Below are 115343 nucleotides of genomic sequence, written 5' to 3' on the forward strand. Positions count from 1 at the left end.
GCCTGATAAGCGTGAGGTCGGTGGTTCGAGTCCACTTAGGCCCACCATATTCCACAGTAGCTCAGTGGTAGAGCTATCGGCTGTTAACCGATCGGTCGTAGGTTCGAGTCCTACCTGTGGAGCCATAATGGCCCGTTGGTCAAGCGGTTAAGACACCGCCCTTTCACGGCGGTAACACGGGTTCGAATCCCGTACGGGTCATCTTAAAAGCAGTTTGCATATGCAAACTGCTTTTTTTGTTTGTAAACAGAGTTTATTCTTTTGTCTAAACTCTATTTTTCGTTTTTCTATGATTTCCTCGCCCCAAATTGCATTTCTTATAGCACATCTATAAACGCTTGTTCTAAATTTCGAAAGAAAAACCTACAATAGTAATAACGGTATACTGTTTGTACAAAAGGAGGGGAATGCGTGAAAAAAATTGTTTGGTGGTCCATCGGCATTTTTCTTGTGTATGCAGCGTGTATTTGGGTGTATTTGTTCTATATAAGTGATACCTCTATTCCACAATCATTAAAAGGCACCAGCGTAGACCCGGCTACGTTTATGAATGCACGAGAACTTATGTTGACCGAAAAATATTCAAAAATTAGAGATGCGCTCTTTTTTATCCGAATTCCATATGAGTGGCTAGGATTTATTTTAATTTTAGTGTTAGGTGTGTCTAAGAAAGTTAATAAGTGGTCTAAAGACGTTAGCCGTTTCGGTCTTCTCCAAACTGCTATTTATGTATTTTGGTTATCTGTTCTGCTGCTGATCTATTCTTTTCCTATGGACTGGATTAGCTATAAGCTTTCAAAGGCTTACCATATTACGACGCAACCTTTCCAAGGATGGATGAAAGATCTTTTTACAGATTTTTGGGTAAACTATGCCACCATGTTTTTAGTGATTGCTGTGTTATATGCATTCATTCGTAAGTTCTCAAAAAGATGGTGGCTGTATGCTTGGCTAGTATCTATTCCATTTACGCTATTTTTGACGTTTATTCAACCAGTGGTTATTGATCCGTTATATAACGATTTTTATCCATTAAAGAATAAAGAGCTGGAGACGAAAATTTTGCATTTAGCAGACGAAGCTCATATACCTGCTAAGCATGTATATGAAGTAAACATGTCTGAAAAAACGAACTCTCTCAATGCATATGTCACGGGAATAGGTTCTAATTCAAGAATTGTGTTATGGGATACTACTCTTAATAAATTAACGGAACGAGAAATTTTGTTTATCATGGCGCACGAAATGGGTCACTATGTGAAGAAGCATATTTATGTGGGGATTGCTTCAGCATTAGTTTTATCGATTGTAGGTTTATGGCTAACGAAACATTTAGCCAGCTTTTTGATTAAGAGATGGGGGAAAACATTAAAAATCACTTCTCTTAGTGATTTAAATTCATTACCGCTTATTCTACTTATTTTTTCTGTTCTTACATTTGCTGTGAGTCCTTTAACAAATATGCAATCGCGTCATCATGAACTTCAATCTGACACGTACGCCATGGATTTAACAGGAGATAAACAGGCTGCTGTTAAAACATTTCAGGACTTAACAAAATCAGGATTATCTCAGGTGAATCCGCCGTATTTAGTGAAGATTTTCCGATATGGTCACCCAACGATAATGGAAAGAATTTCATTTGTTGAGAAGTATGAAAGAAATGAATAAGTGATATAAGAAAAAGTAAAGGATATATGAAGCCTTTGATACGTAAGTATTAATAGAAAAGCCTCCTTGCGGGTAGGAAAAAAATTCTAAAAGGAGGTTTCATTTTCGAAAGTACTGTTATATAATAACGTATGTAAAATAAAAACTGTTTTATAACAATAGGGAGGAATAGTTATTTATGATTGAAAAGATAGCAGTTTAAATTCTCAGCTTATATTCACCTCATCTAAGTCTTACTACATGTCCTTCAACTATTTACTTATTTCATCTACGTTCTTACTGATATTATGACCAACTGCTAATTCACTTCATCATGAAACAGACATATTCTAACTGCTGCGTTTTATATTTTTATGAATATAGAATTTTAAATTCATTAGGGGGTATAAAGAATGAAAGACATTCGTGTAAAAAACCTTGAAGAGAACTGGAAAAGCGATGAGCGTTGGAAAGGAATTGAACGTCCATATTCTGCAGAAAAAGTCATTGGGCTAAGAGGGTCCATTGATATTGAACATACGCTTGCTAGAAGAGGAGCCGAAAAGTTCTGGAACTTATTAAAAACAGAGCCATACGTTCATGCATTAGGAGCTTTAACAGGGAATCAAGCAGTACAACAGGTAAAAGCAGGGTTAAAAGCAATTTACTTAAGCGGATGGCAAGTAGCTGCAGATGCAAATCTTTCAGGAAACATGTATCCTGATCAAAGTTTATACCCGGCAAACAGCGTGCCGCATGTTGTGAAACGAATCAATCAAGCGCTGCAGCGTGCCGATCAAATTCAGCATTTAGAAGGAGAAGGGGATATCGATTACTTTGCTCCAATTGTAGCAGATGCAGAAGCTGGGTTTGGAGGACAGTTAAACGTATTTGAACTCATGAAAGGAATGATTGAGTCGGGAGCATCTGCCGTACACTTTGAAGATCAATTATCCTCTGAGAAAAAGTGTGGTCATCTCGGCGGCAAGGTATTGCTTCCAACTCAGACCGCTGTGAAAAATTTGATTGCTGCTCGTTTAGCTGCTGATGTAATGGGTGTTCCAACACTTCTGATTGCTCGTACCGATGCTGATGCCGCTGATTTAATTACAAGTGATGTTGATCCTGTAGATCGCCAGTTTATTACAGGTGAACGCACCGCTGAAGGTTTTTATCGCACGAGAGCCGGAATCGATCAAGCTATTGCTCGTGGCTTAGCATATGCGCCATATGCTGATCTAGTATGGTGTGAGACGTCTGAACCAAACTTGGAACAAGCACAAAAATTTGCAGATGCTATTCATGAAAAATTCCCAGGTAAAATGCTTGCTTATAACTGTTCACCATCTTTCAACTGGAAGAAAAAATTAGATAAGAAAACGATTGAAAAGTTCCAAAGAGAAATCGCAAAAATGGGATACAAATTCCAATTCGTTACGCTTGCTGGCTTCCACGCTTTAAATCACAGCATGTTTGAGCTGGCACGAGGATATAAAACAAGAGGAATGGCAGCTTATTCAGAGTTACAAGAAAGAGAGTTTGCTAGTGAAGTAAATGGATATACTGCTACAAGACATCAGCGTGAAGTAGGAACGGGTTATTTTGATGAAGTGGCGCAAGTAGTTTCTGGTGGGACTTCCTCTACAACAGCTTTAAAAGGTTCAACGGAAGAAGAGCAGTTTCAAGCACATAAATAACAAAAAATCTATGAGTGGAACGGTCGGTTACTTCCACTCATAGGAAAAATCCTAACAAAAAAGATTCTTACAGATGTAAGAATCTTTTTTTATGTAGTAAACACGATTTAACAGACAGCTGTTCTTCCTGAGAAGAAAGGATCTGCCTGTTAAACGTACATATAAATCATTAACATGAATTAAGTTCTTAAAATATTAAGTAGATGTTTGAAGCAGGGATTGGTACTGTGCTGATAGCTCATAAAAAGCAATTTCATCACGTTGATCTAATGCCGTGTTAATGTTTGTTTCTAACAGTTCTTTTTGACGCTTAAAAAGCGATTCATCAATTACCATTTCGATATAAACATCCAACATACTCACAGTATCAATTACTTTTTTCTTGCGAGCGAGGGACTTCATCATTTCCGTGTACGATTTTTCATTGTTCATACCTCATCACCTCTGCACCCTTTTTATTATTATATAGATTAAAAGAAGAAAAAACAACTAATTTTCTAAATTTTTAGATTTTTATTTTTAGAAATGATAAAGTAGGAGGGAAACGCTACTTTCGTTTTTATCGATTGACTATTTGGTTTAAAAATGAATCCTTGGGGGCGAAGAAATTGAATCATTTAAAAAAGCGTACGGTAACGATAGAGGATTTGTACGAATTGAAGTCTGTTTATAATCCTCAGATTTCTCCAGATGGAAAAAGTGTAGTTTATACGGTTCGAGAAACGAAGAAAATAGAGAACGCGTATGAAACGCAGCTGTTTATGTTAGGTATTGAAACGAAAGAAACTAAGCAATTAACGTACTACAAAGGAAATAATCATTCTCCCGCCTGGTCCCCGGACGGCAAGTGGATTGCTTTTTTATCCGATCGCAGTCAAGCTGTTCAGCTCTACCTATTAGCAGCGACAGGTGGGGAAGCAGAAGCACTCACAGATCTTGAAAAAGGCGTTAGTAATCCAGTTTGGTCTCCTTATAGTGACGAAATTATGTTTTCCACAAAAGTAGAAGAAAAAGCTGTAAGAGTTGAACAAAATCATGAACATCCCCAGCCGTATGAAGTGGAACGTTTACTATACAAATCCGATGTTAGCGGTTATTTAAAAGGTGAATATACTCAAGTTGCTGTCGTTAAACTTAAAAATAAAGAAGTGACGTTTGTAACGGATGGACCTTATCATCACTCTGTAGGGTGCTGGGCCCCTGATGCAAGCTCAATTGTATTTTGCAGCAGCAGAGGAGAGAATCCGGATTTATCGCTAACGATGGATGCGTTTATTTTGCATCGTGATACTAAAAAATTAACATCTATTACAGCGGAAACAGGATATTTTCATCAAGTTTCGTGGTCACCGGATGGGTCATACATAGCTTACATTGGAAATGAACGTACATACGGATCGGCTTCAATGAATGACATATATATTTATCAGATCTCTAGCCAAAAAACAGCTTGTATCACTGATGGTATAGACCTAGAAATAGGAGATATGGTAGCAGGAGATTTCCACTTTGGAAGAACCGCAGCGGGAATTATGTGGGGCAGTAATGAAGAATTTTATTTTGTCGTAAGTGAAAAGGGTTCTGTAGGCATATATAAAGGAAATGTGAATGGAAAGTTAGACTCTGTACTTATGGATAATGCTCACGTATATGGGGTATCTGTTCTTCCCAATTGTGAGGAAGCTATTGTGGCAATCAGTACATTTACACATCCCGGAGATCTTTATTCTCTAAATTTAAAAACAGAGGAATTAGTGAAGCTGACAAACGTTAATGACTCATTTTTAAAGCATGTGCAGCTCACAGAAGCAGAATCTTTTTACGCGACTTCTACGGACGATATACATATCCACAGTTGGGTAGTGAAAGCTGCTGCTACCAATGATGTATCTCCAACCATTTTAGAAATCCATGGAGGTCCGCATCTTATGTATGGTCATACTTTTATGCTTGAATTCCAAGTACTTGCATCAAAAGGGTTCAATATCCTCTTTTCTAATCCAAGAGGCGGCAGAGGATATGGTCAAGCATTTACAGATGCGGTTCGAGGTGATTATGGGGGCATGGATTATACGGACTTGATGGCAGTAACCGACGAAGCAGTTAAGCGCTACTCTTATATTAATGAAGATAAGCTTGGCGTAACAGGAGGAAGCTACGGAGGGTTTATGACAAACTGGATTGTAGGAAGTACAAATCGGTTTAAAGCAGCGGTGACGCAACGGTCTATTTCAAATTGGACAAGTTTTTACGGCGTTAGTGATATTGGCTATTATTTTACCGAATGGGAATTAAAAGCTGATATTTATGAAAATCCGGAAAAACTTTGGAACCACTCGCCGCTTCGTTTAGCGGAGAACGTTAAAACACCGCTGTTAATCTTGCATAGCGAACACGATTATAGATGTCCAATTGAACAAGCTGAACAGCTTTATGTGGCACTGAAAAGAAAAGATAAAGAAGTAGAATTTATTCGTTTTCCTCAGTCTAATCATGAACTTTCTAGAAGCGGTAAGCCTAATTTACGAACGGCGAGACTAAAATATTTAACAAGCTGGTTTAAACGTTATTTAAAACAGTCTCAGTAAAAAGTGCATGGCTGTTCAACCAAATATGTGTGTAAATAAAGGCTGTATAGTAAACGTAAAAGGACAGGAAAGGTAAAACGCTGTAAAACTTTTGTTTGGTAAAGGAAAGTAGTACAATAAGTGAAAAGTAGCACAGTTGTTTAAATAAGGAGAACATTCGATGGATTTTGAAACATTAAAGCATTATTTGACACTAGACGGCGTCCTCGAGTTATTAAAACAATATCAATCATTTGGAATCATTCCAGGACTGCTGTTGCCTATTTTAGAAGCGTTTATCCCTATCTTGCCGCTTTTTGCGTTTGTAATGGCCAATGCTGCCGCTTTTGGCTTATGGTTAGGTTTTTTAATTTCATGGGTTGGCAGCTGCGTTGGATCACTGCTTGTCTTTTTGATATTTAGAAAATATGGACAAGCGAGGTTTTTACATTTCATCAGCCGGCATGCGCAAATTCGAAAGATTATGATTTGGGTAGAAAGACACGGTTTCGGACCGCTGTTTATTATGCTTTGTTTTCCTTTTACCCCGTCTTCGGCAATTAATGTAGTAGCAGGACTATCACGTGTTAGTATGGCTCAGTTTATGCTGGCTGTATTAGCCGGTAAAATGGTGATGATATTTATGATGAGCTTTATTGGGGCCGATTTTGTTTCATTTGTGAAACAGCCTCTAAAAGCAGTACTTGTTTTAGTCATCATTTTTGTTCTATGGCTTGTTGGAAAACAAATTGAACGAAGATTAAATGAAAAATCTAAAGTGAAACAGTATGACAAATAGTTTGTTTATATATAACAAATAGTGATGAAAGACTGCTTTTTAATAGGCAGTCTTTTGTTATACATACAGCCAAAAGGGGTATTGTAAACTATAGAAAAGCCTTTTCTTATAGGGATACAACAGCATTTTTGGAAAGATCTTAAAATTTTTCTTAAAGAAATTATTTGTCTGTTTATTCGGTTGGCAGAACAATGCATATATATAGTATCTGTCCAGTAATGAACAAGTTTTTTGTTTATCAATTATGAAGAATATGCTAAAATAAAAGAAAAAACTGGGAATAAATTAGACGTCTATTCCTAGTTGCACCTAAGTAATGAACCCTTTGTTTTCTAGAGATATACATGTTTTTTCTCAACATGTATTATCACCTCATGTATTTCAAAACGTTTTCTTAAAAATTATATGAATGATTTTTGAGCTTGACTACTAAGATGTAAGTAGAGGGATCATTACTAGAAAAGCACCGAATGATCATTAAGACGTGCTTGGCGTCGTTTTGAGGAGGGGAATGCGCTACTAAGATTCAAGCGACTTGCTGATTAATCGTTGTTAGTAAGCGTCTTATAGCGCGGGTGACATGAGATTAAAAGATAAAGTGGCAATTATTACGGGTGCAGCAAATGGATTAGGGTTCGAAGCCTCTCGAATATTCGCACAAGAGGGTGCAAAGGTCGCTATGGTTGACTACGATGCAAAAACGGGAGAAGAACGAGCAGCTCAGCTAAAAGAAGAAGGCGGAGATGTAGCATTTTTTCAAGTGAACGTAGCGGATCGAGACAGTGTAGATGCAATGGTAGAAGAAGTAGTGAAACGCTACTCTAAAATAGATATTTTAATTAACAATGCAGGTATCACCAGAGATGGAATGCTAACCAAATTATCAGTTGAAAATTTTCAAGCAGTAATCAACGTAAACCTTACAGGCGTTTTTCACTGTACACAAGCAGTGGTACCGCATATGATTGCTCAAGGTAAAGGGAAAATTATTAGCACATCTTCGGTGTCTGGCGTATATGGAAATGTTGGTCAAACAAACTATGCGGCGACAAAGGCAGGCGTAGTAGGAATGACAAAAACATGGGCTAAAGAGCTGGGACGAAAAGGAATTAATGTAAACGCTATAGCTCCCGGGTTTATTGAAACGGATATGGTGAAGGCGATGCCAGACAAAATTATTGATCAAATGAAATCCACTATTCCTTTACAAAGATTAGGTCAGCCTTCTGACATTGGTTATGCTTATCTGTATTTAGCATCTGATGAGTCCAACTATATTAACGGTACAACACTTCATGTAGATGGTGGAATCATGATGTAAAAGTAGAAAATAATTCGCTTTTCTAAAACTTTTCAGTGGTCTTTTGACTACTGAAAAGTTTTTTTGTTGCATCCAGCATTTCACATATCGGCAAAGTGGAATTTTGTCTGCAAGTTCAGTAAAATAATAAGGAGAGAGACAGAGAGATTTAGATGATTATCACTATAAAATTTTGACGACTGCGTCACGTGTTTACGTGGCGTTTATCCATTTTGTACTTAAACAAATGAAAACATAGAGAAAAAAATGAAGGGGTGAAAACGTGGGGCTACAGTTTTTATTAGGACGTTCAGGAAGCGGGAAAACGGAATATCTTTTAAATAGCATGCGCCAAGAGCTGTTAAATGCTCCGCTTGGGCATCCACTTATTTATATTGTACCTGAACAGATGACGTTTCAGTCAGAGTATGCGCTTGTTCAAACACCTGGGTTAGAAGGCATGATGCGTGCTCAAGTTTATAGTTTTACACGTCTTGCATGGCGTATCCTGCAAGAAGTCGGAGGTATTAGCCGCTATCATGTGGATCAAACAGGTATTCATATGATGCTTAAAAAAATTATCGAACATCAAAAAGAAGAGCTTCGACTGTTTGCGAATTCTTCAGAACAAGCAGGGTTTATTGAAGAACTAGAAAAAATGGTTAAAGAATTTAAACAGTACACAGTAGATGCCCCGTCTCTCGAAGAGATGAAGAAAAAGCTTCAAGCAGAAGATGAGAAAGTCCTTGCTGATAAATTACATGATTTACATCTCATTTACGGAGAATTAGAAAAACAGCTGATGACGAAATATGTAGATGGAGAAGATTATTTGAAGCTGCTGAGTGAAAAAGTAGCGTCTTCTGCCTACCTTGCTCAAGCAACAATTTATGTAGATGGATTTCATCACTATACTCCTCAAGAATTAACCGTATTAGTAGAGCTGATGAAAGTTTGTAGAGAAGTAAAAATAGCGGTGACTTCTGATTATTCATATCAAGATTTTATTCCAAATGACTTGCACTTGTTTCGATTAACGAGCGAAACGTATCAAGAAATAATGGGCCTGGCGGCTGAAAACGGGATAGAGATTCAAGAGCCAATCGTATTTAACGAACAAAAAAGGCATCAAAACAGTCCAGAGCTTGCCTATTTGGAACGATATTATGATGAACGGCCAACGCCGGAGTTTCAGTCAGAGCCCGAGCACATTCAGCTGCTGCCGGCTGTTAGCCGAAGAGCAGAAGTTGAAGGGATTGCAAGAGAAGTGCTTTCACTTGTGCGCGATCATGGCTACCGCTACCGCGATATTGCCTTGATTGTTAGAAATGCAGAAGATTATCATGACTTGCTTCAAACCATTTTTCGAGATTATGAAATTCCGTACTTTATTGACCAAAAGCGAGCGATGTTTCACCATCCACTCGTTGAATTTGTTCGCTCAGTCTTAGAGGTGGTAAGCGGGTCATGGCGATATGAAACCATCTTTCGAGCAGTGAAAACAGATCTTTTATTTCCTTTGTCATCTGATGTGCACCAGCTTCGCGAAGAGATGGATGAATTAGAAAATTACGTACTTGCTTACGGTATTCAAGGATCTAAGTGGACGAGTAAGGAACCATTTACCTACAGAAAATATCGTTCACTTGAAGACATGAACCTTGGAAAAACGGACGAAGAGCTTGCTTTTGAGCAAAAAATAAATGAATTAAAAAATATGATTGTTCCTCCTATTTACTCACTTCAGCAAAAATTAAAACAAGCGAAAATAGGAAAAGAAAAAGCAGAAGCGCTCTATCGTTTTTTAACGAATTTAGATATTCCACAAAAGATAGAAGCGTTGCGCAATCGATGTGAAGAAGAAGGAAAGCTTCAAGAAGCGAGAGAGCACGAGCAGGTATGGAAAGCAATTCTTCACTTATTTGATCAGTTTGTTGAAATGATGGGAGAAGAGAAAGTATCGATTTCTTTGTTCGCAGATCTATTTGAGACAGGGCTTGACAGCATGCAGTTTGCACTTGTTCCGCCTGCACTGGATCAAGTGGTTGTGGCAAGTTTTGAGCGTTCGCGTTTATCCGATATCAAAGCAAGCTTTGTGTTAGGTGTAAATGACGGTGTGATTCCAGCTAAACCAAAAAGCGATGGCCTGTTATCTGAGAAGGAGAGAGAGCAGCTGCTTGAATCAGGTTTATTACTTGCGCCAACCGGAAGACAAAAGCTGTTTGACGAACAATTTCTCATTTATTTAGCACTTTCCAGCTCTTCGGAAAAACTTTATGTTTCGTATCCTCTTGCCAATGAGGAAGGGAAGACCTTGCTGCCTTCACTCGTTATTAATCGAGTAAAAGAGCTATTTCCGCTCCTGCAGGAAAAGCTGTTAATGACGGAACCTACAGATTTAGAAGAAGAAAAGCAAGTTGATTATATAACAAATCCTTTAACGAGCATCGCGCATTTAGCCAGCCAGCTGCAAGGATGGAAACGCCATTATCCGATGAGTTCCGCTTGGTGGGATGTATATAACTTTTATGTAAAAAATCCAGATTGGAACTCATATAGCGAGAAAGTACTAAGCAGCTTATTTTATAAAAATGAAGCAAAACGGTTAACAAAGAAAACGAGTCAGCGTCTGTATGGAAAGCATATTCAAGCAAGCGTATCGAGAATGGAAAAATTTGAAGCCTGTCCATATGCTCATTTTGCTTCTCACGGGCTCAAGCTTAAAGAACGAAAAGTTTTCAAATTAGCAGCTCCTGACATAGGCGAGTTATTTCACGCAGCGTTGAAAATGATTTCAGACGAACTTCGCGGCGGTCAAAAAGAATGGAAGAACTTAACAAGAAAAGACTGTCAGCAGCTTTCTACGGCTGCGGTGCATGAACTTGCTCCGCGCTTGCAAAATGAGATTTTATTGAGCTCGAATCGCCACCACTATTTAACACATAAGCTGCAGCAAATTATTGAACGTGCGTCGCTTGTGTTAAGTGAGCACGCTAAGATGAGCGGCTTTGTTCCCGTTGGATTGGAGCTTGGATTTGGACCTAGCGCAGAGCTGCCTTCTATGCAGTTCACACTGCCAAATGGTCATACGATGGAACTCGTTGGCCGAATTGACAGGGTAGATAAAGCGGAAAGCTCAAAAGGACTTTTACTGCGTATCGTCGACTATAAATCAAGCGATAAAGCATTAAACTTAGTGGAAGTGTACTACGGTTTATCTCTTCAAATTTTAGCTTATTTAGACATAGTCGTGACGTATGCTGAACAGCTTCTTCATGATAATAGAGGAGCATTGCCTGCTGGCGTTCTTTATTTCCACGTTCATAATCCAATGATCAACAGCACTAAAGCATTACAGCCTGATCAAATTGAAGCTGAAATCTTCAAGAAGTTTAAAATGAAAGGACTGCTTGTAGGAGACGAGGAAGCAGTAAGGTTAATGGACGAAACGTTAGAATCAGGGCACTCACAGGTTATATCAGCTGGCATTAAAAAGACAGGGGGCTTTTATTCCAATTCTTCGGTTGCGAGCGAAGAAGATTTTACACATCTCCGTCAGTATGTGCGAGGTAAATTTGTGGAGGCAGGTACAGAGATTACAAATGGGAAAATTGATATTTCGCCTTATAAACTAAAAGATAAAACACCATGTGCGTTTTGTGAATACCGCTCAATTTGTCAGTTCGATGAATCAATGGAAAACAACGAATATCGTCAGCTTAGTACAGAGAGTCAAAGTGTTATTTTAGATAAAATTCGAGAGGAGGCCAAACGAGATGAGTGAAGATATACACGTAAAACCGGCCGACTCCCAGTGGACGGATGATCAGTGGAACGCCATTGTTTCATCCGGTCAAGATATATTAGTAGCCGCGGCGGCTGGCTCAGGAAAAACAGCGGTTTTAGTTGAACGGATTATTAAAAAGATTACGATGGGTGATGAGCCGATCGATGTTGATAGATTACTCGTTGCTACGTTTACAAATGCTTCTGCAGCCGAAATGAGAAATCGAATTGGAGAAGCATTGGAAAAAGAGTTAAAAAAGAATCCATCTTCTTTGCACCTGCGCAGACAGCTTAATTTATTAAACCGTGCGTCGATTTCTACGCTCCATTCTTTTTGTTTAGAAGTCATTCGAACGTATTATTATTTGATCGATGTAGACCCTGGTTTTCGGATTGCAGATGATACGGAAGCGGATCTTCTGCGTGAAGAAGTATTAGAAGAATTGTTTGAAGAACAGTACAGTATTGAACAGAACGAGAGATTCTTTGATTTAATTGATCGTTATACAAGTGACAGAAATGACTTAGATATTCAGCTTATGGTAAGAAAGCTGTATGACTTTGCAAGATCTAACCCTGACCCAAACGGCTGGCTTGAAATGATCGTGAGTCAATATGATGTGACAGAAGACTCTTCTATTGATTCACTTCCGTTTCTATCTTTTCTTTTACAAGAAGTAACAACGCAGCTGATGGGCATTGAGTCGATTTTAAAACAGGGATTAGAGCTAACAAAGCTGCCAGGAGGGCCTGCTCCTCGTGCCGTTAATGCAGAGGAAGACCTGGCTCAAATTCATCGGCTGATCAGCGCTTCTAAGCATTCTTTTGCTGATTTGCATGAGGAAATGCAGAATTTAAATTTTACTCGTTTAAAGCCATGTAAAGGAGAAGCGTACGACTCGCAGCTTTTAGATGATTTCGGAGAGCTTCGCAAAAAAGCTAAAACAAGTCTTGAAAAACTTCATGCCGATTTGTTTTCTAGGCCTTTGCATGGCTACATGGCTGATTTTGAGAAAATGAAGCCCGTTATTGAAACGCTAATCTTTTTAGTTCAGCGCTTCGGTGAACGATATGAACACATGAAAAAAGAGAAAGGGTTAGTGGACTTTTCTGATTTAGAACATTATTGCCTGCAAATCTTGAGTGTAAAAGAAGATGGAGTGCTTAAGCCTTCGTCCATTGCCCAAAAATATCGCACTCAGTTTGAAGAGGTACTTGTTGACGAATATCAAGATACAAATATGGTTCAAGAAACACTGATTAAATTAGTGACGAGAGATAGTGAAGAACAAGGGAATTTATTTATGGTTGGAGATGTAAAACAATCCATTTACCGCTTTCGTTTAGCGGAGCCATTTTTATTTTTAACAAAGTACAAGCGCTTTACACAAGATGGTCGCCAGTTCGGAAAACGTATCGATTTGAATAAAAACTTCCGCAGTCGTTCTCAAGTGCTTGATGCTACAAACTTTATTTTTAACCAGCTGATGGATGAAGAAGTAGGAGAAATTGCATATGACGATGATGCTTCTTTAAAATTAGGAGCATCGTATCCAAAAGTGGAAGGAATGGAAACGGAGCTTCTGCTAATTGCAAAAGAAAATGCAGAAGCAGGAGCGGAAGAAGAAGCGGATTCTTCTCTCGTCGCTTTTTCAGAAGCAGAGCTTGAAACGGCTCAGTTAGAGGCAAGAGCAATGGCGCGCAAAATCAAAGAACTCGTTCACAACCGTTTTCAAATATATGATCGCAAGCTCGATATTATGAGAAACGTGACGTATCGTGACTTTGTTATTTTGCTTCGTTCCATGCCTTGGGCTGCGCAGATTATGGATGAATTTAAGCAAGAAGGCGTGCCGATTTATGCCGATTTATCAACAGGTTATTTTGATGCTACTGAAGTGATGATTATGATGTCTTTATTAAAAGTAGTAGATAACCCGCATCAAGACATTCCATTAGCTTCTGTTCTTCGCTCGCCGGTAGTAGGGCTTTCAGATGAAGAGTTAGCTACACTGAGAGCAGAGCAAAAGAAAGGAACGTATTACGATGCGTTAAAAACGTACTTAGCGGTTTCAGATGACGAAGAACTTCGCGATAAAGTAAAATATTTCTATGGGCAGTTAAAAGCATGGAGAACACAAGCTAGACAAAGCTCTTTGTCAGAACTGGTATGGCAAATTTACCGTGATACGGGTTTCTTTGAATTTGTTGGCGGACTTCCTGGTGGGAAACAGCGTCAGGCCAATTTACGTGCTCTTTACGATCGCGCTCGCCAGTATGAGGCAACTTCATTTAGAGGTCTGTTTCGATTTTTGCGCTTTATTGAACGCATGCAGGATCGAGGGAACGATTTAGGAGCTGCTCGAGCACTGGGAGAACAAGAAGATGTGGTGCGTTTGATGACGATCCATAGCAGTAAAGGTCTTGAGTTTCCTGTTGTTTTTGTAGCTGGTCTTGCTCGTCAGTTTAACTTAATGGACTTGAATAAAGCATATTTACTCGATAAAGAACTAGGTTTTGGATCTAAATATATTGATCCAAAACTGCGTATTACGTACCCGACTCTTCTTCAGCAGACCATGAAGAAAAAAATGAAAAAAGAAAGCATGGCAGAGGAAATGCGGGTATTATACGTAGCATTGACGCGTGCGAAAGAAAAACTTATTTTAGTTGGAACAGTAAAAGACGCACCAGAAAAGCTCAGACAATGGAGCTCCGTTATGGCACATGAAGATTGGACGCTTCCAGCTCACGTGAGAAGAGATGCAAAATGTTATTTAGACTGGATTGGACCTTCTTTAATTCGTCACCAAAATGTTAGTCATATGGTTGAAGGAGAGGTCCAGCCGGCTGAGATGATTCATCATCATGCTTCAAGCTGGAAACTTTCAACGTTATTAGCAGGTGATTTAGCCGAACAGCCTCTTGAAGAGCAGCAGCATCATGAAGAGCTTTTAAACGCTCTTCAAAAGCATGAGCCAGTTTCAGAATCCAGCGATTATAAAGACGAAGTGTATAGACGCTTAAATTGGTCTTATGATTATCGTGTAGCTTCCGTTCATCGTTCGAAGCAATCTGTTTCTGAACTAAAAAGGCAGCAGCAGCTGACGGATGCAGGTGGAAGCGACGATCTCGTTCGGGCATCTAAAGCACCTCTTGAAAATCGTCCGCTGTTTCTTCAAGAGAAATCTCTCACAGGGGCTGAAAAAGGAACAGCTACACATGCCGTTATGCAGCAGCTTCCATTAAATAAAGCTTATACCCTTGAAATGGTTCAAGACTTTATTCAATCAATGGTTACCAAAGAATTATTGACGCAAGAACAAGCGGATGCTGTTGATGCAAATGATGTAGCAGACTTTTTAGACAGTGACATTGCACAAGGTATTCGAACGGCTCGCACGGTTTATAGAGAGATGCCTTTTAGTTTAGGTGTCTCCGCTAAAGAAATCTATGATCATTGGGAGCAGGAAGACGAAACAATTTTAGTGCAAGGTATTATTGATTGTTTGTATGAAACGGAAGAAGGTCTCGTTTTACTTGATTTTAAAACCGATAACATTTCGGATCGTTTTCAAGGGGATTTTGAACGAGCAAAACCATTTCTAATTGACAGATACCGCATTCAGTTAGAGCTTTACGCAAAGGCCATTGAGCGGATTGTAAAACAACCTGTTCAGCATCGCTATCTGTACTTTTTAGATGGTGGACATGCTGTTGAAATATAAAAAAAGAAGAAGGCGATAGTCTTCTTCTTTTTCACTAATAAGGAGAGAGTAACATGCGTTTATTACATACAGCGGATTGGCATTTGGGGCGAACGTTAGAAGGTCGAAGCCGTCTGGCTGAGCAAGCACAGTTTTTAGATGAACTGGCAGACATTGTGGAAGAAGAAAAGATAGATGCTATTCTCATGGCGGGAGATGCCTTTGATACGGTTAACCCTCCAGCAGCGGCAGAGCAGCTTTTTTACGAAAGTATGTCTAGGCTGAGCAACAATGGAAAACGTCCGATTATTGTTATTGCAGGTAATCATGACAACCCAGATCGGCTGTCGGCGGCTTCCCCATTAGCTGTTCATCAAAATATTACGCTTCTTGGTTTGCCTACTACCGATGTAGAAAGCATTCACATTCCTACATCAGATGAAGTGTTAAAGGTTGCGGCTCTTCCTTACCCATCTGAATCAAGGTTAAAGGAACTTTTAGCAGAAGAAAATGATGAGCTGGCTCTTCGAAATTCATATGATGCCAGAGTAAAAGGTATTTTCGATAAAATGAGTGAGCAGTTTACTACAGATAGCGTTAACATTGCGATGAGCCATATTTACGTAGCAGGAGGAAGTTCAACGGACTCAGAACGTCCAATTGAAGTAGGAGGAGCTTATACGGTGGCGGCAACTAGTTTACCTGCCAACGCTCAATATGTAGCGTTAGGACATTTGCATCGTCCGCAAATGATCAATCGCGCCCACACTCTGGCAAGGTATTCCGGTTCACCTCTTGCTTACAGCTTTTCGGAGTCAGGATACGCAAAGTCGGTTACCATTTTAGATGCTAAGCCAGGAAAAGAGGTTGAGATGACTGAAATTCCATTATCTAGCGGAAAGCCCTTGACGCGTTGGAAAGCGAAAAACGGATTGGCAGAAGTATATACATGGCTTGATGAGCAAAAAGATACGCAGGCATGGGTTGATTTAGAAGTTCACGTAGAAGATGCACTTTCACTAGAAGAAATCCATCGTCTTCGCAAGCTTCATCCAGGCTTTATTCATATCCGTCCGGTATTCAAAGCAGAAGAACTAGCACTTGAAACACGTTCACAGCGCGAAGTGCCAATCGAAGAACTGTTTACAAAGTTCTACAGCAGGCAAACCGGCGGAGGGGCACCTGATACTGAATTAGTCAAACTGTTTTTAACCTTGATTAACGACGAAGATATATCGGGAAAGGAGGATGAAAAATGAAACCTATTAACTTGACCGTTTCGGGACTTCACAGTTTTAGAGAAAAACAAACTGTCGATTTTGAAGCGCTGTGTTCAGGCGGTGTTTTCGGAATATTTGGTCCTACAGGAAGCGGGAAATCCTCCATTTTGGATGCCATTACACTAGCTTTATACGGAAAAGTAGAGCGTGCAGCTAATAATACACAAGGAATTTTAAATCACGGGGAAAATGAACTGAAAGTATCGTTTACGTTCGAACTGGAAAATGCTAATCATAAAAAACGCTATACTGTTGAACGAAGCTTTAAACGGACGGATGAACTGCGTGTGAAATCAGCTTCCAGTCGGTTGATTGAAATCGAAGATGAAACGTACGTATTAGCAGATAAAACAAATGATGTAAACCAGCAGGTACAGGAACTTCTTGGTTTAACAATTGATGATTTTACAAGAGCTGTTGTATTACCACAAGGAAAATTTGCAGAGTTTTTATCATTAAAAGGGACGGAGCGTCGTCAAATGCTTCAGCGTCTTTTTAATCTCGAGCAGTACGGAGATCAGCTTAGTAAGAAAATACGCTATCAAGTTCAGCAGCTAAAAACAGACCTAGATAAAATTACGGCAGAACAAACGGGATTAGGTGAAGCTTCAACAGAGAAAGTAACGGAAGCTGAGCAGCTTGTAAGTGATAGCATTGTACTTTTGGAAAAACGAGAAAAAGAAGCGTCTGATTTGCAGGAGAGATACGATCAGCAGGCGTCTCTTTGGAAAGCGCAGCAGGAAAAAACACTGCTAGAAGAAAAACTAGTGCAAGCTTCTAAGCAGGAAGAGGAGATTAAACAAAAGCAAGATGTGCTGACGAAAGCTCAGCAGGCAGAGCGTCTTTTTCCTTATTTAGAAACATTTGAACAAGCTGAAAAACAGCAGAAGCTTTATGAAGATAAAGTAGAAAAATTAAAAGCACAAATTGTTCAAAAAAGTGAGGAATATAAGCGATCGAATAGCTTATATGAGCAGGCTCGCTTACAAAAAAATGAACAGCAGCCCAAATTAGTTGTTCAAAAAGAACAGCTTCAACAAGCTTCTGATCTTCAAAAACAAATTAAAGAAGGTCAGCAAGAAATAAAAGAAGCGGAAGTTTCTCTTCAGCAAAAGCAACAGGCAATTCAAGCGGAAAATGATGAATTAATGGAAGCAGATCAGCGGTATCAGCAAGGTTTGACTCTTCAAAAAGAGTTAAAGGAAACATTAACAAAGGTGGAGATTCAACCTGATTATCGGCAGGCTGTTCAGCAAGCATTTTACCGTTATCAAGTATGGAATAACGATAAAAAAAACCTAGATGAAGGTCAAAAAACGTATAAAGAAAAAGCCGAACAGCTTAAGCATTTGCACACACAAAAACAAACACAAAAAGAGAGAGAGCAGCAAACAATAGAACAAAGTAAAGGGTTATTTTCAGATATTCAAGGCTTGTATCACACTGTATGTGAGCGGGAAAAAGAGTTTCAGCAGCTTTTTCAACAAGCAGATCGTTTAATGAGCGATCTAAAAAGACGCAAAGAAAAAGAATGGTCACGCCGTCTGGCTCATCAATTAGCCGAGCAGCTGACCCAAGGAGAGCCTTGTCCGGTTTGTGGCTCTGAGCATCACCCTAACCCCGTTTTACATCAACAAAAAGATGACGTCACAACTGAATCAGCGGATCAGTTCGAAGATCAAGTCAATCAGTTGCGTGAACAGCGATTTAGCTATTCGTCGCTCAAAATGCAGCTTGAACAGCTAGCTAAACCTCTTGTTGAAAAAATACCTGAGTTAGCTGAGTTTATGAACGAAGCTGGCGAAGTTCCTGCTTTAGGAGAAATGGATACAGATGCTTTTGGCCATTATGCTAAGAAAATAGAAGTTGAAATCAAATCTCTTGAGCAGGATTATTTGCAGGTAAGTGAAAAACAGCAGGCAATTCTCGGGCAGGTACAAAAGGTCCAGCAAAGTCTTGAAAAGATTGAATTAGAGCTTGCTCATTATCAAAAAGAACAAGCTGAATTAGAAGGAAAAGTCAATCAGCAAAAACAAGCGTTACAAGCAGGAAGAGAATCTTTTCAACAAGATTATCCTTCCTTTGTATTTGAAGAGATAGAAAAAATTAACGAAAGGCTCACTGAAAGAGAAAAAGAAGAGCAGACAATAAAGGCTCGAATTGAAAAAAGCAGTGTATTTTTTGAAAATCAGCAAAAGAAAATCGAACGTCTAAAAGAAGAGAAATATGCGGGCGAAAAAGAATTTGCAGAATTAAAAGCAATGCTGTCTCATAAACAATCTCTTGTTCACTCGCAAATTGAACGCTTGCGTACGCTTACAGATCAAGAAAATATTGAACAGGCGCTGCAAAAAACAGTTCTTTTACTTGCGGAGTTAGAGACGAATGAACAGCAGGCATATCAACATTGGCAGACTGTTCAAAAAGCGTATCAAACGCTGCAAATGGATGAAAAAGCAGCGAGCGAATCCCTAGAAACAGCTCATATCCAGTATAAAAAAGCAGCTGGAAAATGGGAAGAAGCGATAGGGAATTCTTTATTCAGCGAAGGAAAAGAAGTTCAGCAAGCTTTGTTATCACATGATGAGATGAAATTGTTGGATGAAACTGTTCAGGCTTATTGGGACAATATAAAACAGATGAAGTCATCAATTGAACAGTTAAATATTCAGCTGAATCACCAGTCCATAGAAGAGCACCAATTTGAAGAAACTCAGCAGCTGCTTCATGATATAAAAGCGGCTGTGAAAGAAGCGGTTCAGCTCAAGGGAGCAGCTGAGCAAACGTTAAAAAGCGTCAAAGAACGGCATGAGCGATTTTTAGTGCTTGAACAGAACCGTGAAGAAAAACAAGCGTTATTTGAACAGTATCAAAAGCTTCAAACAGTATTTAAAGGAAATGCTTTCGTGGAATATATTGCTGAAGAACAGCTGATGTCCGTTAGCCGAGATGCTTCAGAGCGTCTGGGTATATTAACACGTCAGCGCTATGCGATTGAAGTTGATTCCCAAGGCGGCTTTATTATGAGAGATGATGCAAATGGAGGAGTAAAACGTCCGGTTTCAACTTTATCTGGTGGAGAGACGTTTTTAACTTCCCTGGCTTTGGCCCTTTCATTATCTGCACAAATTCAGCTAAGAGGAGAATATCCGCTGCAGTTTTTCTTTTTAGATGAAGGATTTGGAACGCTTGATGGAGAGCTTCTTGATACCGTGGTAACAGCGCTTGAAAAACTTCAGTCCAATAATTTATCAATTGGAGTCATCAGTCACGTGCAAGAACTCCGTGCTCGCCTGCCAAAACGTTTGATTGTTGAGCCGTCCGAGCCTTCTGGCAAAGGAACTAGTGTAAGAGTAGAAACTTTATAGGGAAGGAAATCTATATGAAGAAAAAAGACAGGCGGATAGGAACATGCGAATTATGCGGAAGGCAGGATGTCTTGACGACCGTACATCATTTAACGCCAAAGGAAATGGGCGGAGCGTTTGAACCAACAGCAAACTTATGTATTCCGTGTCATAAACAAATTCATGCGTTATACACAAATGATGAATTAGCCATTCGTCTTAATACGATTTCTTTATTACAAGTTGATTCTAAAATTAGCTCTTTTATTAAATGGATTCGTAAACAGCCTTCTTCTAAATTACCTAAAACCAAGAAATCAAACAGCCGAAAATCCAGATGAATAAAAAACCCCTTATCCGCTTTAATAGCAAAGATAAGGGGTTTTTTTAAGCATTTGCTGCTATATTTTGATCGAATAAATCTGGATCTAACGTATTTGTTCCTGAAATGCCGTTATTGGTATTAACAAAGTTACCTGTATTTAAGGAACCAGAGCCTGAGGCTGTTTTAGCAGCGCTTTTTGGAGAGACGTAGAACGTATCTCCAAACGTTACGACACCGCCTCCGACGCTCGTGATACTAACGGGTCCGATTATTGCTGGCATGAGGTTCACACCCTTTTTTTCGTGGTATTAGTTTAGTATATGAGCCGTTTCTTAAAAGGTTCACTCACTGCCGCTAGATGCTGAGGCAGCTTTTTTCGATGTTCCAGCTTCAGCTTCCTGTGAAGGTTCATCGTTGATTAGTTCACGAATATGCTTAATGCGGGCTTCTGCATACACATTGCACGTCGATCCAACATGAATAACTGACGAGAATGAGCAACCTTTTATATCGATTCTGTTAACGCGGATCAAAGGTATTTCATTCCATGTTTGAACGGGAATAGGTTCGTAATCGCCATGAGGAATAGGCTCATTAAAGATAGCGTAATCATCAAAGTTTCCTTCTCTACCGTAGAAAAACGGATACTGTCTCCGATCAGCTAACGCTTTATTAAGTAGATGAATTTCTGTTGAATCTCCAATTTGGCAAAAGGAGCTCGCCGACAAGGAATTAATTTCTATATAATTAACAGAAGATGTGCGTGAAAGCATACGTAAGCTCCTTTATGATAACGATAGTGGCACATAAGGTCCGATAATCAAAGATTCAGCCGGCGTATCAAATGTTGAGGATAGAGAGATGTAATTTGCATCACCAATTAAAAAAAGAGAAGAAGAAGATACGCCTGTAATACTAACGTCTCCAACAAGCAATTCGCGGTTTACAACGTTAAAGTTCATGAAGGGGGTCCACCTTTCTTTAAAGATTCAGGTAAATACGTTAAAAATGCGTCAATTCCTTTTTTCATATCTTCATAAAGTTTACCGATAATCTGAGGTTTGATTTGTTCAAAATTTCGTTCCATTTCCTCCGGTTGAACTTGCTGTATATAAAAAGTAATCCGCTGCTGCAGCTGCTTTTTAATATCTTCTAAAATAAACTCGTAGTACGACTCATCAATCATCATTGAGCGCTCATCAAGCACATGTTGAACCATAGAAAATCCATATTGATTAAGCTCATTTAAAATCGTTTCATGAATATCAGAGACCCACTGTTTTTCTAGCTGGCGGTTCAACGGTTTTAAGCTAGGATTTTGGGGTCCAGGACCTCCGGGTTGTCCCGGCTGCTCACCTTGAGGCGGCTGCCCTTGTTGTTGAGCTCCTTGCGAAAATGTTACTTCTGGTTTCTCATTAATAATGATATCTTCTAAATTATCAGGTGTAAGAGGGTTTAATCCAATATTTAATGTTCCGTCTAAAGAATCGATTTTTAACTGTTCAAATTTATATTCAATTTTATCGATTTTAATAGGTGGCTGTTCACCTAACTCTTTTATTTTTTTCTGAAGTTCTTGTACGTTTTTTTCAAGTTGAGCAATGCGTCCTTCTTGCTGCTGAATATACGAAGACATTTGCTGAACATACTGATGTACCTGCTGAATATAGTCCATGTTATCCACCTTCAATCACCTCGATTCCCTTATCTTCTGATAAAGAAAATAGTTATATATATACATATGGCGATGAAGGTTGTAACATGTCAGTCGTTGTCTCGAACTGGGGGAGTTAACGACTGTGAAAAAGGAGCTGGGGCAGCGCCCGCACCGGTTCCGGGAGTAAAGGTAGAAGGAGAAACAGATCCAAGAATGCCTTTTTTTGTTTCAGTAGGTGCAGCGCCTGCAAACCCTCCTGTATTAAAGAGATTTGAGTTCGGTTTAATAACACCTACGCTTCCAATTTGAAGTACTGAAGAGTTACTTACGGCACTGATTTTCATGCTTTGAATACAGATACTTTGATTCACGTAAAAGTTCATAAGCATCCTCCTGTATGAGCTTCATTTCTATTATAGATTTCCAGCAACATTTTGGTCATTTACATCATTGTCTGACGTATTGGTTGAGCTCTGCTGATTCACAACATATAATCCGTCGCCTGTATTAAACGAACCTGCGCCAGCAAATGTTTTAGCAGTGGAAATAGGGGCTATTGTATAAACATCTCCAATATGAAAGACGCTGGCTGAACCAACACTGTTAAGATTAACAACACCAACAATGGCAGGCATAGGCAAACACCCTTTTAATTTAGTCTAGTAACAGCATATGAAGCCTAGACAAAAAGGTGATTAATGCTTTTTTCTTATCTATATGCAGGGAGGAAGTAAAACATTAAAAAGAGGAATGGAAATAGTAAACATTGAAGAAAAACTTTTGCGTTCGATATAATGTGAAAGCAATAATGAAATAATGTAAGGTGTGAAAGAATGAAACGTTTCAAAATGAACGCAGCTGATAAAGAACAGCGTATTGAAGCAGCAGATGTTTTAAAAGGAATCGCGCTTATTGGTATTTTGCTCATAAACATGCCGAATTTTTATTCACCAGCCTCCTATTACGACAATAATTTGTTGGACGGTTCAAGAATGAATTATGTTGCTAATGGATTAGTTGATGTAGTTGTAGGGCGGACAGGCTACGCGCTGCTCGCTATTTTGTTTGGATTTGGTTTTATGAAAATGTTCCAGCGTACATATGAAAGGCAAGTAAGCTTTACTCCTTATGTACGAAGAATCACGGTTTTGCTTCTCGTTGGGGCTATTCATGCTTTATTTATTTGGCACGGTGATATGATTGTGATGTACAGCTTCTTTGCTTTGATCATGCTATTTTTTCAAGAAGCAAAGAAAGAAGTGTTATTAGCGTGGGGAACCGGAATATTTAGCATTTACGCTGTGATTATGATTGTTATTTTAACAGTAGCGGCTTTGGTTAATGAAGGAGATACAGCAGCGGGAATTCACCAGCCTATTATTGACCAAGCGCTTCAAACGTATGGACACGGAAGTTTTGCATCAATCTTTCATCAGCGCTTGCTTGATTGGTACTATGCGTATAATTTAAATACGGTTCCTTTTCTGTTTTTATCGCTATTTCCACTGTTTTTATTAGGTGGTTTTATGGCAAAAAGCGAATGGTTCGAAGAAATAGAAGAGTATATATTGGAGACAAAGTGGCTTTGTCTTATTTCATTCATCGTGTATGCAGCATCATCTGTATTGCCGTATGTTTTAGATCACAACGTAGCCACAGCCTATATTCACGATACAATCGGAGGAACGGCAGGAGCAATTTTTATTGTGACGTTGGTCACATTAGCTATGCGAAGTGTATCTATTCAAAAAGTCATGCAGCCATTTGCTCTTTTGGGGAGAATGATTTTAACTAATTATATTGTCCAGTCCATTGTATGTACATTTCTTTTTTACTCATATGGGTTAGGATACTACGGACATATTTCAATTGTAGAAGGTTTGGCTATTGCGGGGATTATCCTTTCTATTCAACTGCTGGGAAGCTGGATATGGATGAGCCTATTTTCAGATGGGCCGCTTGAAAAACTCATTCGGTATGCTACTTATGGACGCAGCCGCTAAAAATCCTTTTCCTTCCTTATATTATTGGTGAAGGAAAGGTTTTCATGATATGATATTTTCAGAAAGGACGTGAGATGAATGGCTCCACTACATATTCATGTAACGCTTTGGACATTATTGATTATCTCGTTTGTGGTTTCGTTGATTTTACATCGAGCAGGTAAAGCTAAAGGTCAGAAAATCCTACATATGGTGGCGAGACTCCTATACTTATTAGTATTAGTATCAGGTCTGCATATGTTAGCAGCTTGGTACCATTTTCAAGGCGCAGCGCTCATTAAAGGAATTGCCGGAGTGTTAGTGCTTGTGGGAATGGAAATGGTACTTGTTCGTACTGAAAAAAGAAAGCGTACAGGCGTTGCTTGGGCAGTTCTTGTAATTGCGCTTATCTTAGTATTCTATTACGGATATGTCGTACTAGGATAAGAAAAAAGCTATCTTGGATAAGATAGCTTTTTTCTTTTGCTTTAATCTAAAAAAAGATTCATTGAACGTTCTCCATCATTAACGGTATATTCAAATCGATCTAGGTGATGCGTGCCTCGTTCGAATAAATGCTGAACGGCACAAATTTTTTCCTCATTGTCATAAATGATAAAATTAGCACCTTTTGTATCACCGTCTGTCGGTAAAAAACATAATGTGTTGTGACAGTAAATACAATCATAAAGAGAGAATTTTAATGAATTTAAGTGCTGAGTGAATGATAAAAAGGTCTCTTTCGGTAGTGATTGAAGAAGCTGTTCGTATGCATAAGGTAGCTTTTTAGTCAGTCTTAGCTTATCCCCATTTCGCAATAAATACGTTCCATCGTGAAGCTTTATTTGACGGTCATCAACCATAATGGCTTTTTCCCAGCGTGTATCAATAAGAAGTTCTAAGGTATCATCCATTACTTCATGGAGCATGGAAGCTTCGTCACTTTCATCTTCAAAGAAAATCCACTGTGAATCAACACATTCAACCGTACCAATCACGAAGGAACGCGGCTGATTGTTCAGAGCTTGTTGTTTAGAATAATGATTCATAATCAAACCTCCGTGTGAAATTTATCCATATTTTTTTATTGCCTAAAAAAGCTCTCTTTATAACTCGAAAGTGAAAATAAAATATAAGGACAATTCAACTGTAACTATTGCGTGCATACAATGGCATTATTTCATTCATAAACAAGAGCGTGAAAGAAAGGATGATAAACGATGTGTGGTATAACGGGTTGGGTCGACTTAAAGCGATCGCTTTTAAATGAAACAGCAACAATAACAAAAATGGCTGACACTTTATCGAAAAGAGGTCCTGATGACACCAACGTATGGACACAGCAGCATGTTGCTTTTGGGCACAAACGCTTAGTTGTAGTAGATCCTCAAGGCGGAAGACAGCCCATGACAAGAGAAAAAAATGAACAGCTCTATACGCTTTGCTATAATGGAGAGCTTTACAACACGGAAGATATTCGGAAAGAATTACTAAAAAGAGGTTATCAATTTCAGGGACATTCAGATACGGAAGTACTTCTAACATCTTATATAGAATGGAAAGAATCATGCGTAGATCATTTTAACGGTATCTTTGCTTTTTCAATCTGGGATGAAGCCAATGAAAAGTTATTTATAGCACGCGACAGAATGGGAGTGAAGCCCTTATTCTATCGATCTTATGAAGGTGGAATTCAATTTGCATCGGAATTAAAAGCGATATTAGCTCATCCTGAGGTCAAAGCGGAAGTAGGATTAGATGGATTAGCAGAAGTGTTTGGCTTAGGACCTTCTCGTTCTCCTGGCCACGGCGTATTTAAAGAAATAAATGAATTGCGCCCGGCTCACGCGCTCACGCTTACGCGTAACGGGTTGAAGATTTGGCGATACTGGAACGTAAAAAGTGAGCAGCATACAGATGATTTAGGTGAAACTACAGAAAAAGTTAAATTTTTAGTGCAAGACGCGATTGTAAGACAGCTAGTGTCGGATGTCCCGGTTTGTACATTTTTATCAGGTGGAGTAGATTCAAGCGCCATTACAGCAATTGCTGCAAATGCGTTCAAAGAAAACGGCAAGGGCTCTCTTCATACGTATTCTATCGATTATGAAGACAATGATAAATTTTTTAAAGCAAATGAGTTTCAGCCAAATTCTGATGGAACTTATATCAAGCTCATGTCGGATACGTTTCAAACAAATCATCACCGCTGCATTATTTCAACGGAGGACCTTGTGCAGCATTTAACAGAGGCTGTAGAGGTGAGAGACCTTCCTGGAATGGCTGATGTAGATTCATCGCTGCTTTGGTTTTGCCGTGAAATCAAACAAGATTTTGTTGTGAGCTTATCAGGAGAATGTGCGGATGAAATTTTTGGAGGATATCCATGGTTTCACCGAAAACATGATTTGTCTTCCGATACCTTCCCGTGGATGCGTTCATTAGATGCTCGAATTGATTTGCTGCAAAGTTCATGGAGAAAGAAATTACAGTTAGAAGATTATGTGCGTGCCAGATATGAAGAAACATTAAAGGAAGTGCCTGAATTAGAGGGTGAATCGTTAGAAGATGCACAGCGGAGAAAGCTGTTTTATTTAAATCAGATTTGGTTTATGACAACTTTATTAGATCGTAAAGATCGTATGAGCATGGGCGCGAGCTTAGAAGTACGCGTACCTTTTGCTGATCATCGCCTTGTGGAATATGCATGGAATATTCCGTGGGAGATGAAGATGACGGGCAATAAAGAGAAGGGGATTTTACGAAAAGCGCTTGAAGGAATTTTGCCTCATGACGTTCTTTATCGCAAGAAAAGCCCTTACCCTAAAACGCATAACCCAGCTTATACAAAAGCTGTAACTGTATGGCTTCAATCTCTTTTACAAGATAAACAGTCACCTCTTCATGAATTTTTTGATAAGCAGCAGTTAAAGCATATTATTGATACAGGCGGAGAAGGGTTTAAAGCACCGTGGTTTGGTCAATTAATGACAGGACCTCAGCTGCTAGCTCATCTAGCTCAAATTCACGTCTGGTTTACTCATAATAATATTCAAATTGTGGAATGACAGGACCCTCTCAGTACAGAGGGTTTTTTTTAATGACATTAGTCATCTATTTTTCTTTTTTGTACGTTTAAGTAGAGAAGAAGACCGCAGTCTATTTTTGTATAACTTTACATAGATATAAAATAAACGCTTGAAAGCACCGAATAAAGGGAAAGTGTACTGAAACCCCGGAAAAATGGTACAAACGTCATATTTTAATGGTTTAGTTATTGGTAATTTTATGATTCGAATAAAGACAAGCAGTTTATCGTTGTGTTTAATAATAAAGCTTTGTATAATGTTTGTATAACTATTGTATAGGATTAGGAGTGTATGTATGCAAAAAAACGTAATCGTGATTGGAGCAGGTCCAGGAGGATTAGCGGCAGCGATGCTGTTAGCAAGTCATGGCTATAAAGTAGATGTATATGAAAAGCAAGGATACGTGGGCGGGCGAAATTCAGCGATTAAAATGTCAGGTTATACGTTTGATATGGGTCCTACATTTTTGAGCATGCCACAGATTTTTGAAGAGTTATTTCAAGCTGCTAATCGCAATGCGCATGATTATATGGACTTAAAACGTCTAAATCTCATGTATGAGCTTATTTTCGATGATGCGCAGATTCAGATGACGGATAACCATAAAAAGATGAAAGAAGAAATCGAACGTTTATACCCAGGAAACGGAGAAGGCTATGAGCGCTTTATGAAAGACACCGAAGCAAAGATGGCGGCTTTGCTGCCTTTATTGCAAGGCGAGATGGACCGTTTTCATCACTATTTAAAGCCTGAAGCAATTCGAGCACTGCCGCATTTATCCTTAGGTAAAACGCTCTATGATGTACTTGGCAAGTATTTCACTGATGAGAAATTGAAATTAGCTTTTACTTTTCAATCGAAGTACTTGGGAATGTCCCCTTGGGAATGTCCAGGAGCCTTTTCTATTTTATCGTTTATGGAACACGCTTACGGTATCTTCCATCCAATAGGAGGAGTAAACCAACTATCTCAAGCAATGGCAAAAGTAGTGGAAGAACATCAAGGGCACATCCACTTAAACCAAGGTGTCCAAAAACTATGGATTGAAAATAAGAGAGTAAAAGGAATTATTCTAGAAAATGGAGAGCGAATAGGGGCAGACGACGTCATTATCAATGGAGATTTTGCTCATGCGATGACGAATTTAATCGATGAAGGTACCCTTAAAAAGTATGCAGTTAAAAAACTTGAAAAGAAAAAATACTCTTGTTCTACTTTCATGATTTATCTAGGCATAGACAAACAGTACAAAGATCTGCCTCATCACACGATTGTGTTCGCTGAAGATTATAAAAAAAATGTAGAAGAAATTACGAAAACGCTAGCTCTTTCAGAAGACCCTTCTATCTACATTCAAAACCCTGTGGTAACAGACCCAACTTTAGCACCGGAAGGAAAGTCTGCTCTTTATATTTTAGCGCCGGTTCCAAATAATTTCAGCGGTGTAAACTGGGATGAAAAACAAAAAGATTTTCGAGATGCAGTATTAAAAATTGTAGAAAAGAAAACGGGCTTCAAAGATTTAGAGAGTCATATTGAAGTTGAAAAAATCATTTCACCGAAGCAGTGGGAAGAAGACGTGCTGGTCTATAAAGGAGCGACATTTAACCTTGGACATCAGCTCACTCAAATGATGGTGCTGCGTCCGCATAATAAATTTGAAGAATTAGAAAATTGCTGGCTAGTTGGAGGAGGAACTCATCCAGGGAGCGGTCTACCAACTATTCTGGAATCATCGCGCATTACGACAAAGCTCATCTTAAAAAGAGACGGACAATTACTGAATGAGCCGTTTAAAACCATGAAAGAAATGGAGAGTGCATTATGAGAACAGCAATTGTTGGAGGCGGCATAGGCGGTTTAATCACTGCTTTGTTATTAAGCAAACGAGGATTTTCTGTTGATATTTTCGAAAAAGAAAACAAGCTGGGCGGCCGGCTGGCGTTCGTAGAAAAAGACGGTTATAAAATTGATGAAGGTCCCACGATTGTCTTACTGCCTTTAATGCTTGAGCGTATTTTAGATGAAGCGGGCATTTCTGCTTCTCAATATGAACTAATACGCTGTGATCCACTTTATGATATTCATTTTCCAGACGGTACGACCTATACAAAAAAAGCAACTGAAAAAGATCAGTTAGAGGAGATTAGCCGTTTATTTCCAGGCGAAGAGCAAAACTACCGGCGTTTTATGACTGAATTAAAAAAGCGATTTGAATTAGGAAGTAAGGCATTTTTGGAAAAAACATTTGTAAATAAACGAGATTTTTGGACATGGCAAAACATCAAGGCATTAAAAAAAATGAATGCAAATAAATCAATGAGAAAATTTGTTTCAACGTATTTCCATGATGAACGTCTAGTAGATGCCTATTCGCTGCAATCTCTCTATATTGGAGGCAATCCTTATTCGGCGCCAGCTATTTATTCCCTTGTTCCTTACAGTGAGCATGCTCATGGCATCTATTACGTAAAAGGCGGATACGCAAGTCTTGTACCGCTTCTTGAAAAGGCGCTGATAAAGCAAGGTGTAAACATTCATTTGAATAAGGCGGTTCAAGAGCTTTCTATATCAGGAGACAAGACGGAAGGGGTTATTGTTGACGAACAACTTTATCCATTTGATCAAGTTGTTTTAAACGGCGACTTTCCTAATATGGCGAAAATTGCTCAAAAAAAAGAAAAGAAGTATGTGCCTTCGTCCAGCTGTCTGCTGCTTTATCTTGGTTTGAAGAGAAAATATGATCATCACAATGTACATCAATACTTTATGGGCAATGATTTGGCTAAACATATGGAAGCAGTGTTTAAGCATAAAACGATTCCTGAAGATCCCGCTATTTATACATTTAATCCCTCTGTTATTGATCCATCGTTAGCTCCTGAAGGGAAAAGTGTGCTATATGCACTTGTACCGGTTCCATCAGGTGGCCACATTGATTGGAGCAATCAGCAAGACTTTGTTGATGGAATCATTCGAACTTTAGAAGAAAAAGGGTTTGAAGAGCTTCGTAAAGAAATAGAGTGGGTAAAAGTACGTACGCCAAATGATGCTCAAGCATTTGGACTTTACGAAGGAGGAAGCTTTGGTATTGCTCCTGAGCTGTTTCAATCGGGCGTATTCAGACCCCAGTACCAGCCGTACGAATATAAAAATGTTTTTGCGGTCGGAGCATCTATTCATCCAGGCGGAGGCGTGCCAATTGTTATGCAAGGAGCAAAAATGTTAGCTGATCATCTTATTGAACAATCATCTGTTCAAACGATTGCAAAGCTTTCTTAAGATCTTGTAAGCCATAAGGAAATGATGGTTTATCCTTTAATAGAGAAAGGGGTCCTATATGATGAACATTTCGTTAGACAAAGCGTACAATCAGTGTGAAGAAATTATTAAAGAAAACTCAAAAACGTTTTACAAAGCTTTTTCCATGTTGCCGTCAAAACAAAGAAAGGCAGTATGGGCGGTATATGCATTTTGTCGTCAAGTCGATGATATTGTAGATGAAGGATGCAACCCTGAAATAGAGCTGCAGCAATTCGAATCAGAATTTGCCCGATTTAAAAATGGAGAACTATTAAACGAAAGCGCCATGTGGGTAGCTCTGCGCAATGTATTTGAACAATATGAGATGAATGTTCAAGCGTTTGATGATATGATTACCGGCCAGAGAATGGATTTAGTAAAAAAAGAATACGATACGCTTGATGAAGTGAAAACATACTCTTATCACGTAGCGAGTACGGTAGGGTTAATGCTTTTACCGATTTTAGCTCCAACTACTCATAAAGAATTAGAAGAAGAAGCAGTTGCATTAGGCATTGCGATGCAGCTGACCAACATTTTAAGAGACGTTGGGGAAGACTTAGAGCGAGGGCGCATTTATTTACCGAAAGACCTTATGAATTCTTACGGATATACGGGCATGCTATTGGAGAACCGGTGGGTCACTTCTGAATTTATAGAGATGTGGGAGCACCTGGCCAAAGAAGCGGAAATGTATTATATAAAAGGGCTTCAGTCGATTCAAAAATATCCGGTGGCTTCTCGCTTACCTCTTACAGGAGCGGCGCATTTATACCGAGCGATTCTTGATAAAATTCGAAAAGAAAATTATGACGTATTTACAGAAAAGCACTTTGTCACAAGTCAAGTGAAAAAGAAAATTATGACATCTATTTCTACGGGGTAACGCAAAGGAATTACTTTTCCTTTGCGTTACTTTTTTTTGAAAAGATATGAAAGCGTTAACTATTATGTAAATAAGAAAAAAGTCTCATTTTTATCGTATATTAACTTGAATATTCAGAAAATTACCTATATGATAATATACATAACATTAAATGTTAATAAAACTAACATGAAAGAGGGGTTACGATGAAAAAAGTAGAAGCCATCATTCGTCCAGAAAAATTTCAAGCACTGCGCGTAAAATTAGAGGAAGTAGGAATAAACGGATTAACGGTCTCAGAAGTGGCAGGCTGCGGTCAGCAAAAAGGAGAGCAGGGGCTGTTCAGGGGACAAAGTTTTGAAATCAAATTAGTACCTAAAGTCAAAGTAGAAATGATTTTAGAAGCAGAACAAGTTGATGAAGTCATTAAGATCATTCAATCAATTTGTTCTACGAATCAAATAGGCGATGGAAAGGTTTTTGTCTATCCGGTAGAGGATGCTGTACGAATTAGAACAGGAGAAGCAGGTGTAGAGGCTATTTTATAAAAAGAGAGTGTTATTTTAATAGAGGGGGAGTTAAGCGTTGAAAAAGAAAATTAGTGCGGCTTTGTTTATTAGTCTGTTGGCGGCAACACGCGTCAATGCGGCTGAACCAACTGTTGAATCAGTCAGCGCATCAATTGACATGATGTGGGTAATGTTTGGGGCAGTGCTTGTGTTTTTAATGCACGCAGGGTTTGCGATGGTTGAAACAGGCTTCACTCGTTCGAAAAACTCGCTTAATATCTTAATGAAAAATATGCTAACGGTAGCTGTGTCTTCCGTCTTGTATTTTGTGGTTGGTTTTGCGCTTATGTTTGGAAGTTCCAAAGGAGGATTTATCGGTTCGAGCGGTTTCTTTTTAAATGGAGAAAGCGATCAAATGAGCTTTTTTGTTTTCCAAATTGTTTTCGCAGCAACGTGCGCTACGATTATTTCAGGAGCGGTAGCAGAACGTATGAAATTATCCAGCTATATGATGCTCACAATTGCTATGGTAGCTGTTATTTATCCAGTTGTAGGTCACTGGGTATGGGGAGGAGGATGGTTGTCTAAACTAGGCTTCGTAGATTTTGCAGGGTCGACAGTTGTCCATTTGACTGGAGCTCTTGGTGCGGCTGTAGCAGTTACTTTTCTAGGAGCACGCCTTGGAAAGTATGGAAGCGATGGAAAAGTCAATGCTATTCAAGGACATAACATTCCACTTGGCGCATTAGGTGTATTTATCCTCTGGTTTGGCTGGTTTGGATTTAATGGAGGAAGTACATTAGCAGCGGATCCTGCCCTTGTACCAGGAATCATCGCAACTACATTAATGTCTGGGTCATGCGGAGTCCTGTCTTCTGCTTTATATACAAAGTTTCGCTACAAACGTATTGACGCTAGCTTAACATTAAACGGTGCCTTAGCTGGACTTGTAGGGATTACAGCTGGAACAGCAAACGTATCGATTCCAGGTGCGATCGTCATTGGACTAATTGCAGGAATTATTCTAGTAGAAGCTGTGCATTTTATCGATAGCAAAATAAAGTTAGATGATCCAGTTGGTGCTATTACTGTTCATGGAATTTGCGGTATTTGGGGGACGTTAGCAGTGGGGCTATTTGATACGGTTAATGGTTTATTTTATGGCGGCGGCGTACAGCTATTAGGTATTCAAGCTCTTGGAATTATAGCTGTCATGGGCTGGACAATTGGAACGGTTGGGTTATTCTTATTTGCTCTTACGCGTTTTTCTTCTATTCGAGTATCAAGCGAAGAAGAAATTGCTGGTTTAGATTTTGCTGAACACGGTTCATCCGCATACGAATTTCGTGAAAGTTTTGTAGCGACAGGAGATGGTAATCTTCATCCTGAATTTGGTGTTGGATTGATTGATCGATTAAATAAAGTTGGTAAAGTATCGGATAAACCTCATATATCGAACGTAAATGAGACGGTATAGCAGTATATAGATGGAAAAAAGTGATTAAAAGTAAAAACTTTTAATTACTTTTTTTGTTTTTATCAACTTATTTAACAATAATGTAAGCGTTAACGTTATAATGGAAACAAAAGTGAGTTTGAAACAGTTCGTCTATAGGAGGGGAATAGATGAAATGGAAAAGGACAAGTATGCTACTTATACTATTATTGCTTTTTGGAAGCAGCGCCTCAGCGCAAGATCATAAAGATATACGTGATGAGGTGATATACTCATTGATGATTAACCGTTTTTATAACGGAAGTGAACAGAATGATCGAAACGTTAACTACGAACGCTCAGATGCCTATTATGGAGGCGATTTACAGGGAGTAGCGCAAAAGTTAGACTATATTCAAGAGATGGGATTTACCGCTGTTTTACTAACTCCTTTTATGGCAAATGATGAGACAGGCTATCATGGATATGCGGTGACCAACCATTATAAAATAGACGATCATTTTGGAACGTTAAAAGACTTACAAAATCTTGTGAAGAAAGCACATGAGCGCAATATAAAAATTATGGTCGAATTTCCTTTGACAATCAGTAACAATCATACCTGGGTAGCGGATAAAGGAAAACAAACATGGATAAGTAATGAATCCGGTACAGATAACGAAGTAATTAAAGCATTGCCTCACCTTAATTTAAAAGAAAGCGCCGTGCAGAAATACCTTATTAAAAATGCTGCTTGGTGGAGCAAACAAGCAGATATTGACGGATATTACGTTAAAGATATCGATCAAGCTCCTTCTGCATTTATTTCATCATTTTCTCAGACGCTAAAAAGCATGGATCCTTCTTTTCTATTAATAGGAGAAATAAACGGGCAATCATTAAAAAAAAATGAGCAGGCCGCTTCGTTAGGAGTGGATTTACTTGTAGATAGAACGCTAGCCGAAGCCACTGCTGCTACGTTTAGTGGTACTAATCGTCCGCAGAAAATGTTGTATGACAAGTGGGGAAAAGGAAGTAATCAGCCTTTAGCCAATTTTTTAGATGATGTTCATAGCACTCGTTTTACAGCAAAAGCATTAAAGAGTGAAAATCATCCTGGAGCTCGAACAAAGCAAGGGCTTTCCTACCTTTATACTTCGCCGAGTGTACCAATTGTTTTTTATGGAACGGAAATTGCGCTGAATGGGGGAAAGGGAGCAGAAAATTATGGCATGATGAATTTTTTAGCTAACCCCGATATTATAGATCATTTAAAAAAACTGGCTGAACTTAGAGCAAAGTCGCCCTCTCTTCGAAAAGGAAGCTTTACCCTTGTGTCTGAGCACAACGGTGTAGCTGTATACAAGAGAAGGTATAAGGACGAAACGACGTTTGTGGTGATTAATAATACAAAGGAAACGTCGGCCATTAATGTCCCGCTTAAAAAAGTTGGAAAAGAAAATGAACTAAGAGGGTTAATAACGGAAGGAATTATACGACCAGTTGACGATGTATACAACATTTCATTGGAGCCTGAGACCACAAATGTATACAAAGTAGTGAAAAAGTCAGGGTTTAATATTGGATATATCGCAGCGGTTGCCGCTGTTTATACGGGATTTGGCGTCTTTTTGTACAAAGCATCGTCAAAAAGAAGAAAAGAAAAGAAAATTTCTCAATCTCATAAAAAGGACAGCGCGTCGTAGTTGTCAAACTATATTGGATAAGTATTAATGAAGAAAACATAACTAAGAGGTGGAATTATGGGTGTAACAATAAAAGATGTGGCAAATTTAGCAAATGTAGCCCCTTCGACGGTATCTCGCGTCATTGCAGACAGCTCAAGAATTAGTGAAAAAACAAAACAGCGCGTGCGATCGGCTATGAAAGAACTTGGTTATCACCCAAATATTATTGCGCGAAGTCTAGCAAATCAAACAACAGAGGCAGTCGGCCTAGTGATGCCGAGCTCAGCAGACAAGGTGTTTCAAAATCCATTCTTTCCCGAAGTGCTAAGAGGAATCAGCACCGGAGCTCACGAAAACAAAAGAGCGATTTATATGTCCACTGGAGAAACGGAAGAAGAGATTTTTGCAGAAGTTGTTCAAATGGTACAGGGGAGAAGAGTAGATGGATTAATTTTGCTGTACTCCAAAGTTGATGATCAAGTACTTTCTTATTTGCAAGAACAGAGCGTGCCGTTTGTAGTGATTGGAAAGCCGTTTAAACATAGTGAAAGCATCACGTTTGTTGATAATGATAATTTTAAAGCTGGAAAAGAAGCGACGGAATATTTAATTGAATCTGGGCATGAGCGTATTGCGTTTATTGGCGGAAGTCTTGAATTAGTCGTTACCATTGACCGTTTAACAGGCTATGATAAAGCGATTCAAAAAGCAAACATTCCTTACCGGGACGAGTATGTGATTCATGAAGAATTTCTACAGAAGGGAGGAAAAGAAGCTGTTTGCGAACTTTTATCTCTAAAAGAACGTCCAACGGCTCTAGTAGTAGCAGATGACCTAATGGCGCTAGGCGTTTTAAATACATTAGATGAACTGGGAATTTCTGTTCCTGAAGATATTTCTATTGTCAGTTTTAATAATGTCTTGATCGCTGAAATGGCTAGACCAGCTCTCACATCTATTGATATTAATATTTTTGAACTTGGTTATCAGGCTGTCCGCTGCTTGATTAAGCAGATTGAAACGCCATATGCTGTTGCAGAACAAGTGCGCGTTCCTCACAAAATGATTAAAAGACAGTCCTGTAAAACCATTCAAATGACGAAGAGATAACTTTATAAACAAATAGAAAAGAGGCTGGAACAAAAGTATTGTAGTTGAAAGAAGATCCGAACGAGTTTGATTCTTGATGGAGAATCAAACTTGTTCGGATCTTTTCGTTGGGAGGGTAAACGTAGGTAGCTGCTTCTTAGCTGTTGATTGGGTTGATTTAGGTATGTCTCAATATATTCTTTATGCCAAAGATATTGGCATTTAAAGTGCAAAAAAAATATACACATGCCAATTATTTTTTTCTTTATCAAAAAGAAAGAATAATATAAGTGGTGAAAACCTTGATGACAAATAGACTGTAAAGTTTTATTAAAAGTTGGCACGCTATTTGCATAACTATAAAGTAAACAAAGATTTGCATACTAGGAGGTATATATCATGGTAGTTTCTTATTCTCATGAACCATTTACAAATTTTAAGGACGAAAACAATAAAAAGGCATTTCAAGAAGCATTAACATATGTAAATACACAGCTTGGCAAAACGTACCCGCTTGTGGTCGACGGTGAAAAAGTGGAAACTGAAGAGAAAATTACGTCTGTTAACCCAGCGAATATAAAAGAAGTGATTGGATATGTCTCTACAGTAAATAAAGATCTAGCAGAGCAAGCGATGCAGTCAGCTTTAAAAGCTTTTGAAACGTGGAAAAAATGGAAAGTAGAACATCGAGCAGATATTCTTTTCCGTGCAGCGGCCATCATCCGTCGCAGAAAGTATGAATTTTCTAGTTATCTTGTAAAAGAAGCAGGAAAGCCTTGGAACGAAGCAGATGCTGATACAGCAGAAGCAATTGATTTTTTAGAGTACTATGCACGTCAAGTCCTGACGTTAAAAGATGGTTCTCCAGTACAGAGTCGAGACGGTGAGTATAATCAGTACAATTATATTCCGCTTGGCGTAGGTATTATCATTTCACCATTTAACTTCCCGTTAGCTATTATGGCTGGAACAGCAGTAGCAGCTATCGTAACAGGCAACACGATTTTATTAAAACCAGCTGATGCCACTCCTGTAGTAGCAGCGAAATTTGTAGAAGTAATGGAAGAAGCAGGCTTACCGAAAGGCGTATTAAACTTTATTCCTGGTGCTACACCTGAAATCGGTGACTACTTAGTTGAACATCCAAAAACACGCTTTGTTTCATTTACCGGTTCGCGCGCAGTAGGTTGCCGCATTTACGAAAGAGCAGCAAAAGTACAGCCAGGCCAAAAATGGTTAAAACGCGTTATTGCTGAAATGGGCGGAAAAGATACGGTGGTTGTAGACAAAGATGCGGATCTTGATTTAGCTGCTTCTTCAATCGTATACTCTGCATTTGGTTTTGCAGGGCAAAAGTGCTCCGCTGGTTCTCGTGCTGTTGTGCATCAAGATGTGTATGATGAAGTGCTTGAAAAAGCAGTTGCGCTAACCAAAACATTAACCGTTGGAAACCCAGAAGAAGTTTCAACTTATATGGGACCTGTTATTCACGAAGCGTCGTATAACAAAGTATTATCGTATATTGAAATTGGAAAAGAAGAAGGACGGCTGGTTGCGGGAGGAGAAGCAGACAATTCAACTGGATACTTTATTCAGCCAACTATTTTTGCGGATGTAGATGAAAAAGCTCGTCTCATGCAAGAAGAAATTTTTGGTCCGGTAGTAGCATTCTCTAAAGCGCGAGATTTTGATCATATGATGGAGATTGCAAACAATACGGAATATGCATTAACAGGCGCTTTATTATCAAACAACCGCGCGCATATTGAGCGCGCTCGTGAAGAGTTCCATGTTGGAAATCTGTATTTTAACAGAGGATGTACAGGAGCGATTGTTGGTTACCAGCCTTTTGGCGGATTTAATATGTCAGGAACGGATTCAAAAGCAGGCGGACCGGACTATCTTGTTCTTCACATGCAAGCAAAAACAACATCTGAAACATTCTAATTGAAAAATAAGGAGGAGTAAATATGACAACTGAAACACAAAAAACGGTAAAAATCATTGAGCAAACAGAAAAATTTGGGGCACACAACTATCATCCGCTGCCGATTGTAATTGAAAAGGCAGAAGGCGTATGGGTACACGATCCAGAAAATAATAAATATATGGATATGCTAAGTGCTTATTCCGCTGTTAACCAAGGACATCGTCATCCAAAAATTATTGAAGCATTAAAACGTCAAGCTGATAAAGTAACGTTAACGTCACGAGCGTTTCATAATGATCAGCTTGGTCCATGGTATGAAAAGATTTGTAAATTAACAAATAAAAATATGGCTCTTCCAATGAATACGGGAGCAGAAGCGGTGGAAACAGCCATTAAAGCTGCACGCCGCTGGGCTTACGATGTGAAAGGCGTTGCTGAAAATCAAGCACAAATCATCGCATGTGTGGGGAACTTCCACGGTCGTACAATGACAGCTGTTTCCTTATCGTCTGAAGCAGAATATCAACGTGGTTTTGGACCGATGCTTCCAGGGCTTCAAACCATTCCTTATGGTGATTTAGAAGCGTTAAAAGCTGCTATTACACCAAATACAGCCGCATTTTTAATTGAGCCAATTCAAGGCGAAGCAGGTATCGTTTTACCTCCAGAAGGCTTCTTAAAAGCTGCAGCTGATTTATGTAAAGAACATAATGTGCTATTTATTGCTGATGAAATCCAAGTTGGATTAGCCCGTACAGGCAAAATGTTTGCTTGTGATTGGGAAGGCGTAGAACCAGATATGCTGATTTTAGGTAAAGCGCTTGGAGGAGGAGTTTTCCCTATTTCTTGCGTAGTCGCTAACGAAGACATTTTAAGTGTCTTTAACCCTGGCTCTCATGGTTCAACATTTGGAGGAAACCCGCTTGCTTGTGCCGTATCATTAGCTGCTTTGGAAGTAATTGAAGATGAAGAACTTCCAGCGCGTTCATTAGAATTAGGTTCTTATTTCAAGCAGAAGCTCCAAAGCTTAAGCAATCCAGTTATTAAAGAAGTGCGCGGCCGCGGTCTATTCATCGGGGTAGAATTACACGAAGAAGCTCGTCCTTATTGTGAAAAATTAAAAGACCAAGGTTTGCTTTGTAAAGAAACGCACAGTACGGTTATTCGTTTTGCTCCGCCGCTAACGATTTCAAAAGAAGAGTTAGACTGGGCAATTGAACGAATTGAAAAAGTATTTGCTGAGTAATCGGTTTAAAATAAATAAAAATAGTACGATATGTATATATCGTACTATTTTTATTCATATGCAGCTAAATAACGTTTTTATTTGATAGGCAGGAGGAATAGAAGTGTATATCCAACTCTCACAGCTAAGCATGGAAGAGCAAGTTGAATGTTTAACAAAAGCGTTAGTGAAAATCAAAAGTATCAATGGGACAAGCGGCGAAGTAAAGATTGCTGATTTCATTAAAAACACGCTTCAAAGTTTTCCTTATTTCAAAGAAAATCCCCTTCACGTTTGGGAACAGAAAATTAATGGCGACACGCTAGGTAGAAAAAATGTATTTGCTTTTATTCAAGGCAGCAAAAAAAATGCTCAAACAATGATTTATCACGCTCACTTAGATACGGTTGGCATTGAAGATTTTGGTTCATTAAAAGACATAGCGTTAGATCCAGAAGAACTTCAGCGATATTTCTCTATGCATAATATTAATGAAGATGTACAGCGAGATGCTCGCTCAGGTGAATGGATGTTTGGAAGAGGAGCCGTTGATATGCAAAGTGGAATTGCTGTACATTTAGCCAATGTGCTGCATTTTACTAAGCATCCAAATCAATTAGAAGGAAACGTGCTTTTTATGGTCAACCCAGATGAGGAAAGTCAGCATGCTGGAATTATTTCTGCTGTTTCTGAACTGAACCGTTTGAAAAAAGAAAAAAATCTTTCATATGTAGCAGCGATTAATACCGATTTTATTACACCTCTTTACGATGGAGATTCCACGCGTTATATTTATACAGGAGCCGCTGGGAAGCTGCTTCCATGTTTTTATATTTACGGAAGAGAAGTACATGTAGGAGATACGCTTGCTGGTATAGATCCTAATTTGATTGCATCTGAGATTACAGGAAGCATTCATAACAATATTAATCTAGCTGAAAATATTGAAGGAGAATTGGTACTGCCACCTTCCTGTCTGTATCAACGAGATAATAAAGAGGCTTATAATGTACAAACCGCTGTAAGCAGTCATTTGTATTTTAATTATTTCATCTATGAACGAACGGCAAAAGAAGTGATGAGTCAATTAATTGGATTATCAATCGAAGCATGTGAAAAAGTGGAGAAAAAACTTTCTGATTATTACGAACTTTTTGTTCGAAGAACGAATTTACCAAAGCGAAGCCTGTCTTGGAAAGTGGATGTTGTGAGTTTAGAAGATTACCTGGAAGAATTGGATCAAAAAGGGATAAATGCTCAGGCTTGTGTTGAACAAGCTTTCGAACAGTATGCGCATTTAGAACTTAGAACGAGGTGCTTTAAAGTAATTGAAGAACTTCAAAGGTTAGATCCGCATCAAAGTCCGCGCGTAATTGTCTTTTTTGCACCGCCTTACTTGCCTCATAATCACTTGAAGAAAGACGAAAGCAGAGATCAGCAGCTTCTTTATCCCTTGCAAGCGGCTGTGGAGAAGGTTGGAAAACAGACGGGAGAGACGTTTCAGTTTAAAAAATTTTTCCCCTACCTAGCGGATGGCAGCTTTTTATCTCTTCATGAGACAGATGAGGAAATCGATGCTTTTACACGTAACTTTCCGGGGTGGGGGATTGCGGGGGCGATTCCTTTCCGTGAAATTCGAGAATTAGATATTCCGTCCATTAATATGGGGGTATATGGGAAAGACGGACATAAGTGGACAGAGCGAGTGTACAAGCCTTATTCGTTCGGCGTCCTTCCTAAGTTGATTCAAGAAACAACTGTTCAGATGTTAAAAAGTAGGTATGCTTGTACAAACCACATATAAGAAAATGAAGAACGGAGGTACCGATGAATAGACATACAGAACAAAACCAATTACAGAGAACAATGAAAAGCAGACATTTATTTATGATTGCGTTAGGAGGTGTGATTGGGACAGGCCTATTTTTAGGTTCGGGTTTTACTATTAGCCAGGCAGGGCCGGGAGGAGCCATTCTTGCATATATAATAGGCGGCTTCCTCATGTACTTAGTTATGCTTTGTTTAGGAGAGCTAGCGGTAGCAATGCCCGTTTCAGGTTCCTTTCAAGAATACGCTACAAGGTTTTTAGGACCTTCTACAGGCTTTATGATTGGATGGCTGTACTGGTTCAGCTGGGCAAATACGACAGGGCTTGAATTTACGTCAGCAGGAATTTTAATGCAGAGGTGGTTTCCCGATGTACCTGTATGGTCATGGTGCTTAATTTTTGGCGTCATTACGTTTTTAATTAACGCTCTTTCTGCTCGAAGCTATGCTGAAACTGAGTTTTGGTTTTCGAGTATTAAAGTTACGGCTATTATTCTATTTATTTTAATTGGAGGAGCTGCTGTTTTTGGTTTTATCGACTTCAAAGGGGGAGAACCTGCACCGTTTCTTTCGCATTTCACCCAAGGCGCAGGTCTTCTTCCAAATGGAATACTGGCAGTTCTACTGACTTTAGTAACGGTTAACTTTTCGTTTCAAGGAACGGAGCTTGTCGGCATTGCAGCAGGAGAAAGTGAAAGTCCTGAGAAAACGTTGCCGAGATCTATTCGAAATGTCATTTGGAGAACGCTGTTTTTCTTTGTGTTAGCTATGTTTGTTTTAGTTTCTATTCTGCCATACAAAACAGCAGGAGTCATTGAAAGTCCGTTTGTTGCCGTATTAGATCAAATTGGCATTCCATACGCAGCAGATATCATGAACTTTGTCATTTTAACAGCTGTGTTATCAGTGGCGAACTCCGGCGTTTATGCTGCTTCTCGTATGCTTTGGTCATTGTCAAACAGCAATATGGGGCCAAAACCTTTGAAGAAATTATCTTCAAAAGGTGTTCCAATTAACGCATTAATTGTGACGATGATTATTTCAGGATGCTCGTTGATTACAAGCGTCGTGGCTGCTGAAACCGTATATCTTTGGTTTATTTCGATTTCAGGAATGGTGACCATTATTGTTTGGATGTCCATTTGTGCCTCTCAATTTATGTTCCGCCGTCGTTTTTTAGCGGAAGGAGGAGACATAAAGGAATTAAAATTTAAAACGCCGCTTTATCCGTTCGTTCCTATTCTAGGTTTTTGTTTGTATGGACTTGTATTAATCAGCTTAATTTTTATTCCGGATCAACGAATTGGTCTTTACTGCGGGGTCCCTTTAATTATTGTACTCTACGTGTATTATCACGTAGGAATCAAGAAAAATATTAATCAAAAACAATCGGATTCACCGGTTTATAAAGCAAAATAAAAAAGAAGTGCACAGTGCACTTCTTTTTTATTTAGAGCGGATGTTTAATCGTTTCATACGATACTGCAAGCTTTGTCTGGTCAGCCCTAGTATCTTAGCACTTTTTGAGATGTTGTGGCTGTGTTGTTCAAGCGTTTGTTTAATACATTCTGCTTCGAACGCTAACAGCTGTTCCTTTAAAGGGAGAGAAGGGTGAAAAGCGCTTGGATAAGAAGGTGCGTCACTGCTTGCTTTATTTTCAAAATGTTCATGCTGCTTTAGCTGGAACTTCGTTCTGTATTGGAAAGGAAGGTGAGAATAGTGAATAACGTCTTCATCCATCACCAAGTTCATTGCGCCTTCAATAATGTGTTCTAATTCCCGTACGTTCCCTGGCCAGTCATAAGAGAGAAAAGAAGACATCACTTGGTGATCTACGGTTTTTACATTCATCTGAAACAAATCATTGTATTTTTTGATGAAAAACTTTGTTAATTCAATAATATCTTCTTTTCGTTCACGAAGAGGAGGAATAAAAAGCGTCACGACGCCAAGTCGGTAATATAAGTCTTTGCGTAATCGGTTTTCGGCAATCGCATCGATTGGATCTTCATTCATATTCGCGATCACTCGAACGTTAACCGGTTTGTCCACTGTATCCCCAATTCTTCGTACGGTTTTTTCCTGCAGAACTCGAAGAAGCTTAGCCTGCAGATTTGGGTTTAACGAGTTGATTTCATCTAGCAGTAATGTGCCTCCTTGTGCTTGTTCGAAAAGACCAGGATTATCCATTGCACCTGTAAAAGCTCCGCGTTTCGTACCGAACAAAAGGCTTTCAATTAAATTATCCGGTAGCGCAGCACAGTTTTGTGAAATAAAAGGAGCAGAAGAGCGGCTGCTGCCATTATGTATGCTTTGAGCAAACAGTTCTTTACCCGTGCCTGTTTCTCCAATAATTAAGACATAAGAAGGAGTTCTAGTAGCGCGCTTGGCGTCTTCAATCACATCATGAACGGCTTGACTGTTTCCGATGATGCTATCAAACGTAAAGCGTGTGTTTCCTTTTTGTCTAATGTTTTGCCGGATTAGACGCTCTAGTTTCGTCACGTCCTGAGCAATTTCCACCGCTCCTTGAATGACTCCGTCTTTTAAAATAGGGAAGGTATTATTAATTGTCGTGATTTCTTGTCCTTGATTGTTGAAATACGTTTGCTTGACGTTAACCGTTTCTTTTCCTTTTTGCAGTGCCTGTACAAGCGTGCTTTGCTGATTTTCTTTGAACATAAACACATCTAACAAGTTTTTATGTAAAACGTCTTGTTCATCCATCAGCTCCATCTTTGTCATCTTTTCATTGTAAATAATGGTTTTTCCTGTTTCATCGACCGCGTGGATACCGGCATCGACTTTATTTAAAATGGTTTCATATATATGTTTAAGAGTGCTTAATGTATCGGTCATTCAAATACTCTCCTTTAGCGGTGTTCATATCTCTATTTAAACAAAAATAGCTGAATTCTGATAGTGTTTCCACATAAAAATAAATGAATGACCGAAGAGAAATGTTATCCGTTTACAATGGATCCCCCATTAATGTGCAGAACTTGCCCGGACATATAAGAAGAATCAGAGCTTGCCAAGTATACATAGGCCGGTCCGAGCTCAGAAGGCTGTCCAGCCCGTTTCATAGGTGTATTAGACCCAAATGTCGCAACTTGCTGTTCGTCGAACGTAGACGGAATAAGAGGTGTCCAAATGGGTCCCGGAGCTACGCCGTTTACGCGAATGCCTTTTGTTGCGAGCGAAGCTGACAAAGAACGTGTGAAAGCCACGATAGCACCTTTGGTTGAAGAGTAATCAATCAGCTGATCATGCCCATGATAGGCTGTCACAGACGTTGTATTAATAATAGCGCTTCCTTGTTTTAAATGAGGCAATGCAGCTTTGGTCAAATGGAAAATTGAAAAAATATTTGTTTGGAACGTACGGGTAAGCTGTTCAGTCGTGATATCCGTAATACTTTTTTGAGGATGCTGTTCAGCTGCATTATTGACTAAGATGTCTATTTTTCCGAAAGTCTGAATGGCCTTTGAGATGACTTCTTGACAAAAATGTTCATCTCCTATGTCACCAGCAAGCAACAAACAAGAAGCTCCCATTCGTTCAACTTGTTTTTTAGTTTCATTTGCATCATCGTGTTCATTAAGATAGGTTACAACAACGTTTGCACCTTCTTTCGCATAATGGTAAGCGACAGAACGCCCAATTCCGCTGTCTCCTCCTGTGATAACGGCTACTTTGTTCTGTAATTTTCCGCTTGCCTTATAGTCTGGAGCGATAGAGGTAGGGATTGGATGCATATCTTTCTCAATACCTGGCTGAGTTTGCTGATGCTGAGGAGGGAAGTTTTGTTTTTGATTTTGATTCATTGGTATACACTCCTTAATTAATATGAGTATGTAAGCGTATACTAGTATTTGTTAAGAGAGTGTATCTATGCATAGGAATAAGACTGAACGAATAAAAGAGGCCTTAAAAGAAAAAATGAATGCCGGGGCATCCATTTTTTTAGCGGTAATTAATAAATTGTACGTCAATAGGTAAATCAGCGCTGCGAATAGCTGAAATAATTTGCTGCAGGTCATCACGATTTTTACCGCTTACGCGAAGCTGATCATCTTGAATTTGGCTTTTTACTTTTAAACCGGTATTTTTAATAATTGTATTTAGCTTTTTAGCGTTGTCTTTGTCGATACCTTGAATTAACTTAGCGCGCTGTCTAACCGTTCCTCCAGAAGCATTTTCAATTTTACCGTAGGAGATATTGCGTGTAGGTACGCCGCGTTTGATGAGCTTAGAAATCAGTACGTCTTTTAACTGTTCAAGCTTAAATTCATCATCAGAAATAAGAACAAGCTCTTCGTTTTCAAGCGAGATTTCGCTTTTACTGCCTTTAAAATCGTAGCGGGTTTTAATTTCTTTTGTTGCCATGGTAATGCCGTTTGTTACCTCTGATAAATCGACTTGTGACACAACGTCAAATGAACTATCTTTAGCCATAATAACCTCCATATGTAAAGAGTTTGTTCTTTTATTATAAATAAAACACAAACTGTATACAACTGATATTGAATAGAGAGCCGGTAATTGATACAATACAAGTTATGCTTTTTGTTGTAAGCTATAGAAGCAGCTTTTTAACAAAACGTATGCATTTAAGTTAATTTGAACTTTAGAATGCTGTTTGATGCAAAGTGAGAAGGTATGTGGTGAAGGAACAATCACTACTAATTTATATAAAGGATGGATAGAACGATGAATGTAGAAGCTGGGATGAAAGCGTATTTAACAGTAAACCGGGAAACGCCGATTGGTTATATGTTAGCAGAAGGTGAAGAAGAAATTTTGCTACATAAAAATGAAACAACAAGAGAACTTGCTGAAGGGGAAGAAGTAGAAGTTTTTCTATACCTTGATCAGCATGACCGTTTAACGGCAACGATGCACTTACCTCTTGTTGAAGAAGGTGTTTATGAGTGGGTCGAGGTCGTAGATGTTAATCCGGGTTTAGGTGTGTTTGTAAATATCGGCATGAACAAAGATATGTTAATTGGTTCAACAGACTTACCTGCGCTAGAGGATCTGTGGCCAGAAGTCAGAAACAAGGTTTACTGTACAATGAAGATTTCAAAGCGCGGTAAGATGTACGGAAAAATTGCTACAGATGATGTGATGAAAGCAATGGCATTAGATGCTCCCCCCGAACTTTTTAATCGTGAAGTGAGTGGATACATCTATCGCGTACTGCGCGTAGGTTCATTTATTATGACAGATGAAGGATATGTTGGATTTATTCATGAAAGCGAGAGACGCAAAGAACCAAAGCTTGGTACGTATGTAACAGGCCGCGTAATTAATGTAAAAGAAGACGGAACGCTAAACGTATCGCTTCTTCCGCGCAAGCAAGAAAGCATGGATGAAGATGCACAAGTACTATACGATTACATGGAAAGCCGCGGCGGCGTTATGCCATTTTGGGATAAAAGCTATCCAGAAGATATTCGTGAGCGCTTTAATATGAGTAAAGCTGCGTTCAAACGTGCGCTTGGTAAACTGATGAAAGAAGGAAAAGTTTATCAAGAAGAAGGATGGACATATTTTAAAAAAGAAGAAAACTAAAAGGAGAAGCCGCTGAAAATTCAGCGGCTTCTTTTTATAAGTGATCAGATTTTTTAGAAAATGAATGTTTTCCAAGCTCACGGTTATGCTTAGCTTGCAGATTCTTTTCGTGAAGCTTTGCGTTATTATCTTTTGCTTTTTTATCGTTATCGCTCGTTTTTGGCATTGTGATACACCCCTTTTTGATCGTACCTTTAGAATGCCCTGACTTCTTTAAATTATTCGATGGTTTCGTTCAAAAAGAAGACTGCAATCGTCCCTGGGCCAGAGTGAGAACCTATGGCTGCACCAATAATATTAATAATAAAATGTTTGGTTCCAAAACGTTCTTGAATCATCTCTTTCAGCTGAAGAGCTGTTTCTAAATCATCTCCATGACTAATTCCAATGGTTTGAGAAGAGAGATTTTTTCCTCGCTCTTCCATTACATCAAGCATGCGCTTAAATACTTTTTTACGGCCGCGGATTTTTTCGATTGGAATCAATTTTCCATCTTCCACATGAAGCAGCGGCTTAATATTAAGCAGACCTCCTACAAAAGCAGAAGCTTTGCTCACACGTCCTCCTTGAGCAAGAAAATCTAAGTCATCGACCGTAAAAATATGTTCCATATGCAGCGCGTATTGTTTTATTTTTTCTGTCATCTCTACTAGTGAGAGGTTTTGTTGTAGTAATTGTTCTGCATAATAAGTAACTACTCCCTGGCCAAGAGATGCACATTTCGTATCGATTATCTCTAATTGGAAATCGGGATACTTTTCTAGGAGTTCTTCTCGAATCATCATTGCTGTTTGATATGTACCGGATAATTCTGAAGAAAAAGCTAAATAAATGCACGAATCACCTGATTTAGCTATGTTCTCAAAGACTTCATACATAGTAGTTGGAGCCGCTTGAGATGTTTTTGGCATCTTGCCTTTACGGATGGCTTCGTAGACAGAAGTTGGCTCAATCGTTTGTAGATCTAAAAATTCTTGATTATCCAGGCTTACGCGAAGCGGTAAAAAGCCAACGTTATTTTCTTGAAAAAAAGATAAAGGCAAATCGCTTGCACTATCGGTTAAAAGTTTAATTGACATAAATGTCACCTTCCTAATTGCATTTATAAAATATTAAATGAATTTGATGTATAAACATTGAGAAGCGTTATATACGACATAGTATTAGTGTATAAGCACTTTGAGGAAAATACAATTTTTGAATAAGTTTTTTTAATTCTGCCAAATCGTACATACTATATGTACTAACTATTTTAAAGATGCTGACTTTATTCATTTTATAAATGGGTATAAGAAAGTAAGAAGTTTTAAAAAGCGGAGGTCGGTCATTTGAATATGTGGCTTGAAGCAAAAAAAGCGATAGTCGTCTTGGTAGGAGCATTATTGAATGCGCTTGCGCTCAACTTGTTTTTGATACCTGCTAATGTATATTCGAGCGGCTTTACAGGAGTAGCTCAGCTTGTTTCGAGTATCGTGACAGATTACACCCCTTTTACTATTTCCACTGGAGTGCTGCTGTTGTTGTTAAATATTCCTGTAACTATTTTAGGGTGGAAAAAAGTTGGGAAGTCATTTACTGTTTACAGCTTTATCAGCGTTGCTGCAACAACTTTGTTTCTTGGAATTATTCCTATTCAAGCACTTTCTAAAGACATCATCCTTAACGCAGTTTTTGGAGGCGTTATTTTAGCGGTAGGGGTAGGAATTACGTTAAAATTTGGAGCTTCAACTGGTGGGCTCGATATTATTGCTCTGGTTTTGTCTCGAGTAAAAGACCGACCAATTGGCACTTATATGTTCATATTAAACGCAATTATTATCGTGCTAGCAGGTCTTTTATATGGTGCTGAGAAGTCACTCTATACGCTTGTGACGCTTTATACAACTACTCGCGTCATTGATGTTATTCATACGCGTCATGTCAAACTCACAGCAATGATCGTAACGAAAAAAGGAGTGGAGCTAAGAAAGGCGATTCACGCCAAACTTGTGCGAGGGATTACGGCGGTACCGGCTAAAGGCGGCTTTACAAACGAAGATAAAGAAATGCTAATGATTGTTTTGACTAGATATGAATTATTTGACTTGGAGCGAGTGATTAAAGAGGTAGATCCTAAAGCATTTACCAATATCGTTCAGACAACGGGAATCTTTGGTTTGTTTCGAAAGGATTAAAAAAGGTCCAGGTATTCATTACCTGGACCTTTTTTTATTAATGTGTGCCTTTTAAGTCATTAGAAAGCTCTTGAAGCTGAGCTTGTTCTTCAGGAGAAGCATTTTGCTGCGCATGAGACAGCATATCAGCTGCAATGTTTTCATCAGAAGCTGCAGACGTATGAGCCTGAGACGTTTGATGATTTTGACCAGCAGCTCCCAATGTATTCTGAAGCTGCTGAAGCTGAGCTTGTTCTTCAGGAGAAGCGCTTTGCTGTGCATGAGACAGCATATCAGCTGCTACGTTTTCACTAGACGTGTGAGCTTCACCGTGAGCGTGAGAATGACCGCCCTCTAAAGTGCTTTGAAGCTGTTCAAGCTGGCTCTTTTCTTCAGGAGAAGCATTTTGCTGTGCATGAGATAATATATCAGCTGCCACGCTTTCACTGGACGTATGAGCTTTACCGTGAGCGTGAGAATGACCGCCTTCTAAAGTGCTTTGGAGCTGTTCAAGCTGTGCCTTCTCTTCGGAAGAAGCATTCTGAACGATATGAGACAGCGTATCAGACGTAATGTCTGCGCTTTTCTCTTGTGAATGTGATTCTCCATCTGTATCATACGCTTGATGCAATGAGTTTTGGAATTGCTTCAGCTGCTCTTGCTCCTGCGGAGAAGCGTTAGAAGCAATACTATTTAATACGCCTTCTGAAATATCAAGTTCACCGTTGCCGTGCTTTTGACGATGAAGCTGATCTTCTGAATGGCCGGATACTGCATTTCGAATCGCATCTTTTACTTGACCAAAAAGTGAATTTTTCATAAGTTACTGTCCTCCATGAGGAGTTTGGCGCTGCTGAGCTTGAAATGCTTCTGCCTCTGCCATAGTCATATGATAAGGAATTCGTTCATCATGTTTTTGAACTGCGTCTGCACCTTGTTTCACAAAACGTTTTGATCGATTGCCTCTGCCCATCATAAATTCCTCCTCGTAATATAAATAAAACCGACACCTTAAGAAGTGTCGGTTATAGTGTGTGCTAAATAAAAAAAATGATAGCGATAAAAATTTACCTTGCTTTTCAAAAAAAGCTAAGTTATAAATTTAACGTTTTTTCCAAATAATAAGCAATACCATCATTTTCATTCGATTTTGTTACTTCACGCGCTAGCTGTTTTAATTCGTTAATACCATTTTCCATGGCGATACCGTGTCCTGCAAATTTAATCATTTCAAAATCATTGTCTTCATCTCCAAACGCAATAATTCGTTCGCGTGGAATTTGATAATGATTAGCTACGCGCTCAAGACCTACAGCTTTATTAAGTCCTTTTTTTACAATTTCAACGACATGCCAAGGTGCTCCCCAGCGTCTATGTTCTAGTACTTCTGCATGAACATCTGAAAGGTGAGAGCGTATATCTTGTACATGTTCTTCATCTGCGTGAATTAAAATAGACGTTGGATCGTGCTGTAGCGTATGACGCAAATCACCCGTTTGTAATTTAGGATCCCCTAGGCTAAGTACATCCATTAATTTTCGATCTTCAAAATGAAGATACACATCATCTTGTACTTCTGCCATGATATTGTTGATGCGATAGTCTTGCATAGCTGTCACAATGTCATGGACAGTGCGGCGGTTTAAAGGTTCGTGGTGCGTGCCGAAATCAGGCTGAAGGGGGTGATGGACAAGCGCTCCGTTAAAGTTTACGATAGGCGTGGATAAATCTAATTCGCTGTAATACATAGCACTGGAACGATAAGGTCTTCCAGTTGCAATCATTACAATATGTCCTTCTTGTTTGGCTTTTTCTAATACCCGTTTTGTTTTAGATGAAATGGTTTTTTCATTCGTTAACAATGTTCCATCCAGATCTAAGGCGATTAAGTGTTGATCGTTTCTCATATAGGGCTCCTTTTAAATTGAAGTAGTTATACGATTATATTGAATTCTACTAATATTCATGCTTGTATTCCCATATTTTACACAACTTTTCCTGAGGAGCAAAGCAGAACGATTGACATGCAAAAGCTGTCTTGTTACGGTGTAAGACATAGTTATTGATTGCTTACGATAAATTGTTTAAGGGTATATTTAATACGTGAAGATAATTACGGAAGTAAAAGAAAGGAGAATGAATATGGATAAACAGTTAGAAGATAAAATTATGGAATCACTAGAAGAAGTAATTGATCCAGAGCTTGGCGTTGATATCGTAAATTTAGGCTTAGTGTATGGTGTAGAAATGGAAGAAAACAACACGGTTATTGTGACGATGACGTTAACTTCTATCGGCTGCCCGCTAGCTGGTGTGATTGGCGAACAAGTGAAAAAACAATTAATTTCGCTTGAAGAAGTAGAAAATGTAGAAGTGAATATCACATTTAATCCGCCATGGGATAAAGATCGCATGACGCGCTACGCTAAAATTGCATTAGGTGTTCAATAAAAAAAAGCCATCAACGATGGCTTTTTTTCTTATTCAATTCTGCACAATTCCAAAGGGCAGTCCTCACAGTCTATTTCTCTCTTTAGAAAAGAGAGCTTATGAATGATAATTTTTCCATCTGTCATTGAAATTACTTGATTTTTTCGCAACTCAGCGAGCATGCGATTGACCACTTCTCGGGAGGTCCCGCATAGATTAGCGATCTCTTGATTTGTTAACGTTACGTTTAATAAAATACCATTTGGCTTCATTACCCCAAAACTATTGGACATGCGAATCAGAGTAGAATAGAGAGCTCCTTTCTTTCCATTTAGAATTAAGTCCCTGAATTTTGTCTGCATTCGCTTAATTTGGAGTCCCATCCACTTCATGTACTCCATAGAAAGAGCAGGGTATTGTGCTAGTTCGTTTTCTAACACCCGTTTTTGAATGCTGATCGCTGTACAAGGTTCGATGGCTTTTGCTTGGAGCATATGGGGAGTGGATCCGCAAAACAGCATGACTTCCCCGACTAAGTCTCCTGCACTCGCCAGCTGAAGCGTCAGCTCGCGTCCTTCCGGCGTCACTTTACCCACTTGCACGGCCCCTGACGTAATAAAAAATAAATGAGTTGAAGTCGAACCTTCTTGAAAGAGAAAGTCACCTTTTTTAAACGAAAGTTTATGATCAAAGTTCATAAAAAATTGCTGCAGCTCATTTGAAAAAGAATCCGTTGTGATGTTCATCATGTTATCACCTTTTAATTAAAATTTTTGCGACTGTTACTTATTAATCTATTAAGTTAGAACAGTCTGTATATGCTGTACGTCCACTAACCGTATGAAAAAAATGTCATACGGATGATTTTATCGATATTCTTATTATACACAAAAACAACCAGTGTTTTCCAAAACTATCTGTGAACAATTTCTAAACAAAAATAGAAAGATAGTTATAAAAATAAAAACTTATGAATAAATAAAAATGTTTAAAAATATAGAATAAAGTGTTGGATTTTTTAAATATTCATTTGATTTTATTTTTATACGGTATTATAATGATAAATAATTCAAATAGATACGTGGAAAAAGGAGTTTTAAAATGAAAGAATACAAGGTAGGAATTGTTGGAGCAACAGGGTATGGAGGAGTAGAACTGATTCGTTTGTTAGCGAATCACCCACATTTTCATGTTTATGCAGTTTATTCATCCTCTCAGGATGGGATAGAACTAGCAGAAGTTTATCCTCACCTTTCTAATACTGTATATACGCTGCAAGATATAAACCCTAAGAAGATGGCTGAAGAATTAAATTTAGTGTTTACAGCAACTCCGTCCGGTGTTTCTAGCAAGCTTGTACCTCAATTAATAGAAGAAGGAATAAAAGTGGTAGACCTATCTGGAGATTTTAGATTAAAAACAGAAGCTCTTTATGAAAAATGGTACAAAAAGCCTGCTGCAGCCGAAGCATTTTTACAGCAGTCTGTGTATGGACTATCAGAATGGTTTGCAGACGAAGTCGAAAGCAGTACGTTCGTTGCGAACCCGGGTTGTTATCCAACAGCTACACTGCTTGGGCTAGCTCCCCTCGTTAGTAAACAAATGGTGAAATCAAACTCTATTATCATTGATGCAAAGTCCGGAATCTCAGGAGCAGGGCGCGGTCTTTCGCAAATAGCTCATTATGCTGAAATCAATGAAAATATGAAAATATACAAAGTTAATCAACATCAGCATATCCCAGAAATCGAATCTATTTTAGAAAAGTGGGATGAGGAAATTGGCCATGTTACGTTCAGTACGCACTTAGTTCCAATGACGCGAGGGATTATGAGTACAGTATACGCTGAACTTTCTGAAGAGAGCTCAGTACAAGAGCTTCATCAGCTATATGTAGATACATATCAAAACTCCCCGTTCGTTCGCGTTCGAAAAGCTGGTGAATTTCCTTCTACTAAAGAAGTAAGTGCATCAAATTATTGCGATATCGGTATTACATTTGACGAACGAACAAAGCGTGTCACGATCGTTTCTGTCATTGATAACTTAGTAAAAGGGGCAGCCGGTCAGGCCATTCAAAATGCCAATATCATGATGGGATTTGAACAACAAGCGGGTATCGGACTATTGCCTGTCTTCCCATAAAGTCAACAGCATCACTAATCACGATAAAAGCAGGAGGGAACGTATAGTGATTACGGTTAAACAAACGAAAGAAAAAATAAAGAAAATAGAGAACGGTACAATTGTAACGCCGCTAGGTTTTTCAGCAGACGGCGTTCACGCTGGTTTACGTTATGCTAAAAAAGATTTAGGAGTTATTGTAAGCGATGTGCCAGCTAATTGTGCAGCTGTTTACACGCTTAATGCCTTTCAAGCAGCGCCTTTAGCTGTTACAAAAGAAAGTGTAGCAGTGGAGCAGAAGCTGCAAGCAATCGTTGTGAACAGCGCATGTGCAAATGCATGTACTGGGGAACAAGGATTAAAAGATGCATACCAGATGCGAAATACATGTGCAAAAAAGCTTAATATCCTACCTCATCATGTAGCGGTAGCTTCTACAGGCGTAATTGGAGAGCTTCTAGATATGGAAAAAATCGTGAAAGGCATTGGGTTGTTAAGTCCTTCGTCAAACAAAGAAAAAGCAGAAGAATTTCAAACGGCTATTTTAACAACAGATACAGTGATGAAGTCAGCTTGCTATGAAACAAAAATTGACGGCAAAGTAGTCACCATTGGCGGTACAGCGAAAGGATCAGGCATGATTCACCCAAATATGGCTACGATGCTTAGCTTTATCACAACGGATGCTAAGGTTGAAGCTTCAGTGTTACAAGATGCGCTAGGTTCTATTACAAATAAAAGCTTTAATCAAATTACAGTGGATGGTGATACGTCAACCAACGATATGGTTGTTGTTTTAGCAAATGGAAAAGCTGATCACCAGTCGCTTACACCAGATCATCCTGAATGGAATTCGTTTTATGAAGCACTGCGCTTGACGTGTGAAGATTTAGCCAAACAAATTGCACGCGACGGTGAAGGAGCAACAAAACTAATTGAAGTAAACGTATCTGGGGCTCATACAAATGAAGAAGCAAATGTGATTGCTAAACAAATTGTGGGCTCGAACCTAGTGAAAACGGCCATGTATGGAGCCGATGCCAATTGGGGACGAATTATTTGTTCAGTTGGGTACAGCGGAGTAACGCTTAATCCAGAAACAGTGAATGTTTCGTTAGGCAATATCCAGATGTTAGAAAACAGTCAGCCTGTTTCATTTAGTGAAGAAGAAGCAAAGGCTTATTTAGAAAATGATACGGTCGAAGTCTATGTTGACTTGCAGGAGGGAAATGGAATTGGCAAGGCGTGGGGCTGCGATTTGACTTACGATTATGTCAAAATCAACGCCAGTTATCGAACGTAAGGAGAGAGTGAAATGAGCAGTGAAAAAATCGTCGTTGTAAAATGCGGAGGCAGCATTATCAATCAGTTAACAAGCGCTTTTTTTGAAAGTATTCAGCAGTTAAAAGCGAGTGGATATCAGATCATTGTTGTGCACGGAGGCGGGCCTGATATTCAAGATACGCTTACCAAACTTCACATTGAAACGGAATTTGTAGATGGGCTTCGAAAAACGTCCAAAGAAGCATTAGAAGTTGTGACGATGGTATTAGCAGGTAAGGTTAATAAGCAACTTGTAAAAGAACTACAAAAAGCGAACTTAAAAGCGGTAGGACTATCAGGAATTGATGGATTATTGCTCAAAGCAGAGGCTATTGATGTTGAACGTCTAGGTTACGTTGGAGAAGTAAAAGGCGTAAATGATATATTATTAAAACAACTAACTGACAGTCAGTATATTCCAGTTATTTCTTCCATTGGAGCCGATGAAGAAGGTAATAGCTATAATATTAATGCTGACGTGGCAGCCGGAGCCGTTGCACAAGCAGTAAATGCTGAAAAGCTGATGTTTGTAACGGATGTAAAAGGTGTGTTAAAGGATGGAGCATTGCTTCCTGAGCTTACAAAGTCAGAGATTGATGCACTTATTGAAGAAAAAGTAATTTACGGCGGAATGATTCCGAAAGTAACATCAGCGGTAAATGCGTTATCTCCTTTGCTTGAAGAAGTTCATATCATTAGCGGAACTGATGGATTTTTAGATAAGGAAGGAAAGCTGATTGGTACAGCAATTAAATATAGTGGAAAAGGTGGAGAAGATAGCGATGAGTTCATTGTTTCCAACATATCAACGGTTTGATATCCATGTGGAAGAGGCGCAAGGAACAAAATTAATAGATAACAAAGGAAATGAGTATTTAGATTTTATTTCAGGTATCGCTGTTTGTAACGTAGGTCATCGTCATCCTGATGTTCAAAAAGCGGTCGAAGAGCAGTTAAATAAAGTGTGGCACGTGTCAAACTTATTTCATCAATCGATTCAAGAAGACGTAGCAGGTAAGCTTGTGGAACACTCAAACGGTGATGCAGTATTTTTCTGTAACAGCGGTGCAGAAGCCAACGAAGCGGCGATTAAATTAGCGCGCAAGTACACGCAAAAACACAAAATTATTACGTTTACAAAATCATTTCATGGACGTACATTTGCTACAATGACAGCTACAGGGCAGGCAAAAATTCATGATGGCTTCGGTCCTCTTGTTAATGAGTTTGTTTACGTGCCATACAATGATGAAGAAGCATTAAAACAAGAAATGGACGATAGCGTAGCAGCAATTATGGTTGAAGTCATTCAAGGAGAAGGCGGAGTGGTTCCAGGAACCGAAGCATTTTTATTAACCATTCAAGAACTGTGTAAAAAGCATGAAGCACTGTTTATAGTTGACGAAGTGCAAACTGGAATCGGCAGAACAGGAAAACCGTTCGCTTATCAGCATTTTAACGTTTCACCAGATATTATTACAGCAGCTAAAGGATTAGGAAGCGGAATGCCGGTTGGTGCGATGATTGGAAAAGGATATCTCAAAGAAGCATTTGGACCTGGTACTCACGGAACAACCTTTGGAGGAAACCCAATTGCACTAGCTTCAGCTAAAGCAACTTTAAACATTATTTTTAATGAAGCATTTTTAGCAGAGGTTGCAGAAAAAAGCCTTTATTTTACCAATGCTTTGAAAAATAGCGTAGCAGATTATTCATTTGTTATCGATGTTCGTGGAAAAGGTTTTATGATTGGAATTGAATGCGGAGAACATCAGTCAGCATTGCTTGCAGCTATGCGTGAAAAAGGATTGCTAGCACTGGGAGCAGGACCGCATGTAGTACGATTGCTGCCGCCTTTAACTGTAACAAAAGAAGAGTTGGACCAAGCGATTCATATCATTGAAGAAGCGTTTAGCCAAACAAAAATTACTTCATAATACAAATTTTTTTGAATATGTTTGTATAAAAATTCTGTTTTATAAATAATTATTCGAAGAGGGATGCACAATGAACGGATATTTACACTTAGCAAACGGCGATTCGTTCGCCGGACACATTGAACATACAGCAACGCACCAGGCAGAAGGAGAAATTGTTTTCTTTACTGGAATGACTGGTTATCAAGAAGTTGTGACTGATCCATCTTACAAAGATCAAATTATCGTCTTTACGTACCCTTTGATTGGGAACTATGGTATCAATGAAAAAGATTATGAAAGCAAAAAGCCTCATGTAGCAGGCGTTGTCGTATACGAATGTTCAGATGAAGGGTTCCATTACGAAGCGATGTACAGCTTTAAACAATATTTAAAGAAATGGAACATTCCGCTTATTACACATGTGGATACGAGAGCGGTCGTAAAACGAATTCGAAAAGAAGGTACGATGCAATCTGCCTTTTCGACATCTGCTGAACCGCCAGCATTTACTGCTGAATGCGATGGATATGTAGTAAAAGAAGTATCAACAAAAGAACCTGTTACTTATGGGAACGGTGAAAAACACGTTGTATTAATGGACTTTGGCTATAAAAAATCAATTTTACACGAGCTGTTAAATCGAGAGTGCAAAGTAACAGTTGTTCCTTATTCTACAAGTTCTTCAAAAGTAAAAGAGCTGCAGCCGGATGGCATTGTCTTATCAAACGGACCTGGAGATCCAACTCAAGTGAGCAGTCAGCTGGATGAATTAAAAGAAATTATTTCATCGTACCCAACCTTGGGAATTTGTTTTGGGCATCAGTTAATTGGGCTCGCTTTTGGAGCACAAACCAAAAAGTTGGCGTTCGGTCACCGAGGAGCTAATCAGCCTGTAATTGATTTAACGACTAATAAAGTGTGCATGACGTCTCAAAACCATAGCTATGTCGTAGATGAACAGACGATTACCTCTACGCCATTAAGCGTTCGATTTAAAAATGTGAATGACGGCTCGGTTGAAGGTTTAATGCATAAAGACCTTCCTGTTATGTCGGTTCAATATCATCCAGAAGCACATCCTGGACCAAGTGACAGCACGTATATCTTTGATGAATTTATGACGAAAGTACAGCAAGTAGGGAGCGGAAAAGTATATGCCTAAAGACCAAACATTAAAAAAGATTTTAGTAATCGGATCAGGACCAATCGTAATTGGGCAAGCAGCAGAATTTGATTATTCAGGAACTCAGGCATGCTTGTCATTAAAAGAAGAAGGTTATGAAGTTATCTTAATCAATAATAATCCAGCTACAATTATGACGGACACTCACGTAGCAGATCGAATCTATTTTGAACCATTAACAGTAGACTGCGTAGAAAAAATTATTGCAAAAGAAAAGCCGGATGGTTTGTTAGCCACGCTAGGCGGACAGACGGGCTTAAACTTAGCCCTTGAGCTTCATGAACAAAACATTTTGCCAAAATACGATGTGAAACTTTTAGGAACACCGATTGAATCAATCAAAAAAGGTGAAAGCCGTGAAGAGTTCCGTGCATTGATGAATGAACTAAATGAACCGGTGCCGGAAAGTGAAGTTGTCACAAAAGTAGAAGAAGCATTAGCTTTTGCCGAGAAAATTGGTTTTCCTGTTATTGTACGTCCTGCATATACGTTAGGCGGAACGGGCGGAGGAATTGCTCATTCTATGGAAGAACTTGAAAAACTTTCAGCGTCAGGTTTACGTGAAAGTGCTATTACTCAATGCTTAATTGAAAAAAGCATCGCTGGATTTAAAGAGGTTGAGTACGAGGTTATGCGTGACGTGAACAATACGTGCATTACAATTTGTAACATGGAAAATATTGATCCTGTGGGTGTTCATACTGGAGATTCGGTAGTCGTTGCTCCTTCTCAAACGTTAACCGACGTGGAATATCAAATGCTTCGTTCCGCTTCAGTTAAAATTATTTCATCGCTTGGCATTATTGGAGGTTGCAACATTCAGTTTGCGCTTGATCCAAAAAGTAAGCAGTACTATTTAATTGAAGTAAATCCGCGTGTGAGCCGTTCGTCTGCTCTTGCATCAAAAGCAACTGGCTATCCGATTGCCAAAATTGCTGCAAAGCTATCGGTAGGCTACACGCTTCATGAGTTATTAAATCCTGTGACAGGAGACACATATGCAAGCTTTGAACCTGCTCTTGACTATGTAGTAGTGAAATTTCCAAGATGGCCTTTTGACAAGTTTTTCTACGCTGAAAGAACGCTTGGTACGCAAATGAAAGCAACTGGAGAAGTAATGGCTATTGACCGTAACTTTACACGTAGCTTCCAAAAAGCATTATCTTCTTTAGAAATTGACTTACAGGGATTAGAAGTAGAAGAACTGCAAGAACTTTCAACGGATGAATTAAAAAGCAAGCTAGGCGAACAAAGCGATGAGCGTATTTTTGTTATCCTTGAGCTTTTACGCCGCGGCACGACGCCTGAGTATATCCATGAAGTAACACAAATTGATTATTTCTATTTAACACACTTTGCACAGCTGATTAAAATGGAAGCCTCTTTAAAAGAAGTACGTTTTGATTCGATTACAGCTGAACACTTCAAGCAAGTGAAGGAACATGGTTTTACAGATGCGTATCTAGCAAACGTATGGAATGTGCCAGAACTTGACGTAAGAGCGAAACGTAAAGCACTACATATTACGCCAAGTTATAAAATGGTGGATACATGTGCAGCGGAGTTTGAATCTTCAACGGCTTATTTCTACTCTAGTTACTACGGCGAAAGTGAGATTGAACCATCAACGAATAAAAAAGTTGCGATTATCGGTTCTGGACCAATTCGTATCGGGCAAGGAGTAGAGTTCGACTACAGCTCTGTACACGGTGTGCTAGCTCTTGAAAAAGAAGGATACGAAACGATTTTAATTAACAATAATCCAGAAACGGTAAGTACGGATTTTGAAGTAGCAGATCGCTTATATTTTGAACCTGTAACAGTAGAAGACGTATTAAATGTTCTTGATGCTGAAAATGTGACGGATGTAATTGTCCAATACGGAGGTCAAACGGCTATTTCGCTTGTTAAAGGTCTAGAAGAAGCTGGCGTTAATTTGTTAGGTATTACAAATGATGTCATTGATGCACTTGAAGATCGTGACCTGTTTTATAAGCTCTTAGATGACTGTGATATTCCGCATATCCCAGGTGAAATGGCGAAAGACGCTAAAGAACTTGTACAAAAAGCAAAAGCTATGGGCTTCCCATTACTTATTCGTCCTTCTTACGTGATTGGCGGAAAAGGAATGCTGACAATTCAAAACGAAACAGAGCTTCAGGCTTGTTTACCGGCTATTAAAGCGTCTCATTTCCCAATGCTTATTGATGCTTACTTCCCTGGAAAAGAAGCAGAAGTTGATGTGGTAGCAGACGGAAAAGATGTGTTGATTCCGACAATCGTTGAACATATTGAAAAAGCCGGGGTTCATTCAGGAGACAGCTATGCGCTTTTACCAGCCAAAACAGTAAAAGCAGCACATAAAGAAAAAATGGTGAGCTACGCTCAAAAGATTGTAAACAAACTTCAATATAAAGGGATTATGAATATCCAATATGTTATTTACAACGATGAAGTCTACATGCTGGAAGTTAATCCGCGTGCCAGCCGTACAGTGCCTGTAGTAAGCAAAGTGTGCAACACGCCGCTTGTTTCGCTATCAACTCAAATATTGCTTGGGAAATCATTGTCGGAAATTAGTGAAAAGCTAGGTTTATTGCCGGATCCGGCTTACACAACTATCAAGTTTCCAGTGTTTTCGACAAGTAAATTATCAGGAGTTGATCCACTTGTTGGACCGGAAATGAAGTCAACTGGTGAAGGGATTGCGATTTCTTCAACGATTGAAGAAGCAGCAAAAAAAGTATTCCATCAGTATGTGTTAAGTAAAAAAGGTGCTGCAGAAGTGTATATCAACGGAGAGGCGCAGGGCCTTGAAGAACTTGTGCAAAGCGCGGGCTTAACTCTTGTTAAAGATAAAGAAGTTAGTGAATGGGTGAAAACGAAAGAAGCTTTATTATATGTAAGTTTACAGCCTGAAGATAAAGAAAGCCGTATGTCAGCATTAAAACACGGTTTAATGGTTATGACGGAGGCAGAAACGGCTTCGCTATTTTTTCAATCGTTCCAAGTCGATGAATATCACGTTTCATCACTGCAAGAATGGTTTCAAAAAACTAAAAAGGAAGTGACAGTATCATGAGTACAGTATCGGTAAATACGAATTTAAAAGGAAAAGATTTGCTTACACTTAAAGATTTATCATCAGACGATATTATGTCACTTTTGGAAAGCGCCATTGAGCTGAAAGAAAAGCATAAAAATGGTGAAATCGTAACATCGTTAAACGGAAAAACGCTGGGGCTCATTTTTGAAAAATCTTCAACAAGAACAAGAGTCTCATTTGAAGCGGGAATGATGCAGCTTGGAGGAAACGCCCTCTTTTTAAGCAGCCAGGATTTACAAATTGGACGCGGAGAAACGATTGCTGATACAGCACGCGTACTATCTGAATTCATCGATGCTATCATGATTCGTACGTTTGAACATAGCAAGATCGAAGAGCTTGCAGATTACGCATCCATTCCCGTTATTAATGGTTTGACAGATGATTATCATCCTTGTCAGGCTCTAGCTGATTTATTAACGATTTACGAGCACAAGAAATCATTTGAAGGGCTAAAAGTAGCTTATGTTGGAGACGGAAATAATGTAGCGCATTCGTTAATGATTGCATGTGCAAAAATGGGGATAGATATTTCAATTGGATGCCCTGACGGATATGAGCCAAAAGCCTTTGTCACAGATTATGTTCATGAAATAGCTGCTACAACGGGCTCCAAAGTTACGATTACAAAAGATCCTGTAGAGGCTGTGAAAAATGCCGATGCTATTTATGCAGACGTATGGACAAGTATGGGACAGGAAGAAGAAGCACAGCAGCGTTTGAAAATATTTGCTCCTTATCAAGTAAATGAAGAGCTAGCTGCCCATGCGAATTCAGACTATTTATTTCTCCACTGCTTGCCTGCACATCGTGAAGAAGAAGTGACAGCAAGCATTATTGACGGACCAAATTCTGTTGTTTTCCAGCAGGCCGGAAATCGTATGCATGTACAAAAAGCTTTGCTGCAAGCAATTTTAGGCTAAGAAAAAAACCTTTCTGAGAATATCAGAAAGGTTTTTTTGTTTAAAGGGAATTAATTGTGGGAACACAAATTGTATACTAAACAGAACGAAAGGTGATTTATGATGAAAGTATTAGTTGTTGGAGCAAACGGAACAACGGGAAAACAAGTGGTAGAAAAAGTCGCAAACAGCAAGCAGCATGAAGCTTATGCGATGATTCGCGACGAAAAACAAGCAGACGCTTTAAAAAAGCTGGGCGCTAACGTTGTACTTGGTGACTTGGAGCAAGATGTTTCAGATGCTTTAAGAGGTATGGATGCTGTCATATTTGCAGCAGGTTCTGGAGGACATACGGGAGACGAAAAAACAATCGCTGTGGATCAAAACGGTGCTAAAAATATCATTGATGAAGCAAAAAATCAAGGTGTGAAGCGCTTTGTTATGTTAAGTTCAATGGGAACAGATGCACCTGAACAAGGACCAGAAGGCTTACAGCTTTACCTGCGTGCGAAAGCGATAGCGGATGAATACTTAAAGCAGTCTAATCTACAGTATACAATTGTAAGACCAGGAACTTTATCGAATGATCAAGCTACTGGGAAAATTGATATCAATAATGATATTGAAGATAAATCTCAGACGATTCCTCGAGCAGATGTAGCAACTGTGCTTGTAGAATGTCTAAACGAAGAAGCTACAATCGGAAAAACGTTTGAAATGTTAGCTGGAGAAACTGAAATCGAACAAGCTATCAAATTTACTCATTGATACAAAAGGGCGGATCTAGAGGTCTGCTCTTTTTCTCTTCCTAATATGAAAACATCTCCATTATGAAACAGAAATCTTAAGGGAATAGTATAGGAGAACATTTCATTTCAGGAATGAGGAGGCAGGACAATGGGACAAAATCGTCATTTCACACCGGGTCAAAAAGCTCCGAACAACGGAGTGTATATTGAAATTGGTGAAACAGGAAGCAACGTAAATAATCCTCAAAAGGTTAAATTAAAAGCAGGAGAGCGTTTTCCAGAGACAGCAAACGATGATCGCCACTGGACATACATGCGCAAGCCTTAAATAGTAAAAAATAAAGAAGCCATTCTAAATTGAATGGCTTTACTTGTTTTCCCATTGCTGGGTATAATAAAATAAAGGTCAATAAAGGTCAAATGCATCGAAGGAGGATGTTCAATGGATATAAATAAAATGACACAAAAATTGCAAGAAGGCGTGATGGAAGCGCAGTCTGAAGCAATTAAACGAAATCAGCAGGAAGTGGATGTTGCTCATTTGCTTTATACGCTTATTCATCAGCAAGATGGTATTGCTCCTCGCATATTAGATCATTTACATATCGATTATCACTCTTTTCAGCAGCAGGTAAATCAATTGCTTGCGAAAAAACCAGCCGTTACCGGAAGTGGAGCTGAAGCAGGGAAAGTTTATATTACCAATAAACTTCAGCAGCTGTTTGTGAAAGCTCAAGAAGAAGCATCTCGTCTGCAAGATGATTATGTTTCAGTTGAGCACCTCTTTTTAGCGTTAGCGCAGGAACCTTCTTCTAGTGAATATGGAAAGTTATTTTCAAGTCACGGTATAACAAAAAAAGCTCTGCAAGATGTGCTTACTAATCTTCGAGGGAATCAGCGTATTACAAGCCAAAACCCAGAAGTTACATATGAAGCGTTAGCTAAATATGGAAGAGACTTAGTAGCAGAAGTACGAGCAGGGAACATTGATCCAGTCATTGGACGAGACGGAGAAATTCGCCGCGTTATCCGCATTTTATCGCGAAAAACAAAAAATAATCCAGTGTTGATCGGAGAACCTGGCGTTGGTAAAACAGCGATTGTTGAAGGTCTAGCACAGCGTATTGTTCGCCGAGATGTGCCTGAAGGATTAAAAGATAAAACCATTTTTTCATTAGATATGGGAGCTTTAGTAGCAGGAGCGAAATTCAGGGGAGAATTTGAAGAGCGTTTAAAAGCTGTTCTTCAAGAAGTTAAGAAAAGCAACGGCCAAATTCTTTTATTCATTGACGAGCTTCATACAATCGTTGGAGCAGGCCGTACGGATGGAGCGATGGATGCAGGGAATATTTTAAAACCAATGCTTGCTAGAGGAGAACTTCACTGTATAGGAGCTACAACTCTTGATGAGTACCGTCAGTATATTGAAAAAGATCCAGCGCTTGAAAGACGCTTTCAACAGGTGCTGGTTGAAGAACCTTCAGTAGAAGATACAATCTCTATTTTGCGTGGTTTAAAAGAACGATTTGAAATTCATCACGGTGTAAACATTCATGACCGAGCGATTGTTTCAGCAGCGGTTATGTCTGATCGTTATATCTCAGACCGCTTTTTACCTGATAAAGCAATTGATTTAATTGATGAAGCATGCGCAACCATTCGAACAGAAATTGATTCGATGCCATCAGAATTAGATGAAGTAACACGACGTGTCATGCAGCTTGAAATTGAAGAAGCGGCATTAAGTAAAGAAACAGATCAAGCAAGCATCACAAGGTTAGAGGCAATTCGAAAAGAAGTCTCTGATTTAAAAGAACGTGCAGATACAATGAAGCTGCAGTGGGAAAAAGAAAAGCAGTCGATTCAAACGGTGCAAGATGTTCGGGAGAAGCTTGAAAAAGCGAAGCGAGACCTAGAAGAAGCTGAAGGGAAATACGATTTAAATAAAGCAGCTGAACTTCGCCACGGACGCATTCCAGCTCTTGAAAAAGAACTAAAACAGCTGGAAGAAACAGCTGCTGAAAAAGCACAAGAAAACCGTTTGTTACGAGAAGAAGTAACAGAAGCAGAAATTGCTGAAATTGTAGGAAGATGGACGGGAATTCCGGTATCAAAACTAGTTGAAGGGGAAAGAGAAAAGCTGTTGAAGCTTGAGTCAATTTTACAGCAGCGTGTGATTGGACAAGACGAAGCCGTATCCTTAGTGACGGATGCTGTGATTCGCGCACGGGCAGGCATTAAAGACCCGAACCGTCCGATTGGATCATTTATTTTCCTAGGACCTACCGGAGTAGGAAAAACGGAGCTAGCCAAAACGTTGGCACATTCTTTATTTGACAGTGAAGAACAAATGGTTCGTATTGATATGTCTGAGTACATGGAAAAGCATGCGGTCTCTAGGCTTATAGGAGCGCCTCCTGGCTACGTAGGATACGAAGAAGGCGGGCAGCTAACGGAAGCGGTAAGACGCAAGCCTTATTCAGTCGTTTTGTTGGATGAAATTGAAAAAGCCCATCCCGAAGTATTTAATGTGCTCCTTCAAATACTAGATGATGGAAGAGCAACAGATTCAAAAGGAAAAGTCATTGATTTTAAAAATACAGTTATTATTATGACGTCGAATATCGGTTCTCAATTTTTATTAGACGGTTTAACAAGTGAAGGCGAGATTACTGAAAAAGCTAGAGAGCAAGTGATGGCTCAATTAAGACAGCATTTTCGTCCAGAATTCTTAAATCGAGTAGACGACACGATTTTATTCAAACCGCTAACTGTTCATGAAGTAAAAGGGATTATTGATAAGCTATTGCTTCAGCTTGAAAAGCGTTTATCCGATCGTCATATTTCGTTAACGTTAACAGAAGAAGCAAAAAATTATATTGCAGCCTCCGGGTTTGATCCGGTATACGGAGCTCGCCCTTTAAAAAGGTTTATTCAAAAATATATTGAAACAAAAATTGCCCGAGAATTAATTGCAGGGCAAATTGAAGATTATAGTCAAGTGACAGTTGATGTAAAAGATGATGAGTTTGTTGTCAGCGTATAAGTTTTCTAAAAAGACCATTCATGATATAAATTGAATGGTCTTTTTTTGCTATTAAAAGCAGCTCTCCTTTTAAAATAAATAAAAAGAAATGAAAGAAAATACGTGAGAGCTAAGCGTAAAAACTTATTCAGTTTTAGGTTGTAGAATATATCTAATTCATTTATGATAATACAAAATGGGCAAAGGAGCATGAATGAGCACATGAAGGACCGTATAGAGCTTATATATGACGAAGCATACGATTTTATAGATCAAGCATTAACTAAAATAAGAGCGCTGGATAAAAATGATCTTCAAGCTGAAAATGAAGAAGTGCAGGAAAAGGCAGAACGGACAGAGTTTGCACTTCAAGCTGCACGAGATATTTTAGAAAATATGATTATCCCGGGTAAAAAATTGACTTTTATTTACGAAAAAGGTTCTGTGGTAGTAGAAATTCCCGATAAAAAATAAAAACGACTTCCTTTTATGGAAGTCGTTTTTATTTTGGCAATGCAAAGTGCTCATCAATGGATGCATCACTTTTTCGATACTGCCCGGGTGTCATATTGGTTGTTTTGCGAAATACTTTTGTTAAATAATTGGCATTTGCATAGCCGACGTTTTCAGCAATTTCTTCAATTGAGTACTTGGTTTGATGCAATAGCTCGGCCGCTTTTTGAATGCGAAGCTTCGTTAAGTATTGAATCGGCGTAATCCCAGTTGTTTGTTTGAATAATCGGCTAAAATGATAGCGAGATAAATGAGCTGCATCTGCCATTTCATCCGGACCAATTTCTTCATGATAGTGATTACGGGCAAATAAAATAGAGCTAATGATACTTTCAGGCCAATCTTCTGTAAAACTGTCCATGCTTTTAATATATTGGTACAGCTCCATTACAAAGCGGTAAGATAAGCTTGAGGCATGAAATGGATCTGCTATATGTTTTTCACTTGCCCGTTTATATATTTGAGCAAGCAGCTGAACAGGTGCTGATTCAGGATGAAATCTAATTACAGGGGAGTGGGTTGACTGAATATAATCCCAGCATTTTTGTACTTCATCTCCGTATAATGTAAGAAAAATAAACTCCCAGTTTTCACTTTCCTTTGGTAAGTAATAGCGATAATTTCCAGGTATATTGACGATGAATGCTTTCCCAGCATCCACTTTATATTCTTGTCCATCTATTTCAATCATCCCGTACCCAGAAACCGTGTATTGAAAAATATATTTCCCTACGTCTTTTCGCTGATTTCCGCTCCAGTTATAAAGGGGAGAGAAAACTTCATCCCACCCAACAGACCATAGCTGCGCAACTTCATTTGTGCGGGATTCTAAAAACCTGTATGCGTACGTTGAATATTCTTGAGCTTGGAAATGTGAGAGCAAATTTTCACCTTCTTTTTGAAATAAAGTAGTACTTAATTCTTACTTTAACGTAATCGCTTTCATTTTTCTATAATTTTTTGAAAATATCGTGATTATTTTTAGGGAATGTCTTTAAATCTATTATTTTCTTATAATTTGCAAGTCAAGGCTCACATAAAGATAACGCCTTTTTGGCGCAAGAGTAGTTCATCGTCAATTCAAAAGAATCATTTTTAAAGGTATAAGCAAAAAAGTACCGATTATCGATAGTAATTTTACCATTGAGGCAAGGAAAATTGGACTTTACAATGTACATATGAATCCGTTTCCAAAAAACTACTTAAAATAGGTGATAATAAATGCTGGGAAAATTAATCGAAGAGTTCAAACAAATATTTCATTCGTCAGAAGCTATTCGCTGCTTTTTTGCGCCAGGGCGTGTCAATTTAATTGGAGAACATACTGATTATAATGGAGGGCATGTTTTTCCTTGTTCATTGAGTATAGGAACGTATGCGGTAGTACAAAAACGTCATGATCGAAAAATACGTATGTACTCTAAAAACTTCTCTGAAGCAGGCGTTATTGAATCCTCTTTAGAGCAATTAACGTACAAAACCGAAGATGATTGGGCTAATTATCCAAAAGGAGTAATGGATACCTTTAAAAAGCACGGATATGACCTTCCTTTTGGTTTTGATATCTTGTTTTTCGGCAACATTCCTAATGGAGCAGGGCTTTCATCGTCGGCATCAATTGAGTTAGTCACATGCGTACTTTTAAATAAAATTCTTGAATTGAATATTGAGATGATGGACCTTGTGAAAATGGCGCAGCAATCTGAAAATGAATTTATCGGCGTAAGCTGCGGGATTATGGATCAGTTTGCAATTGGAATGGGAAAAGAAAATCAAGCCGTATTGTTAAACTGTCAAACTCTTGAATACCAGTATAGCCCGCTGCAGTTAACGGATGCTGTGCTCGTTATTTCTAACACAAACAAGCGAAGAGGGCTGGCAGATTCAAAATATAATGAGCGCCGTATGGAGTGTGAAAGAGCGCTGGCAGATTTACAAACGTCACTTTCCATTAATTCGCTTGGTGATTTAACCAAAGAACAATTTGAAAAGCATAAATCTTTGATACAAAACGAAGTAGATTGTAAGCGCGCTAAACATGCGGTATATGAAAATGAACGCACAAAAGAAGCGGTTGCTAAATTGCAAAACGGTGATTTAAAAGGGTTTGGTCAATTGATGAATGAATCGCACTGCTCGCTGCGAGATGACTATGAAGTAAGCGGGAAAGAACTAGATGCTCTTGTAGAAGCAGCTTGGCTGCAAGAAGGTGTGATTGGATCACGCATGACAGGTGCAGGCTTTGGCGGCTGTACAATCAGCATCGTAAAAAAAGCACAGGTTGATAGGTTTATTGAGGAAGTAAAAGACGCCTACTATAAGAAAACAAGTTTAGAAGCTGAATTTTATGTGGTTACGGTTGGAGAAGGAGCGCGTGAACTCACATTAGAAGCAGTATAAGAGAAAACAGATAGAGAAAGGAACGAGTGTATGTCAGTCAACATTCATGAAGAAATCACCCGACTTATTCAATATGGTTTACAAAAGAATCTATTAACAAAATGGGATATAGATGTGGTGAGAAATAAACTGCTGGAAGTGTTAAAGCTCGACGAATGTATTATAGTAGAAGTCAAAGAAGAACGTCTGGAACATCCAGCTGCTATTTTAGACAACATGCTTGATTGGGCTGCAGAAAACAATCGAATCGCCGAGAATTCTATCACGTATAGAGATTTATTCGATACCAAAATAATGGGATGCTTTGCAAGCATGCCTTCAGAGGTTAATCGGACATTTTATGATCACTATCAGCAAAGCCCCCAAAAAGCCACAAGCTATTATTATAAGCTGTCAAAAGACATTCACTATATTCGCAGAGATCGAATTGCTAAAAACGAAAGATGGGTAACAAACACTGACTTTGGAGAACTTGAAATTACTATCAACTTATCAAAGCCGGAAAAAGATCCAAAAGCAATTGCAGCAAGCAAATCATTGAAGGAAAGCAATTATCCGCTGTGTCTTCTATGTAAAGAAAATGCTGGTTATGCAGGTCGTATTAACCACCCAGCTCGTCAAAATCACCGGATTATTCCTGTGGAATTGCAGGAAGAGCTGTGGTACATGCAGTTTTCACCTTATGTTTATTATAATGAACATGCCATTATTTTTGCGAGTGAACATACACCTATGCATATTTCAAAGCAAACGTTTAAGCGGCTGCTTGCCTTCGTTGAACAATTTCCACATTATTTTTTAGGATCAAATGCAGATTTACCCATCGTAGGAGGATCTATTTTAACTCATGACCACTTTCAAGGCGGCTATCATGATTTTCCTATGGCTAAAGCAAAAATAAATAAATTGTTCTCTCTTAAAGCATATCCAAACGTGAAAGCTGGAATTGTTCATTGGCCGATGTCGGTCGTTCGTCTTCAAAGTTCGCACCTTGCACCATTAGTGGAAGCAGCGGATTTCATTTTGAAGAAATGGAAATCATATAGTGATCAAAGTGCTGGTATTTTAGCTTTTACAGATCAAACTCCTCACAACACGGTCACGCCTATTGCTAGGAAAAGAGGAGATTTGTACGAATTAGATTTAGTACTGCGAAACAATCGAACAAACGGCAAACATCCAGATGGCATTTATCATCCACATGCAGAAGTTCACCATATCAAAAAAGAGAACATAGGTTTAATCGAAGTAATGGGGCTTGCGGTTTTACCCGGTCGTTTGAAAGACGAAATGAGTCTAGTGGCCAAAGGGTTAGTTCAGAATAACCTGAGCGAGTTAGCCAGCAGACATGATCAAGTGCAAAAACACGTGAAGTGGGCGGAACAAATCAAGAAAAAATATCCACATATTGAAGAGCAAAATGTCCAAAGTATTCTCCAACAAGAGCTTGGTTTGGTCTTTGCAACTATTTTAGAACATGCAGGTGTGTTTAAACAAACTGCTGAAGGGCAGCTCGCATTCAGTCGTTTTATGAATTCGTTAAATGAAGCGTAAATCATTAATAAAAACAGGCAGCTCGTAATGAGCTGCCTGTTTTTATACAGTTAGGGCATGCTGTTTTAAAAGGGTATACAGAGCCTGTGTTCCTTTATTATCATCGCCTTGTTTTTCGAGCTGTTCATAAAGCGATTTTGCTAACTTTAGCCCTGGTGTATACAGCTCCATTTCTTCAGCTGATTCAATGGCAATTTTCATATCTTTAATAAAGTGTTTAATATAAAAACCTGGTTCGAAGTCTCCTTTAATCATGCGAGGAGCTAAATTACTTAACGACCAGCTTCCCGCTGCGCCTGTTTCAATACTTTTTAGAACAGTATTCGGATCTAATCCGGCTTTTTCAGCATAAAGTATAGCTTCGCATACACCCATCATATTGGAGGCAATAGCGATTTGATTGCACATTTTTGTATGTTGACCAGCACCTGCGCTTCCTTGAAGAACGATATTTGTCCCCATTTTTTCAAGTATAGGTGTAACGGCAGAGAATGCTTCAGAATCGCCTCCTACCATAATCGCTAATGTTGCTTTCTGAGCCCCAATATCGCCTCCTGAAACAGGAGCGTCAAGCGCATGAATGTGCTTCTCTTTTGCTGCTTGATAAATCTCACGAGCAAGTATAGGGCTCGATGTCGTCATATCAATTGTATAGCAGCCTTTCTTTGCATTATGTATAATGCCGTCTTTGCCTAAATAAATCTCTTTTACATCGTGAGGGTAGCCTACCATGGTGATAATAACATCAGATTGTTCGGCCACTTCTCGAACGGTTTCTTTCCATTTGGCCCCTTTTTCAAGTAATGCTTGAGCACGAGTTTTTGTTCGTGTATAAACAAGGACTTCATATCCTGCGTCAATTAAATGCCCGGCCATGCTTTGACCCATAACGCCTGTTCCGATAAAACCAATTTTTTCTTTAGTCACAGCAGTATTCACTCCTAAAATTAATAGTTTGATTATTCTAAAATTATATAGTTAAAGTTTGGGATAATCAATGATTCCGACTATATACAAATCTAGAAAAGTACTCTCAGTCCTGTGTCTTGAATGCGAGGTAAGGAAAGAAAGTACTGAGAAGAGCCTATGCCAAAAGATAAAAAAAAGCGCTGGCTTTACAGCCAACACTTTTTAGTGGTGATTATTTGCTGGTTTATTCGGTACACCCAGTTCTCCAATCAAAATTACAACTAGCGTGAAAACTACTCCAAGGATGGAAGCGGTTGCGAAACTGTAAGTACCGCCCGTCATTGCAGAGATTACGTACACTGCCATATTCATTAGTAAAAAGCCCCAAACAAAAGCCATTACGACACGCATTCTATTCACCTCGTTTACAGTACAGTTTGATTTCATTTTAGCATATAGCAGTCAAATAAGAAATTGAATTTTTTATGAATAAATAAGGGGCGTGTTCCCATGCAGAAACAAAAGAGCAATAAGTCAGAAATAGGCATTATTCTAGTGCGCTTTTTGATGGTTCTATCATACACTGTATGGAACAACTAGTAAGTTACGGAGGAAGAGCTATGATACATCGACGCTTTTTTAGCTTAGATACGCAATGGAATGTCGTACATGTCCCTGAACGGCCGAATGGTTTCGGTGTGTTAGTATTGGGTGATAAAGATCATTTTGTTGAAAGTTCAACTAGCTTATGGATTCAGCACGGCGGAAGGTCACAGCTGTTGCAATGTTTACAAGATGAAGGATACACAGTATTTTATTCCAATTTATATGGCCGGCATTGGGGGTCTCCTGAAGCATATCACCTTGCAAAACAACTTTATCATTTAGTAATGAAACAAGAAATTTTAAATAAACGAATTCATATTTTAGCTGAAGGAATGGGGGCTCTGTTAGCGCTGCAGCTAATGGAAAATGACGGGAATACGTTCGTTCGATCAGCTGGTTTACTAAATCCATGTATTGATCTTCATACGCATGCAGAACATGAAAAAAATAATAAATTTTTTTATAAACAATTCACGAAGGACTTGACTCAAGCTTATAAAGTGGAGCGGAAGCAAGTATCAAAGTTAATTAAGGAGTACCCTTCTGTTACAGAATTAAAATCAACGCTGCCCGTGAAGATATGGACCGCGCCTAATGCCTCTACTCATTATCCAATTGCACACAGTAAAAAATATGAACTACATCGTGAAGAACTTCACTCTCCGATTATGCTTTCACTTTATTTACCGGAAAAAAACTATTTGTTTGAACGGTCCCTTCTCCAATTTTATAAACAGCATGAAAAAGTGTTATAAGCAAAGCTTCTATGATTATACATATCATAGGGGCTTTTTGTATAAGAGATAAAATGAAAAAAGAGTTCATGATGCTTTTACAGGTGGGCTTCTTTGAAATAAGGAATGAGTGCCCTCTATAACTATAGGGATTTAAGCTTTTTGTTGAATAAATGATGAATGAAGAATTGGAGGAAGCGATATGGGAAATGTAGTAGTAATAGGAGCAAACCGCTTTATTGGTTTTCATTTATGTATGGCTTTTTTAGACGAAGGTACAGAAGTAAAAGGGTATACACATTCTGCTCATAAAGAAGAAGATGAATTGCAGGAAGAGATGAAATTTTTCTTAGGGCGAAACGCTAATTATGCATCGACTGAAGTAGGAGAGTCATTAGATATGATTACCTCAGAAACGGATATTGTCTACTTTACGTATTTCGATGGAGGAGATTTTTATCACCCTGATTTTTTAAGACAAGAAATGCAAAAAGCGCAGCAAGTGCTCATTCAAGCGCTTAACAAATGCCGTCAATTCAACATTCGATTTGTGTTTGTTTCTACCATGCGCGTATTTGGAGACCAGCAGCGAAAGATTGAAGAAACAACGATTCCAGAACCGGACAGTAGTGAAGGAAGGCTATACGTTCATTTTGAGCGAATGATAGAGAAATATAAAGATGATGGATGGCCCATTATAATTGTCAGAACGCCGACTCTTTACGGACCTTGGCAGCCTTTGTCAATGTGCTATTCCAAAAATATTGCCGGGTACGAAGAGGCATTTAACATTATGGAAGGCACAGATTTTATTATTTATATTGAAGATGCCGTCAGTGCACTTAGACGCTGTAAAACTGCTGCATATTCATATGAAGTGGTTCATTTAGTTGAAGAAAAGTTACAGCCTTGGAGCGCAGGAGCAAACATTACTCATATGGAGGTGAAGGAAGAAGCGGCTCAAGAAAAATATAAAATCAGCAGGAAAGCGAAAGAACTGCTGCATTTTTCTTCAAAAGTAACGGCTAAAGAAGGGATTTATCTGCAAAAAAAACATATGAGAACATTCTTTTTACCTCTTCATTAAAAGGAGAAAGTTGTACTTATAGAATAGATTCGCTAATATAAGGAGGAATAAATGTTTTTAATAAAGGAGATTTCACTATGGAAGAGCAAAATATGCAATTCATGCAAATTGCAATGAAGTACTTGCCAGAAGCAAAACAGATCTTAGATGAAACAGGCGTTGAGTTATCAATGGAACACGTACAGCCGGTATTGACATTACTAACAAAAGTAATGAACGACGCTTATGAGCTTGGCAAGCAAGATGCATTAGCTGAAAATGAAAACAACTAAAGAAAACAGCTCGGTAGAATCCGAGCTGTTATTTTTGTTTGGAAAATAAATCGACTAAAGGGGTAAACTGTTTAAGAAGAGGAGCTAGTTCTTCGACGGCGAGTACAATTTCATCGATTTGTTTAAATAATCGTTCCCACTCCTCTCGTTCTCTTTCTTCTCTTGATTTTCTGCGCCCAGCTCCAAACATAAAATCAGAAAAATCTTCATTTCTTTGTCTTCTTGCCATGATACTCATTCCTTTCACTATTTTTTAATGGTGGGTAAGTTCTTACCTAATGTCCCATACTAGAGTAAGAGGGTCCCGTATGATTACTATATGTAGCATGATAGATACCTGAGTAGGACGAACACCTATATAGACAAAAAATAAAAAATGAAGTAAAATTAGTACCAACTCATAATAATTGATTATATAATCGATAAATGAAATGACGGATATAGGTTTTATAGGAATATAAGCCTTTTATTTAAAGGAGAGGTTGATATGAACGCTGGTGTTCTAGGAATTGGACGTTATGTACCAGAGAAAGTTGTAACAAATTTAGATCTTGAAAAAGTAATGGATACATCAGATGAGTGGATTCGTACGCGCACAGGTATTCAAGAGCGCCGAATCGCAGCCGATAACGAGGACACATCTGATTTAGCTTATAAAGCAGCAGTTGAAGCTTTACATAAAGCTAACGTCAAAGCAGAAGATATTGACATGATCATTGTTGCTACGGTAACGCCAGACCAACCATTTCCTACAGTATCATGTATGCTACAAGAAAAATTGGGCGCAAAAAAAGCAGCTTCTTACGATGTGAGTGCCGCATGTGCAGGATTTATGTACGGCATGATTACAGCTAAGCAATTTATCGAAACCAATGCTTATAAGCATATTTTAGTAGTTGGTGTAGAAAAGCTTTCTAAGATCACAGATTGGGACGACCGTAACACGGCTGTTTTATTTGGAGACGGTGCAGGTGCGGTTGTAATGGGACCAGTATCAGAAGGACGAGGCATTTTATCCTTTGAATTAGGATCCGACGGTACGGGAGGCAAGCACTTGTATCAAAACGAGCTTGATCATATTGTCATGAACGGACGTGAAGTATTTAAGTTTGCTGTTCGACAAATGGGGGAATCTGCTGTTAATGTAATTGAAAAAGCAGGTTTAACAAAAGAAGATGTTGATTTTCTTGTACCTCATCAAGCGAATATTCGTATTATGGAAGCTGCAAGACAGCGATTAGATTTGCCTGAAGAAAAAATGTCTAAAACAATCCAATACTACGGCAATACATCAGCAGCATCGATTCCAATTTCAATTGTTCATGAGCTTGAAGCAGGGAAAATTCAAGATGATGATTTAATTGTAATGGTTGGCTTCGGAGGCGGCTTAACATGGGGAGCTATTGCTATTAGATGGGGAAAATAACACTACATTTTTAAAGCAACTGAAGGAGATGAATGTACGATGAATAAAAAACGTGTAGTTGTAACAGGACTTGGTGGGCTTACACCAATTGGAAATGACGTAGAAACAGCTTGGAAAAACGCAGTAGCAGGCGTGTCTGGCGTTGGTCCTTTAACAAGACTAGATGCAGATGAATTCCCGGCTAAAGTAGCGGCTGAAGTAAAAGATTTTAACGTGGAAGATTTTATTGACCGCAAAGAGGCTCGTAAGATGGATCGCTTTACTCAATATGCAATGGTAGCTGCATTGGCGGCTGTTAAAGATGCGGATTTGACTATTACAGAAGAAATTGCTCCAAACGTCGGCGTTTGGATTGGTTCTGGAATTGGCGGTATGGAAACGTTTGAAAACCAATATTCAACGTTATTAGAAAAAGGTGCCCGCCGTGTAAGTCCATTCTTTATTCCGATGATGATTCCTGATATGGCAACAGGACAAGTTTCTATTGCTTTAGGGGCGAAGGGTGTGAACTCTTGTACGGTAACGGCATGTGCGACAGGTACAAACTCTATTGGTGATGCGTTTAAAGTCATTCAACGCGGAGATGCAGACGTGATGGTGACGGGCGGTACGGAAGCGCCAATCACGCGTTTATCTATTGCTGGTTTCTGTGCGAATAAAGCACTTTCTACAAATCCAGATCCTGCAACAGCATCTCGTCCGTTTGATAAAGACCGCGACGGCTTCGTTATGGGAGAAGGTGCGGGGGTTATTGTGCTTGAAGAGCTTGAACATGCACTAGCGCGCGGCGCACGTATTTATGCTGAAATTGTGGGCTATGGTTCAACTGGAGATGCTCACCATATCACAGCGCCAGCTCCAGGAGGAGAAGGCGGCGTTCGTGCAATGCGTCATGCGATTGAAGATGCAGGCCTACAGCCAAGTGATATTGATTACATCAATGCTCACGGTACAAGTACAGGATACAATGATAAATTTGAAACAATGGCTATTAAAGAAGTATTTGGTGACCACGCTCAAAAAGTAGCAATTAGTTCAACAAAGTCAATGACTGGCCACTTGTTAGGAGCTGCTGGCGGAGTAGAAGCTATTTTTAGTGTGAAAGCAATTCAAGACGGTATTCTTCCTCCAACAATTAACTATCAAACACCTGATGAAGAGTGCGATTTAGACTACATTCCAAACAAAGCGCGTAAGCAAGAAGTAAAAGCGGTGCTAAGCAACTCACTTGGATTTGGCGGTCACAACGCAACAATCATCTTTAAAAAATACGAAGCATAATGAAAAATTCTAGGCTGATGCCTAGAATTTTTTTTATTTTTAATAACCAAAAGAGTAGCTGTGAACATATCATGAAACAAAAGGATGAAGAAAGTGAGGGGAAAACATGCCGATTGTTTCAACTTCTACTTGGACGGAGCCGAAAGAAATAAGCCGTTATCTTGCGCGTTATTTTAAGAAATTAAAAGAAAAAGAATACATGGAATTACTTTTTAACTACGGAATGTGTCCGCCTTCTTTAATGTTTATAAAAGAATTAGAAGAAATGAAGAAAAGACAGGTTTGGAAGAAAGTTAAAGCTCATTATGAGAAGCTCAAAAAAGCATGGAATGGGCCCGATGTAGCGGTGCTAGTGCTTCCAAGCAATCCTAGAAATCGAAAAATGCAGCGTGAATTTAACGGAAGAGCAGGTGTCGCTTTTACCGATAAATTATTTGTGTTTATGACAAGTCATACATCCGATGAAGAAATGTTAGCGGTACTTACCCATGAATACCATCACGTTTGCAGGCTAAAAGCCATTAATAAATCTGATGAAACGATTACTTTGTTAGACGCTATGATGATGGAAGGGTTAGCTGAAAGAGCTGTAGAGGAGTATTGTGGTAAAAAGTATTTAGCTCCTTGGACAAATTATTATACCATTGAAGAAGCTAAAAAAATGTGGGAAAAGCACGTTAAACCTTATTACAATCTGCGCGCTGACGAAAAAAAATATGATCAACTGTTATTCGGCCAAAATTGGTATCCAGAAATGATGGGCTACAATATTGGTTATCATCTTGTTACTTCATGTATGAAGCCTCACACTTTAACTACTACTCAGCTGCTTCCTCTTAGCACCAATACTATCTTAAAAAAATCTGCGTTCCAACTGTAAAAAAACAAGTTCTATATACCTAAAATTAAAAATAGTAAATTTTATCCTATTTTCAACAAGAAATTAGGAGGTTTATGCGTTAAAGTGCCGAAGAGATATTCAGAAATCATTATTTTAAAAATAAAAAATATAATTAATTTTCAAAATATATTGATTTTGTAATGAAATTGTAATAATATCTTATTCAAATATAACAATTTTTAGAAAAATGAGGTGTGCACTATAAATGGATAAAAAGCCCGTCGAATCAACACCTTTACTAGAAGTGAGAAATTTACAAACTGCTTTTTCCATTAATGATTCCTGGCATAATGCTGTGGACGACGTGTCGTTTCAAGTCGGACGAAAGCGAATTATAGGAGTTGTAGGAGAATCTGGCTGTGGAAAAAGCGTATTGTCTTTATCCGTTATTGGGCTATTACCTAAAGTAAATAGTCAAATTAGAAGCGGAAGCGTTTTATTTAACGGAAAGAATCTTACGCATTTATCAGAAGATGAGATGAATGATGTTCGAGGGAAAGACATCTCAATGATTTTCCAAGAACCGATGACATCCCTTAATCCTGTGTTAACTATTGGGTATCAGCTGCAGGAAGTATTGTTTAACCATATGAATATATCGAAAGCGGAAGCGCGTGAAAAAAGCATTGCGCTTTTAAAAAGCGTTGGTATTTCGAGATCCGAAAAGCTCATCGATGAATATCCGCATCAGCTGTCAGGAGGAATGAGGCAGCGTGTCATGATTGCCATGGCGGTAGCTTGTCAGCCTAAACTTTTAATTGCTGATGAGCCGACAACGGCCCTAGATGTTACAGTTCAAGCTCAAATTTTAGAATTGCTAAAAGAAATTCAAGAAAGCAATGATATGTCTATTATTATGATTACACATGATTTGGGAGTAGTTGCTGAGATGTGTGACGAAGTGATTGTCATGTATGGCGGAAAAATTGTTGAGCATACAGATGTTGATACGTTATTTTATGCCCCGAAACATCCGTACACGAAAGCGCTTCTTCACTCAATTCCACGCATGGAAGATGATGTAGAAGTATTAAATACGATCAAAGGAATTGTGCCTTCTCTTGTAAACATGCCGCGGACAGGCTGTCGTTTCGTTAACCGATGTCCTCATGCAATGGAAGACTGCAGTTCTGTTACGCCTGTTCTTCGCCAGGATTCACAGGGGCATGATGTCGCATGTCTGCTATATAGAAATAGCTATCCGTCAAAAGGAGTGAAGACAAGCTAATGACTAAAGCGGTGAAAGATGTATTGCTAGAAGTTCAGCATTTAAAAACCTACTATCCTATTCACGGCGGATTTTTTCGAAAGAAAATTGGTGATGTAAAAGCAGTTGACGGTATTTCTTTTGCTATTCGAAAAGGAGAAACGCTCGGTCTAGTAGGAGAATCTGGCTGTGGAAAATCCACGGCAGGAAGAACGATTCTAAGACTGTTGGAACCAACTAGCGGAAAAATTATTTTCGATGGTAAAGATATCACAGAAGCAAAAGGAACTTCTCTCCGTAAAATTAGACAAGATTTTCAAATGGTTTTTCAAGATCCCTATGCTTCCCTCAATCCAATGCAAATGGTTGGAGATGTTATTTCTGAACCAATTCGGAATTTTACAGGAAAATCAACCAATCAATTAAAATCAGAAGTTATGAATCTACTTACAAAAGTAGGGTTACCGGAAGATGCATACTATAAATATCCTCACGAATTTTCCGGTGGACAGCGTCAGCGGATTGGAATTGCACGTGCACTTGCACTTCGTCCAAAACTTATTATTGCTGATGAACCGGTATCGGCACTCGACGTTTCTGTCCAATCACAAGTTTTAAACCTTCTAAAAGAACTTCAACAAGAATTCGACCTAACCTTTTTATTTATTGCCCATGATTTGAGTGTTGTTAAACATATGAGTGACCGTATCGGTGTTATGTACCTAGGCGGTTTAGTAGAAATTGCTGATAAGAAAAGTCTGTACGCAGAGCCGTTGCACCCTTATACGCAAGCGCTTGTATCGGCTATACCTGAACCAGATCCACGAAAGAAAAAGCAGCGTATTATTTTACAGGGAGATGTGCCAAGTCCAATTGATCCGCCAAAAGGCTGTGCGTTTCATCCTCGCTGTATACATGCAATGGCAGAGTGCAGCCAAACGAAACCTGCCTTAAAGGAGGTGAGACCTGGCCATCAAGTAGCTTGCCATTTATATAACTCGTAAAAGCTACATACGAACAGATTATTAGTTAAATAGGGGGAACGTCATGATGAAAAAGAAATCGTTTTTATCACTTGTTTCCATTTTGCTTGTGCTATCGCTTTTTCTAGCGGCATGCAGCGGTGGAAGTAGTTCTTCATCTTCTAGTAATAAAGAAGGCGGAGAAACAAAAACTGAAGGTGCAAAAACAGACAAGCCAAAAGATGGCGGAACGATTACGTATGGGATTGATGGAGCGCCGGAAGGAGTATTCGATTTTAGTTTTTATCAAGGTGAATACGACGCTAACGTTCTGCAGTTTATTAATGAAGGTCTTTATGATTACGATAAAGAGATAAAAATCCAGCCCAACTTAGCTACTTGGAAAATTAGTGATGATAAATTAACATATACCTTCAAATTAAAAGAAGGTGTTAAATGGCATAATGGCGATGAGCTAACAGCTGATGACTTTAAGTATACGTATGAAACAATAGCAAATAAAGATTACACAGGACCACGTTATGCTAATGTAGAAATTATTAAAGGTGCTCAAGAATACCACGATGGCAAAGCGGACTCTATTTCTGGAGTAGAAGTTGTTGATCCTCATACGTTTAAAGTAACGTTTAAAGACGTTCGAGTGAATAACCTAGACACGTTATGGGCATATCCAATGCCGAAGAAATATTATGAAGGTATTGCTGTGAAGGATCTTCAAGAATCGAAAAAAGTTCGTCAGGAGCCAATTGGTGTAGGTCCTTTTAAAGTAAAGAAAGTAGTATCAGGAGAGTACGTGGAGTTAGAGCGTAATGATGACTATTGGCAAGGGAAGCCTCACTTGGATAAAGTTGTTGTAAAGGTTATTGATCCATCTGTTGCGGCCGGAGCTTTAAAGAAAAATGAAATCGATGTATTAAGTGTACGCCCAGCAGATCTAGGACAAATCAATAAATTGGACAACATTGAACTTCTCGAAGGAAAAGCATCTATCTATTCTTATATAGGCCTTCGTTTTGGTCATAGAGATAAGGACAAAGGTATCAGTGTAGACGATTATGATAAGTTTAAAGATAAAAAAGTGCGTCAAGCGCTAATGTATGCATTAAATCGACCAGCTATGATTAAAGCGTTCATGAATGATAAAGCAACGGTTTCAAATACGGTTATTCCGTCTGTTTTCTGGTTAGCAGCAGATCCAAAAGACTTAAACCAGTATAAATATAACCCAGAAAAAGCTAAAAAATTATTAGCAGAAGCAGGTTATAAAGATGTGAATGGAGATGGATTTGTTGAAGATCCAAATGGTAAGCCATATAAGATCTCGTTTGGACATTACGCTGGCCCAGCAAACTTTGAGGGGCGTGCAAAAGCCATTATTCAAGCATGGAATGATATTGGTGTGAAAACTGAATTAGCATCGGGTTCATTAATTGAATTTAACTTATACAATGAAATGAAAGAAAACGATGACAAATCGTTAGATGCATTTTTTGGCTCATGGGGAACAGGATATGACCCAGACCCAAGTATTACGTGGGGATCAAATGCAGAGTGGAACCATGGTCGTTGGATTAATAAAGAATCTGATCAGCTGATTAAAGATTCGTTAAGTAAAAAGGCATTTGATGATAAATATCGTAAAGATGTTTCTGTGAAGTGGCAGAAGTTATTTAACGAAGAGCTCCCAGCCCTTCCTTTATGGGAAAATGTTAACATCTATGCAGTTAATAAGCGTCTGAAAAATGTAACGATGGATCCAGACACAATCATCCTAGATTCACATAAGTGGTCAGTGACAGAATAATTAAAAGAAGGAGAATCAACGATGCTACAATACTCATTAAGACGTATTTTAGGAATGATTCCTATGTTGATTCTAATCTCCTTTGTAGTTTTTTCCCTGGCAAAAATGATGCCAGGGGACCCTTTTGGGGGCATGATTGACCCAAGTAAGACAGATCCAAAATATATCGAAGAGATGCGTGATAAGCTTGGATATAATGATCCTATCTATGTACAGTATTGGACTTGGATTAAAGGGGTGCTTCAAGGAGATCTTGGAAAATCAACAACACATAAGTTGCCGACACTTGAAATTATAAAAGAACGTATGCCTAATACTATATTTTTAGCGCTAACTTCATTATTTATTACTTATGTATTTGCTTTTATACTGGGGATGTATGCAGGGAAAAAACCGTATACTTTAGGAGATAATCTAATTGCAGGGTATAACTATTTTGCATTAGCAGTTCCATCGTTCATTGCCGGAATTGTAGGAATTTATTTCTTTTCTTTTCAGCTAGATTGGTTTCCATTTAGCGGTTCAGTAGAAGTTGGATTAGAAAAAGGAACGTGGGCATATATACAAAGTAGAATACATCATGTTATTCTCCCAGCTTTAATATTAGGACTGATGTCAACTGCTCAATATACGCAGTTTTTACGTAATGATATTATTGAAAACAGTCGCAAAGATTTTGTGCGCACAGCCAGAGCAAAAGGGACAAAAGAATCTAAAATTTATAATGTTCATATCTTACGCAATTCGATGATTCCTCTTATCACCTTCTTAGGTTTTGACCTTGTAACAGTAATTGGAGGAGCTATTATTACAGAAACAATTTTTACGTACCCAGGTATTGGAATGTTATTTGTAGAATCTGTGTCTACCCGGGATTATTCTGTAATGATGTCACTAACGATGCTATTTTCAGTACTTACGCTACTTGGGAATTTACTTGCAGATGTGTTATACGGCGTAGCAGATCCGCGTATTCGTTTGGATTAGGAGGAGAAAGTATGGAAATTGTAACGAAAAAAGATGTACAGCCAGAAGTGAATATGAAAGCTCCTAAAAACCTTTCTCCATGGGCGATTGCGCGAAAGAAGTTTGTTAAAAATAAACTAGCCATGATAAGTTTAGCTTTCATGATTGTGATTACGCTTCTTGCCATTTTTGCACCGCTGCTTACAAAAGCAGATATTACACGTATTGACTATATGGCGATGAATGCAGCGCCTTCTAGTGATCATTGGTTTGGAACGGACACTAATGGGCGAGACGTATTTGCACGTACATTGTATGGAGGAAGAACTTCGTTACTGATTGGAGTTGCTTGTACAACACTGGTTATTTTAATCGGAACTCTTATTGGTTCGATTGCGGGTTATTACGGAGGCAAAGTGGACCAATTCTTAATGCGTTTTACAGACTTTGTCTTAAACTTTCCGCTCATTGTTTTTGTTGTAGTGTTAAATACAATCCTAATTGGAAAGATCTCAGGCGTTTGGACCCTCATCCTAGTTGTTAGTTTCCTAAGCTGGGGAAGTACAGCCCGGCTGGTTCGAAGCAAAGTCTTGGCTGAAAAAGAAAATGAATATGTGCTTTCAGCTGTTTCCATTGGGTGCAGCCCGTTTAAAATCATCTTTAAACATTTGCTGCCAAATGTGTTTTCAACGATTGTGGTTCAAGCCAGTTTGCAGATGGCTATCCTTATTGTGTTTGAGTCAGCGATTAGCTTTATCGGTTTTGGCGTGCCGGCTGATACGCCAAGCTGGGGGAATATGCTGACAGAAGCAAGGGAATCAGATGTACTGCAGAATAAGCCATGGATGTGGGTTCCGCCAGGTTTAGCTATTACATTTACAATCCTAGCTATCAACTTCATTGGTGAAGGATTAAAAGATGCTTTGAATCCAAAATCTCTTCGTTAAAAATCTATCACAAAAGTGTGATAGATTTTTTTAGGTTTGTCAGACCTCCTGACAAACCTATTACTATAGAAGAAACTCGGATTTTTTTCTGCTTATAGGGGTAGATATAGCTCATGAAGCCTTTAGCAATCATTAGCACTGGCGTTATATCTGAGCTTCGAAATAAGTGCATTTGAATAATAGCCAAAAACGAAGGTATTTTACAATTAATTTTTAGAAAAATAACATCATTTGGAATAAAAATTCCTTTCTCTGCCTATACTGATGGATAACAAACAGATAGTAAGTGAGGGGTAAATTATGCTATATCTTCATGATGTATGGGTTAATTGGTTTGAAGGCGAAGAAAACGGTTATAATGTGTGTCATTTCCATGAGTGGAGAAAAGACGATTGTGTAGAACTGCTCGATCAAGCACCGTTATTAAAAGTAAATCCGCTTTTATTTCATTACATTGAAAATGATCTTTCCGAGCTACCTCAACAACTACTACAAGATGTCTATCAGAAAGCATACATTCGGAAAAATCATGAACGCACGCAGGTTGAATATTGTTTTATCGTTACAGATGGAACGAATATTTTAGCAATTGATACGATGGGATATCATATTCCGATTCGAAAAAGCCGCTTAATTCCAAGACAGGAACAGTTAGTCTATGAGATGATTGCGGATCAAGAAGAGCTAGAATATAAGTTCAGTGAAGACGAGCTAAATAAAAAAGAGCATCATATTCTTTCACCGTCTCCTGAAACGATGAGAGGACTAACACGTAAAGAACGTCAGCTAAAACAGCTGTTATTTATGGCACTTGATCAGCTACATACCACAAAAAATACAGCTCAAATCCGCTACTGGTACACGGAGTGGAATCCAACGAAGTACGAAGACATTCAAGAGATGTCGTTTCAAGACGTATGGAGCCAGCTATACGATGAAACGAAGTCAGGGTGGTCACCGAAGCATAAATTATTATGCGAGCGCTTAGTAAAAGGACAACCTTTCTTTGAAAAACTTTGGGAAATTGAACAAGAACCAAAAGTTAATTAAAAAAAACGACTGCATAGCAGTCGTTTTTTTTAACGTTTACGGCCAATTCCCATTGCGTTTCGCATTTTGCGAAGCATTTTATTAGCCGTTGCATTTGCTTTATCGGCACCTTGATCTAAAATATCATCTAGCTCGCTAGAATCAACTAATTCATAATATCTTTCTTGAATTGGAGCGAGTGCTTCCGCTACTACTTTAGCTGTGTCAGCTTTAAAGTCCCCATAACCTTTGCCTTCGTACATTGCTTCAATGTCTTCGATCGATTTATTAGCTAGGATTGAATAAATACTTAGTAAGTTTGAAATACCTGGCTTATTTTCTTTATCGTAGCGAACAATACCTTCTGAATCCGTTACGGCACTTTTAATTTTCTTTTCAATTGTTTTAGCGTCATCCAAGAGAGTAATGAAAGCTTTTTGGTTTGGATCGGACTTGCTCATTTTTTTCGTAGGATCTTGAAGAGACATGACGCGTGCGCCCACTTTTGGAATACGTACTTCAGGAATAGTGAAGATATCATTGTATTTTTTGTTGAAGCGCTCAGCTAAGTCACGCGTTAATTCTAAATGCTGTTTTTGATCTTCACCAACTGGAACCAAATCGGTGTTGTATAAAAGAATATCAGCTGCCATTAATGGAGGATAAGTTAGTAATCCTGCTGATACTGCTTCTTTTCCAGCGGACTTATCTTTAAACTGAGTCATGCGTTCAAGTTCACCGATATACGCTACGCACTGTAACATCCATCCCGCTTCTGTGTGGGCAGGCACTTCCGATTGAATAAATAAAGTCGATTTTGCTGGATCAATTCCTACCGCTACATACAGAGCAGCAAGGCTGCGAATATTTTTACGAAGTGCTAAACGATCTTGAGGCGTTGTAATCGCATGCTGATCTACAATACAAAAATGACAGTTATAGTCATTTTGAAGTTCAACAAATTGCTTCATCGCTCCAATGTAGTTACCTAAAGTGATTGTACCGCTTGGTTGAATACCTGAAAAAATTGTTTTCATCAAATCTTCCTTTCATCTGCACATATATGATGCTAATTTACGGATACAACATAAAAAGGCCCACCCGCTCCTAGCATAAGCTAGGGGCGAATGGACCGCGTTGCCACCCTAATTAGCACACATAATTGTGAACTATCTTTATTCATGTAACGTTGAGGTCAACGTTCAAGCTTTGCACTTGAAAGCTCCAAAGTCCATTCTGCAGGTTTCAATGTTTGTTCCCACCAACCACAAACTCTCTAAAAATGAAAATTCTGCATACTACTCTTTTTCACAGCTTTAATTATATAGTTATTCGTTATTATAACGCGAAAAAGCAGGAATTTAAACATCTTATCGCTAAAAAGTTTTATAAGACAATTTACTGGAATTTTTCTGCGGCAAAAAAAGACAAGAACCTTTTAATTAAAGCATTTCTTGATGAAAATTTGGTGGAGGATTTGGTAAAAATCTTTTATTTAGTATTTCTAATAACTTTGTAATACTATTGTAATACCTATACTACAAAAAAGATTTTAGACGTCAGACAAGTAGGCACAATCCTTATAAGATAAGGTTTTTTCCCTTATGACAAAAAAATACCATTAAATAATAGTATTGCAATAAATTTTTAAAATATTTATAATAGGCGTAACAAACATATTTTTTTACAAAGGTATTACAATTTCTTAATTTTTCAGAAAACACAAAATAGACAATGTTTTGTTTCAATTAGCGAATTTTGTAATGAATCAGTCTTCTACATATTAAGCGCATACATTGGATTTACAGCATGTAAACAATTGATGACAGTTTCATAGGGTAGAAGAATAATTTTGCAGTGAGGTCTTTAACGCTCTACTATGTGAAAAAATAACTGATTATTTTGTATTGAAAGAGGATTAAGAAATTAGTACATATCAAAAAAATATGGTTGCCACACAAACAAAATTTAATAGGGGGTAACACGCAATGAAGAAAAGGTTGTCGATTCTTTTCAGTTTGCTGCTTGTAATGAGCTTGTTTTTAGCTGCATGTGGATTTAACAAAGAATCTGGTAGCAGTGAAAATGCTAGCAGTGATGGTGGCGACAAGAAAAAAGAGCAAGAGCTTCGCGTAAACATTAAAACTGAGCCTTTTTCACTAAACCCAGGCTTAGCTAATGATTCAACGTCATCAAACGTATTATTACAAACATTTGAAGGTTTAACTCGTATCGGTAAAGATGGAAAGCCTGAAAATGCAATGGCGAAAGATGTGAAGATCAGCGATGATCAAACTAAATATACGTTTACGATTCGCGACGATGCAAAATGGTCAAATGGTGACCCTGTAACAGCAAAAGATTTCGAATATGCATGGAAATGGGCGTTAGATCCTAAAAACGAATCTCAATATGCATATCAATTATACTATGTTAAAAATGCACAAGCTGCTAATGAAGGAAAAGGTTCATTAGATGATGTTGCGGTTAAAGCAACAGATGATAAAACGCTTGAAGTAACATTAGAAAACCCAACGCCATATTTCTTAGAATTAACAGCTTTCTATACGTACTTCCCAGTGAATACGAAAATTGCTGAATCAAATGAAAAATGGTACACAAATGCAGGCGAAAACTATACGTCAAACGGTCCTTTCAAGCTTAAAGCTTGGAAACATAATGACAAAATCGAGTTAGTTCCTAATGAAAACTATTGGGATAAAGATGCTGTAAAACTTAAAAAAGTTGAAATGTACATGATCAATGATAACAACACTGAACTTTCAATGTTCAAAAACGGTGAATTAGACTGGGCGGGTATGCCTACTGGTCAATTACCAGCTGATGCACTTCCTGAATTAAAGAAAGACGGTTCATTAAACATTCAAGAGATTGCAGGTACTTACTGGTACAAGTTTAATACAGAACAAAAACCTTTAGACAACGTGAACATTCGTAAAGCATTAGCTTATGCAATTGATCGTAAAGGTATTACAGAACAAATTACAAAAGACGGTTCAGTTCCAGCGATGGCGGCTGTACCACCAACAATGTTTGAAGATAACAAAAAAGGCTACTTCAAAGACAATGATGTGAAAAAAGCAAAAGAATATTTAGAAAAAGGCTTGAAAGAAATGGGCCTTAAAGATGCTTCAGAACTACCAGCAATTAAGGTTTCATACAACACGGATGAAAAACATGCAAAAATTGCACAAGCTGTTCAAGATATGTGGAAGAAAAACCTTGGTATTAAAGTACAGTTAGACAACTCTGAGTGGGCTGTTTACATTGAAAAATTACACCAAGGAGATTATCAAGTTGGACGTATGGGCTGGTTAGGAGATTTTAACGATCCAATCAACTTCTTAGAATTATTCCGTGATAAAAAAGGCGGAAACAATGATACAAACTGGGAAAACCCAGAATATAAAAAGTTATTAATTGACTCTCAAAAAGAAACAGATCCTAAAAAACGTCTGGAAATGTTGAAAAAAGCAGAAGGTATCTTCATGGATGAAATGCCAGTGGCACCAATCTACTTCTACACAAACGCTTGGGTACAAGACAAGCAGCTGAAAGATGTTGTGATGTCTGGACTTGGAGACATTCAGATTAAGTGGGCTCATTTTGAGTAAGTAACATCAATTGTGACAAAGGGTATATGGGGCCTGGTGCTCCATATACTTTTCTTTCTTGTGCGCGAATTTTGTAAAAATATGGAGGTGTGTCAGGGTGTTCAAATATATAGGAAAACGACTTATTTATATGTTTCTATCATTATGGCTGATCGTAACAGCGACCTTTTTCTTAATGCGTGCTGTTCCAGGAGGTCCATTCACATCAGAAAAGCAGCTTCCCCCTGAAATTCAAAAAAATCTAAATCAGTATTACGGTTTAGACCAGCCTTGGTACCATCAGTACTTTGATTATTTAACATCAATTTTAAAGTGGGATTTTGGTCCATCTTTCAAATATAAAGGCCAAACGGTAAATGATTTGATTAACGGCGGGTTCCCTGTTTCATTCATGCTAGGGATGGAAGCTATTTTAATAGCAATTGCTATTGGTGTAGTACTCGGTGTTATTGCTGCTTTAAAACATAATAAGTGGCAAGATTACACGGCGATGGTTATTGCAGTTCTAGGAATCTCAGTTCCGAGTTTTATCATGGCAGCGGTATTACAATACGTTCTGGCTATGAAACTACAAATTTTTCCGGTTGCACGCTGGGAATCTTGGGCACACACGGTGTTACCAGCTCTCGCGCTTGCTTCAACCCCTATGGCATTTATCGCACGATTGACTCGTTCGAGTATGCTTGAAGTATTAAGCAATGATTATATTCGTACAGCGAAAGCAAAAGGTTTAAGCAGAGGCGTTATTACAGTTAAGCACGCCATGCGAAATGCGATGCTTCCAGTCGTATCCTATATGGGACCTTTAGTAGCAGGGATTTTAACGGGTAGCTTTGTTATTGAAAAAATATTTGGTATCCCGGGATTAGGTTCACACTTTGTACTCAGTATCTCAAACCGAGATTACACAACGATTATGGGCGTAACGGTGTTCTACAGTATTTTACTACTTTTTTGTATCTTGCTTGTAGATATTGCATACGGCTTCATTGACCCTCGAATTAAACTTACAGGTGCTAAGAAAGGAGAGTAACTATGCAGCAACTTCCGAAAATTCCTAAAGAAATGTTTGAAACAGCAGGGATTGACCGCGCTCAGGCAGAAAAGATTGAAAAACCGAGTCTTTCATTCTGGCAAGATGTTTTTATTCGTTTTCGCAAAAACAAGCTTGCTATGTTTGGTGTAGTACTAATGGTTCTCCTTGTTTTTATGGCTATATTTGGTCCATTGATGGTGAAATATGATTATGCAACCAATGATTTACTGAATGCTAATCAGGCTCCATCTTCTGAGCACTGGTTCGGCACAGATGAATTAGGGCGCGATGTGTTTGCTCGTACGTGGGAAGGCGCTCGTATTTCATTATTTATCGGGTTAGCAGCAGCTTTAATTGATTTATTCATCGGCGTAGTTTGGGGAAGCATCTCTGGATACCGCGGTGGACGTACAGATGAAACAATGATGCGTGTTGCGGATATCTTATACGGTGTTCCTTACCTTTTACTGGTTATTATTTTAATGGTTATGCTTGGCCAGGGATTGGGTACAATGATTTTGGCAATGACCATTACCGGCTGGATTAACATGGCACGTATTGTGCGTGGACAAGTTTTACAATTGAAAAACCAAGAATACGTAATGGCTTCACAAACATTAGGAGCAACAACAAAACGTATTTTATTTAAACATCTTATTCCTAATGCAACAGGTCCAATTTTAGTAACAATGACCCTAACGATTCCTTCAGCAATCTTTACAGAAGCATTTTTAAGCTACTTGGGACTAGGTGTTCCAGCGCCGCTTGCAAGCTGGGGAACAATGGCTTCAGAGGGCTTACCTGCTTTGGAATACTATCCTTGGCGCTTATTTTTCCCAGGTTTGTTTATCTGTTTAACAATCTTAGCGTTCAACGTAATTGGTGATGGATTACGAGATGCGTTAGATCCAAAACTACGTAAGTAAGGAAGTGAACTCATATGTCACGTTTATTAGAAGTAAAGAATTTAGCTGTATCCTTTAAAACATATGGCGGAGAAGTTCAAGCTGTTCGCGGCGTTAACTTCCACTTAAATAAAGGTGAAACACTAGCAATTGTTGGTGAATCAGGATCTGGTAAAAGTGTAACTTCACAAACGATCATGCGCCTTATTCCGATGCCTCCTGGCCAAATTAAAAGTGGTGAAATGCTGTTTGACGGCATTGATTTAGCAAAGAAAACGGATAAAGAAATGGAAGCTATTCGCGGTAAAGATATCGGTATGATCTTCCAAGATCCAATGACTTCTTTAAATCCAACGATGAAAGTTGGAGCTCAAATTGGTGAAGTCGTAATCAAGCATTCTAAAGTATCTAAAGCGGAAGCGAAAAAGCGTGCAGTCGAGTTATTAACGCTTGTAGGCATTCCGTTTCCAGAACAGCGTGTGAATCAATATCCGCATGAATTCAGCGGCGGGATGAGACAGCGTGTTGTCATTGCAATGGCTCTTGCTTCTAATCCGAAGCTCTTGATCGCTGATGAACCAACAACGGCGCTGGATGTAACAATTCAAGCTCAAATTTTAGAGTTGATGAAAGACATTCAGAAAAAAACGGATACATCTATTATCTTTATTACCCATGATCTTGGTGTAGTAGCGAACGTAGCCGATCGAGTAGCCGTTATGTACGCTGGTCAAATTGTCGAAATGGGCACAGTGGATGAAGTGTTTTACGATCCAAAACATCCATATACGTGGGGACTGCTAGCCTCTATGCCAAGCTTAGATAACGAGGCAGAAGAAGAGCTGGCTGCTATTCCTGGAACACCGCCTGACTTAACGAACCCTCCAAAGGGAGATGCATTTGCAGCGCGAAATCCATACGCAATGAAAATTGATTTTGAGCAAGAACCTCCAATGTTCAAAATATCTGATACGCACTATGCGAAAACATGGCTGTTACATCCAGATGCACCAAAAGTAGAGCCGCCTGCTTCAGTTCAGCGCCGCATGCGTAAAGTTGATAATGTATACAGCACACCTGTACTCGTAGCGAAGGATGGTGAATAATATGACAGATAAATTATTAGAGATTAAAGGGTTAAAGCAACATTTTTTCACAAGCAAAGGGACAATTAAAGCAGTTGATGGTCTGACGTTTGACATCTTCCGCGGAGAGACATTAGGGCTTGTAGGTGAATCTGGTTGCGGAAAGTCAACAACAGGCAGAACGATTATTCGTTTATACAATGCTACTAGCGGTGAGGTGCTGTTCAATGGTGAAAATGTACATGGTCGTAAATCTCGCTCAGAGCTTAAAAAATTCAATCGTAAAATGCAAATGATTTTCCAAGATCCATATGCGTCGCTTAACCCTCGTATGACCGTAGCAGATATCATTGCAGAAGGCATTGATATTCACGGCTTAGCCAAGACCAAAAAGGAGCGTATGGCAAAGGTTCACGAGCTTCTTGAAACAGTGGGGCTTAACAAAGAACATGCCAATCGCTATCCACATGAGTTTAGTGGCGGCCAGCGTCAGCGTATTGGTATCGCAAGAGCACTGGCAGTAGAACCTGATTTTATCATCGCAGATGAACCAATCTCAGCTTTGGACGTATCTATACAAGCTCAAGTTGTTAACTTAATGAAGAAGTTACAGCGTGAACGTGGACTAACATATTTATTTATCGCCCATGATTTGTCAATGGTAAAATACATCAGTGACCGCATCGGCGTTATGTACAGAGGTAAGATTGTAGAGCTTGCATCAAGTGATGAACTTTATCGAAACCCTGTTCATCCATATACAAAAGCGTTGCTTTCAGCTATTCCGCTTCCCGATCCTGACAGTGAAAAAACACGTCAGCGCAAAATTTATGATCCAAGTATCCATGACTATAACGGTGAAGAACCGGAGCTTAGAGAAGTATCTCCAGGTCACTACGTGTCTTGTTCTCAAGCAGAGTTTGCCGCATATACAACATAACAAAAACGATCTCACAACGAGGTCGTTTTTTATTTAATTATCAAAGAACACTAAGCTTCAAGTTGCAAAAAATATGTAAGAACAAGTAACATTAGCGCTTTACAGGTATTATACAGTAAAGGATTGAAAAATACTATTAAAAATTTTCAGAATTTTATATTTAAGACAAAATATCTATGTATAAACCTTATAACTAAAGGAATATAAGTGATTAATAATGTTGTGTTATGAATAATAATTCAAAAATATAAACAGAAGGTAGACGCATGTCTACCTTCTGTTTATAAATCTGCTAAGATATCGCCGTCTTTACGATTCTTATCAATTTTTAGTACTTGATCTGCTGGCTGATAGGACGCACCGTATATTTCTTTGTCTTTGTACGTATGAATTAACTCGTACGTTTTTTTCATTTTATTTAAAATGCTTTCCTCTGTTTCAGAGGTAGGAGACCAATATAGAATTTCCATCTGGTTAATTTCATTTGTAGCTAATGACCGGCGGTTATAGCCAATTGTTTGAGCGTGCTTAAAGTCTGCACGTTTATAAAAATGCAGTCGTTTTGCTGAGTCTGAATCTTTATAGTCTACAGGCTCTACTTCTAAGATAATTGGTTTGTTATGCTGTTTTAACTCATCAATTAATTTACCGCCAAGCCCTTGACCTCGAGCGTCTTTTGAAACAAAGAGGTAATCAATAAAGATAAATTGGTCTGTTTCCACGTACATTAATACGTGATGAGGTCCTTCATTTTTATGATAAATATCGCTGCGTTCTTGTAAAAGCGTTTCGATATGCTTCTTTGATTTCATTTCTTCAATGGGAAAATATTGACTGAGTTTTTCGTACCAATTCATAGCACCCTCCTACTGATCTTTTCATGATGATGTTCATAATAGTGTTCAAACAGTTATCTTATCTTTACCCTTTTTAGGGAAAAGTAAGCATCTATAATTGAAAATATAGATCGGAAAAAGATAGATTATTCACAATAATTAAATAATTATAGTGGTATAAGAACATATAATGGTAAAAATAAGTTTAATTATATTTAAATCGTAAGTTTATTTGTGAAAAACACAAAAAACTATCGCATTTTTTGTGATTTTTGATAAAATGAACAAAGTGAAGTTTTTTTAATATTGTATTTTATAGATGTAATAGCGGTAAAAGTGCAGGTTTGGAACTTGCAGCATCAGATTTTTAGTACATACAATCTCTGGAATTATTTGGCTGAAAAATAACGTAATGCTACACAATTAGCCGCTATTAAATGAAATGGACATGTTAGGAGAGAGAATTATGCAAGGGAACACGCAAGAAAAAGAATTAAGCCGTGGACTTGAGGAAAGACATATTAGCTTAATGTCTTTAGGTGCAGCTATCGGAGTTGGACTGTTTTTAGGTTCTGCATCCGCTATTCGGTTAGCGGGTCCTGGTATTCTTATCATGTATGGAATCAGTGGTCTTATTATGTTTTTTATTATGAGAGCGCTAGGTGAAATGGCCGTACAAAATCCAGTAGCCGGTTCTTTTAGTAAGTATGCTAACGACTATTTGGGGCCACTTGCTGGTTATTTAACAGGCTGGAACTACTGGTTTATGTGGATTATTACATGTATGGCTGAAATTACAGCTGTTGGAGTATATATGGAGTTTTGGTTCCCGGGTGTACCTCAGTGGATATGGGCACTTGCAGCACTCGTTATCATGACAGGGGTTAACTTTTTAGCTGTAAAAGCATATGGCGAACTAGAGTTTTGGTTTTCTCTTATTAAAGTAGTAACGATTATCCTTATGATTGTGCTTGGACTAGGCATGATTATCTTTGGAATTGGAAATGGCGGTATAGCAACAGGGATCAGTAATTTATGGAATCACGGGGGCTTTTTCCCGAATGGTATGAAAGGTGTTCTTTTATCACTTCAAATGGTTATGTTTGCTTACCTTGGTATTGAAATGATTGGGGTAACAGCAGGAGAGGTGAAAAATCCAGAAAAGACATTAACAAAAGCAATTGATAATGTACTGTGGAGAATTTTGATTTTTTACATCGGAGCTTTGTTTGTTATTATGTCTATTTATCCTTGGCCAGAGATCGGAACACAAGGAAGCCCATTTGTTTTAACCTTTGATAAAGCTGGAATTCCCGCTGCAGCAGGGATTATAAACTTTGTAGTGTTAACAGCGGCTTTATCTTCTTGTAACAGTGGAATTTTTAGTACAGGCCGTATGTTATTTAATTTAGCTCAGCACGGGGAAGCTCCAAAACGCTATGCCAACTTAACAAAAGGCGGCGTGCCTGGTGCAGCAGTTATTGCTTCAGCTGTTGTACTGCTACTCGGAGTTGGCTTAAACTATGTTGTTCCTGATAAGGTGTTCACGTGGGTGACAAGTATTGCTACTATCGGAGCGATTTGGACATGGGGAATTATTTTACTTTCTCAAATTCGCTTCCGCAAGAGATTAAGCGATCAGCAGGTAAGTGATTTAAAATATAAGCTTCCGTTTTTCCCGTATACGTCATATCTCTCTCTTGCCTTCTTAGCGGGAGTAGTAGTGGTGATGGGTTTTTCCTCTGATACAAGAATAGCCCTTATTGTAGGTCCGGTATGGTTTGTTTTATTGGTTGTTGTCTACTATTCAAAAGGTTTTCATAAAAGGTAAAAAATAAAGCTCGGACAAAAATAGTTTCGTTGAAGAAAGATCCGAACAAGTTGAATTCTTGATTAAGAATCCAACTTGTTCGGATTTTTTTATGGTGATGGTGAACATAGGTTTACTGTATGCAGGGCAAGGCGAAGACTCCTAGGGAAAAGCGAGACCCTGCAGGAGCGGAAGCAACGAGGAGGCTCGCCGGCCGCTCGCGGAAAGCGAAGTCTTCTACGGAAATCAACAGCGGTGTAACAAGCGTGATTCATACGAACTCATACATCCCATTTGTTCATCTTTAGATTGATGTAGTTTTGTTCCAGCCGCATTTTTTTCCAAAAGAAAATGAAGGATTTATTATTTCACTTTTTGCTTTAGTGTGCTAATATATTATATTGTTAAACAAATGAAGAGATGAATGAAGAAACAAATAATTTTTACGTGTTAATAGATTAGCATCGAGCTTTCTATCTCAAAAGTTTAAGCTTTTAGAAAGCAAAAGGAGACACAGCAAATGAAAGATAAAAAATGGGGACTTTGGTTTTTAACAGCCTTTGTAGTTGGTAATATGGTAGGCGGCGGAGTATTTATGCTTCCTTCTAATTTAGCAAACGTATCAAGTCCAGTCGGTTCAACACTTGCTTGGATTGCAACAGGTCTTGGTGTATTCATGATTGCTCTTGTATTCGGGAACTTAGTCATGAGAAAGCCCGAATTAAAAGGAGGGCCTCAAAGTTATGCAGCGAATCTTTTTTCATCGCCTAAAGCAGGTAAAGTAGCAGGGTATAGCATGGCTTGGGGCTACTGGGCAGCCAACTGGGCTGCAACAGCATCTGTCATCATATCGTTTGCGGGATATTTAACAACGTTCTTTCCAGTAATGGAGAGTAAGGATATTTTATTTTCAGTTGGAAATTTTCAATTAGAAGCTGGAAAATTCATTACGTTTTTAGTATGTTCTATTGTCCTATGGGGAATTCAAGCTATTTTGCAGCGAGATATCAATAGCGCCGGTAATATTAATTTTATCACAACGGCAGCTAAAATTATTGGATTCGGTTTATTTATTGTTGTGGCGCTATCGCTATTTAGCGCATCCAACCTGGTCAGTACAGAATTTGTTAATTCAAAAGGTATAAATGTAGGGTTAGGAAGTCAGGTCAATGGGGCAGCCATTGCTACGCTGTGGGCGTTTATCGGAATTGAATCGGCTGTACTGCTATCTAACCGTGCAAAATCACAAAAAGTAGTGAAGAAAGCAACTCTGCTTGGATTATTGATCTCAATGGTTATCTATGTGGGGATTACGCTTCTAGCTATGGGGATTCTTTCAACAGCTCAGCTTCAGCAGTCTCAAAAACCTTTGGTAGATACGTTAGAAATGGTGATTGGACATAAAGGTGCTTACGTAATGGCCATTTTAGCACTTATTTCTTTATTAGGTTCTACTGTTGGATGGATTGTTGTTAGTGCAGAAGTCCCTTATCAAGCAGCAAAATCAGGGTTGTTTCCACAGTGGTTTGCTAAAACAAATCAGAACAATAGTCCAGCCCGCTCACTAACATTAACAAATGGCTTAACACAGTTGTTTTTGTTTGCGACTATTTCAGGTACAGTTTCGCAAGCCTATAATTTCGCTATTGTTGTAGCTACTCTCGCTTATTTAGTTCCTTATTTCGTGACGACAGTTTATCAATTAAAGCTTATTGTGACGGGTGAGACGTACGACACGATTAAAGGATCGCGAGTAAAAGACGGAATCATTGCCTCGTTAGCACTTATTTATTCACTTTGGGTGATTAAGACAGGGACAGCTGATTTAAAAACATTTTTCTTAGGTATTGGCTTATTTGTAATCGGGCTGTTACTGTATCCTATCTTAATGAGACGAGGAAAAAGCACATCAGCTATTAAATAAATAAGAGGTTATCTCAAAAGCTTTGCAGAAAAGTCAGTTCTTCTGCAAGGCTTTTTTAGTGACTGAAAAATTTGAGGAATTTGTGAAAGAAAAAAATAATAAAAAAATGAAACTAATCTACAGGTTTATTCGTAATAGTAGTGTGGTAAATAAATAATGAAGAAAATCGGCAATGAAAATAATGACAGTGAAGGAACGAACTAATGTACTAGTTCACTTCAAAAAGTATATCATTCCGATGAAGTTTATAGTATAATGCAAATAGATATTATTTTTTAAAAGTAATTATAAAGTAGTATCGATTTTCATTATCAGTCATTAAATATTTACACTCGTTGAAGTTTGTATAAAACAACATGATTTACAGTTCATGTTTTAAATGTTATGACCGATTATGATAGAAGGAGTGAAGGAGTAAATGGTTACATTATATACATCACCAAGTTGTACATCTTGTCGTAAAGCGAAAGCTTGGTTAGAGGAAAATGATATTGGATATACAGAGCGTAATATCTTTTCAGAGCCGTTATCAATCGACGAGATTAAAGAAATTTTACGTATGACAGAAGATGGAACAGATGAAATCATTTCAACACGTTCGAAAACTTTCCAAAAACTAGACGTTCAGGTAGACGCTATGCCTTTGCAAGATTTGTATGAATTAATTCAGCAAAATCCTGGCCTATTGCGCCGTCCGATTATCATTGATGAAAAACGTCTACAAGTTGGTTACAATGAAGACGAGATCCGTCGTTTCTTACCACGTAAAGTGCGTACTTTCCAACTTCGCGAAGCTCAAAGACTTGTGAATGGTTAATTTTTATATTTGTCTGTTTAAGATTTAAATACGAAACCAACCAAGTAACGTTTGCTTGAAGTTGGTATATAAAAAATAAGCAGCAGGGAGCTAGTGGCTCCCTGCTGCTTATTTTTTGTCGAAATAGCAGGGGAAATGAAGTATATATGTAATTAGTAAAGAAAGAGAGTAACTAAACATATAAAAGTGGTGGTGAACGGAGTGGAGCTTTTACAGCTAAAATATTTCCAAGTAGTTGCTAGACTAGAACATATCAGTAAAGCGGCCGAAGAGCTATACGTATCTCAGCCTGCACTCAGCAAAACGATTTCACAGTTAGAAAAAGAGCTAGGCATTCGTTTATTTGATCGAAATGGTAAATACATTAAATTAAATCGGTATGGTAAAGCATTCTGTGCCAAAGTAGAACTTGCTTTAAAAACATTGGAAGACGCAAAGCACGAGCTAAAGGATATGTCGAACGATCCATGTGAAGAAATTCGTCTTGTTGTATTAGCTAGTTCACATTTACTTCCAGAGCTATTAAGCAGATTTCGTGAGCAATATCCTCAGGTGCGTTTTCGATTGATGCAGCACTTGACTAATTCTAATTCACAGCCTGATTTTGATTTATGTATTTCAGCTTTTCCATTAACAACCCGTCAGATCGAACATACTCCTTTGCTTCGTGAATCGATTTTGCTTGCAGTGCCTCTTGATCATCCTTTAGCCAAGCAATCACGTGTAAAGTTAAATGAACTTAAAAATGAGAAATTCATTGTGCTAAAGAAAGGAAAAGAGCTAAGGAAAATAACGGATGTAATTTGTAAGGAACAGAATTTTGCACCTCAAATTACGTTTGAAAGCGATGACCCAGCAACAGTGAGAGGTTTGATTAGAGCGAAGCAAGGAATAGGTTTTATTCCTGAAGTAACTTGGGGAGGTTCTACAGGCAAAGATGTAAAACTGCTGAAAATTGAAGAGGAAACATTTGAACGTACTATCTTTTTAGCTTGGAACAATGGAGGCTATGTGACGGATTTACAACAAATCTTCAGGCAGTTTGTGATCGATTATTTTAAACATTTACCCTCCGGTATGTCTCATGAATACATATAAAAATCATGACTAAATGTCATGATTTTTATTTCTTTTTCGAATAAATCTAAAGTGAACAGTAGAGAAAAACTGCATTATGTCATTTTTGATATAAGTATATAACTAAAAATGCATAGGTTATTCAACTTCTTTCCTTTACACTATTTTTAAACTATAAAGTAAACGTTTTCAATGATGGAGTGGGGAGGAAGTAATATGATAATCTTCGGTGTAGCACTGCTATCTATTTGCATGTTGATAGGGGTAATTGTAGGGGACGCATTAGGAGGGCTGATGGGAGTAGAAGCCAACGTTGGAGGAGTAGGGGTATCCATGCTTCTTCTTGTACTAGCGGTGGATTATTTAAAGAAGAAAAATAAACTCCAAGTAAAATCCGAAGAAGGCATTGCTTTTTGGGGAGGTATTTATATTCCTATCGTGGTAGCAATGTCTGCACAGCAAAATGTTGTAGCTGCTCTTGATGGAGGAGGCATGGCGCTTCTTGCAGGGGTGGTAGTAGTCGTAGTAGGCTTTTTATCCATACCATTTATCAGCAGAATAGGAGAGAAAGCGAAGGTGAAAGAACAAGAAATAGAGCTTTCTATTTTACCTAAGGAGCAGATCAAATGATGAATATGATCAAAGAAGGATTAGAAAATAACGGGCTGATTACGGCATTTGCTATTATTGGGATTGTCATGTATATTGCTTACTTTTTATCAGATAAATTAACAAAAGGAAGAGTTCACGGATCTGCTATTGCTATTATGTTTGGATTAATCCTTGCTTATATCGGTGGAGTGAACACAGGAGGAGAGAAAGGAATTTCTGATATACAGTTATTTTCAGGAATTGGTTTAATGGGCGGAGGGATGCTGCGAGATTTTGCCATTATTGCTACTGCGTTCGGTGCCAATTTTAGCGAAGTCAAAAAAACGGGAATCAGCGGGATTACGGCCTTGTTTTTTGGGGTTTTCTATTCCTTTGTAATAGGTGTAATTATTGCTCTTTGTTTTGGATATAGAGATCCCGTTGCTTTGACCACAATCGGAGGAGGAGCCGTGACCTATATTGTGGGGCCGGTTTCTGGAACTGCGATTGGGGCCTCTTCTGATATTATCGCGTTAAGTATAGCTGTAGGATTAATTAAATCCATTTCAGTTATGATTTTAACACCGGTATTTGCTAAGAAAATCAAATTAAACAACCCTCGTACAGCAATGATCTATGGAGGAGTTATGGGGACGACGAGCGGTGTAGCAGCTGGTTTAGCCGCAACAGATGTAAAACTTGTACCTTACGGAGCCATGACAGCTACATTTTATACAGGTCTTGGTTGCTTACTCGTACCATCTATTCTTTTTTTACTCACAGAGATTATTTTTTAAGTGTACAAAGTGTTTTATGAATAAAAGACTGCTGTGCTCATTAAACTAAAGAAAAGGCCATACTAAATAAAAATGTTTAGTATGGCCTTTTCTTTATCATTTAGTTGAACGAAAGCTATTAACAACCATGCCGCTTATCAGCACGACAGCAATTGTTATAAACGGAATAAATGTTCCTAGAGATGTATGGTCTGCAAAGAATGAATGTAAGTTCTTTTCATGCCCAATCATATTTCCAGCAGTATAAGCTAAAATAGCTGCCCCACCATAAACGAGCAGGGGAAATCGCTCCATCAAATACAAAATGAGCTTGCTTCCCCAAACAATAATGGGGACGGATACGAGTAATCCGGTAACAACCAAGATAATATTTCCATGAGCTGCGCCTGCTACAGCTATTACATTATCTAGTCCCATTACAATATCAGCAAATACAATCGTTCTTACAGCGGCCCCTAATGTCACACCTGCACGGATTGAAGATGCATCATCACCTTCTGATACAAGAAGCTTAAAGGCAATGATCACTAATAAAAAACCGCCGATGAGCTGCAAGTAAGGAATAGTTAGTAAATAAACAGCTAAAATAGTAAGTACAATGCGAACGATCACAGCTAAGCCAGTCCCTAAAAAAATAGCTTTATTTCGCTGATATTCAGGTAAGTTGCGGCTTGCTAAGGCAATAACAATAGCGTTGTCTCCACCTAATACAATATCGATACCGATAATAAGAAGAATGGAGGTTATTAATTCTAAATCCAATAGTCTTCCCTCCCAATATGTAAGGATAAGTAGCTCATATTGCTTTATCTGTGTTCACTTTTAAAAAAAAGCGTTCATAGGGTAAAGAGATTATGTATATAACAAAGTAAGGTGTAAGGTGGCTATGAGTTGTCAGAGTATTTTTTATTTCCTTTCTTTCGCATTTTGTCATAAAATAGATATACAAGGTTCACTCAAATAGTGTATGCTTGTATATCCCAAGTTAGAATGCTTTACAAAGTGAGAAAGTACATGTAATATTGCTTTAACACGGGGGTAAAATAGTCCCTTCATCGTTTAGGGGTAATGTTCGAAATGGCCGGATTACCTTCACTGATTTTTCCGAAGGGAGAGATGATAATGGAAATCGAACGCATTAATGAAAACACAGTAAAATTCTTTGTCACTTACGTAGATATTGAAGAACGTGGATTTGATCGCAATGAAATTTGGTTTAGCCGAGAGCGCAGTGAAGAGCTATTCTGGGAGATGATGGACGAAATTCATCAAGAAGAAGAGTTTGTAGCAGAAGGTCCTCTTTGGATTCAAGTACATGCGCTTGAGAAGGGGCTAGAGGTTATTGTAACAAGAGCACAAGTTTCAAAAGACGGTCAAAAGTTCGAAGTACCTGTTGGTGAAAATGATAAAATCGATATCCCTGTAGATGGAAAAATTGAAGCGTTGCTTGATCATCAAGCGAATCAAAATAAAAAAGCTGATTTTGAAGAAGAAATTATAGAAGACGAAGGGCTACAGTTCGTCGCACGCTTTCAAGACTTAGAACATTTAATTTCCTTAAGTCACCATTTAGAGTTAGATGATATCATCAACAGCATGTACGTGTTTGAAGGGAAATATTATTTATACGTTGAGTTTACAGATGATGAAGATTTTGTAGCTGAAATTGATAACATTTTAAGTATCATTTTAGAATATGCAAATGAATCAAATGTAACAGTTCATCGTTTAATGGAATATGGAAAAGAATTAATCAGTGAAAATGCACTTGAACAAGTAAAACAGTATTTTCCTTTACGATAATAGCAGCCGATTTCATGTATATGAAATCGGTCTTTGTTTTGTCTTCATTTTGGGAAAAGCTCTCTGCTTGTATGAAACGAACATAAGTGGAGAAAGAAGGAAACTAGTTTCTGAACGAGAAAAGTGTAGGGTTAAAATTCCCAGTTTGAGGATAATAACGGTACATGGGTCCGTTGTTAATGATGAAAGATTGGTTTTAGGATAGGTGAAAACAAGTTGAAAAATAGATTACAGCTTTTAATTTTTGTTATTGGTATTATTGCTTTGCTTTATTTTACAAAAGGGTATTGGGACGGTAAATTTATTGGCGTGCTAAGTATCTTAATTACGATTAGTGTTGTTTTCATCGGTCTTGTTATTTCATTAGAAAACCGTCATCCAACTCAAACGCTAACGTGGCTCGTAGTATTAGGCGGTTTCCCGGTAATAGGGTTCTTTTTTTATTTGTTATTTGGACGCAATACGCGAAAACGGCGTTTATTTGCTAAAAAAGCAAAGCTGGATGAACAGGTGCTTTTAAAGATGGAAAGAGATTCCGGTGTATTAGAAAATCACTTTGAACAGTTGGGCACCAGTAGAAAGCAAATGCTGAAGCTAGCCGTCAGGCTTGGAAAGAGTCCAATTTCTTTTTCATCAGATACGCGCGCATTGACGAATGGAAAAGAGACGTTTCACGAAATTATGGAATCATTAAAGCATGCAAGGCATCATATCCACTTAGAGTATTACATCGTACGACATGATCACTTAGGAGAACAAATTAAAGATATTTTAATTCAGAAAGTACAAGAAGGAGTTTATGTACGTTTCTTGTATGATGCCGTGGGCAGTTTTCAGCTTTCACCGCATTATATTCACGAGTTAAGAAACGCGGGCGTAGAAATGATTCCGTTCTTGCCGGTCAGACTTCCATTTCTTAATAATAAAATCAACTTCCGTAATCATCGTAAAATTGTAGTCATTGATGGAACAATTGGATTTGTAGGAGGTTTGAACATTGGTGATGAATATCTCGGGAAAAGTCGGCATTTTGGCTTTTGGAGAGATACCCATTTGATGGTGAAGGGTGAGGCAGTCCGTTCATTGCAGCTTATTTTCTTGCAAGACTGGTATTATATGACAGGTCAGACGATGCTTACTCAAACGTATCTGTCGCCGGATTTAATTGACATTGATATGGAAAAGTGCGGCGGTGTTCAAATGATTGCTGGCGGACCAGACCGTGAGTGGGAAATTATTAAACACTTATTTTTTTCGATGATTACGTCTGCGAAAGAGTCCATTTGGATTGCTTCTCCTTACTTCATACCTGATGAAGATATTTTTACTTCTCTCAAAGTAGCTGCTCTAAGCGGTATAGATGTAAGGCTTCTTGTACCTCAGAAGCCCGATAAAAAAATTGTTTTTCATGCATCACGCTCTTATTTTCCTGAGCTGCTAGAAGCAGGTGTGAAAATTTACGAGTATAAAAAAGGATTTATGCACAGCAAAATTGTGATTGTTGATAGAGAAATTGCCTCTATTGGAACAGCTAACATGGACATGAGAAGCTTTCATTTGAATTTTGAAGTAAATGCTTTTTTATATCGCACAGCTAGTACCCAAAAGCTCGTATATGAATATATGCAAGATTTAGAAGAAACGAGTGAGCTTCACTTTAAAGACTTTGAAAAGCGGCCATTTATACAGCGGCTATTTGAATCAACGGCCCGTTTGCTTTCACCGCTATTATAATCGCTGTAAACCACATTGTGTATGCTGCAATGTGGTTTTTTTCTGAAAGAAAAGGGTTTAGTAGAAAGGTGTCGAATACAAGGATATAGCTCGCTACTATAGGAAGGAGAAATGTACGATTGTTAGTTGCCCAAACAGAAGAAGGCCTCATTTCACTAGCTCAGCGCTTTTCGCTTGAACAGCTTAAGCTGTGGAAAAAAGAAAAGCAGTTCTACTGTCCCTCTTGTCAATCCCCTGTACAGTTAAAGGTAGGTACAAAAAAAATCCCTCATTTTGCTCACCTGAAAAAAACGTGCGTCGCTCAGCATGAAGGTGAAACAGATTATCATCTCGACGGAAAACGAAAGCTGTTTCACTGGTTTAGTTCTCATCTTGAAGTCGAGTTAGAAAGTTATCTTCCTGACATTATGCAGCGTCCAGATCTCCTTGTAGATACGCCCTCGCAAAAATATGCAATCGAATTTCAATGTGCTTCCTTATCTTCCTCAGTGCTAACCAAACGTTCTATTCATTATGAGAAAGGAAATTATATGCCCCTTTGGATTATGGGGGCAAAAAGAATGAAGCGCTTATCCACTTATATGTATCAACTTTCTTTTCAAGAGTGGCAGTTTCTTACTGTTTCCGATTATACGCCCACACTTCTTTATTTTTCACCTTCTACTAATCAACTGTTGAAACTTGAACATCTTATTCCTTTTTCGTCTCAGATTTGTTATGCACAGCTTGTCGTGCTCTCTCCTCACGAGCATACCTTTCATGATCTTTTTTCTACACATACACAACCTCAATTTTTCTCTTCATGGATAAAGAAAAAGAAGGCATGGCGAACGCATTATATCCTCTATCCTAATCAGAAGCTTCAGCCTTTTTTACACGCTCTTTATGAAAACAATATTCCTCCCTCCCATATTCCAGCAGAAGCAGGCATGCCGCTGCCTTCTTTATACATGGTTGAAACGTCTGCTACTATATGGCAAACGTGGCTGCTTCTTGATTTAATGCAGCAGAAGCAAGTAGGGGATTTAGTTACAGAACAAGAGTTATGCCGGCTATGGCTCTGCAGAATTCATAAGAGGCATATTATATTTCGGTCTTTGCCAATGGCCCCTGTTGCTGTGGAACAGCCCCTGTTTGAGTATATAGAGGTGTTATGCCGGCTAGGGATGCTAACGTATATAACTTCTGGGGTATACAAAATCAGAAGGCCCTACACGATTCCAAAGCAAACATCTGATGCTTTTTTAGAAGATGGACAAATGATGAAAAGGTGGTTAAATCAAGCAAAAGAAGTGACATAACCACTGAAAATCAGTACGCTTAAGAAAGAAGCCTTTTTTCAAAAGCGTACTGACTTTTGATTAATTCTTTTAAAACAACATACAATAACGAAAGAAATAAAAAGGATTCGTCTTAGAAAAAGCGAACAGTTATAGACAGGTAGAAAAAGATGGAGGGATGACCATGAGTGAACAATCAAAAGTAAAAAAGTTACCAAGTAGAAGCGAGATAAAAGTAGAAGATACGTGGAAACTAGAGGATATTTTTGCTTCAGATGACGCATGGGAAAAAGAATTTGAAGAAGTAAAAGCTCTTATTCCGCAAATGGAAAAATTCAAAGGGAAACTTGGAGAGTCCGCTCAAACTTTATACGACGCTCTTCAAGAGCAAGACGAGCTCACAATGCGCGTTAGTAAACTTTATACATATGCTCATATGCGCTACGATCAAGATACCACTAACTCTTTTTATCAAGGGTTAAATGATCGTATCAAAACACTTTATACCCAAATTGCAAGTGCACTATCGTATGTAACACCAGAAATTTTGTCTATTGAAGAATCAAAAATTAAACAATACATGGGGGAACATAAAGAGCTAAAGTTATATGCTCATGCATTAGATGAAATTACTCGCGAGCGTCCGCATATTTTATCAGAAAGCGAAGAAGCGCTTCTTGCTCAGGCTTCTGAAGTGCTAGGATCTTCAAGCAACACGTTTGGAATGCTAAATAACGCAGATTTAGAATTCCCTTCCATTAAAGACGGAAATGGAGAAGAAGTAGAAATTACGCACGGACGCTATATTCGTTTCCTAGAAAGCAGCGATCGCCGCGTACGAGAAGAAGCGTTTAAAGCGGTGTACGAAACGTACGGTAAATTTAAAAATACGTTTGCAAGTACATTAAGCGGCACGGTGAAGAAAGATAATTTTAGCGCCCGCGTTCGTCACTATAATTCAGCTCGTCACTCAGCTCTTAGCACAAATAATATTCCAGAAGAAGTATACGATAACTTAGTTAAAACAGTGAACGATAATTTGCATTTGTTGCATCGATATATTGATTTACGTAAGAAAGTATTGGGAATTGAAGAGCTTCATATGTATGATCTCTATACGCCTTTAGTAAAAGACGTAAAAATGGAAGTAACCTATGAAGAAGCAAAAGATTATATTTTAAAAGGTCTGAAACCACTAGGTGAAGACTACCTTAATGTGTTAAAAGAAGGATTTGAAAATCGTTGGGTAGACGTTCATGAGAACAAAGGCAAGCGAAGCGGTGCGTATTCTTCAGGAACGTACGGTACCAATCCTTATATCTTAATGAACTGGCAGGATAATGTAAATAACTTGTTTACACTAGCCCATGAATTTGGCCATTCTGTACACAGTTATTACACAAGAAAAACGCAGCCATATCCTTACGGAGATTATTCAATTTTCGTGGCAGAAGTAGCTTCCACGTGTAATGAAGCGCTTCTAAACGATTATTTACTAAAAACAATTGATGATGAAAAGCAGCGCTTGTACTTGCTTAACCATTATTTAGAAGGGTTCCGCGGTACGGTATTCCGTCAAACGATGTTTGCTGAATTTGAGCACGATGTGCACGTGCGTGCTCAAAACGGAGAGCCGCTTACACCTGAATTGTTAACAAAATTGTATTATGACTTAAATAAAAAGTATTTTGGAGACAACTTAGTAATTGACGAAGAGATTGGGTTAGAATGGGCTCGTATCCCGCATTTTTACTACAATTACTACGTTTATCAATATGCTACAGGATTCAGTGCAGCAGCAGCATTAAGCAAGCAAATCCTTGAAGAAGGAGATGCAGCTGTTGAGCGCTATGTAGGTTTCTTAAAGTCAGGAAGCTCTGATTATCCAATTGAAGTGCTGAAAAAGGCAGGGGTGGACATGACAACATCTCAGCCTATTGAAGAAGCGCTAGCCGTATTTGAAGAGAAGTTAACGGAAATGGAACGTTTATTAAATCAATAAAATTAAAATGAAGCAGGAGCTGTATCCTGCTTCATTTTTTAAATCCTCGAAACTTGTTGTGATTGTTAAGCAATGTAAAAATAATAAGAATAGCTAAAAATAAGAGAGGGCCTGCGATAAGGAGAGGAACAAGCTGCATAAGAGATAAAATATAGAATAAAAAAGAAAACAAAAGAATAACAACCCCTAGAGTAATTCCAGCAATTTTCATAGTTAACACCTCTATTAAAAGCATAATTGGTTGTACTATATGAGTGAATCTGGCTGTTTATGAAGTTTTTTTATAAAAAAGTGAATAAAATTGAAAAAAGGGGTTGCCAAAAGTCGACATAATTTGCTATAGTATTAATCGTGAAGTTTATCACAAAACAAACATATACCCCTTTGTTTGACCGTGAAAAATTTCTCCCATCCCCTTGTTGTCTTAAGACAAACGAAAAGACTTGGCGAAAGCCAAGTCTTTTTTGTTTAGTTGATGCTTAGGATAAGCATCAACATGTAATGATTAACAGCTCTTTTCAGTACTTCTCCAAAAGGTTCCGTATTTGACAGGAACTCTCTCAACCACTTGCTGAAGCTGAAGTTTTTTCAATTCTTTTTCAGCCTCTTCTAATGATAAACCATACACAACTGCAACTTCTTTTGAAGCAACAAATTGAAAATAGCTTAAAAATGAACGAAGAGGCGGAAGACAAGCTGGATCTGGGTCAATTTCTAACATCTCTTTAATAATGTGTACATATGTTTCGTACGAATAGTATCCTGATATCTTAATGCCTTCTTCTTCAACTTTCTCGTTGAAGAACACAAGAGTTGGAATCTCATCGACATCCATTTCCGACGTGATTTTTAAATCACATTGAAAGGCTTTCGCAGCGTAATCTGAATGCAAATCTTTTACAAATTCATTAACATCTAGCCCCACATGTTTTGCACATTGTATTAGAACAGATTCTTCTGTAACATTTTGTTTTTCTAAAAATACTACTTCTTGAAGTCTTCTCAAAAAGCGAATGCCCTGTTTCTTTCCTTGCAGACCAGCCGCTTTAATCGCAATTGATGCAGCGTAAGGAGTATCGATTGGGTTTTCAAGCCACAGATTGCCGTCACATGACATACCGGAGCGGCTTCCAGTTTTCTCCCACGATTTTGCAATATGTTCAAATTTCTGCTGTGCTCCAATATTTAATTGCTGTAAGTTTCCGCCAAGCACATGCTTGAGGGATAACAGCTGACCATATTCTATTTGTAACTTCTTTAGAATAGGCTCGAGTGCCCAGCATTCCGGGCAAAGAGGGTCAACAAATACATAGATTTCAAGCGGTTTTTTATTTGAACCTTGACAAAGCTGATGCAAGGATGGGTATTGGCTATTTAGGTTACTCAATGTGAAAATCCTTTCTCATCTGTCTGTTCCGGTGAATTAATCATGTGTTGGGCAGTTAAAATAAGACGATGATAAAGTTCATCTCTCTCAGGGCCTTCTAAATTAATTTCGTCCATTGCTTCATGCATACACGTCAGCCAGGCTTTGGCTCTTGACGGTGTAATTTCAAAAGGAAGATGCCTAGCTCTCAGCATAGGGTGACCATGCTCTTCAGTGTATAACGAAGGCCCTCCTAAATATTGTGTCAAAAATTGCTTTTGCTTTCGTGCTGTTTCTGTTAAATCATCAGGAAAAATTGGCGCGAGCTCAGGATGTTGTCCAACGCGTGTATAAAAAGCATCAACAAGTTTTGAAATCGTATGTTCACCGCCTAATAATTCGTAAGGGGAGTGGATTTTTTCTCTCATGTTGATAACTCCTTTGTTATAAGAAATATACGTCTTAACTCTTTGGTGTTTTTTACTTTCCTTAATTTTAGCAGTGTCATTTCGTTAACTCAAACTATCCGCTTACTTCTTCTATTGGAAAAGAGATAAAGTGGAATTTTACATAAGAAAAGTCTATCATGCTGTGGCGAATCACTAATTATGAGAAACAAAGGAATACTTTCACAAACGTTTCCTTCTATTTATATAGTGTAACCTCGACAAACTATAGCCATTCCATGTTCGAGTGGCGAATGATTTGGCTCCTTTACACAAGATAAGAAGACATAATTTTATTTACATATTTTTGCGTTTCTTGAAAAGGAGGTACTCCGCCGTATTTATCGACATTACCTGGTCCAGCATTATAGGCTGCCAACGCTAATTTCACGTTTCCGTTGTATTTATCTAACATTTGTCGAAGATATTTGGCTCCTCCAAATACATTTTGTTTGGAGTCGTACGGATCTTCTACACCAAGAGCTTTAGCGGTTGCTGGCATTAGCTGCATAAGCCCAGCCGCTCCTACAGAACTTTTGGCAGATGGATTAAAGTTTGATTCTTGTTTAATAACAGAACGAATAAGTTTAGGGTCCAGCTGATAGTGTGCAGCTGCTTCTGTAATGATCGTTTGTACATCATGAGATACCGTTTCTTTTGTTTGTGAAGGTAAGGCAGCATTTGAAGCTGCTGCCTCACCTGAGGAAGAAACAGATGGCTCGGACTGCATTTGGACCGCCGTAGATGGAAACATCTGCGCTGATTTCAAGTAAAGATTGGTACTCATTTGAGGTTCTTGATTGACGTAGTCTTGAAAAAGCTGAGCAAATACAGAGAGTAAAGCTGTACCAAGCATCACGTTAGCTGTTGGCAGCTGGTTGTTAACTGAAAGTGGCTGAGTTCCAGGAAATTGAACGGAAGACATGTAATTGTTAATATTCATGCTCATAAATTTATTCTCCATCCATTAACGTATACTTTCGCTTGTAAAACCGTCGAATTTTGTTTTCCGTTGGTTTCTTTTTAATATCAAGCTCCGTAAGCAATTGCTCAAAATATTTTGCTCCTTCATTGGCATCGGTTACTTCGTATTCAAGTTCATAATCCTCAGCACCTAGATAAAAGCTATGATCGAGTACAAGTAACCCGTTTTTATATGGAATTTCTGCTCGACTTGTACGCAAAGTCCCAAAATAAGTTAGCGCATGGCTATCAACTTGTAAATCAGTAATAAGCTGTTGAATTGTTGACGGAATCTTGGCGCTGCCATCTAGCAATTCTTTAGCTTGTTCATTTGTTAATGCTTCATGTGTTTCTAAAAGACCCTCTTGATGAGGCTGTTTGAGCGTGAGAACGAACTTATCTTTTTTGCTTCGAATTCGCAGGGCAGCCCCGCAGTCTTTTAATGAGAAAGCAGGTGTATCAAAATAGTGATTTTCTTGAGAACCAAACTGATCTTCAGTTAATTGAAAGTGTGAGCGGAGACGATCAAACTCTTCTTTCGTTACTATATTTTTAAATTCAATTTCAATTTCTTGTTTCAATGAAATCATCCTTTTAATTTAGGTCTTTTGGTAAGGTACTTTCCATCTTAATTTATCACACTTTTTAAGACAGTAAAACTACATTTCCTAACAGGAATATCCATATGGGGAACTTGGAAAATGAAGAAATACGGATTGTTTAGGTTTTACCTTTATTAAACGTTCCTGGAATGTGTTAAAATAGTAACGAATTGTATAGTTGGAAGGAGTTTATTTATGCACAATCGAATTGACATCACTACCTGTGTGATGAAATCAAATGAATTACATTTAAAAGCAGACCCTATTGAGACGAAAATTGAACAATTGGAAGATACAAAACAAATGCTTGTTGACTCAGATAACATGTCATTTGTATATGTTGTAGATATTAATGATCAATTTATGTATGTTGGCCTTAGTGATAATATTTGGGCAAATTTAAAGCACGTCTTACATAAAGATATGAAAGTATTTTTAGAAATTAATAAGGAAGTAATTGAGCTATCAGCCGTTAAAGAAGAGCTGTCTTATCTCATCAGTAACATCGAAGGAAATGTGAATTATGGAGACGAGATGGTAGCAAGAGTAGAGGAAGTTTTTTTAGATAAAGAAAATAAGTAATAGAGAGAAAAGAGGGGGGTGTTATTAATGATCAGGCATTGGGATTTATTTTTAGCACCGTATAAACAAGCCGTTGAAGAACTTAAGGTGAAATTAAAAGGAATTCGTTCACAGTATGATATGAAGTCTACGCATTCACCTATTGAGTTCGTGACGGGACGAGTAAAGCCTATCGCCAGTATTTTGGATAAAGCGACTCGAAAAGGAATTTCTCTCGATCGCTTAGAGGAAGAGATGCAGGACATTGCGGGACTCCGTATGATGTGTCAATTTACGGACGATATTAAAGCGGTCGTAGAGCTCCTGCGTCAGCGCACAGACTTTGAATTGATTGAAGAAAGAGATTATATTCTTCATAAAAAAGAAAGCGGCTATCGTTCATATCATGTGGTCGTATGTTATCCTGTTCAAACAATTAAAGGTGAAAAGAAAATTTTAGTGGAAATTCAAATTCGTACACTGGCTATGAATTTTTGGGCTACAATTGAGCATTCTTTAAATTATAAGTACAGCGGGAAATTTCCTGAGAATATCAAAAAGCGACTTCAGCGTGCTTCTGAAGCGGCTACTCAGCTCGATGAAGAAATGTCTCAAATACGAGGTGAGATTCAAGAAGCTCAGGCTATTTTCTCACGAAAAAAAGAATCGGCGGAAGAATCTTAGGTATGACTCAGCAACAGCTTTGTACATTGGATGGATAGGGGGAGAGAATTAGGTGGAGAAAATAAAATTTGCTATTACATCAAAAGGCAACCAAATATCAAATACGCTTATGCAAAAAATGAAAACGTATTTATTAGATTTTCATTTAGAATATGATGAAAACCAGCCTGATATTGTAGTGTCAGTAGGAGGGGATGGAACGCTTCTCTATGCGTTTCACCGCTATCGAAATCGACTTGACAAGACGGCTTTTATTGGGGTTCATACCGGCCATTTAGGTTTTTACGCAGATTGGACACCTGATGAGATTGAGAAGCTGGTGATTGCTATTGCAAAGACACCCTATCAGACTGTAGAGTATCCACTGCTCGAAGTGATTATTCGCTACACAAACGGTGGACGCGAAGCTCGATACTTAGCTCTGAATGAATGTACGGTAAAAAGTGTAGAAGGTTCTTTAGTAATGGATGTGGAAATTAAAGGGCAGCGATTTGAGACATTCCGAGGAGACGGCCTTTGCGTATCCACTCCCTCGGGAAGTACAGCTTATAACAAATCCCTGGGAGGCGCGATTTTACATCCTTCGCTTCAAGCTATTCAAATTGCTGAAATGGCTTCTATTAACAATCGAGTGTTCCGTACGATAGGTTCTCCATTGGTTCTTCCTGGACATCATACAGCGCTGTTAAAGCCTGTCAACGACGCAGACTTCCAAATTACCATTGATCATTTAACTCTTTTACATAAAGATGTAAAGTCGATTCAATTTCGGGTAGCAAGCGAAAAAATTCGATTTGCTCGCTTTCGTGCGTTTCCTTTCTGGCAGCGTGTCAGAGACTCTTTTGTATGTGATGATTAAAGGCAGGGAAGAGAATGAAACAAGTTTTTACGTTGAGTTGGACCGTAGATAATTCTTTCGAGGGTGTAGCGGTTCGTGAATTTTTAAAAGAACATGATATTTCCAAAGCTTCTCTGACGGACATTAAGTTCAGAGGAGGAGCAATTGAAGTAAATGGAAAGCATGCAACGGTTCGATATATTCTGCAAAAAGGTGACGAAATCAAGGTGGCGTTTCCACCAGAAAAAGCAAGTGAAAGTCTTCTTCCTAAAGCTATACCTTTGGATATTGTATACGAAGATGAGTATATTTTAGTTTTGAATAAGCAGCCAAACATGCCAAGTATACCTTCTCGAGAACATCTCACGTGGTCACTAAGTAATGCTGTGCTCTATTATTATGAGAAAAATAACATTAACTCGACTGTTCATCTTGTAAATAGATTGGACCGAGACACATCTGGGCTGCTTATTGTCGCTAAACATAGGCACGTTCATTACTTATTCTCTAAAGCACAAAAAGAACATGAAATTAAACGCGTGTACCGAGCTTTTGTTCATGGTAAGCTTGTTGGCAAAGAAACGATAGAGGCACCGATTGGCCGAAAAGAGTCAAGTATCATCGAACGGGAAGTAAGAGAAGATGGGCAGTGTGCTATTACACACTATACGGCGCTTTGTCAGTATTCTTCTTTTACAGAAGTTGCTCTTTCGCTTGAGACGGGGAGAACTCACCAAATTCGTGTTCATATGGCTTATAAAGGATATCCACTGCTTGGAGATACCTTATATGGCGGAACGAATCATCTTATTTCTCGTCAAGCTCTTCACAGCTATGAGCTCACTTTTTTTCATCCTTTTTTACAAAAAACTTTGTCTTTTACAGCACCTTTGCCGCCGGATATGCAGAAACTTCAAATCGTAAAAGAAAGTCGCTTTTTTTAATAAAAAGCGACTTTCTTTTTACACGAAGTGATTAAATTTTTCCTCTACATAAGGCATAGATGAAGGTACCGATATAATATTCCTTTCAGGATACTGAAACGCCGTTAAAGCCCCTCCAAAAACTGCGCCTGTATCAATATTAATGGTATTATGAATTTTTCTGGCTTTTACTACGGGTGTATGCCCATACACGATAAACGGTTTTCCGTTATAATGTTGGGCCCAGTCCCGTCGGACAGGCATGCCGTTTAGATGTTTTTCGCCCGTAATGTCTCCGTATAGCACAAAGGTTTTTACTTTTTTATCCGTTCTGCCGATGTATTCAGCTTTAAGACCGGCGTGAGCAATAATTAATTGGTTTTGATCAAGCTGCACATATAGAGGTGATTGTTCATAAAGCTCAATGAACTTTTTCTTAATGAATTTCTGTTCTCTTGAAGGTAAAGCTTCGTACTCGGCAACGGTCGTTTCTAACCCATGAGTAATTTGCACTTTGTTACCGCAAAAGAAGCGATATAGCTTATTGCAGTGATTGCCTGGACAGTAGTAAGCTTGCTGATGCTTTATTACAAGTGACCATACGAGTTCAATCACTTTTAGTGAATGAGGTCCTCGGTCTGTTAAATCACCTACAAATCCAAGGCGCCGTCCGTCAGAGTGGACAGGAATCCCATCTTGCCACTCATACCCAAGTTTTTCTATTAACGCTTTTAATTCATCATAGCACCCATGGATATCGCCTATTATATCTATTTTCATCTTTTGTCCACATCCTTAAAAGGTTTTTCCTTTGACGATATAAAATTACCCTTATATGGAGCAAACTATGTGTAGAACTTATATATTATTGGGAAAAGAGTAAAGAGCTGTGAGTTGAAAAAAAACAAAATTCATCATAAAGTTAAATGAGTTTTGTGCGACAGGGAGGTTGAAGACATGACAGATTCAATTGAAAAAGAAGAAAAGGCATGGTTCGCCGAACATTTACTATCACTTTTAGAAAAAAATGAAATCGATGCATTTCGTGAAGAATTTTTACATATGCATACGTATGACCAAGCTCAATTTTTTGAAGAATTAGATGAGCCTTCTAGATTTGCGCTGTACGAGATGTTATCTCCGGAAGAAATGGCGGATATCTTTGAAAATGTAGAGATACGAGAAGAAGATTATCAAGAAATTCTCTCAGAAATGCATCCCAATTTTGCAGCAGACATGCTGTCGGAAATGTCGGCGGATGATGCCGTTGACGTATTAAATGAATTGGATAAAGAACAAGTGGCGAGCTATTTAACGATTATGGATGAAGAAGCAGCCGATGAAATTAAAGAGCTGCTTCATTACGAGGAATATACCGCTGGAAGTATTATGACGACTGAATTTGTAGCCATTCGTGAAAATCAAACCGTACATTCAGCCATGCACATTCTACGCAGGGAAGCTCCAGAAGCGGAAACGATTTATTATGTATTTGTTATTGATGAACAAAAGCATCTAGCAGGTGTTATTTCTCTTCGTGATTTAATTATAGCAGATGAAGATACGATGATAAGCGAAGTTATGAATGAACGAGTCGTATCCGTGTCAGTAGCAGAAGACCAAGAAGAAGTTGCCCGTATTATGCGCGATTACAACTTTCTTGCGCTTCCAGTTGTTGATTTTCAGCAGCATCTTCTCGGGATTATTACGGTTGATGATGTGATGGATGTTCTTGATGAAGAGGCATCGGATGACTATTCTAAATTAGCCGGTATTAGTGATGTAGATGATACGATTGACCACAATCCTTTAGTAGCGGCCAAAAAGAGGCTGCCTTGGCTTATCATTTTGCTGTTTTTAGGAATGATGACAGCGAGTTTAATTGGACGTTTTGAAGATACATTGAATCAAGTAGCTATTTTAGCTGTATTTATACCTTTGATTGGCGGTATGGCCGGTAATACAGGAACACAGGCACTAGCCGTTGCGGTTCGCGGACTGGCCACGGGAGAAATCGAAGAAGAAAGCAAATTTAAGCTGTTAATCAGAGAAGCAGCTACTGGCATGATTACGGGTGCATCATGTGGACTTTTAGTTGTATTAATTGTTTATATTTGGCAAGGAGATCTGATTTTAGGCGCTTTGGTAGGAGTCTCTGTATTTTCAACATTGATTGTGGCTACACTAGCAGGAGCGTTTATCCCGCTTCTCATGCACAGGTTCAAAATTGACCCTGCAGTCGCATCAGGACCATTTATTACAACGATCAATGATCTTATCAGTATTTTAATTTACTTCGGTCTAGCGACAACATTTATGAGTTATTTAAAATAATGAAGGGACTTTAGAATTCGACATGAGTAATCATGTCGGATTTTCATTATCAGTTCATATAGTTGACAGAGAACCTTCAAGCTTTTATGATTAACCTTTAATTTTGAATACTAACGTCTTCGTTTTATAAATAGCGAAGGTAAAAGGAGGGGAATCTAATGGAACAGCACGCGTCCTTTACATCACT

General features: G+C 38.5%; 102 protein-coding genes, 2 tRNA genes and 1 other annotated feature (1 of these 105 running past the window's edge). Of the genes, 75 read left to right on the forward strand and 29 right to left on the reverse strand.

Annotated elements, in window-relative coordinates:
* Positions 1 to 50: 50 nt before the first annotated feature.
* The 4 genes from MMB69_RS16960 to aceA all read left to right on the forward strand — a co-directional run bounded on the left by MMB69_RS16960 (position 51) and on the right by aceA (position 3347).
* Positions 51 to 125, forward strand: a tRNA-Asn gene (locus MMB69_RS16960).
* A 4-nt stretch (positions 126 to 129) separates the two neighbouring features.
* A tRNA-Glu gene (locus tag MMB69_RS16965) sits at positions 130 to 201 on the forward strand.
* A gap of 210 nt (positions 202 to 411) precedes the next feature.
* Positions 412 to 1671, forward strand: a complete 1260-nt coding sequence (locus MMB69_RS16970; RefSeq protein WP_221785567.1) for a M48 family metallopeptidase — start codon at positions 412 to 414, stop codon at positions 1669 to 1671.
* A 392-nt stretch (positions 1672 to 2063) separates the two neighbouring features.
* The gene (gene aceA / locus MMB69_RS16975; RefSeq protein WP_221813031.1) at positions 2064 to 3347 is read left to right on the forward strand and encodes an isocitrate lyase; all 1284 of its coding nucleotides are present in this window, start codon (positions 2064 to 2066) and stop codon (positions 3345 to 3347) included.
* A gap of 195 nt (positions 3348 to 3542) precedes the next feature.
* Here the strand turns inward: aceA and MMB69_RS16980 are convergent, their stop codons facing one another.
* Positions 3543 to 3779, reverse strand: coding sequence for an IDEAL domain-containing protein (locus MMB69_RS16980; protein ID WP_013055344.1), 237 nt, complete (start codon positions 3777 to 3779; stop codon positions 3543 to 3545).
* A gap of 176 nt (positions 3780 to 3955) precedes the next feature.
* On the opposite strand from MMB69_RS16980, the gene MMB69_RS16985 reads away from it, so the two are divergent.
* The 8 genes from MMB69_RS16985 to MMB69_RS17020 all read left to right on the forward strand — a co-directional run bounded on the left by MMB69_RS16985 (position 3956) and on the right by MMB69_RS17020 (position 20474).
* Entirely contained in the window at positions 3956 to 5935 is a 1980-nt protein-coding gene (locus MMB69_RS16985; protein ID WP_277448066.1) for a S9 family peptidase, read from the forward strand.
* A 160-nt stretch (positions 5936 to 6095) separates the two neighbouring features.
* Positions 6096 to 6713 carry a TVP38/TMEM64 family protein gene (locus tag MMB69_RS16990; protein ID WP_013081701.1) on the forward strand — a complete coding sequence of 206 codons (618 nt, stop codon included), beginning with the start codon at positions 6096 to 6098 and terminating at the stop codon, positions 6711 to 6713.
* 580 nt (positions 6714 to 7293) lie between these two features.
* On the forward strand, positions 7294 to 8034 hold the full coding sequence (gene fabG, locus MMB69_RS16995; protein WP_277448069.1) for a 3-oxoacyl-ACP reductase FabG: 741 nt from the start codon (positions 7294 to 7296) through the stop codon (positions 8032 to 8034).
* 262 nt (positions 8035 to 8296) lie between these two features.
* On the forward strand, positions 8297 to 11797 hold the full coding sequence (gene addB / locus MMB69_RS17000; protein ID WP_277448070.1) for a helicase-exonuclease AddAB subunit AddB: 3501 nt from the start codon (positions 8297 to 8299) through the stop codon (positions 11795 to 11797).
* Entirely contained in the window at positions 11790 to 15527 is a 3738-nt protein-coding gene (addA, locus tag MMB69_RS17005; protein WP_277448071.1) for a helicase-exonuclease AddAB subunit AddA, read from the forward strand. The genes addB and addA overlap by 8 nt, the downstream gene beginning before the upstream one ends.
* A 53-nt stretch (positions 15528 to 15580) precedes the next feature.
* The gene (locus MMB69_RS17010) at positions 15581 to 16765 is read left to right on the forward strand and encodes an exonuclease SbcCD subunit D (protein ID WP_277448072.1); all 1185 of its coding nucleotides are present in this window, start codon (positions 15581 to 15583) and stop codon (positions 16763 to 16765) included.
* On the forward strand, positions 16762 to 20154 hold the full coding sequence (locus MMB69_RS17015) for an SbcC/MukB-like Walker B domain-containing protein (protein WP_277448073.1): 3393 nt from the start codon (positions 16762 to 16764) through the stop codon (positions 20152 to 20154). The genes MMB69_RS17010 and MMB69_RS17015 overlap by 4 nt, the downstream gene beginning before the upstream one ends.
* 14 nt (positions 20155 to 20168) lie before the next feature.
* Positions 20169 to 20474, forward strand: a complete 306-nt coding sequence (locus tag MMB69_RS17020) for an HNH endonuclease (protein ID WP_221785561.1) — start codon at positions 20169 to 20171, stop codon at positions 20472 to 20474.
* A gap of 46 nt (positions 20475 to 20520) precedes the next feature.
* Here MMB69_RS17020 and MMB69_RS17025 read toward each other — a convergent pair whose 3' ends face one another.
* The 6 genes from MMB69_RS17025 to MMB69_RS17050 form a co-directional block, all read right to left on the reverse strand.
* Complete coding sequence (locus MMB69_RS17025; RefSeq protein ID WP_013055353.1) at positions 20521 to 20739, reverse strand: spore germination protein; 219 nt, start codon at positions 20737 to 20739, stop codon at positions 20521 to 20523.
* 60 nt (positions 20740 to 20799) lie between these two features.
* The gene (locus MMB69_RS17030; RefSeq protein ID WP_221785560.1) at positions 20800 to 21231 is read right to left on the reverse strand and encodes a spore germination protein GerPE; all 432 of its coding nucleotides are present in this window, start codon (positions 21229 to 21231) and stop codon (positions 20800 to 20802) included.
* Positions 21232 to 21243: 12 nt separating this feature from the next.
* Positions 21244 to 21420, reverse strand: a complete 177-nt coding sequence (locus MMB69_RS17035; protein WP_013055355.1) for a hypothetical protein — start codon at positions 21418 to 21420, stop codon at positions 21244 to 21246.
* Positions 21417 to 22133 carry a spore germination protein GerPC gene (gene gerPC, locus MMB69_RS17040; RefSeq protein WP_025749933.1) on the reverse strand — a complete coding sequence of 239 codons (717 nt, stop codon included), beginning with the start codon at positions 22131 to 22133 and terminating at the stop codon, positions 21417 to 21419. Before gerPC ends, MMB69_RS17035 begins: the two co-directional genes overlap by 4 nt.
* 89 nt (positions 22134 to 22222) lie before the next feature.
* Positions 22223 to 22498 (reverse strand): spore germination protein GerPB, encoded by a 276-nt coding sequence (locus MMB69_RS17045; RefSeq protein WP_221785559.1) that lies wholly within the window; start codon positions 22496 to 22498, stop codon positions 22223 to 22225.
* Positions 22499 to 22528: 30 nt separating this feature from the next.
* A complete protein-coding gene (locus tag MMB69_RS17050; RefSeq protein ID WP_013055358.1) occupies positions 22529 to 22750 on the reverse strand; it encodes a spore germination protein in 222 nt (73 codons plus the stop codon).
* A gap of 198 nt (positions 22751 to 22948) precedes the next feature.
* Between MMB69_RS17050 and MMB69_RS17055 the strand changes: the two genes are divergently transcribed.
* Both MMB69_RS17055 and MMB69_RS17060 read left to right on the forward strand, forming a co-directional pair.
* Complete coding sequence (locus MMB69_RS17055; RefSeq protein WP_277448075.1) at positions 22949 to 24118, forward strand: DUF418 domain-containing protein; 1170 nt, start codon at positions 22949 to 22951, stop codon at positions 24116 to 24118.
* Between the two features lie 78 nt (positions 24119 to 24196).
* Positions 24197 to 24544, forward strand: coding sequence for a DUF1516 family protein (locus tag MMB69_RS17060; RefSeq protein WP_013055360.1), 348 nt, complete (start codon positions 24197 to 24199; stop codon positions 24542 to 24544).
* A gap of 41 nt (positions 24545 to 24585) precedes the next feature.
* On the opposite strand, the gene MMB69_RS17065 is transcribed toward MMB69_RS17060, so the two are convergent.
* Positions 24586 to 25146: a DUF2777 domain-containing protein gene (locus MMB69_RS17065; RefSeq protein ID WP_013055361.1), complete on the reverse strand. Its 561-nt coding sequence runs from the start codon at positions 25144 to 25146 to the stop codon at positions 24586 to 24588.
* A gap of 171 nt (positions 25147 to 25317) precedes the next feature.
* On the opposite strand from MMB69_RS17065, the gene asnB reads away from it, so the two are divergent.
* The 12 genes from asnB (at position 25318) to MMB69_RS17125 (ending at position 42476) form a co-directional block, all read left to right on the forward strand.
* Positions 25318 to 27165, forward strand: coding sequence for an asparagine synthase (glutamine-hydrolyzing) (asnB, locus tag MMB69_RS17070; protein ID WP_221813012.1), 1848 nt, complete (start codon positions 25318 to 25320; stop codon positions 27163 to 27165).
* 316 nt (positions 27166 to 27481) lie between these two features.
* A complete protein-coding gene (locus tag MMB69_RS17075; protein WP_277448076.1) occupies positions 27482 to 29014 on the forward strand; it encodes a phytoene desaturase family protein in 1533 nt (510 codons plus the stop codon).
* Positions 29011 to 30468: a phytoene desaturase family protein gene (locus tag MMB69_RS17080; protein WP_221813009.1), complete on the forward strand. Its 1458-nt coding sequence runs from the start codon at positions 29011 to 29013 to the stop codon at positions 30466 to 30468. Before MMB69_RS17075 ends, MMB69_RS17080 begins: the two co-directional genes overlap by 4 nt.
* 58 nt (positions 30469 to 30526) lie before the next feature.
* Positions 30527 to 31375, forward strand: a complete 849-nt coding sequence (locus MMB69_RS17085) for a phytoene/squalene synthase family protein (protein WP_277448077.1) — start codon at positions 30527 to 30529, stop codon at positions 31373 to 31375.
* A gap of 185 nt (positions 31376 to 31560) precedes the next feature.
* Positions 31561 to 31902, forward strand: a complete 342-nt coding sequence (locus MMB69_RS17090) for a P-II family nitrogen regulator (protein ID WP_028412404.1) — start codon at positions 31561 to 31563, stop codon at positions 31900 to 31902.
* A gap of 37 nt (positions 31903 to 31939) precedes the next feature.
* The gene (locus MMB69_RS17095) at positions 31940 to 33340 is read left to right on the forward strand and encodes an ammonium transporter (protein WP_221813008.1); all 1401 of its coding nucleotides are present in this window, start codon (positions 31940 to 31942) and stop codon (positions 33338 to 33340) included.
* Positions 33341 to 33489: 149 nt separating this feature from the next.
* Positions 33490 to 35004 carry an alpha-amylase family glycosyl hydrolase gene (locus MMB69_RS17100; RefSeq protein WP_277448079.1) on the forward strand — a complete coding sequence of 505 codons (1515 nt, stop codon included), beginning with the start codon at positions 33490 to 33492 and terminating at the stop codon, positions 35002 to 35004.
* Between the two features lie 57 nt (positions 35005 to 35061).
* A complete protein-coding gene (locus MMB69_RS17105; protein WP_050691051.1) occupies positions 35062 to 36096 on the forward strand; it encodes a LacI family DNA-binding transcriptional regulator in 1035 nt (344 codons plus the stop codon).
* Between the two features lie 378 nt (positions 36097 to 36474).
* The gene (pruA, locus tag MMB69_RS17110) at positions 36475 to 38022 is read left to right on the forward strand and encodes an L-glutamate gamma-semialdehyde dehydrogenase (RefSeq protein WP_277448080.1); all 1548 of its coding nucleotides are present in this window, start codon (positions 36475 to 36477) and stop codon (positions 38020 to 38022) included.
* A gap of 23 nt (positions 38023 to 38045) precedes the next feature.
* A complete protein-coding gene (locus MMB69_RS17115; RefSeq protein ID WP_013055371.1) occupies positions 38046 to 39251 on the forward strand; it encodes an ornithine--oxo-acid transaminase in 1206 nt (401 codons plus the stop codon).
* A gap of 103 nt (positions 39252 to 39354) precedes the next feature.
* Complete coding sequence (locus MMB69_RS17120) at positions 39355 to 41034, forward strand: M20/M25/M40 family metallo-hydrolase (protein WP_221785549.1); 1680 nt, start codon at positions 39355 to 39357, stop codon at positions 41032 to 41034.
* A gap of 23 nt (positions 41035 to 41057) precedes the next feature.
* Positions 41058 to 42476, forward strand: coding sequence for an amino acid permease (locus MMB69_RS17125; protein ID WP_277448081.1), 1419 nt, complete (start codon positions 41058 to 41060; stop codon positions 42474 to 42476).
* A 27-nt stretch (positions 42477 to 42503) separates the two neighbouring features.
* Here the strand turns inward: MMB69_RS17125 and MMB69_RS17130 are convergent, their stop codons facing one another.
* The 3 genes from MMB69_RS17130 to MMB69_RS17140 all read right to left on the reverse strand — a co-directional run bounded on the left by MMB69_RS17130 (position 42504) and on the right by MMB69_RS17140 (position 45515).
* Entirely contained in the window at positions 42504 to 43916 is a 1413-nt protein-coding gene (locus MMB69_RS17130) for a sigma-54 interaction domain-containing protein (RefSeq protein ID WP_028407442.1), read from the reverse strand.
* A 104-nt stretch (positions 43917 to 44020) separates the two neighbouring features.
* Positions 44021 to 44884 carry an SDR family oxidoreductase gene (locus MMB69_RS17135; RefSeq protein WP_221785547.1) on the reverse strand — a complete coding sequence of 288 codons (864 nt, stop codon included), beginning with the start codon at positions 44882 to 44884 and terminating at the stop codon, positions 44021 to 44023.
* A gap of 139 nt (positions 44885 to 45023) precedes the next feature.
* Positions 45024 to 45515, reverse strand: a complete 492-nt coding sequence (locus MMB69_RS17140; protein ID WP_014461618.1) for a YajQ family cyclic di-GMP-binding protein — start codon at positions 45513 to 45515, stop codon at positions 45024 to 45026.
* Between the two features lie 255 nt (positions 45516 to 45770).
* Here MMB69_RS17140 and MMB69_RS17145 point away from each other — a divergent pair, with 255 nt between their 5' ends.
* Entirely contained in the window at positions 45771 to 46634 is an 864-nt protein-coding gene (locus MMB69_RS17145; protein WP_277448082.1) for a CvfB family protein, read from the forward strand.
* Positions 46635 to 46668: 34 nt separating this feature from the next.
* Here the strand turns inward: MMB69_RS17145 and MMB69_RS17150 are convergent, their stop codons facing one another.
* Both MMB69_RS17150 and MMB69_RS17155 read right to left on the reverse strand, forming a co-directional pair.
* Positions 46669 to 46800 (reverse strand): DUF3941 domain-containing protein, encoded by a 132-nt coding sequence (locus MMB69_RS17150; RefSeq protein WP_221785546.1) that lies wholly within the window; start codon positions 46798 to 46800, stop codon positions 46669 to 46671.
* A gap of 52 nt (positions 46801 to 46852) precedes the next feature.
* Positions 46853 to 47713 carry a DegV family protein gene (locus MMB69_RS17155; RefSeq protein WP_221785545.1) on the reverse strand — a complete coding sequence of 287 codons (861 nt, stop codon included), beginning with the start codon at positions 47711 to 47713 and terminating at the stop codon, positions 46853 to 46855.
* 255 nt (positions 47714 to 47968) lie between these two features.
* On the opposite strand from MMB69_RS17155, the gene MMB69_RS17160 reads away from it, so the two are divergent.
* Positions 47969 to 48808 carry a YitT family protein gene (locus MMB69_RS17160; protein WP_277448412.1) on the forward strand — a complete coding sequence of 280 codons (840 nt, stop codon included), beginning with the start codon at positions 47969 to 47971 and terminating at the stop codon, positions 48806 to 48808.
* Positions 48809 to 48845: 37 nt separating this feature from the next.
* Here the strand turns inward: MMB69_RS17160 and MMB69_RS17165 are convergent, their stop codons facing one another.
* From MMB69_RS17165 to MMB69_RS17175, 3 genes are all read right to left on the reverse strand, one after another.
* Complete coding sequence (locus MMB69_RS17165) at positions 48846 to 49607, reverse strand: DUF3813 family protein (protein WP_264408880.1); 762 nt, start codon at positions 49605 to 49607, stop codon at positions 48846 to 48848.
* Between the two features lie 3 nt (positions 49608 to 49610).
* Positions 49611 to 49760, reverse strand: a complete 150-nt coding sequence (locus MMB69_RS17170) for a hypothetical protein (RefSeq protein ID WP_013081728.1) — start codon at positions 49758 to 49760, stop codon at positions 49611 to 49613.
* Between the two features lie 121 nt (positions 49761 to 49881).
* Entirely contained in the window at positions 49882 to 50694 is an 813-nt protein-coding gene (locus MMB69_RS17175; RefSeq protein WP_277448083.1) for a Cof-type HAD-IIB family hydrolase, read from the reverse strand.
* A gap of 235 nt (positions 50695 to 50929) precedes the next feature.
* On the opposite strand from MMB69_RS17175, the gene MMB69_RS17180 reads away from it, so the two are divergent.
* The gene (locus MMB69_RS17180) at positions 50930 to 51238 is read left to right on the forward strand and encodes a metal-sulfur cluster assembly factor (RefSeq protein WP_013055384.1); all 309 of its coding nucleotides are present in this window, start codon (positions 50930 to 50932) and stop codon (positions 51236 to 51238) included.
* Between the two features lie 29 nt (positions 51239 to 51267).
* On the opposite strand, the gene MMB69_RS17185 is transcribed toward MMB69_RS17180, so the two are convergent.
* Positions 51268 to 51966 (reverse strand): Crp/Fnr family transcriptional regulator, encoded by a 699-nt coding sequence (locus tag MMB69_RS17185; protein ID WP_277448084.1) that lies wholly within the window; start codon positions 51964 to 51966, stop codon positions 51268 to 51270.
* A 352-nt stretch (positions 51967 to 52318) separates the two neighbouring features.
* Here MMB69_RS17185 and argC point away from each other — a divergent pair, with 352 nt between their 5' ends.
* From argC to MMB69_RS17240, 11 genes are all read left to right on the forward strand, one after another.
* Positions 52319 to 53362 (forward strand): N-acetyl-gamma-glutamyl-phosphate reductase, encoded by a 1044-nt coding sequence (argC, locus tag MMB69_RS17190; protein ID WP_277448085.1) that lies wholly within the window; start codon positions 52319 to 52321, stop codon positions 53360 to 53362.
* Between the two features lie 49 nt (positions 53363 to 53411).
* The gene (gene argJ, locus MMB69_RS17195; protein ID WP_416234867.1) at positions 53412 to 54644 is read left to right on the forward strand and encodes a bifunctional ornithine acetyltransferase/N-acetylglutamate synthase; all 1233 of its coding nucleotides are present in this window, start codon (positions 53412 to 53414) and stop codon (positions 54642 to 54644) included.
* 12 nt (positions 54645 to 54656) lie between these two features.
* On the forward strand, positions 54657 to 55481 hold the full coding sequence (gene argB, locus MMB69_RS17200; protein ID WP_269870445.1) for an acetylglutamate kinase: 825 nt from the start codon (positions 54657 to 54659) through the stop codon (positions 55479 to 55481).
* Positions 55447 to 56601 (forward strand): acetylornithine transaminase, encoded by a 1155-nt coding sequence (locus tag MMB69_RS17205; RefSeq protein WP_277448086.1) that lies wholly within the window; start codon positions 55447 to 55449, stop codon positions 56599 to 56601. The genes argB and MMB69_RS17205 overlap by 35 nt, the downstream gene beginning before the upstream one ends.
* Before the next feature lie 70 nt (positions 56602 to 56671).
* Positions 56672 to 57745: a carbamoyl phosphate synthase small subunit gene (locus tag MMB69_RS17210; RefSeq protein WP_277448087.1), complete on the forward strand. Its 1074-nt coding sequence runs from the start codon at positions 56672 to 56674 to the stop codon at positions 57743 to 57745.
* Positions 57738 to 60848, forward strand: a complete 3111-nt coding sequence (locus MMB69_RS17215; RefSeq protein WP_277448088.1) for a carbamoyl phosphate synthase large subunit — start codon at positions 57738 to 57740, stop codon at positions 60846 to 60848. The genes MMB69_RS17210 and MMB69_RS17215 overlap by 8 nt, the downstream gene beginning before the upstream one ends.
* Positions 60845 to 61795 carry an ornithine carbamoyltransferase gene (gene argF, locus MMB69_RS17220; protein ID WP_277448089.1) on the forward strand — a complete coding sequence of 317 codons (951 nt, stop codon included), beginning with the start codon at positions 60845 to 60847 and terminating at the stop codon, positions 61793 to 61795. The genes MMB69_RS17215 and argF overlap by 4 nt, the downstream gene beginning before the upstream one ends.
* 102 nt (positions 61796 to 61897) lie before the next feature.
* A complete protein-coding gene (locus MMB69_RS17225) occupies positions 61898 to 62542 on the forward strand; it encodes an SDR family oxidoreductase (protein WP_045291929.1) in 645 nt (214 codons plus the stop codon).
* 129 nt (positions 62543 to 62671) lie between these two features.
* Positions 62672 to 62851, forward strand: a complete 180-nt coding sequence (locus MMB69_RS17230; protein ID WP_013055394.1) for a YjzC family protein — start codon at positions 62672 to 62674, stop codon at positions 62849 to 62851.
* 114 nt (positions 62852 to 62965) lie between these two features.
* Positions 62966 to 65569, forward strand: a complete 2604-nt coding sequence (gene clpB, locus MMB69_RS17235) for an ATP-dependent chaperone ClpB (protein WP_277448090.1) — start codon at positions 62966 to 62968, stop codon at positions 65567 to 65569.
* A gap of 201 nt (positions 65570 to 65770) precedes the next feature.
* Positions 65771 to 66022 carry a hypothetical protein gene (locus MMB69_RS17240; RefSeq protein ID WP_014461601.1) on the forward strand — a complete coding sequence of 84 codons (252 nt, stop codon included), beginning with the start codon at positions 65771 to 65773 and terminating at the stop codon, positions 66020 to 66022.
* A gap of 28 nt (positions 66023 to 66050) precedes the next feature.
* Here MMB69_RS17240 and MMB69_RS17245 read toward each other — a convergent pair whose 3' ends face one another.
* Positions 66051 to 66944, reverse strand: coding sequence for a helix-turn-helix domain-containing protein (locus MMB69_RS17245; RefSeq protein ID WP_013081740.1), 894 nt, complete (start codon positions 66942 to 66944; stop codon positions 66051 to 66053).
* 338 nt (positions 66945 to 67282) lie between these two features.
* On the opposite strand from MMB69_RS17245, the gene MMB69_RS17250 reads away from it, so the two are divergent.
* Positions 67283 to 68461: a galactokinase gene (locus MMB69_RS17250; protein WP_221785533.1), complete on the forward strand. Its 1179-nt coding sequence runs from the start codon at positions 67283 to 67285 to the stop codon at positions 68459 to 68461.
* 30 nt (positions 68462 to 68491) lie between these two features.
* Positions 68492 to 70015: a UDP-glucose--hexose-1-phosphate uridylyltransferase gene (galT, locus tag MMB69_RS17255; protein ID WP_269870451.1), complete on the forward strand. Its 1524-nt coding sequence runs from the start codon at positions 68492 to 68494 to the stop codon at positions 70013 to 70015.
* A gap of 42 nt (positions 70016 to 70057) precedes the next feature.
* On the opposite strand, the gene MMB69_RS17260 is transcribed toward galT, so the two are convergent.
* Both MMB69_RS17260 and MMB69_RS17265 read right to left on the reverse strand, forming a co-directional pair.
* A complete protein-coding gene (locus tag MMB69_RS17260; protein ID WP_221785531.1) occupies positions 70058 to 70942 on the reverse strand; it encodes an NAD(P)-dependent oxidoreductase in 885 nt (294 codons plus the stop codon).
* A gap of 204 nt (positions 70943 to 71146) precedes the next feature.
* Positions 71147 to 71335 (reverse strand): YjzD family protein, encoded by a 189-nt coding sequence (locus MMB69_RS17265; protein ID WP_013055400.1) that lies wholly within the window; start codon positions 71333 to 71335, stop codon positions 71147 to 71149.
* Positions 71336 to 71544: 209 nt separating this feature from the next.
* On the opposite strand from MMB69_RS17265, the gene MMB69_RS17270 reads away from it, so the two are divergent.
* From MMB69_RS17270 to MMB69_RS17280, 3 genes are all read left to right on the forward strand, one after another.
* Positions 71545 to 72285 carry a hypothetical protein gene (locus tag MMB69_RS17270; protein WP_013081744.1) on the forward strand — a complete coding sequence of 247 codons (741 nt, stop codon included), beginning with the start codon at positions 71545 to 71547 and terminating at the stop codon, positions 72283 to 72285.
* Positions 72286 to 72466: 181 nt separating this feature from the next.
* Positions 72467 to 73351, forward strand: coding sequence for an NAD-dependent epimerase/dehydratase family protein (locus tag MMB69_RS17275; RefSeq protein WP_277448091.1), 885 nt, complete (start codon positions 72467 to 72469; stop codon positions 73349 to 73351).
* 77 nt (positions 73352 to 73428) lie between these two features.
* Entirely contained in the window at positions 73429 to 73623 is a 195-nt protein-coding gene (locus tag MMB69_RS17280) for a ComZ family protein (RefSeq protein ID WP_013081746.1), read from the forward strand.
* Positions 73624 to 73651: 28 nt separating this feature from the next.
* Here MMB69_RS17280 and MMB69_RS17285 read toward each other — a convergent pair whose 3' ends face one another.
* Positions 73652 to 73852 carry a hypothetical protein gene (locus MMB69_RS17285; RefSeq protein WP_221785529.1) on the reverse strand — a complete coding sequence of 67 codons (201 nt, stop codon included), beginning with the start codon at positions 73850 to 73852 and terminating at the stop codon, positions 73652 to 73654.
* A 258-nt stretch (positions 73853 to 74110) separates the two neighbouring features.
* Here MMB69_RS17285 and MMB69_RS17290 point away from each other — a divergent pair, with 258 nt between their 5' ends.
* The 9 genes from MMB69_RS17290 (at position 74111) to MMB69_RS17330 (ending at position 84188) form a co-directional block, all read left to right on the forward strand.
* Positions 74111 to 75049 (forward strand): beta-ketoacyl-ACP synthase III, encoded by a 939-nt coding sequence (locus MMB69_RS17290; protein ID WP_028407464.1) that lies wholly within the window; start codon positions 74111 to 74113, stop codon positions 75047 to 75049.
* A 39-nt stretch (positions 75050 to 75088) separates the two neighbouring features.
* Positions 75089 to 76330: a beta-ketoacyl-ACP synthase II gene (gene fabF / locus MMB69_RS17295; protein WP_013055405.1), complete on the forward strand. Its 1242-nt coding sequence runs from the start codon at positions 75089 to 75091 to the stop codon at positions 76328 to 76330.
* A 106-nt stretch (positions 76331 to 76436) separates the two neighbouring features.
* A complete protein-coding gene (locus MMB69_RS17300; protein ID WP_016763040.1) occupies positions 76437 to 77210 on the forward strand; it encodes a DUF2268 domain-containing putative Zn-dependent protease in 774 nt (257 codons plus the stop codon).
* A 226-nt stretch (positions 77211 to 77436) separates the two neighbouring features.
* The gene (locus MMB69_RS17305; RefSeq protein WP_277448092.1) at positions 77437 to 78459 is read left to right on the forward strand and encodes an ABC transporter ATP-binding protein; all 1023 of its coding nucleotides are present in this window, start codon (positions 77437 to 77439) and stop codon (positions 78457 to 78459) included.
* Positions 78459 to 79442, forward strand: a complete 984-nt coding sequence (locus tag MMB69_RS17310; RefSeq protein WP_016763042.1) for an ABC transporter ATP-binding protein — start codon at positions 78459 to 78461, stop codon at positions 79440 to 79442. The genes MMB69_RS17305 and MMB69_RS17310 overlap by 1 nt, the downstream gene beginning before the upstream one ends.
* A gap of 43 nt (positions 79443 to 79485) precedes the next feature.
* A complete protein-coding gene (opp4A, locus tag MMB69_RS17315) occupies positions 79486 to 81225 on the forward strand; it encodes an oligopeptide ABC transporter substrate-binding protein (protein WP_221785525.1) in 1740 nt (579 codons plus the stop codon).
* A gap of 21 nt (positions 81226 to 81246) precedes the next feature.
* A complete protein-coding gene (opp4B, locus tag MMB69_RS17320) occupies positions 81247 to 82212 on the forward strand; it encodes an oligopeptide ABC transporter permease (protein ID WP_016763044.1) in 966 nt (321 codons plus the stop codon).
* Between the two features lie 11 nt (positions 82213 to 82223).
* On the forward strand, positions 82224 to 83138 hold the full coding sequence (opp4C, locus tag MMB69_RS17325) for an oligopeptide ABC transporter permease (RefSeq protein WP_221785524.1): 915 nt from the start codon (positions 82224 to 82226) through the stop codon (positions 83136 to 83138).
* 300 nt (positions 83139 to 83438) lie between these two features.
* On the forward strand, positions 83439 to 84188 hold the full coding sequence (locus tag MMB69_RS17330) for a YjbA family protein (protein WP_050689374.1): 750 nt from the start codon (positions 83439 to 83441) through the stop codon (positions 84186 to 84188).
* 29 nt (positions 84189 to 84217) lie between these two features.
* Here the strand turns inward: MMB69_RS17330 and trpS are convergent, their stop codons facing one another.
* Positions 84218 to 85204 (reverse strand): tryptophan--tRNA ligase, encoded by a 987-nt coding sequence (gene trpS, locus MMB69_RS17335; RefSeq protein WP_042992329.1) that lies wholly within the window; start codon positions 85202 to 85204, stop codon positions 84218 to 84220.
* 79 nt (positions 85205 to 85283) lie between these two features.
* Positions 85284 to 85488, reverse strand: a binding site (T-box leader).
* A 667-nt stretch (positions 85489 to 86155) separates the two neighbouring features.
* Here trpS and MMB69_RS17340 point away from each other — a divergent pair.
* From MMB69_RS17340 to MMB69_RS17360, 5 genes are all read left to right on the forward strand, one after another.
* Positions 86156 to 87802, forward strand: a complete 1647-nt coding sequence (locus MMB69_RS17340; protein ID WP_153253095.1) for a peptide ABC transporter substrate-binding protein — start codon at positions 86156 to 86158, stop codon at positions 87800 to 87802.
* A 97-nt stretch (positions 87803 to 87899) separates the two neighbouring features.
* Positions 87900 to 88835 carry an ABC transporter permease gene (locus MMB69_RS17345; protein ID WP_013055415.1) on the forward strand — a complete coding sequence of 312 codons (936 nt, stop codon included), beginning with the start codon at positions 87900 to 87902 and terminating at the stop codon, positions 88833 to 88835.
* Between the two features lie 2 nt (positions 88836 to 88837).
* A complete protein-coding gene (locus tag MMB69_RS17350; RefSeq protein WP_013055416.1) occupies positions 88838 to 89764 on the forward strand; it encodes an ABC transporter permease in 927 nt (308 codons plus the stop codon).
* 14 nt (positions 89765 to 89778) lie between these two features.
* Positions 89779 to 90849, forward strand: a complete 1071-nt coding sequence (locus MMB69_RS17355; protein ID WP_014461584.1) for an ABC transporter ATP-binding protein — start codon at positions 89779 to 89781, stop codon at positions 90847 to 90849.
* 1 nt (position 90850) lies between these two features.
* On the forward strand, positions 90851 to 91768 hold the full coding sequence (locus tag MMB69_RS17360; RefSeq protein WP_277448096.1) for an ABC transporter ATP-binding protein: 918 nt from the start codon (positions 90851 to 90853) through the stop codon (positions 91766 to 91768).
* Positions 91769 to 92049: 281 nt separating this feature from the next.
* Here the strand turns inward: MMB69_RS17360 and MMB69_RS17365 are convergent, their stop codons facing one another.
* Positions 92050 to 92625, reverse strand: a complete 576-nt coding sequence (locus MMB69_RS17365; protein WP_013055419.1) for a GNAT family N-acetyltransferase — start codon at positions 92623 to 92625, stop codon at positions 92050 to 92052.
* 445 nt (positions 92626 to 93070) lie between these two features.
* On the opposite strand from MMB69_RS17365, the gene MMB69_RS17370 reads away from it, so the two are divergent.
* The 6 genes from MMB69_RS17370 (at position 93071) to madM (ending at position 99620) form a co-directional block, all read left to right on the forward strand.
* Positions 93071 to 94435: an amino acid permease gene (locus MMB69_RS17370; RefSeq protein ID WP_221785521.1), complete on the forward strand. Its 1365-nt coding sequence runs from the start codon at positions 93071 to 93073 to the stop codon at positions 94433 to 94435.
* Between the two features lie 499 nt (positions 94436 to 94934).
* A complete protein-coding gene (locus MMB69_RS17375; RefSeq protein ID WP_013081760.1) occupies positions 94935 to 96338 on the forward strand; it encodes an amino acid permease in 1404 nt (467 codons plus the stop codon).
* Between the two features lie 418 nt (positions 96339 to 96756).
* Complete coding sequence (spxA, locus tag MMB69_RS17380; RefSeq protein ID WP_013055422.1) at positions 96757 to 97155, forward strand: transcriptional regulator SpxA; 399 nt, start codon at positions 96757 to 96759, stop codon at positions 97153 to 97155.
* Between the two features lie 201 nt (positions 97156 to 97356).
* Positions 97357 to 98253: a LysR family transcriptional regulator gene (locus MMB69_RS17385; RefSeq protein WP_221785520.1), complete on the forward strand. Its 897-nt coding sequence runs from the start codon at positions 97357 to 97359 to the stop codon at positions 98251 to 98253.
* Positions 98254 to 98448: 195 nt separating this feature from the next.
* Entirely contained in the window at positions 98449 to 98862 is a 414-nt protein-coding gene (gene madL, locus MMB69_RS17390; protein WP_013055424.1) for a malonate transporter subunit MadL, read from the forward strand.
* Complete coding sequence (madM, locus tag MMB69_RS17395; RefSeq protein ID WP_028407477.1) at positions 98859 to 99620, forward strand: malonate transporter subunit MadM; 762 nt, start codon at positions 98859 to 98861, stop codon at positions 99618 to 99620. The genes madL and madM overlap by 4 nt, the downstream gene beginning before the upstream one ends.
* A 96-nt stretch (positions 99621 to 99716) precedes the next feature.
* On the opposite strand, the gene MMB69_RS17400 is transcribed toward madM, so the two are convergent.
* On the reverse strand, positions 99717 to 100382 hold the full coding sequence (locus MMB69_RS17400; protein WP_013055426.1) for a TerC family protein: 666 nt from the start codon (positions 100380 to 100382) through the stop codon (positions 99717 to 99719).
* Between the two features lie 360 nt (positions 100383 to 100742).
* Here MMB69_RS17400 and mecA point away from each other — a divergent pair, with 360 nt between their 5' ends.
* From mecA to pepF, 4 genes are all read left to right on the forward strand, one after another.
* Complete coding sequence (gene mecA / locus MMB69_RS17405; protein ID WP_013055427.1) at positions 100743 to 101423, forward strand: adaptor protein MecA; 681 nt, start codon at positions 100743 to 100745, stop codon at positions 101421 to 101423.
* Between the two features lie 216 nt (positions 101424 to 101639).
* Positions 101640 to 103157 (forward strand): cardiolipin synthase, encoded by a 1518-nt coding sequence (gene cls / locus MMB69_RS17410; protein ID WP_221785519.1) that lies wholly within the window; start codon positions 101640 to 101642, stop codon positions 103155 to 103157.
* Positions 103158 to 103276: 119 nt separating this feature from the next.
* On the forward strand, positions 103277 to 104458 hold the full coding sequence (locus tag MMB69_RS17415) for a competence protein CoiA (RefSeq protein ID WP_221785518.1): 1182 nt from the start codon (positions 103277 to 103279) through the stop codon (positions 104456 to 104458).
* Positions 104459 to 104621: 163 nt separating this feature from the next.
* Complete coding sequence (gene pepF, locus MMB69_RS17420) at positions 104622 to 106439, forward strand: oligoendopeptidase F (protein ID WP_277448098.1); 1818 nt, start codon at positions 104622 to 104624, stop codon at positions 106437 to 106439.
* A 505-nt stretch (positions 106440 to 106944) separates the two neighbouring features.
* Here the strand turns inward: pepF and MMB69_RS17425 are convergent.
* The 4 genes from MMB69_RS17425 to MMB69_RS17440 all read right to left on the reverse strand — a co-directional run bounded on the left by MMB69_RS17425 (position 106945) and on the right by MMB69_RS17440 (position 109795).
* On the reverse strand, positions 106945 to 107796 hold the full coding sequence (locus tag MMB69_RS17425; RefSeq protein ID WP_013055432.1) for a ClpXP adapter SpxH family protein: 852 nt from the start codon (positions 107794 to 107796) through the stop codon (positions 106945 to 106947).
* Positions 107797 to 107822: 26 nt separating this feature from the next.
* Entirely contained in the window at positions 107823 to 108233 is a 411-nt protein-coding gene (locus tag MMB69_RS17430) for a globin domain-containing protein (RefSeq protein WP_013055433.1), read from the reverse strand.
* Positions 108234 to 108519: 286 nt separating this feature from the next.
* A complete protein-coding gene (locus MMB69_RS17435) occupies positions 108520 to 109200 on the reverse strand; it encodes a lytic transglycosylase domain-containing protein (RefSeq protein WP_277448099.1) in 681 nt (226 codons plus the stop codon).
* 4 nt (positions 109201 to 109204) lie between these two features.
* Positions 109205 to 109795: a CYTH domain-containing protein gene (locus tag MMB69_RS17440; RefSeq protein ID WP_221785514.1), complete on the reverse strand. Its 591-nt coding sequence runs from the start codon at positions 109793 to 109795 to the stop codon at positions 109205 to 109207.
* A gap of 216 nt (positions 109796 to 110011) precedes the next feature.
* Between MMB69_RS17440 and MMB69_RS17445 the strand changes: the two genes are divergently transcribed.
* The 4 genes from MMB69_RS17445 (at position 110012) to MMB69_RS17460 (ending at position 112843) form a co-directional block, all read left to right on the forward strand.
* The gene (locus MMB69_RS17445; protein ID WP_028407485.1) at positions 110012 to 110398 is read left to right on the forward strand and encodes a UPF0738 family protein; all 387 of its coding nucleotides are present in this window, start codon (positions 110012 to 110014) and stop codon (positions 110396 to 110398) included.
* Between the two features lie 27 nt (positions 110399 to 110425).
* Positions 110426 to 111061 carry a GTP diphosphokinase gene (gene yjbM, locus MMB69_RS17450; protein WP_014461566.1) on the forward strand — a complete coding sequence of 212 codons (636 nt, stop codon included), beginning with the start codon at positions 110426 to 110428 and terminating at the stop codon, positions 111059 to 111061.
* Positions 111062 to 111122: 61 nt separating this feature from the next.
* Complete coding sequence (locus MMB69_RS17455; RefSeq protein ID WP_025749877.1) at positions 111123 to 111920, forward strand: NAD kinase; 798 nt, start codon at positions 111123 to 111125, stop codon at positions 111918 to 111920.
* Positions 111921 to 111934: 14 nt separating this feature from the next.
* Positions 111935 to 112843, forward strand: coding sequence for an RluA family pseudouridine synthase (locus MMB69_RS17460; protein ID WP_221785513.1), 909 nt, complete (start codon positions 111935 to 111937; stop codon positions 112841 to 112843).
* Between the two features lie 18 nt (positions 112844 to 112861).
* On the opposite strand, the gene prpE is transcribed toward MMB69_RS17460, so the two are convergent.
* Complete coding sequence (prpE, locus tag MMB69_RS17465) at positions 112862 to 113602, reverse strand: bis(5'-nucleosyl)-tetraphosphatase PrpE (RefSeq protein WP_221812996.1); 741 nt, start codon at positions 113600 to 113602, stop codon at positions 112862 to 112864.
* A 177-nt stretch (positions 113603 to 113779) separates the two neighbouring features.
* Between prpE and mgtE the strand changes: the two genes are divergently transcribed.
* Entirely contained in the window at positions 113780 to 115156 is a 1377-nt protein-coding gene (mgtE, locus tag MMB69_RS17470; RefSeq protein WP_014461563.1) for a magnesium transporter, read from the forward strand.
* A gap of 158 nt (positions 115157 to 115314) precedes the next feature.
* On the forward strand, positions 115315 to 115343 hold the 5' end (the start) of the coding sequence (locus MMB69_RS17475; protein ID WP_277448102.1) for a monovalent cation:proton antiporter family protein. It continues 1831 nt past the right edge of the window; only the first 29 of its 1860 coding nucleotides appear in the window; its start codon is at positions 115315 to 115317; its stop codon lies off the right edge, out of view.

It is taken from the genome of Priestia sp. P5 (genome assembly GCF_029522155.1).
Classification (GTDB): domain Bacteria; phylum Bacillota; class Bacilli; order Bacillales; family Bacillaceae_H; genus Priestia; species Priestia megaterium_E.

What these genes read in the sequence shown, in the direction of transcription:
- aceA (WP_221813031.1), top strand. Translation starts at nt 2,064, where the DNA reads ATGAAAGACATTCGTGTAAAAAACCTTGAAGAGAACTGGAAAAGCGAT.
- MMB69_RS16980 (WP_013055344.1), bottom strand. Translation starts at nt 3,779, where the DNA reads ATGAACAATGAAAAATCGTACACGGAAATGATGAAGTCCCTCGCTCGC.
- MMB69_RS16990 (WP_013081701.1), top strand. Translation starts at nt 6,096, where the DNA reads ATGGATTTTGAAACATTAAAGCATTATTTGACACTAGACGGCGTCCTC.
- fabG (WP_277448069.1), top strand. Translation starts at nt 7,294, where the DNA reads ATGAGATTAAAAGATAAAGTGGCAATTATTACGGGTGCAGCAAATGGA.
- addA (WP_277448071.1), top strand. Translation starts at nt 11,790, where the DNA reads ATGAGTGAAGATATACACGTAAAACCGGCCGACTCCCAGTGGACGGAT.
- MMB69_RS17010 (WP_277448072.1), top strand. Translation starts at nt 15,581, where the DNA reads ATGCGTTTATTACATACAGCGGATTGGCATTTGGGGCGAACGTTAGAA.
- MMB69_RS17015 (WP_277448073.1), top strand. Translation starts at nt 16,762, where the DNA reads ATGAAACCTATTAACTTGACCGTTTCGGGACTTCACAGTTTTAGAGAA.
- MMB69_RS17020 (WP_221785561.1), top strand. Translation starts at nt 20,169, where the DNA reads ATGAAGAAAAAAGACAGGCGGATAGGAACATGCGAATTATGCGGAAGG.
- MMB69_RS17025 (WP_013055353.1), bottom strand. Translation starts at nt 20,739, where the DNA reads ATGCCAGCAATAATCGGACCCGTTAGTATCACGAGCGTCGGAGGCGGT.
- MMB69_RS17030 (WP_221785560.1), bottom strand. Translation starts at nt 21,231, where the DNA reads ATGCTTTCACGCACATCTTCTGTTAATTATATAGAAATTAATTCCTTG.
- MMB69_RS17035 (WP_013055355.1), bottom strand. Translation starts at nt 21,420, where the DNA reads ATGAACTTTAACGTTGTAAACCGCGAATTGCTTGTTGGAGACGTTAGT.
- gerPC (WP_025749933.1), bottom strand. Translation starts at nt 22,133, where the DNA reads ATGGACTATATTCAGCAGGTACATCAGTATGTTCAGCAAATGTCTTCG.
- MMB69_RS17045 (WP_221785559.1), bottom strand. Translation starts at nt 22,498, where the DNA reads ATGAACTTTTACGTGAATCAAAGTATCTGTATTCAAAGCATGAAAATC.
- MMB69_RS17050 (WP_013055358.1), bottom strand. Translation starts at nt 22,750, where the DNA reads ATGCCTGCCATTGTTGGTGTTGTTAATCTTAACAGTGTTGGTTCAGCC.
- MMB69_RS17055 (WP_277448075.1), top strand. Translation starts at nt 22,949, where the DNA reads ATGAAACGTTTCAAAATGAACGCAGCTGATAAAGAACAGCGTATTGAA.
- MMB69_RS17060 (WP_013055360.1), top strand. Translation starts at nt 24,197, where the DNA reads ATGGCTCCACTACATATTCATGTAACGCTTTGGACATTATTGATTATC.
- MMB69_RS17065 (WP_013055361.1), bottom strand. Translation starts at nt 25,146, where the DNA reads ATGAATCATTATTCTAAACAACAAGCTCTGAACAATCAGCCGCGTTCC.
- asnB (WP_221813012.1), top strand. Translation starts at nt 25,318, where the DNA reads ATGTGTGGTATAACGGGTTGGGTCGACTTAAAGCGATCGCTTTTAAAT.
- MMB69_RS17075 (WP_277448076.1), top strand. Translation starts at nt 27,482, where the DNA reads ATGCAAAAAAACGTAATCGTGATTGGAGCAGGTCCAGGAGGATTAGCG.
- MMB69_RS17080 (WP_221813009.1), top strand. Translation starts at nt 29,011, where the DNA reads ATGAGAACAGCAATTGTTGGAGGCGGCATAGGCGGTTTAATCACTGCT.
- MMB69_RS17085 (WP_277448077.1), top strand. Translation starts at nt 30,527, where the DNA reads ATGATGAACATTTCGTTAGACAAAGCGTACAATCAGTGTGAAGAAATT.
- MMB69_RS17090 (WP_028412404.1), top strand. Translation starts at nt 31,561, where the DNA reads ATGAAAAAAGTAGAAGCCATCATTCGTCCAGAAAAATTTCAAGCACTG.
- MMB69_RS17100 (WP_277448079.1), top strand. Translation starts at nt 33,490, where the DNA reads ATGAAATGGAAAAGGACAAGTATGCTACTTATACTATTATTGCTTTTT.
- MMB69_RS17105 (WP_050691051.1), top strand. Translation starts at nt 35,062, where the DNA reads ATGGGTGTAACAATAAAAGATGTGGCAAATTTAGCAAATGTAGCCCCT.
- pruA (WP_277448080.1), top strand. Translation starts at nt 36,475, where the DNA reads ATGGTAGTTTCTTATTCTCATGAACCATTTACAAATTTTAAGGACGAA.
- MMB69_RS17115 (WP_013055371.1), top strand. Translation starts at nt 38,046, where the DNA reads ATGACAACTGAAACACAAAAAACGGTAAAAATCATTGAGCAAACAGAA.
- MMB69_RS17125 (WP_277448081.1), top strand. Translation starts at nt 41,058, where the DNA reads ATGAATAGACATACAGAACAAAACCAATTACAGAGAACAATGAAAAGC.
- MMB69_RS17130 (WP_028407442.1), bottom strand. Translation starts at nt 43,916, where the DNA reads ATGACCGATACATTAAGCACTCTTAAACATATATATGAAACCATTTTA.
- MMB69_RS17135 (WP_221785547.1), bottom strand. Translation starts at nt 44,884, where the DNA reads ATGAATCAAAATCAAAAACAAAACTTCCCTCCTCAGCATCAGCAAACT.
- MMB69_RS17140 (WP_014461618.1), bottom strand. Translation starts at nt 45,515, where the DNA reads ATGGCTAAAGATAGTTCATTTGACGTTGTGTCACAAGTCGATTTATCA.
- MMB69_RS17145 (WP_277448082.1), top strand. Translation starts at nt 45,771, where the DNA reads ATGAATGTAGAAGCTGGGATGAAAGCGTATTTAACAGTAAACCGGGAA.
- MMB69_RS17150 (WP_221785546.1), bottom strand. Translation starts at nt 46,800, where the DNA reads ATGCCAAAAACGAGCGATAACGATAAAAAAGCAAAAGATAATAACGCA.
- MMB69_RS17155 (WP_221785545.1), bottom strand. Translation starts at nt 47,713, where the DNA reads ATGTCAATTAAACTTTTAACCGATAGTGCAAGCGATTTGCCTTTATCT.
- MMB69_RS17160 (WP_277448412.1), top strand. Translation starts at nt 47,969, where the DNA reads ATGTGGCTTGAAGCAAAAAAAGCGATAGTCGTCTTGGTAGGAGCATTA.
- MMB69_RS17165 (WP_264408880.1), bottom strand. Translation starts at nt 49,607, where the DNA reads ATGAAAAATTCACTTTTTGGTCAAGTAAAAGATGCGATTCGAAATGCA.
- MMB69_RS17170 (WP_013081728.1), bottom strand. Translation starts at nt 49,760, where the DNA reads ATGGGCAGAGGCAATCGATCAAAACGTTTTGTGAAACAAGGTGCAGAC.
- MMB69_RS17175 (WP_277448083.1), bottom strand. Translation starts at nt 50,694, where the DNA reads ATGAGAAACGATCAACACTTAATCGCCTTAGATCTGGATGGAACATTG.
- MMB69_RS17180 (WP_013055384.1), top strand. Translation starts at nt 50,930, where the DNA reads ATGGATAAACAGTTAGAAGATAAAATTATGGAATCACTAGAAGAAGTA.
- MMB69_RS17185 (WP_277448084.1), bottom strand. Translation starts at nt 51,966, where the DNA reads ATGATGAACATCACAACGGATTCTTTTTCAAATGAGCTGCAGCAATTT.
- argC (WP_277448085.1), top strand. Translation starts at nt 52,319, where the DNA reads ATGAAAGAATACAAGGTAGGAATTGTTGGAGCAACAGGGTATGGAGGA.
- argB (WP_269870445.1), top strand. Translation starts at nt 54,657, where the DNA reads ATGAGCAGTGAAAAAATCGTCGTTGTAAAATGCGGAGGCAGCATTATC.
- MMB69_RS17205 (WP_277448086.1), top strand. Translation starts at nt 55,447, where the DNA reads ATGAGTTCATTGTTTCCAACATATCAACGGTTTGATATCCATGTGGAA.
- MMB69_RS17210 (WP_277448087.1), top strand. Translation starts at nt 56,672, where the DNA reads ATGAACGGATATTTACACTTAGCAAACGGCGATTCGTTCGCCGGACAC.
- MMB69_RS17215 (WP_277448088.1), top strand. Translation starts at nt 57,738, where the DNA reads ATGCCTAAAGACCAAACATTAAAAAAGATTTTAGTAATCGGATCAGGA.
- argF (WP_277448089.1), top strand. Translation starts at nt 60,845, where the DNA reads ATGAGTACAGTATCGGTAAATACGAATTTAAAAGGAAAAGATTTGCTT.
- MMB69_RS17225 (WP_045291929.1), top strand. Translation starts at nt 61,898, where the DNA reads ATGAAAGTATTAGTTGTTGGAGCAAACGGAACAACGGGAAAACAAGTG.
- MMB69_RS17230 (WP_013055394.1), top strand. Translation starts at nt 62,672, where the DNA reads ATGGGACAAAATCGTCATTTCACACCGGGTCAAAAAGCTCCGAACAAC.
- clpB (WP_277448090.1), top strand. Translation starts at nt 62,966, where the DNA reads ATGGATATAAATAAAATGACACAAAAATTGCAAGAAGGCGTGATGGAA.
- MMB69_RS17240 (WP_014461601.1), top strand. Translation starts at nt 65,771, where the DNA reads ATGAAGGACCGTATAGAGCTTATATATGACGAAGCATACGATTTTATA.
- MMB69_RS17250 (WP_221785533.1), top strand. Translation starts at nt 67,283, where the DNA reads ATGCTGGGAAAATTAATCGAAGAGTTCAAACAAATATTTCATTCGTCA.
- galT (WP_269870451.1), top strand. Translation starts at nt 68,492, where the DNA reads ATGTCAGTCAACATTCATGAAGAAATCACCCGACTTATTCAATATGGT.
- MMB69_RS17265 (WP_013055400.1), bottom strand. Translation starts at nt 71,335, where the DNA reads ATGCGTGTCGTAATGGCTTTTGTTTGGGGCTTTTTACTAATGAATATG.
- MMB69_RS17270 (WP_013081744.1), top strand. Translation starts at nt 71,545, where the DNA reads ATGATACATCGACGCTTTTTTAGCTTAGATACGCAATGGAATGTCGTA.
- MMB69_RS17275 (WP_277448091.1), top strand. Translation starts at nt 72,467, where the DNA reads ATGGGAAATGTAGTAGTAATAGGAGCAAACCGCTTTATTGGTTTTCAT.
- MMB69_RS17280 (WP_013081746.1), top strand. Translation starts at nt 73,429, where the DNA reads ATGGAAGAGCAAAATATGCAATTCATGCAAATTGCAATGAAGTACTTG.
- MMB69_RS17285 (WP_221785529.1), bottom strand. Translation starts at nt 73,852, where the DNA reads ATGGCAAGAAGACAAAGAAATGAAGATTTTTCTGATTTTATGTTTGGA.
- MMB69_RS17290 (WP_028407464.1), top strand. Translation starts at nt 74,111, where the DNA reads ATGAACGCTGGTGTTCTAGGAATTGGACGTTATGTACCAGAGAAAGTT.
- fabF (WP_013055405.1), top strand. Translation starts at nt 75,089, where the DNA reads ATGAATAAAAAACGTGTAGTTGTAACAGGACTTGGTGGGCTTACACCA.
- MMB69_RS17300 (WP_016763040.1), top strand. Translation starts at nt 76,437, where the DNA reads ATGCCGATTGTTTCAACTTCTACTTGGACGGAGCCGAAAGAAATAAGC.
- MMB69_RS17305 (WP_277448092.1), top strand. Translation starts at nt 77,437, where the DNA reads ATGGATAAAAAGCCCGTCGAATCAACACCTTTACTAGAAGTGAGAAAT.
- MMB69_RS17310 (WP_016763042.1), top strand. Translation starts at nt 78,459, where the DNA reads ATGACTAAAGCGGTGAAAGATGTATTGCTAGAAGTTCAGCATTTAAAA.
- opp4A (WP_221785525.1), top strand. Translation starts at nt 79,486, where the DNA reads ATGATGAAAAAGAAATCGTTTTTATCACTTGTTTCCATTTTGCTTGTG.
- opp4B (WP_016763044.1), top strand. Translation starts at nt 81,247, where the DNA reads ATGCTACAATACTCATTAAGACGTATTTTAGGAATGATTCCTATGTTG.
- opp4C (WP_221785524.1), top strand. Translation starts at nt 82,224, where the DNA reads ATGGAAATTGTAACGAAAAAAGATGTACAGCCAGAAGTGAATATGAAA.
- MMB69_RS17330 (WP_050689374.1), top strand. Translation starts at nt 83,439, where the DNA reads ATGCTATATCTTCATGATGTATGGGTTAATTGGTTTGAAGGCGAAGAA.
- trpS (WP_042992329.1), bottom strand. Translation starts at nt 85,204, where the DNA reads ATGAAAACAATTTTTTCAGGTATTCAACCAAGCGGTACAATCACTTTA.
- MMB69_RS17340 (WP_153253095.1), top strand. Translation starts at nt 86,156, where the DNA reads ATGAAGAAAAGGTTGTCGATTCTTTTCAGTTTGCTGCTTGTAATGAGC.
- MMB69_RS17350 (WP_013055416.1), top strand. Translation starts at nt 88,838, where the DNA reads ATGCAGCAACTTCCGAAAATTCCTAAAGAAATGTTTGAAACAGCAGGG.
- MMB69_RS17355 (WP_014461584.1), top strand. Translation starts at nt 89,779, where the DNA reads ATGTCACGTTTATTAGAAGTAAAGAATTTAGCTGTATCCTTTAAAACA.
- MMB69_RS17360 (WP_277448096.1), top strand. Translation starts at nt 90,851, where the DNA reads ATGACAGATAAATTATTAGAGATTAAAGGGTTAAAGCAACATTTTTTC.
- MMB69_RS17365 (WP_013055419.1), bottom strand. Translation starts at nt 92,625, where the DNA reads ATGAATTGGTACGAAAAACTCAGTCAATATTTTCCCATTGAAGAAATG.
- MMB69_RS17370 (WP_221785521.1), top strand. Translation starts at nt 93,071, where the DNA reads ATGCAAGGGAACACGCAAGAAAAAGAATTAAGCCGTGGACTTGAGGAA.
- MMB69_RS17375 (WP_013081760.1), top strand. Translation starts at nt 94,935, where the DNA reads ATGAAAGATAAAAAATGGGGACTTTGGTTTTTAACAGCCTTTGTAGTT.
- spxA (WP_013055422.1), top strand. Translation starts at nt 96,757, where the DNA reads ATGGTTACATTATATACATCACCAAGTTGTACATCTTGTCGTAAAGCG.
- madL (WP_013055424.1), top strand. Translation starts at nt 98,449, where the DNA reads ATGATAATCTTCGGTGTAGCACTGCTATCTATTTGCATGTTGATAGGG.
- madM (WP_028407477.1), top strand. Translation starts at nt 98,859, where the DNA reads ATGATGAATATGATCAAAGAAGGATTAGAAAATAACGGGCTGATTACG.
- mecA (WP_013055427.1), top strand. Translation starts at nt 100,743, where the DNA reads ATGGAAATCGAACGCATTAATGAAAACACAGTAAAATTCTTTGTCACT.
- pepF (WP_277448098.1), top strand. Translation starts at nt 104,622, where the DNA reads ATGAGTGAACAATCAAAAGTAAAAAAGTTACCAAGTAGAAGCGAGATA.
- MMB69_RS17430 (WP_013055433.1), bottom strand. Translation starts at nt 108,233, where the DNA reads ATGAGAGAAAAAATCCACTCCCCTTACGAATTATTAGGCGGTGAACAT.
- MMB69_RS17435 (WP_277448099.1), bottom strand. Translation starts at nt 109,200, where the DNA reads ATGAGCATGAATATTAACAATTACATGTCTTCCGTTCAATTTCCTGGA.
- MMB69_RS17445 (WP_028407485.1), top strand. Translation starts at nt 110,012, where the DNA reads ATGCACAATCGAATTGACATCACTACCTGTGTGATGAAATCAAATGAA.
- yjbM (WP_014461566.1), top strand. Translation starts at nt 110,426, where the DNA reads ATGATCAGGCATTGGGATTTATTTTTAGCACCGTATAAACAAGCCGTT.
- MMB69_RS17460 (WP_221785513.1), top strand. Translation starts at nt 111,935, where the DNA reads ATGAAACAAGTTTTTACGTTGAGTTGGACCGTAGATAATTCTTTCGAG.
- prpE (WP_221812996.1), bottom strand. Translation starts at nt 113,602, where the DNA reads ATGAAAATAGATATAATAGGCGATATCCATGGGTGCTATGATGAATTA.
- mgtE (WP_014461563.1), top strand. Translation starts at nt 113,780, where the DNA reads ATGACAGATTCAATTGAAAAAGAAGAAAAGGCATGGTTCGCCGAACAT.